Annotated in this window: 126 protein-coding genes and 1 other RNA gene (2 of these 127 cut by a window edge); 51 read left to right on the forward strand and 76 right to left on the reverse strand. The window is 68.3% G+C overall.

The genetic code is table 11. The features are described from left to right. The 4 genes in view from DU502_RS01965 to DU502_RS01980 are tightly spaced (at most 24 nt apart) and all read left to right on the forward strand, a layout consistent with a single transcriptional unit that may run on beyond the window. Positions 1–573: the end of a halocyanin domain-containing protein gene (locus tag DU502_RS01965; protein ID WP_124896996.1), read on the forward strand. The gene continues 777 nt to the left of window position 1, outside the view; the window shows 573 of its 1,350 coding nt (coding positions 778–1,350); the start codon falls outside the window, past its left edge; its stop codon occupies positions 571–573. Between the two features lie 15 nt (positions 574–588). After that, positions 589–1,092: a cytochrome c oxidase subunit II gene (locus tag DU502_RS01970; RefSeq protein WP_121920038.1), complete on the forward strand. Its 504-nt coding sequence runs from the start codon at positions 589–591 to the stop codon at positions 1,090–1,092. 1 nt (position 1,093) lies between these two features. Then, positions 1,094–2,773, forward strand: a complete 1,680-nt coding sequence (locus tag DU502_RS01975; RefSeq protein WP_121920037.1) for a b(o/a)3-type cytochrome-c oxidase subunit 1 — start codon at positions 1,094–1,096, stop codon at positions 2,771–2,773. Between the two features lie 24 nt (positions 2,774–2,797). Beyond that, positions 2,798–3,466, forward strand: coding sequence for a hypothetical protein (locus DU502_RS01980; RefSeq protein WP_121920036.1), 669 nt, complete (start codon positions 2,798–2,800; stop codon positions 3,464–3,466). Here the strand turns inward: DU502_RS01980 and DU502_RS01985 are convergent, their stop codons facing one another. The 3 genes from DU502_RS01985 to DU502_RS01995 form a co-directional block, all read right to left on the reverse strand. Beyond that, positions 3,467–4,105 (reverse strand): hypothetical protein, encoded by a 639-nt coding sequence (locus DU502_RS01985; RefSeq protein WP_121920035.1) that lies wholly within the window; start codon positions 4,103–4,105, stop codon positions 3,467–3,469. It abuts the gene before it with no gap. A 104-nt stretch (positions 4,106–4,209) separates the two neighbouring features. Beyond that, positions 4,210–5,073: a hypothetical protein gene (locus tag DU502_RS01990; protein ID WP_121920034.1), complete on the reverse strand. Its 864-nt coding sequence runs from the start codon at positions 5,071–5,073 to the stop codon at positions 4,210–4,212. A 54-nt stretch (positions 5,074–5,127) separates the two neighbouring features. Beyond that, entirely contained in the window at positions 5,128–5,313 is a 186-nt protein-coding gene (locus DU502_RS01995; RefSeq protein WP_121920033.1) for a hypothetical protein, read from the reverse strand. A 244-nt stretch (positions 5,314–5,557) separates the two neighbouring features. Here DU502_RS01995 and DU502_RS02000 point away from each other — a divergent pair, with 244 nt between their 5' ends. The 3 genes from DU502_RS02000 (at position 5,558) to hemG (ending at position 9,352) form a co-directional block, all read left to right on the forward strand. Next, positions 5,558–6,934 (forward strand): PQQ-dependent sugar dehydrogenase, encoded by a 1,377-nt coding sequence (locus tag DU502_RS02000; RefSeq protein ID WP_121920032.1) that lies wholly within the window; start codon positions 5,558–5,560, stop codon positions 6,932–6,934. A gap of 82 nt (positions 6,935–7,016) precedes the next feature. After that, positions 7,017–8,063 (forward strand): ferrochelatase, encoded by a 1,047-nt coding sequence (hemH, locus tag DU502_RS02005; RefSeq protein WP_121920031.1) that lies wholly within the window; start codon positions 7,017–7,019, stop codon positions 8,061–8,063. After that, a complete protein-coding gene (gene hemG / locus DU502_RS02010; RefSeq protein WP_121920030.1) occupies positions 8,060–9,352 on the forward strand; it encodes a protoporphyrinogen oxidase in 1,293 nt (430 codons plus the stop codon). The genes hemH and hemG overlap by 4 nt, the downstream gene beginning before the upstream one ends. Here the strand turns inward: hemG and hemE are convergent. Next, positions 9,342–10,349, reverse strand: a complete 1,008-nt coding sequence (gene hemE / locus DU502_RS02015) for a uroporphyrinogen decarboxylase (protein WP_121920029.1) — start codon at positions 10,347–10,349, stop codon at positions 9,342–9,344. The genes hemG and hemE overlap by 11 nt on opposite strands. Positions 10,350–10,459: 110 nt before the next feature. Here hemE and DU502_RS02020 point away from each other — a divergent pair, with 110 nt between their 5' ends. The 5 genes from DU502_RS02020 (at position 10,460) to DU502_RS02040 (ending at position 13,762) form a co-directional block, all read left to right on the forward strand. After that, complete coding sequence (locus tag DU502_RS02020; RefSeq protein ID WP_121920028.1) at positions 10,460–10,807, forward strand: hypothetical protein; 348 nt, start codon at positions 10,460–10,462, stop codon at positions 10,805–10,807. Positions 10,808–10,998: 191 nt separating this feature from the next. Continuing rightward, positions 10,999–11,502: a DUF6789 family protein gene (locus DU502_RS02025; protein ID WP_121920027.1), complete on the forward strand. Its 504-nt coding sequence runs from the start codon at positions 10,999–11,001 to the stop codon at positions 11,500–11,502. A gap of 85 nt (positions 11,503–11,587) precedes the next feature. Continuing rightward, the gene (locus tag DU502_RS02030) at positions 11,588–11,983 is read left to right on the forward strand and encodes a hypothetical protein (protein WP_121920026.1); all 396 of its coding nucleotides are present in this window, start codon (positions 11,588–11,590) and stop codon (positions 11,981–11,983) included. A 38-nt stretch (positions 11,984–12,021) separates the two neighbouring features. Beyond that, on the forward strand, positions 12,022–13,413 hold the full coding sequence (locus DU502_RS02035) for a hypothetical protein (RefSeq protein WP_241966788.1): 1,392 nt from the start codon (positions 12,022–12,024) through the stop codon (positions 13,411–13,413). Between the two features lie 22 nt (positions 13,414–13,435). Next, positions 13,436–13,762, forward strand: coding sequence for a DUF7410 domain-containing protein (locus DU502_RS02040; protein ID WP_394338923.1), 327 nt, complete (start codon positions 13,436–13,438; stop codon positions 13,760–13,762). On the opposite strand, the gene DU502_RS02045 is transcribed toward DU502_RS02040, so the two are convergent. The 7 genes from DU502_RS02045 to DU502_RS02075 form a co-directional block, all read right to left on the reverse strand. After that, positions 13,763–13,960, reverse strand: coding sequence for a hypothetical protein (locus tag DU502_RS02045; protein WP_121920025.1), 198 nt, complete (start codon positions 13,958–13,960; stop codon positions 13,763–13,765). A gap of 49 nt (positions 13,961–14,009) precedes the next feature. Continuing rightward, the gene (locus tag DU502_RS02050) at positions 14,010–14,210 is read right to left on the reverse strand and encodes a hypothetical protein (protein WP_121920024.1); all 201 of its coding nucleotides are present in this window, start codon (positions 14,208–14,210) and stop codon (positions 14,010–14,012) included. Continuing rightward, complete coding sequence (locus tag DU502_RS02055; protein ID WP_124896997.1) at positions 14,207–14,476, reverse strand: zinc ribbon domain-containing protein; 270 nt, start codon at positions 14,474–14,476, stop codon at positions 14,207–14,209. The genes DU502_RS02050 and DU502_RS02055 overlap by 4 nt, the downstream gene beginning before the upstream one ends. A gap of 2 nt (positions 14,477–14,478) precedes the next feature. Next, positions 14,479–14,739: a cytochrome C oxidase subunit IV family protein gene (locus DU502_RS02060; protein WP_121920022.1), complete on the reverse strand. Its 261-nt coding sequence runs from the start codon at positions 14,737–14,739 to the stop codon at positions 14,479–14,481. A 2-nt stretch (positions 14,740–14,741) separates the two neighbouring features. After that, the gene (locus DU502_RS02065) at positions 14,742–17,240 is read right to left on the reverse strand and encodes a cbb3-type cytochrome c oxidase subunit I (RefSeq protein ID WP_121920021.1); all 2,499 of its coding nucleotides are present in this window, start codon (positions 17,238–17,240) and stop codon (positions 14,742–14,744) included. Next, positions 17,230–17,988 carry a cytochrome c oxidase subunit II gene (coxB, locus tag DU502_RS02070; RefSeq protein WP_121920020.1) on the reverse strand — a complete coding sequence of 253 codons (759 nt, stop codon included), beginning with the start codon at positions 17,986–17,988 and terminating at the stop codon, positions 17,230–17,232. The genes DU502_RS02065 and coxB overlap by 11 nt, the downstream gene beginning before the upstream one ends. Positions 17,989–18,098: 110 nt before the next feature. Then, positions 18,099–18,449, reverse strand: coding sequence for a winged helix-turn-helix transcriptional regulator (locus tag DU502_RS02075; protein ID WP_121920019.1), 351 nt, complete (start codon positions 18,447–18,449; stop codon positions 18,099–18,101). A gap of 207 nt (positions 18,450–18,656) precedes the next feature. On the opposite strand from DU502_RS02075, the gene DU502_RS02080 reads away from it, so the two are divergent. From DU502_RS02080 to DU502_RS02100, 5 genes are all read left to right on the forward strand, one after another. After that, entirely contained in the window at positions 18,657–19,073 is a 417-nt protein-coding gene (locus DU502_RS02080) for a DoxX family protein (RefSeq protein ID WP_121920135.1), read from the forward strand. A gap of 58 nt (positions 19,074–19,131) precedes the next feature. Continuing rightward, positions 19,132–20,235, forward strand: coding sequence for a DoxX family protein (locus DU502_RS02085; RefSeq protein ID WP_121920018.1), 1,104 nt, complete (start codon positions 19,132–19,134; stop codon positions 20,233–20,235). 112 nt (positions 20,236–20,347) lie between these two features. After that, positions 20,348–22,687, forward strand: coding sequence for a methyl-accepting chemotaxis protein (locus DU502_RS02090; protein WP_121920017.1), 2,340 nt, complete (start codon positions 20,348–20,350; stop codon positions 22,685–22,687). A gap of 2 nt (positions 22,688–22,689) precedes the next feature. After that, positions 22,690–23,436: a bacteriorhodopsin gene (locus tag DU502_RS02095; RefSeq protein ID WP_121920016.1), complete on the forward strand. Its 747-nt coding sequence runs from the start codon at positions 22,690–22,692 to the stop codon at positions 23,434–23,436. 45 nt (positions 23,437–23,481) lie between these two features. Continuing rightward, positions 23,482–25,371 carry a receiver/sensor box histidine kinase gene (locus tag DU502_RS02100; protein WP_121920015.1) on the forward strand — a complete coding sequence of 630 codons (1,890 nt, stop codon included), beginning with the start codon at positions 23,482–23,484 and terminating at the stop codon, positions 25,369–25,371. Here the strand turns inward: DU502_RS02100 and DU502_RS18825 are convergent. After that, entirely contained in the window at positions 25,368–25,967 is a 600-nt protein-coding gene (locus DU502_RS18825) for a 2Fe-2S iron-sulfur cluster-binding protein (RefSeq protein WP_121920014.1), read from the reverse strand. The two genes, DU502_RS02100 and DU502_RS18825, sit on opposite strands and share 4 nt — an antisense overlap. A 108-nt stretch (positions 25,968–26,075) precedes the next feature. Then, positions 26,076–26,972 carry a phosphogluconate dehydrogenase (NAD(+)-dependent, decarboxylating) gene (gene gnd, locus DU502_RS02110; protein ID WP_121920013.1) on the reverse strand — a complete coding sequence of 299 codons (897 nt, stop codon included), beginning with the start codon at positions 26,970–26,972 and terminating at the stop codon, positions 26,076–26,078. A 91-nt stretch (positions 26,973–27,063) separates the two neighbouring features. On the opposite strand from gnd, the gene DU502_RS02115 reads away from it, so the two are divergent. Then, positions 27,064–28,158: an aminopeptidase gene (locus tag DU502_RS02115; RefSeq protein ID WP_121920012.1), complete on the forward strand. Its 1,095-nt coding sequence runs from the start codon at positions 27,064–27,066 to the stop codon at positions 28,156–28,158. Continuing rightward, positions 28,155–28,892 (forward strand): glycerophosphodiester phosphodiesterase, encoded by a 738-nt coding sequence (locus DU502_RS02120; protein WP_121920011.1) that lies wholly within the window; start codon positions 28,155–28,157, stop codon positions 28,890–28,892. Before DU502_RS02115 ends, DU502_RS02120 begins: the two co-directional genes overlap by 4 nt. 90 nt (positions 28,893–28,982) lie before the next feature. On the opposite strand, the gene rnpB is transcribed toward DU502_RS02120, so the two are convergent. After that, positions 28,983–29,366: RNase P RNA component (gene rnpB, locus DU502_RS02125), an RNA gene on the reverse strand. Positions 29,367–29,487: 121 nt separating this feature from the next. Here rnpB and DU502_RS02130 point away from each other — a divergent pair. The 3 genes from DU502_RS02130 to DU502_RS02140 all read left to right on the forward strand — a co-directional run bounded on the left by DU502_RS02130 (position 29,488) and on the right by DU502_RS02140 (position 30,837). Further along, complete coding sequence (locus DU502_RS02130) at positions 29,488–30,090, forward strand: TIGR00296 family protein (RefSeq protein WP_121920010.1); 603 nt, start codon at positions 29,488–29,490, stop codon at positions 30,088–30,090. Between the two features lie 103 nt (positions 30,091–30,193). After that, the gene (locus DU502_RS02135) at positions 30,194–30,436 is read left to right on the forward strand and encodes an AbrB/MazE/SpoVT family DNA-binding domain-containing protein (protein ID WP_121920009.1); all 243 of its coding nucleotides are present in this window, start codon (positions 30,194–30,196) and stop codon (positions 30,434–30,436) included. A gap of 2 nt (positions 30,437–30,438) precedes the next feature. Continuing rightward, positions 30,439–30,837, forward strand: coding sequence for a PIN domain-containing protein (locus DU502_RS02140; RefSeq protein ID WP_121920008.1), 399 nt, complete (start codon positions 30,439–30,441; stop codon positions 30,835–30,837). On the opposite strand, the gene DU502_RS02145 is transcribed toward DU502_RS02140, so the two are convergent. The 9 genes from DU502_RS02145 to DU502_RS02185 all read right to left on the reverse strand — a co-directional run bounded on the left by DU502_RS02145 (position 30,834) and on the right by DU502_RS02185 (position 37,558). Further along, entirely contained in the window at positions 30,834–31,991 is a 1,158-nt protein-coding gene (locus tag DU502_RS02145; protein ID WP_121920007.1) for a nicotinate phosphoribosyltransferase, read from the reverse strand. The two genes, DU502_RS02140 and DU502_RS02145, sit on opposite strands and share 4 nt — an antisense overlap. A gap of 76 nt (positions 31,992–32,067) precedes the next feature. Continuing rightward, entirely contained in the window at positions 32,068–33,528 is a 1,461-nt protein-coding gene (locus DU502_RS02150) for an Hvo_1808 family surface protein (protein WP_121920006.1), read from the reverse strand. A gap of 41 nt (positions 33,529–33,569) precedes the next feature. Next, the gene (locus DU502_RS02155) at positions 33,570–35,189 is read right to left on the reverse strand and encodes an Hvo_1808 family surface protein (RefSeq protein WP_121920005.1); all 1,620 of its coding nucleotides are present in this window, start codon (positions 35,187–35,189) and stop codon (positions 33,570–33,572) included. A gap of 48 nt (positions 35,190–35,237) precedes the next feature. Continuing rightward, positions 35,238–35,720 carry a hypothetical protein gene (locus DU502_RS18500; RefSeq protein WP_199722688.1) on the reverse strand — a complete coding sequence of 161 codons (483 nt, stop codon included), beginning with the start codon at positions 35,718–35,720 and terminating at the stop codon, positions 35,238–35,240. 396 nt (positions 35,721–36,116) lie between these two features. Continuing rightward, positions 36,117–36,422, reverse strand: coding sequence for a DUF3194 domain-containing protein (locus tag DU502_RS02165; RefSeq protein ID WP_394339052.1), 306 nt, complete (start codon positions 36,420–36,422; stop codon positions 36,117–36,119). Continuing rightward, positions 36,379–36,771: a prefoldin subunit beta gene (locus DU502_RS02170; protein WP_121920003.1), complete on the reverse strand. Its 393-nt coding sequence runs from the start codon at positions 36,769–36,771 to the stop codon at positions 36,379–36,381. Before DU502_RS02170 ends, DU502_RS02165 begins: the two co-directional genes overlap by 44 nt. A gap of 89 nt (positions 36,772–36,860) precedes the next feature. Beyond that, positions 36,861–37,145: a KEOPS complex subunit Pcc1 gene (locus tag DU502_RS02175; RefSeq protein WP_121920002.1), complete on the reverse strand. Its 285-nt coding sequence runs from the start codon at positions 37,143–37,145 to the stop codon at positions 36,861–36,863. A 4-nt stretch (positions 37,146–37,149) separates the two neighbouring features. Then, positions 37,150–37,284, reverse strand: coding sequence for a DNA-directed RNA polymerase subunit P (locus DU502_RS02180; RefSeq protein ID WP_092633386.1), 135 nt, complete (start codon positions 37,282–37,284; stop codon positions 37,150–37,152). A gap of 1 nt (position 37,285) precedes the next feature. After that, on the reverse strand, positions 37,286–37,558 hold the full coding sequence (locus DU502_RS02185) for an eL43 family ribosomal protein (protein ID WP_121920001.1): 273 nt from the start codon (positions 37,556–37,558) through the stop codon (positions 37,286–37,288). 210 nt (positions 37,559–37,768) lie between these two features. Between DU502_RS02185 and DU502_RS18055 the strand changes: the two genes are divergently transcribed. Next, positions 37,769–37,936: a hypothetical protein gene (locus DU502_RS18055; RefSeq protein WP_158601150.1), complete on the forward strand. Its 168-nt coding sequence runs from the start codon at positions 37,769–37,771 to the stop codon at positions 37,934–37,936. A 35-nt stretch (positions 37,937–37,971) separates the two neighbouring features. Here DU502_RS18055 and DU502_RS02190 read toward each other — a convergent pair whose 3' ends face one another. After that, entirely contained in the window at positions 37,972–38,694 is a 723-nt protein-coding gene (locus DU502_RS02190; RefSeq protein ID WP_199722687.1) for a ZIP family metal transporter, read from the reverse strand. A gap of 119 nt (positions 38,695–38,813) precedes the next feature. Further along, entirely contained in the window at positions 38,814–39,536 is a 723-nt protein-coding gene (locus tag DU502_RS02195; protein WP_121920000.1) for a DUF2103 domain-containing protein, read from the reverse strand. Between the two features lie 92 nt (positions 39,537–39,628). On the opposite strand from DU502_RS02195, the gene DU502_RS02200 reads away from it, so the two are divergent. After that, the gene (locus DU502_RS02200) at positions 39,629–41,023 is read left to right on the forward strand and encodes a hypothetical protein (RefSeq protein WP_124896998.1); all 1,395 of its coding nucleotides are present in this window, start codon (positions 39,629–39,631) and stop codon (positions 41,021–41,023) included. Here DU502_RS02200 and truD read toward each other — a convergent pair. From truD to DU502_RS02230, 6 genes are all read right to left on the reverse strand, one after another. After that, entirely contained in the window at positions 41,020–42,354 is a 1,335-nt protein-coding gene (gene truD / locus DU502_RS02205) for a tRNA pseudouridine(13) synthase TruD (protein WP_121919998.1), read from the reverse strand. The genes DU502_RS02200 and truD overlap by 4 nt on opposite strands. Positions 42,355–42,405: 51 nt before the next feature. Continuing rightward, the gene (locus DU502_RS02210; protein ID WP_121919997.1) at positions 42,406–43,056 is read right to left on the reverse strand and encodes a high-affinity nickel-transporter protein; all 651 of its coding nucleotides are present in this window, start codon (positions 43,054–43,056) and stop codon (positions 42,406–42,408) included. 44 nt (positions 43,057–43,100) lie between these two features. Next, complete coding sequence (gene pth2, locus DU502_RS02215; RefSeq protein WP_121919996.1) at positions 43,101–43,439, reverse strand: peptidyl-tRNA hydrolase Pth2; 339 nt, start codon at positions 43,437–43,439, stop codon at positions 43,101–43,103. 38 nt (positions 43,440–43,477) lie between these two features. Continuing rightward, entirely contained in the window at positions 43,478–44,587 is a 1,110-nt protein-coding gene (locus DU502_RS02220; RefSeq protein WP_121919995.1) for an acetate and sugar kinases/Hsc70/actin family protein, read from the reverse strand. Positions 44,588–44,635: 48 nt separating this feature from the next. Beyond that, on the reverse strand, positions 44,636–45,148 hold the full coding sequence (locus DU502_RS02225) for a FlaD/FlaE family flagellar protein (protein ID WP_121919994.1): 513 nt from the start codon (positions 45,146–45,148) through the stop codon (positions 44,636–44,638). Between the two features lie 152 nt (positions 45,149–45,300). Beyond that, entirely contained in the window at positions 45,301–46,470 is a 1,170-nt protein-coding gene (locus DU502_RS02230) for an MFS transporter (RefSeq protein WP_121919993.1), read from the reverse strand. A gap of 103 nt (positions 46,471–46,573) precedes the next feature. Here DU502_RS02230 and DU502_RS02235 point away from each other — a divergent pair, with 103 nt between their 5' ends. Continuing rightward, a complete protein-coding gene (locus DU502_RS02235) occupies positions 46,574–47,776 on the forward strand; it encodes a potassium channel family protein (RefSeq protein ID WP_121919992.1) in 1,203 nt (400 codons plus the stop codon). Here DU502_RS02235 and DU502_RS02240 read toward each other — a convergent pair. Next, the gene (locus tag DU502_RS02240; RefSeq protein ID WP_121920133.1) at positions 47,771–48,061 is read right to left on the reverse strand and encodes a DUF7536 family protein; all 291 of its coding nucleotides are present in this window, start codon (positions 48,059–48,061) and stop codon (positions 47,771–47,773) included. The two genes, DU502_RS02235 and DU502_RS02240, sit on opposite strands and share 6 nt — an antisense overlap. A 115-nt stretch (positions 48,062–48,176) precedes the next feature. Here DU502_RS02240 and DU502_RS02245 point away from each other — a divergent pair, with 115 nt between their 5' ends. Continuing rightward, a complete protein-coding gene (locus DU502_RS02245; RefSeq protein WP_121920132.1) occupies positions 48,177–49,133 on the forward strand; it encodes a succinylglutamate desuccinylase/aspartoacylase family protein in 957 nt (318 codons plus the stop codon). Between the two features lie 2 nt (positions 49,134–49,135). After that, entirely contained in the window at positions 49,136–50,194 is a 1,059-nt protein-coding gene (locus tag DU502_RS02250) for a pyridoxal-phosphate dependent enzyme (protein ID WP_121919991.1), read from the forward strand. Between the two features lie 3 nt (positions 50,195–50,197). Here the strand turns inward: DU502_RS02250 and DU502_RS02255 are convergent, their stop codons facing one another. Then, positions 50,198–50,413: a DUF7511 domain-containing protein gene (locus tag DU502_RS02255; protein ID WP_121919990.1), complete on the reverse strand. Its 216-nt coding sequence runs from the start codon at positions 50,411–50,413 to the stop codon at positions 50,198–50,200. 140 nt (positions 50,414–50,553) lie between these two features. Continuing rightward, positions 50,554–51,813: a tRNA(Ile)(2)-agmatinylcytidine synthase gene (locus DU502_RS02260; RefSeq protein ID WP_121919989.1), complete on the reverse strand. Its 1,260-nt coding sequence runs from the start codon at positions 51,811–51,813 to the stop codon at positions 50,554–50,556. Between the two features lie 190 nt (positions 51,814–52,003). Here DU502_RS02260 and DU502_RS02265 point away from each other — a divergent pair, with 190 nt between their 5' ends. The 3 genes from DU502_RS02265 to DU502_RS02275 are packed head-to-tail and all read left to right on the forward strand — an operon-like array spanning position 52,004 to position 53,675. Further along, a complete protein-coding gene (locus tag DU502_RS02265; protein WP_121919988.1) occupies positions 52,004–52,975 on the forward strand; it encodes a transcriptional regulator in 972 nt (323 codons plus the stop codon). Position 52,976: 1 nt separating this feature from the next. Beyond that, positions 52,977–53,231 carry a hypothetical protein gene (locus DU502_RS02270; protein ID WP_121919987.1) on the forward strand — a complete coding sequence of 85 codons (255 nt, stop codon included), beginning with the start codon at positions 52,977–52,979 and terminating at the stop codon, positions 53,229–53,231. Between the two features lie 60 nt (positions 53,232–53,291). Next, a complete protein-coding gene (locus DU502_RS02275; protein ID WP_121919986.1) occupies positions 53,292–53,675 on the forward strand; it encodes a cupin domain-containing protein in 384 nt (127 codons plus the stop codon). Here the strand turns inward: DU502_RS02275 and DU502_RS02280 are convergent. Beyond that, positions 53,672–53,932: a glutathione S-transferase N-terminal domain-containing protein gene (locus DU502_RS02280; protein ID WP_121919985.1), complete on the reverse strand. Its 261-nt coding sequence runs from the start codon at positions 53,930–53,932 to the stop codon at positions 53,672–53,674. The two genes, DU502_RS02275 and DU502_RS02280, sit on opposite strands and share 4 nt — an antisense overlap. A gap of 70 nt (positions 53,933–54,002) precedes the next feature. Then, positions 54,003–55,403, reverse strand: a complete 1,401-nt coding sequence (locus DU502_RS02285) for an NCS2 family permease (RefSeq protein WP_121919984.1) — start codon at positions 55,401–55,403, stop codon at positions 54,003–54,005. Positions 55,404–55,538: 135 nt separating this feature from the next. On the opposite strand from DU502_RS02285, the gene DU502_RS02290 reads away from it, so the two are divergent. The 4 genes from DU502_RS02290 to DU502_RS02305 all read left to right on the forward strand — a co-directional run bounded on the left by DU502_RS02290 (position 55,539) and on the right by DU502_RS02305 (position 58,953). Continuing rightward, positions 55,539–56,717: a UxaA family hydrolase gene (locus tag DU502_RS02290; protein WP_121919983.1), complete on the forward strand. Its 1,179-nt coding sequence runs from the start codon at positions 55,539–55,541 to the stop codon at positions 56,715–56,717. Beyond that, entirely contained in the window at positions 56,714–57,043 is a 330-nt protein-coding gene (locus tag DU502_RS02295; RefSeq protein ID WP_121919982.1) for a UxaA family hydrolase, read from the forward strand. The genes DU502_RS02290 and DU502_RS02295 overlap by 4 nt, the downstream gene beginning before the upstream one ends. Beyond that, the gene (locus tag DU502_RS02300) at positions 57,040–58,182 is read left to right on the forward strand and encodes a UxaA family hydrolase (protein ID WP_121919981.1); all 1,143 of its coding nucleotides are present in this window, start codon (positions 57,040–57,042) and stop codon (positions 58,180–58,182) included. Before DU502_RS02295 ends, DU502_RS02300 begins: the two co-directional genes overlap by 4 nt. Before the next feature lie 108 nt (positions 58,183–58,290). Further along, entirely contained in the window at positions 58,291–58,953 is a 663-nt protein-coding gene (locus DU502_RS02305) for a hypothetical protein (protein WP_121919980.1), read from the forward strand. Between the two features lie 8 nt (positions 58,954–58,961). Here the strand turns inward: DU502_RS02305 and pyrE are convergent, their stop codons facing one another. Further along, positions 58,962–59,486, reverse strand: coding sequence for an orotate phosphoribosyltransferase (gene pyrE, locus DU502_RS02310; protein ID WP_121919979.1), 525 nt, complete (start codon positions 59,484–59,486; stop codon positions 58,962–58,964). Between the two features lie 63 nt (positions 59,487–59,549). Next, positions 59,550–60,092 carry a CDP-2,3-bis-(O-geranylgeranyl)-sn-glycerol synthase gene (locus DU502_RS02315; protein ID WP_121919978.1) on the reverse strand — a complete coding sequence of 181 codons (543 nt, stop codon included), beginning with the start codon at positions 60,090–60,092 and terminating at the stop codon, positions 59,550–59,552. A 96-nt stretch (positions 60,093–60,188) separates the two neighbouring features. Here DU502_RS02315 and DU502_RS02320 point away from each other — a divergent pair, with 96 nt between their 5' ends. After that, on the forward strand, positions 60,189–60,806 hold the full coding sequence (locus DU502_RS02320; protein WP_121919977.1) for a DUF502 domain-containing protein: 618 nt from the start codon (positions 60,189–60,191) through the stop codon (positions 60,804–60,806). A gap of 6 nt (positions 60,807–60,812) precedes the next feature. Here DU502_RS02320 and DU502_RS02325 read toward each other — a convergent pair whose 3' ends face one another. From DU502_RS02325 to DU502_RS18060, 6 genes are all read right to left on the reverse strand, one after another. Then, positions 60,813–61,760 (reverse strand): branched-chain amino acid transaminase, encoded by a 948-nt coding sequence (locus DU502_RS02325; RefSeq protein ID WP_121919976.1) that lies wholly within the window; start codon positions 61,758–61,760, stop codon positions 60,813–60,815. A 577-nt stretch (positions 61,761–62,337) separates the two neighbouring features. Beyond that, on the reverse strand, positions 62,338–63,003 hold the full coding sequence (ribB, locus tag DU502_RS02330; protein ID WP_121919975.1) for a 3,4-dihydroxy-2-butanone-4-phosphate synthase: 666 nt from the start codon (positions 63,001–63,003) through the stop codon (positions 62,338–62,340). Then, positions 63,003–63,713 carry a DUF120 domain-containing protein gene (locus tag DU502_RS02335; protein ID WP_121919974.1) on the reverse strand — a complete coding sequence of 237 codons (711 nt, stop codon included), beginning with the start codon at positions 63,711–63,713 and terminating at the stop codon, positions 63,003–63,005. Before DU502_RS02335 ends, ribB begins: the two co-directional genes overlap by 1 nt. Positions 63,714–63,880: 167 nt before the next feature. Beyond that, positions 63,881–64,009 carry a hypothetical protein gene (locus DU502_RS18830; protein ID WP_277872140.1) on the reverse strand — a complete coding sequence of 43 codons (129 nt, stop codon included), beginning with the start codon at positions 64,007–64,009 and terminating at the stop codon, positions 63,881–63,883. A gap of 39 nt (positions 64,010–64,048) precedes the next feature. After that, the gene (gene minD / locus DU502_RS02340) at positions 64,049–64,861 is read right to left on the reverse strand and encodes a cell division ATPase MinD (RefSeq protein ID WP_121919973.1); all 813 of its coding nucleotides are present in this window, start codon (positions 64,859–64,861) and stop codon (positions 64,049–64,051) included. Positions 64,862–64,917: 56 nt separating this feature from the next. Further along, positions 64,918–65,094 (reverse strand): hypothetical protein, encoded by a 177-nt coding sequence (locus DU502_RS18060; protein ID WP_166033604.1) that lies wholly within the window; start codon positions 65,092–65,094, stop codon positions 64,918–64,920. A gap of 90 nt (positions 65,095–65,184) precedes the next feature. Between DU502_RS18060 and prf1 the strand changes: the two genes are divergently transcribed. Together prf1 and DU502_RS02350 are read left to right on the forward strand one after the other, a co-directional pair. Continuing rightward, positions 65,185–66,429, forward strand: coding sequence for a peptide chain release factor aRF-1 (gene prf1 / locus DU502_RS02345; RefSeq protein ID WP_121919972.1), 1,245 nt, complete (start codon positions 65,185–65,187; stop codon positions 66,427–66,429). A gap of 39 nt (positions 66,430–66,468) precedes the next feature. Next, positions 66,469–67,692 carry a glycosyltransferase family 87 protein gene (locus tag DU502_RS02350; RefSeq protein WP_121919971.1) on the forward strand — a complete coding sequence of 408 codons (1,224 nt, stop codon included), beginning with the start codon at positions 66,469–66,471 and terminating at the stop codon, positions 67,690–67,692. On the opposite strand, the gene DU502_RS02355 is transcribed toward DU502_RS02350, so the two are convergent. The 15 genes from DU502_RS02355 to DU502_RS02425 form a co-directional block, all read right to left on the reverse strand. Then, a complete protein-coding gene (locus DU502_RS02355; protein WP_121919970.1) occupies positions 67,689–68,078 on the reverse strand; it encodes a DUF6276 family protein in 390 nt (129 codons plus the stop codon). The two genes, DU502_RS02350 and DU502_RS02355, sit on opposite strands and share 4 nt — an antisense overlap. After that, entirely contained in the window at positions 68,079–68,765 is a 687-nt protein-coding gene (locus tag DU502_RS02360) for a V-type ATP synthase subunit D (protein WP_121919969.1), read from the reverse strand. Positions 68,766–68,806: 41 nt separating this feature from the next. After that, positions 68,807–69,868 (reverse strand): Brp/Blh family beta-carotene 15,15'-dioxygenase, encoded by a 1,062-nt coding sequence (locus DU502_RS02365; protein ID WP_199722685.1) that lies wholly within the window; start codon positions 69,866–69,868, stop codon positions 68,807–68,809. After that, complete coding sequence (locus tag DU502_RS02370; protein WP_121919968.1) at positions 69,869–70,678, reverse strand: lycopene cyclase domain-containing protein; 810 nt, start codon at positions 70,676–70,678, stop codon at positions 69,869–69,871. It lies immediately after the preceding gene. Positions 70,679–70,781: 103 nt separating this feature from the next. Continuing rightward, positions 70,782–71,522, reverse strand: a complete 741-nt coding sequence (locus DU502_RS02375) for a bacteriorhodopsin (RefSeq protein WP_121919967.1) — start codon at positions 71,520–71,522, stop codon at positions 70,782–70,784. 56 nt (positions 71,523–71,578) lie between these two features. After that, the gene (locus DU502_RS02380) at positions 71,579–73,228 is read right to left on the reverse strand and encodes a bacterio-opsin activator domain-containing protein (RefSeq protein WP_121919966.1); all 1,650 of its coding nucleotides are present in this window, start codon (positions 73,226–73,228) and stop codon (positions 71,579–71,581) included. A 106-nt stretch (positions 73,229–73,334) separates the two neighbouring features. Beyond that, positions 73,335–74,744: an ATP synthase subunit B gene (locus DU502_RS02385; RefSeq protein ID WP_121919965.1), complete on the reverse strand. Its 1,410-nt coding sequence runs from the start codon at positions 74,742–74,744 to the stop codon at positions 73,335–73,337. A 1-nt stretch (position 74,745) separates the two neighbouring features. Continuing rightward, the gene (locus DU502_RS02390; RefSeq protein WP_121919964.1) at positions 74,746–76,515 is read right to left on the reverse strand and encodes an ATP synthase subunit A; all 1,770 of its coding nucleotides are present in this window, start codon (positions 76,513–76,515) and stop codon (positions 74,746–74,748) included. 1 nt (position 76,516) lies between these two features. After that, entirely contained in the window at positions 76,517–76,840 is a 324-nt protein-coding gene (locus DU502_RS02395; protein ID WP_121919963.1) for a V-type ATP synthase subunit F, read from the reverse strand. After that, positions 76,837–77,886 (reverse strand): V-type ATP synthase subunit C, encoded by a 1,050-nt coding sequence (locus DU502_RS02400; RefSeq protein WP_121919962.1) that lies wholly within the window; start codon positions 77,884–77,886, stop codon positions 76,837–76,839. Before DU502_RS02400 ends, DU502_RS02395 begins: the two co-directional genes overlap by 4 nt. Next, complete coding sequence (locus tag DU502_RS02405; protein WP_121919961.1) at positions 77,883–78,464, reverse strand: V-type ATP synthase subunit E; 582 nt, start codon at positions 78,462–78,464, stop codon at positions 77,883–77,885. The genes DU502_RS02400 and DU502_RS02405 overlap by 4 nt, the downstream gene beginning before the upstream one ends. Before the next feature lie 19 nt (positions 78,465–78,483). Further along, the gene (locus DU502_RS02410; RefSeq protein WP_049934937.1) at positions 78,484–78,744 is read right to left on the reverse strand and encodes an ATP synthase subunit K; all 261 of its coding nucleotides are present in this window, start codon (positions 78,742–78,744) and stop codon (positions 78,484–78,486) included. Positions 78,745–78,935: 191 nt separating this feature from the next. Beyond that, a complete protein-coding gene (locus DU502_RS02415; RefSeq protein ID WP_121919960.1) occupies positions 78,936–81,176 on the reverse strand; it encodes a V-type ATP synthase subunit I in 2,241 nt (746 codons plus the stop codon). After that, entirely contained in the window at positions 81,163–81,495 is a 333-nt protein-coding gene (ahaH, locus tag DU502_RS02420; protein WP_121919959.1) for an ATP synthase archaeal subunit H, read from the reverse strand. The genes DU502_RS02415 and ahaH overlap by 14 nt, the downstream gene beginning before the upstream one ends. 92 nt (positions 81,496–81,587) lie before the next feature. Then, positions 81,588–81,818: a DUF7860 family protein gene (locus DU502_RS02425; protein WP_121919958.1), complete on the reverse strand. Its 231-nt coding sequence runs from the start codon at positions 81,816–81,818 to the stop codon at positions 81,588–81,590. A gap of 86 nt (positions 81,819–81,904) precedes the next feature. Between DU502_RS02425 and DU502_RS02430 the strand changes: the two genes are divergently transcribed. Next, positions 81,905–82,156: a hypothetical protein gene (locus tag DU502_RS02430; protein WP_121919957.1), complete on the forward strand. Its 252-nt coding sequence runs from the start codon at positions 81,905–81,907 to the stop codon at positions 82,154–82,156. A gap of 201 nt (positions 82,157–82,357) precedes the next feature. On the opposite strand, the gene DU502_RS02435 is transcribed toward DU502_RS02430, so the two are convergent. Continuing rightward, positions 82,358–83,353, reverse strand: a complete 996-nt coding sequence (locus tag DU502_RS02435; RefSeq protein ID WP_121919956.1) for a radical SAM protein — start codon at positions 83,351–83,353, stop codon at positions 82,358–82,360. A gap of 90 nt (positions 83,354–83,443) precedes the next feature. On the opposite strand from DU502_RS02435, the gene DU502_RS02440 reads away from it, so the two are divergent. Together DU502_RS02440 and DU502_RS02445 are read left to right on the forward strand one after the other, a co-directional pair. Beyond that, a complete protein-coding gene (locus DU502_RS02440; protein WP_121919955.1) occupies positions 83,444–84,025 on the forward strand; it encodes a cysteine hydrolase family protein in 582 nt (193 codons plus the stop codon). A 48-nt stretch (positions 84,026–84,073) separates the two neighbouring features. Further along, positions 84,074–84,502 (forward strand): CopG family ribbon-helix-helix protein, encoded by a 429-nt coding sequence (locus DU502_RS02445; RefSeq protein ID WP_121919954.1) that lies wholly within the window; start codon positions 84,074–84,076, stop codon positions 84,500–84,502. Between the two features lie 18 nt (positions 84,503–84,520). Here DU502_RS02445 and DU502_RS02450 read toward each other — a convergent pair whose 3' ends face one another. Continuing rightward, positions 84,521–85,321, reverse strand: coding sequence for a halocyanin domain-containing protein (locus tag DU502_RS02450; protein ID WP_243695926.1), 801 nt, complete (start codon positions 85,319–85,321; stop codon positions 84,521–84,523). Positions 85,322–85,483: 162 nt separating this feature from the next. On the opposite strand from DU502_RS02450, the gene DU502_RS02455 reads away from it, so the two are divergent. From DU502_RS02455 to DU502_RS02465, 3 genes are all read left to right on the forward strand, one after another. Beyond that, entirely contained in the window at positions 85,484–86,200 is a 717-nt protein-coding gene (locus DU502_RS02455) for an alanyl-tRNA editing protein (protein ID WP_121919952.1), read from the forward strand. Between the two features lie 111 nt (positions 86,201–86,311). Then, entirely contained in the window at positions 86,312–87,313 is a 1,002-nt protein-coding gene (locus DU502_RS02460) for a S1C family serine protease (RefSeq protein WP_121919951.1), read from the forward strand. Positions 87,314–87,356: 43 nt separating this feature from the next. Then, the gene (locus DU502_RS02465; protein WP_121919950.1) at positions 87,357–88,649 is read left to right on the forward strand and encodes an MBL fold metallo-hydrolase; all 1,293 of its coding nucleotides are present in this window, start codon (positions 87,357–87,359) and stop codon (positions 88,647–88,649) included. Here DU502_RS02465 and DU502_RS02470 read toward each other — a convergent pair whose 3' ends face one another. From DU502_RS02470 to DU502_RS02480, 3 genes are read right to left on the reverse strand one after another with little or no spacing between them, the layout of a single operon-like run. Continuing rightward, a complete protein-coding gene (locus DU502_RS02470) occupies positions 88,650–89,285 on the reverse strand; it encodes a hypothetical protein (RefSeq protein WP_121919949.1) in 636 nt (211 codons plus the stop codon). A gap of 35 nt (positions 89,286–89,320) precedes the next feature. Further along, positions 89,321–91,252 carry a heavy metal translocating P-type ATPase gene (locus tag DU502_RS02475; RefSeq protein ID WP_121919948.1) on the reverse strand — a complete coding sequence of 644 codons (1,932 nt, stop codon included), beginning with the start codon at positions 91,250–91,252 and terminating at the stop codon, positions 89,321–89,323. A gap of 4 nt (positions 91,253–91,256) precedes the next feature. After that, entirely contained in the window at positions 91,257–91,472 is a 216-nt protein-coding gene (locus DU502_RS02480; protein WP_121919947.1) for a heavy-metal-associated domain-containing protein, read from the reverse strand. Positions 91,473–91,632: 160 nt separating this feature from the next. On the opposite strand from DU502_RS02480, the gene DU502_RS02485 reads away from it, so the two are divergent. After that, positions 91,633–92,175, forward strand: a complete 543-nt coding sequence (locus tag DU502_RS02485; protein WP_121919946.1) for an ArsR/SmtB family transcription factor — start codon at positions 91,633–91,635, stop codon at positions 92,173–92,175. On the opposite strand, the gene DU502_RS02490 is transcribed toward DU502_RS02485, so the two are convergent. Continuing rightward, a complete protein-coding gene (locus DU502_RS02490; RefSeq protein WP_121919945.1) occupies positions 92,148–92,948 on the reverse strand; it encodes a DUF7839 domain-containing protein in 801 nt (266 codons plus the stop codon). The two genes, DU502_RS02485 and DU502_RS02490, sit on opposite strands and share 28 nt — an antisense overlap. A 250-nt stretch (positions 92,949–93,198) precedes the next feature. Here DU502_RS02490 and DU502_RS02495 point away from each other — a divergent pair, with 250 nt between their 5' ends. Then, positions 93,199–93,726 carry an OsmC family protein gene (locus DU502_RS02495; protein WP_121919944.1) on the forward strand — a complete coding sequence of 176 codons (528 nt, stop codon included), beginning with the start codon at positions 93,199–93,201 and terminating at the stop codon, positions 93,724–93,726. Here DU502_RS02495 and DU502_RS02500 read toward each other — a convergent pair. After that, entirely contained in the window at positions 93,718–94,044 is a 327-nt protein-coding gene (locus DU502_RS02500; RefSeq protein ID WP_121919943.1) for a hypothetical protein, read from the reverse strand. The genes DU502_RS02495 and DU502_RS02500 overlap by 9 nt on opposite strands. 82 nt (positions 94,045–94,126) lie before the next feature. On the opposite strand from DU502_RS02500, the gene DU502_RS02505 reads away from it, so the two are divergent. Continuing rightward, positions 94,127–95,425 (forward strand): cobyrinic acid a,c-diamide synthase, encoded by a 1,299-nt coding sequence (locus DU502_RS02505; protein ID WP_121919942.1) that lies wholly within the window; start codon positions 94,127–94,129, stop codon positions 95,423–95,425. Here DU502_RS02505 and DU502_RS02510 read toward each other — a convergent pair. From DU502_RS02510 to DU502_RS02520, 3 genes are all read right to left on the reverse strand, one after another. Beyond that, positions 95,422–95,703, reverse strand: coding sequence for a hypothetical protein (locus tag DU502_RS02510; RefSeq protein ID WP_121919941.1), 282 nt, complete (start codon positions 95,701–95,703; stop codon positions 95,422–95,424). The two genes, DU502_RS02505 and DU502_RS02510, sit on opposite strands and share 4 nt — an antisense overlap. Before the next feature lie 80 nt (positions 95,704–95,783). Continuing rightward, a complete protein-coding gene (locus tag DU502_RS02515; RefSeq protein WP_121919940.1) occupies positions 95,784–96,875 on the reverse strand; it encodes a zinc metalloprotease in 1,092 nt (363 codons plus the stop codon). A 120-nt stretch (positions 96,876–96,995) separates the two neighbouring features. Then, entirely contained in the window at positions 96,996–99,578 is a 2,583-nt protein-coding gene (locus DU502_RS02520; protein WP_121919939.1) for a heavy metal translocating P-type ATPase, read from the reverse strand. 184 nt (positions 99,579–99,762) lie between these two features. Between DU502_RS02520 and DU502_RS02525 the strand changes: the two genes are divergently transcribed. Together DU502_RS02525 and DU502_RS02530 are read left to right on the forward strand one after the other, a co-directional pair. Then, positions 99,763–100,146: a 30S ribosomal protein S6e gene (locus DU502_RS02525; protein WP_121919938.1), complete on the forward strand. Its 384-nt coding sequence runs from the start codon at positions 99,763–99,765 to the stop codon at positions 100,144–100,146. A 2-nt stretch (positions 100,147–100,148) separates the two neighbouring features. Continuing rightward, positions 100,149–100,580, forward strand: coding sequence for a DUF7112 family protein (locus DU502_RS02530; protein ID WP_121919937.1), 432 nt, complete (start codon positions 100,149–100,151; stop codon positions 100,578–100,580). On the opposite strand, the gene DU502_RS02535 is transcribed toward DU502_RS02530, so the two are convergent. Further along, positions 100,577–100,855 carry a hypothetical protein gene (locus DU502_RS02535; RefSeq protein WP_121919936.1) on the reverse strand — a complete coding sequence of 93 codons (279 nt, stop codon included), beginning with the start codon at positions 100,853–100,855 and terminating at the stop codon, positions 100,577–100,579. The genes DU502_RS02530 and DU502_RS02535 overlap by 4 nt on opposite strands. 90 nt (positions 100,856–100,945) lie before the next feature. On the opposite strand from DU502_RS02535, the gene DU502_RS02540 reads away from it, so the two are divergent. Beyond that, positions 100,946–101,368 carry a DUF5807 family protein gene (locus tag DU502_RS02540; protein WP_121919935.1) on the forward strand — a complete coding sequence of 141 codons (423 nt, stop codon included), beginning with the start codon at positions 100,946–100,948 and terminating at the stop codon, positions 101,366–101,368. A gap of 85 nt (positions 101,369–101,453) precedes the next feature. Here the strand turns inward: DU502_RS02540 and DU502_RS02545 are convergent, their stop codons facing one another. Beyond that, positions 101,454–102,626: a DHH family phosphoesterase gene (locus DU502_RS02545; protein WP_121919934.1), complete on the reverse strand. Its 1,173-nt coding sequence runs from the start codon at positions 102,624–102,626 to the stop codon at positions 101,454–101,456. A 137-nt stretch (positions 102,627–102,763) separates the two neighbouring features. Beyond that, entirely contained in the window at positions 102,764–103,228 is a 465-nt protein-coding gene (locus DU502_RS02550; protein WP_121919933.1) for a universal stress protein, read from the reverse strand. An 85-nt stretch (positions 103,229–103,313) separates the two neighbouring features. Here DU502_RS02550 and DU502_RS02555 point away from each other — a divergent pair, with 85 nt between their 5' ends. Beyond that, positions 103,314–103,766 carry a universal stress protein gene (locus DU502_RS02555; protein ID WP_121919932.1) on the forward strand — a complete coding sequence of 151 codons (453 nt, stop codon included), beginning with the start codon at positions 103,314–103,316 and terminating at the stop codon, positions 103,764–103,766. A gap of 36 nt (positions 103,767–103,802) precedes the next feature. Here DU502_RS02555 and DU502_RS02560 read toward each other — a convergent pair whose 3' ends face one another. Together DU502_RS02560 and DU502_RS02565 are read right to left on the reverse strand one after the other, a co-directional pair. Beyond that, positions 103,803–104,339, reverse strand: coding sequence for a GNAT family N-acetyltransferase (locus tag DU502_RS02560; RefSeq protein WP_121919931.1), 537 nt, complete (start codon positions 104,337–104,339; stop codon positions 103,803–103,805). Further along, complete coding sequence (locus tag DU502_RS02565) at positions 104,336–104,704, reverse strand: universal stress protein (RefSeq protein WP_121919930.1); 369 nt, start codon at positions 104,702–104,704, stop codon at positions 104,336–104,338. The genes DU502_RS02560 and DU502_RS02565 overlap by 4 nt, the downstream gene beginning before the upstream one ends. Before the next feature lie 189 nt (positions 104,705–104,893). On the opposite strand from DU502_RS02565, the gene DU502_RS02570 reads away from it, so the two are divergent. Then, a complete protein-coding gene (locus tag DU502_RS02570) occupies positions 104,894–105,568 on the forward strand; it encodes a DUF5806 family protein (RefSeq protein ID WP_121919929.1) in 675 nt (224 codons plus the stop codon). Position 105,569: 1 nt separating this feature from the next. Here DU502_RS02570 and DU502_RS02575 read toward each other — a convergent pair whose 3' ends face one another. Together DU502_RS02575 and DU502_RS02580 are read right to left on the reverse strand one after the other, a co-directional pair. Then, complete coding sequence (locus tag DU502_RS02575) at positions 105,570–106,868, reverse strand: dihydroorotase (RefSeq protein ID WP_121919928.1); 1,299 nt, start codon at positions 106,866–106,868, stop codon at positions 105,570–105,572. A gap of 114 nt (positions 106,869–106,982) precedes the next feature. After that, positions 106,983–107,357, reverse strand: partial view of a lipoyl protein ligase domain-containing protein gene (locus DU502_RS02580; RefSeq protein WP_121919927.1) — the 3' portion only. It continues 300 nt past the right edge of the window; 375 of the gene's 675 nt are visible here — the last part of the coding sequence; its start codon lies off the right edge, out of view — the gene reads right to left on this strand; the stop codon is at positions 106,983–106,985.

A 107,357-nucleotide genomic window follows, 5' to 3' on the forward strand; every position in this document is an offset into this window, starting at 1 on the left:
CAGCCGTCCGACGCCGGCTGGAGCGGCCACGAGACGATCGAGAACAATGGTTTCACCTACGAACACACCTTCGAGACCGAAGGCGTCTACAAGTACTACTGCCAGCCCCACCTCGCGCTCGGCATGAAAGGCGCCATCGTCGTCGGGTCGGCACCCTCCGGCGGTGGTGGCGGTGGTGGTGGCGACGGTGGTGGCGAAACTCCCGCTCCCGGCGGTGAAGGCGGCGAGGGCGCCGGCGCGTCGCCCACCCTCTCGCTCGCCTTCCGCCTGATCGGCGGTGCCGTCGCGGCGGCACTCGCCCTCGTCCTCGGCGTCACTGCGTGGGTGTTCCTCAACTACGACCAGTTCACGACGGGCGGTGGAACGGCCGCCGAAGCCGCAGCGACCCCCGCCGAACGGACGCCGGAGGAGTCGGTGTTCGAGGCGGGCGTCGTCCGCGAACTCGGCCACGACGACTTCGACCCCTACGGGACAGCGACGCTCATCGTGATCTACGTCGCCATCATCTCCCTGATGTGGGTGTTCATGTACTTCGTCGAGTTCCTCGGCGGCGGACCGACGGTGATCGGCTAACAGGAGGTGTCAGGTATGGAAATTCATCGATTCGAGAAACTCTGGACTGCAGCAGCCTTGCTCCTCATCGTCGGGCTCATCGCGACGGTGACGTACGGTACGGTCGGCGCGGGCGTGAAGATGGTCGACGACTCCGGCGGCACGGTCGATGCCGGATCGCTCGGCGACACCGAATTCGGCGATCCGGGCGTGACCCAGGTGGGCGAGAACCAGTACGAGGTTCACGTCGTCGCCCGCCAGTTCCTGTTCCAGCCGGGTACCACCTCGCCCATCCGCGTCCCGGCTAACTCCGAGGTGACCTTCTACATCACTAGCGCGGACGTGGTCCACGGCTTCGAGGTTGCGGGCACCAACATCAACGTCATGGTGATCCCCGGACAGGTCGCCGAGATCACGGTGCGGTTCGACGACCCCGGCCAGTACGGGATCGTCTGTCACGAGTACTGCGGCGCCGGCCACCACACCATGGCGGGCCAACTCGTGGTCGTCCCCGAGGACGAATACGAGGGAGGTAGCTAAGATGGCATACGTCGACGATTTCCCGACCGACGCACGCATCGTTCGCTGGAATATGGCCGTCGCGTTCATCTCGCTCGGCATCGGTGGCCTGTTCGGCATGATTCAGGCGCTCCACCGCACGGGCATCTTCCGCGGGTTCGTGAGCTCCGCCGACTACTACACGGTGCTCACGGGCCACGGCGTTCTCCTCGCGCTCGTGTTCACGACGTTCGCCCTCTCCGGGCTGTTCACGTGGGGCGTCACGCGGAGCCTCGACCGGCCGCTCCCGAGCCCCCGATTCACCATGGGCTGGTTCGCGCTGATGCTCCTCGGATCCATCATCGCGGCCGTCACCATCCTCGGTGGCCTCGTGCCGTCGATGCCGTTCAAGGCCGACGTGCTCTTCACGTTCTACGCGCCGATGCAGGCGCATCCGGCGTTCTACATCGGCCTCGTGTTCTTCGTCGTCGGCTCGTGGCTCGCCGGCGTCGACTGGTTCCGCGCGTACTGGGGCTGGCGGAAGGACAACCCCGGCGAGCGCATCCCCCTGCAGACGTTCATGGTGCTGGTGACGATGCTGATGTGGTACATCTCGTCGATTGGCGTCGCGGTGGAGGTGCTCTTTTTCCTCCTGCCGTGGTCGCTCGGCCTGATCGAGGCGGTCGACCCGCTCCTGACGCGGACGCTGTTCTGGTACTTCGGCCACCCGGTCGTCTACTTCTGGCTCATGCCGGCGTACTTCATCTGGTACACCGTGCTGCCGAAGCTCTCTGGTGGCCGGCTGTTCAGCGACCCGCTCGCCCGCGTCGTGTTCATCCTCTTCCTCCTGCTCTCGACGCCGGTCGGCTTCCACCACCAGTACGTCGACCCCGGCATCCCCGAGGGCTTCAAGTTCATCGCGATGACGAACACGATGTTCCTCCTCTTGCCCAGCCTGCTCACCGCCTTCACCGTCGTCGCCAGCATCGAACACGGCGGCAGACAGCGTGGCGGTGAGGGTCGACTCGGGTGGCTGCGGTCGCTCCCGTGGGACGAACCCGCCTTCGCTGGCTGTGTGCTCGCGGGGCTGATGTTCGCCGCCGGCGGCTTCTCCGGCATGATCAACGCCGGCATGAACATCAACTACCTCATCCACAACACGCTGTGGGTGCCGGGGCACTTCCACCTCACCGTCGGCACCGCGTCGGCGCTCACCTTCATGGCCGCCGGTTACTGGCTGTTCCCGCAGATCACGGGCAACCGCCTGCGCTTCCGCTCGCTCGCGACCATCCAGCCCTACGTCTGGTTCATCGGCATGACGCTCATGTCGAACGCGATGCACCGGGCCGGTCTGGCCGGCGTCCCGCGGCGGACTGCCGAACCCCAGTACGACGCCGTCTCGTTCCAGGGCGTCGTCGGCGGGATCAGCGAGATGCGCCTCCAGATCGCCATCGGTGGCACCATCCTCTTCATCGGATTGGTGCTCTACCTGATCGTCATCTTCGGGACGTGGTTCGGCGGCAGCGGCAACGACACCCTCCGGGTCAACAGTTCGCTCCCGGCGCCGCTGTCCGGCCCCGAACACAGCCCGAAGATCCTCGACAATCTGAAGCTCTGGACGGCGGTCGCCATCGTGCTGATCGCGCTCGCGTACGGCCTGCCGCTGTGGGCGCTCGTCAGCGACGGCCTGCTGGCACCGGGCAGTCCGCCGATCCCGGTCTAACGTTCGAACTCTCCCCTTCCATCCGTGACCGACTCACCCGACGATTCGTCAGACGCGACCGAGACGCCCAGCGACGGCGACATCGACACGCCCGGCGGCATCTCGAAACGGACGCTGATCCGTTTGCTCGTCGGCTTCGGCATCGGCATCCCGCTCCTCGTCGAGGGGCTCACGTTCTTGGGACTGCTCGAAGAACAGTTCGGCGGTGGCGACGAGGACTCCGAACGTACCGCGACCGCCACGGACGTGGCCGAGTCGGGCGTGGCCGTGGGTGACGACCTCCTCCCGGAGACCGATCGTTCGGAGACGCTCGTCTCGGCTGTCCTGCGGGAGGTCGACGGGGACCGCTGGCCGCTCTCTCTCACTGTCGAGGTGGAGAACACCGGCGACACGGATTACGAGTTCCAGTTGCTCGCCGTCCACCTCGACGACGGGCGCTCGGTCAGCGGCCGGACGACGACCGACCGACTGGCGCCCGGCGAGCGTCGCGTCATCTCGGCCGAGTGGTCGATCCCCGCAGGATCGACGCCGCGGGCCGTCGACGCCGTCGCCCTCGTCTACCCCGACAGCGAGGCGTCGGAGACGCCTCGTGAAACCGGGGGCAACCGGACGCAGTCCGGTGACGGCGACGGCTCCGTGGAGACGATCGAGCGCCGCGTCGATCTGGCGAAGATTCCCGTTCGCGGCGGCTGATCACCGCTCGTTTTCGGCGTCCCCGAAGGCCGTCGGCTTCCATCGCAGGGTGCCACGGATCGGCTCCCACTCGCCACGTTCCTGTAACCGATACCGGGCGAAGGGCGCGTTTCTGACGAGTTCGAGTTCGGCCAGCCTGATCTGGATATCCCAGCGCAAGTCCTCCCACGCGCGCTGTTTTCGTCCCTCTTCGACGGCGCCCTCCGTCGGTTCGAAGTGGATGTACTCGTTGCCGTCTTCGAACCCCTGTACCTCGCCACGCTGGAGGCGTAGCCACCGCTCGTACGTGTCGAACGGCACCGTCTCGGTCGGATCGGCCTCCCGCGTAAACAGCGACTTGAACCGCATGTCCGGCTCCGCGCCGCCCCATCGGTAGCCCCGAGCGGTCAGCTTGACCGTCCCCGCGCGGTCCACCGTGCAGTTGAACTGGATACGTGCGTAGTCGTCCCGCTCCGGGCCGTCCGCGCCCTCCGCCATCGGCGTCAGATAGGCTCCGTCGGTGTACTGGATCGGGGGCCGGGCCGCAACCGCCCGCTCGATGACGGACGATGCGGGCGACGGCGCGGCCGCCATCGAGTCGTCGTCGACGCCACCCCACGCGCCGGCCGCCGTCTCTTTCGGGTCGACCCAGACTTTCATCCCTCACAGTACTCGATCCGGCGAAAAAACGCTTCCGGGCATTCTCTCGGGGCGCTCGGCAGCAGCGTGTCCCGATCCGTCGTCGAAAACCGCCCGACGCTCGCTCAGTACCGCGAGGGCATGTACGCCATGCCGAGCAGCATGATGGCCGTGGCGAAACTCACGATGGAGACGCCCCAGAGGCCGTTGACGTGGTCGTGGTACGTGTCGATCTCCTCGGTCTGTTCCTGGTAGACGCCGTAGTCGCTCTCGAGGACGAGCGTGCTGTTGTCGGGGAAGTACGCGAAGTACTGCTGGCCGTTCACGGTGACGTTCGCTTCGTTACCCACGTCGACCGTGTTGGTCTTCGGGGCCGTCCACGCGAGGGTCGCGCCGTCGGTCGTCACGTCGGCGACGGTCGTCGTGTTCCCTTGGAACTGGAGACTCTCGCCTTCCTGATACTGTGTCGAGGCCGGCGTCGGGAAGTATTCGCTCGCCGGCGTCAGCGTCCGACTGCCGTTCGACTCGCGGACGACGTACTCCGTGCCGTTCAGCGTGACCGTCTCGTCGTTGACGGCCGGATCGTCCTGGAGGATGGCGGTCCGGTTGATCTCCTCGACCAGCCGGAACGACGAGGGATCGTCGCCCTCGCCGACCATGACGCGGTACGTCTCGTCTTGATACGTGACGGTACTGTTGTGATCCCACGTCTGCGTGTAGCGGGCGGAGTCGTTGGTCCACGTGAGCTGTCCGGACCGCGTGACGGTCGCGCCGCCACCGTGCCCCCCACCACCGCTGGACACTTCGGCCGAAATCGCCGAGACCGTGTACTGCCGATTCTCGACCGAGAACTGGTCGCCTTCGGAGAGCCTGTGATCCGGATTCTCGAATCCGACCGTCGGCGCAGTGGCCGTCGCGATCACCGAGTACGACGCCGCGCCGAGCACGATGAAGAACGCGACGTAGATGGCCGCAGCGCGTCGTTGCATAGGTCGAACCTAGTCCACCCGGCGTATAACGATTACTAACTGGCGGCGACGGTGCTACTCGTCCAGTGCCTTGACGAGTTGGAGCGCCTGCCGGAGATGGAAACGGGTCTGTTCCGTGTCGGCGGTGTCGAGCGCGACCGTCAACTGGCGTTCGAGCGCCTCGCTGGTCGTGGCGAGATTCGGTACGGTGTCTGTGTCGGCCCCGTCTCCCCCTCGGTCCGATCTCGATTCGGATCGCATACACCCTCGTTCAGCCCCATCACTCATAGGTATCGGGAGCATACCGTGGGGTCAGCCCCGATTTGAATCCCAAATAGCGAGCGATACGAAACCGGCGATATCGTGTCAGAGAACCGGTTGAAACCTGCGAAATGTCTCCATACTGCCGGACCTCCACCCAAACTATCTACTTCCCCTGCTCCTTACCGCGGGGCATGACACGGTCGGTACTGACTCACCACGGCTTGCGGCGACTCGCACGCGGATGATTGCCGGCGGCGGGCGGCGGCGCTTCCTGAGACGGACGGCCGGCGTCCTCCTCGCAGGACTCGCGGGCTGTGGAGGCGGTGGTAGTGAGGGCGGGAGCGCCACCGTCACCGACGACACGACCGCGACACCCACCGGCTCCACGCGAACGGCGTCACCGACGGCGGCCGCCGACCGCCCCGGCGTGGGCGTCGACACCGTCGCCGACGGCTTCGCCGCCCCGACCGACGTGGCGATGCCCGCAGGCGTCGACCGCACGTTCGTCGCGGATCAGCCGGGGCAAGTGTACGCGGCCAACCGCCCCGACACGCCGTTTCTCGACCTCTCGGATCGGGTCGTCGACCTCCGGTCCGGTCCGGACGAACGGGGACTGCTCGGCCTCGCCCCCCACCCCGACTTCGCCTCGAACGGCCGCTTGTTCGTCCGCTACAGCGCGCCGCGTCGGTCGTCGTCGCCGCCCGGCTACTCCCACACGTTCGTCCTGAGCGAGGTCACGGTCGACCCGGCCGCCGCGCAGGCGTCGTCCGACAGCGAGCGCATCGTACTCGAAATCGCCCAGCCCCAGCCCAACCACAACGCCGGATCGCTCGCCTTCGGCCCCGACGGCTATCTCTTCGTCGGCGTGGGCGACGGCGGCGGCGGTGGCGACGTGGGCCGCGGCCACGTCGAAGACTGGTACGAGCGCATCCGCGGCGGCAACGGGCAGGATCTCACCGAGAACTTGCTGGGGAGCATCCTCCGGATCGACGTCGATGGCGGTGAGCCCTACGCCATTCCCGACGACAATCCCCTCGTCGGTGAGGACGGCCTCGACGAGCAGTGGGCGTGGGGCTTTCGCAACCCGTGGCGGTTCGCCGTGGAGGACGATGCCCTCCTCGTCGCGGACGTGGGACAGGCACGCTACGAGGAGGTGAGCCGCGTCGAGCGGGGTGAAAACTACGGCTGGAACGTCCACGAGGGGACCCACTGTTTCGACCCGTCGGCGCCGCGCGAGGAGCCAGCGGGGTGTCCGAGTCACACGCTCGCGGGCGCGCAACTCCGCGATCCGGTGATCGAGTATCCACACCCCGGCGTCGAATCGGACGCGACGGCGACGGGCATCGCCGTCGTCGGCGGCTATCGCTACGACGGCCCCATCGAGGAGTTCGACGGTCGGTACGTCTTCGCGGACTGGCAGGCCGACGGTCGCCTGTTTCTGGCCGACCCGACCCAGGAAGGACTGTGGCCCATCTCGACGATTCCCGTTCGTGGCGAGTCGTTCGGTTCCTTCGTCCGCGCGTTCGGGCGCGATCCGGACGGGCACCTCTACGTTCTGACGAGCGACCGCGGCGGCCCCGTCGGGTCGACCGGCGCGCTCCACCGGCTCGTCGCCTGAGCGTACTTAAATTGTCCGCCCGACACCCGTCGCGCCGGACCGACCGACAGGTTTTGTACCGACCTGTCCCTAGGCGGGGCGTATGACCACCGGGATCGTGTTGCTCAACTTCGGTGAGCCGTCGGAGCCGGATCGAGAGACCGTCGTCGACTACCTCGAACGCATCTTCTTCGCCAACATGGACATCGAGGGGAAGGAGACGACCGAGGCGGAGGCACGGGAACGCGCCGGCAAACTGGCCCAGCGTCGCGCGCCGGGCCTCATGGAAGAGTACGAAGAGATCGGCGGATCGCCGCTCTACGACCACGCCACCACGCAGGCGTCGATGCTGGCGGACGAACTCGACCGCCGCGGGTACGACGTGAACACCTACTACGGGATGCAGTACACCGACCCGTTCATCACGGACGCGGTGGAGCAGGCCCGCGAGGACGGCGTCGACCACCTGATCGGCCTGCCTATCTACCCCCTCTGTGGCCCCTCGACCACCGTCCAGTCGCTCGACGAACTCGACGAGGCACTGGACGAGGTCGGCTGGGACGTGCCCGTCGACGGTCTGACCGGCTGGCACAAACACCCCGCGTACAACCGCGTCCGCATCGACAACATCCGTGAATTCCTCGACGAGAACGACCTCGAACTGGGTGACGGGACGAAACTCGTCTTCTCCGCGCACGGCACGCCCCAGTACTACCTCGACGAGGGGAGCCGCTACGAGGAGTACGTCGAGGAGTTCTGCGGCGTCGTGGCGGCGGCGCTCGGCGCCGAGGACTACGAACTCGGCTACCAGAACCACGAGAACCGCGACGTGGACTGGACCGAACCCGACGTGGAGGAGGTCATCGAGACGGTCGACGCCGACCGCGTCGTCGTCGAGCCCGTGAGCTTCATGCACGAACAGAGTGAGACGCTGTCGGAACTCGATATCGAACTCCGCGAGGAGGCCGAGGAGGCGGGGCTGGACTTTTACCGCGTTCCCATCCCCTACGACGACGAGCGGTTCGTCGGCGCGCTCGCGGACCTCGTGGAGCCGTTCGTCGCGGGATACGACCCCGAGTACGCCGGCCTCCACCAGTGTGAGTGTCGCGACAAGCCGGGCACGATGTGCCTGAACGCCCCCCACGAATGAGGGTCGGCATCGTCGGCGCCGGCATCACGGGCCTCGCGCTCGCACACTACTGCCGCGAGCGCGACGTCGACGCCGTCGCGTTCGAGGCGTCGTCGGAACCGGGCGGCGTCATCCGATCCAGCCGCGTCGACGGGCGCGTCCTCGAACACGGCCCCCAGCGCACGCGCCTGACACCGGAAATCGAGGCGCTGGTCGAGGACTGCGGGCTCCGCTCGGATCTCCGGACCGCCGACACCGACCTGCCGCTGTACGTCTACGTGGACGGCCGGCTCCGACAGGTGCCGTTCTCCCCGCGAGCGTTCCTGTCGACCGACCTCCTCTCGCTCCGGGGGAAGGTGCGGATGCTCGCGGAGCCACTGACCGAGGGCGCCCGCGACGACGAGACGGCCGCGGACTACTTCGTCCGGAAGTTCGGACGCGAGGCCTACCACAACCTCGTCGAACCGCTGTTCGGCGGCATCTACGGCTCGGACCCCGCGGAGATGCCGGGGAAGTACGCCCTGCAGACGGTCAAGAAGATGGAGCGGTCGGGGAGCCTGATCCGCGCGGCGGTCAACCGCCGATTGGAGGGGAAGGAGCGCCAGCCACCGGTGTCCTTCGACGACGGTATGGCCCAGTTGCCCCGGGCGCTCTCCGAGCACAACGCCGACCGGGTCGAACTGGAGACGGCGGTCGAACGGATCGCTCTCGACGGCTCGGGGTATCGGCTGGAGACCGAGGACGGGAGTCGGACCGTCGACCACGTCGTCGTCACGGCGCGCGCGGACGTGGCCGCCGGGCTGCTGGCGGACGTGGATACCGGGAGCGCCCGCGCGCTCCGCCGCCTCTACTACAACCCCCTCGCGTACGTCCACCTCTACTCGGACGCCGATCCGGCGGGCTACGGCTATCAGGTCCGCCACGACGAACCGCTCCGCACGCTCGGCGTGACGTGGAACGCCAGCCTGTTCGACCGCGACGGCGTCTACACCTGCTTCCTCGGCGGCATGGAGAACCCGGGGATGGTCGACCGCTCGGAGCGCGAACTCGGCCGGATCGCCACCGAGGAGTTCGAGGCCGTGATGGGCGCCGACGCGGAGGTGCTGAACGTCACCAAGCATCCGCGGGGCATCCCCGCCTACGACGGGTCGTGGACGGCGATGGCCGACGTGAACCTCCCCGACGGGATCACGCTGGCGTCGAACTACGCCGGACGGATGGGTGTCCCCGCGCGGGTGCGGGAGGCGAAACGACTGGCCGAGCGGTTCGCGGAGTCGGAGACGACAGCCGCGGCCGAGGCTACCGGCTGATCGACTTCGCCGTCTCGACGAACGCCTTCACTGATTCGACGGGCGTGTCGCGATTGACCCCGTGGCCGAGGTTGAGGATGTGCCCACGGGGGCCGGCGGCGTCGATGATGTCCCGGGTCTTCTCGCGGACGAACTCCGGCGACCCAAACAGATACTGGGGGTCGAGGTTGCCCTGCACTGGTCGGTCGCCGAGTTGCGCGCGGGCCTCGGCCATGTCGACCGTCCAGTCGAGGCCGACCACGTCCGCGCCCGTCGTCTCCAGACTGTCGAGGCGGCCGTTCATGTTGCGCACGAAGACGATGGAGGGGACGGAGAGGTCGGACAGGATCTCGCGGTGCAGGGGGAGGACGAACTCGCGGTAGTCGGCGGGCGAGAGGACGCCGGCGTAGGTGTCGAACAACTGGACCACGTCGGCGCCGTGGGCGGCCTGATACTCCAGATACTCGCGCACCACGTCCGCGAAGGCTGCGAGGAGGGTCCGAAAGGCCTCGGGGTGGCGGGCGCGGAGGCGTCGTACCGGGCCGTGATTGCGGGAGGTCCCGCCGGCGACGGCGTAGGACGCGAGCGTGAAGGGGCCGCCCGCGAAGCCGATGATGGCCGTTTCGTCGCCCACCCGGTCGACGAGGTTGTCGAGGAGGGCGCCGACGAAATCGAGGTCGGTCGCCACGTCGCCGCGGGGTCGCTCGGCGTCCTCGGGTCCCTCGACCGGATTCTCCACCACCGGCCCGACGCCGCTCTCGATGTGGTAATCGAACCCGAGGGGTTCGAGGACGGTCAGAATGTCCGAGAACATCACGAGGCCGTCCGGCTCGTACAGATCCCACGGGAGGAGCGTGATGCGGGTCGCCACCTCGGGCGTCTCGATGGCTTCGCGGAAGGTGTAGTCGGCGCGGATGTCGCGATACTCGGGGATGTGGCGGCCGGCCTGCCGCATCAGCCAGACCGGCGGCCGCTCGGTTCGTTCACCCCGGGCCGCGCGGACGAGGAGGTGCGTCATGGCCGGTGATTGGGCCGCGGCCGGCTAAGTATGTCGCATCACGTCCGCCAGCAGCGGCGCTCTCCCCTGTGGCCGGGAGTATATGTGGATCCGTACCGTAGTACGGACGCATGAAATCCCGCCTCATAAATAGTGACAGTACCTCGGGGCTCGACCTGGTCCTCCTCGGCCTCATCGCCGTCATCGTCGGCGGCTACGGCCGGTCGATGTCGGTCCCGGCGAACACGAAACCCGACCTCATCCGCTTTTTCTCCGTCTCGCCGGACCGGACCTACGCAGCGGTGTTACCACAGGACAAGGCGTTGCTCCTGTTGAGCGATCCGACGACCGGACAGGCCGCGAGTGGGGCGGCGGCGAGTCCCGTCGGCGCCATGGACGGCATCTGGACGCTCGTCGCCCTCCTCGGTGTCATGCTGATTCTCGCCGGCCCGATGCTCGTGTGGGCCAACCGGAACTAGCCGCCACACCACCGCCCGATTCGGCGACGAATCGGCTCCCTCCTCGCCCTCCACTCCCGTCCCCCCTCCACGAACACGAGTAGCGGTGAAACGGCCGTGAACGGCGCTGTACCTCTCGATATATCCCACATCTCCGAATAAATTCACTTTCAATGACAACTATTATCACTATAAAAAATCATTATGGATTTATGGTCGAACCATCACGAGGAGACACCGGCGTCGAGGGACCGACACTCGGATCGGCCGAAGAGCCACTCACGATGCGGATCGTCGCGAGTGCGTTTCTCGGAGGCGTCGCCGGACTCGTCGTGATGACGCCCGTCATCGTGGGCATCCCGATGCTCCTCGGTATCTTCCAACTCGATCCGCTCGCGGGGTTCGCCGATCTCGTCATCGCCGAGGCGGACGCCGTCCTCGGCCTCGCCTTTTTCGTCGCCGGCGGCGTCGTCGTCCTGCCGCTGTTTTTCGTCGTCACGGCCTCGTTTCTCCCACCCCGCGAGCCGAAGTATCTTCGGGGCGCCACGATCAGTTCGTTCTTCTGGGTGAGTTTCGTCTACATCTTCTGGCCGTCCGGCGGCGTGTTCGTCAACAGCGTGTACGTCGTCGTCACGCTCGCCTCGCACTGGATCTACGGCGCCGTTCTCGGCCTCGTGATGGAACGCCTCACCGGTATTCCGTCGCACAGAGTGTGAGATGAATGATATTTTCGTAGGGGGATGCCCGAAACGAACGCGAAGCTTATTGTCGGATCGACACGAAATCGTGTGGTGAGTTACCATGACGGCCGCAACGTTCCTGCTCGTCACGGTCGTTACGGGGTTGTTGGTGGTCGGTACGGGTCTCGTCGTCGCTCGTCGTCGTCGACGCTCTTCGCCGCCGATCAGTAAGCCGGTACGGCGGGCGTCCGCCACGGCCGCGACGGGTGGGCCCGACATTGCCACCGTCGCCGTCGTCGCCACAATCGTCGTCGCCGCCGTCGCTGCGAGCGTCGTCGGGGCCAGTGCGGTCGTCTACGGTGGCCTCGGGGCGCTGGTCGTCGGCTTCTTCGCGTGGGGCGTCTACAGTCTCGGCCGTTCCCGCGGGCTCCCCAGAGCCCACTCCATCGGCTTGAGTGCGTGGCTGTTCGGCGTCGTGTTGATCGGCGCCGTCGCGGTGGTTCTCCTCGTCGCATGATCGACCCGCCGCGTTCGTCCCGCGGTCGGTGATCCGCCGTGTCGACCCTCGTTCACGGTTCGGGCCTCCTCGTCGCTGTCGACACAATCCGGGCAGTCGTCGCCCACGTCACCGGGTTGAGCGACGCCGTGGGCGCGACGCCGGTCCCCTCGTGGCTCACCGTCGTCACCGGCGGCGTCCTCGTCGGTGCGTCGTTCCTGTTCAACAGTTTGCTGACCGATCACGAGGCCATCCGTGCCGTCAACGGCTGGCGGGTCTCGCTCCCGTCACCGGACGCCCTCGACCGGTTCCTGTCCGCGTCGCTCTCGGCTGCCGGCGTCGCCGGCCTTACGCTCGTCCTCCTCGCCAGCGTTCTCGGACCGGCCGACCCCACCACCAACGTCGCCGTCCTCGTCGTCTGGGTCGGCTGGTGGGCGGGCTACGCGACGACCACGTACCTCTTGGGAAACACGTGGCCGGCCGTCAATCCGTGGCGGATGCTGGCCCGACGGCTCCCGTCCGCCGGCCGCTCCCTCCCCGAGCAGTACGGCGTCTGGCCGAGCGTCGTCGGCCTCCTCCTCCTCGTCTGGATCGAAGTCGTCAGTCCGCTGGCCACGGCGCCGACGGCGCTCGCCGGCCTGATCGTCGGCTACACCGCCCTCACGCTCGCGGGGGCGTCCCGCTACGGGACGGACGCGTGGTTCGAGCGCGTCGATCCGATCGCCCGGGTGTTCCGCCTGTACGGTCGGCTCGCGCCGTTCCAGCGCACGAACGCGGGTGTCGCGTTCCGGCTTCCCGGCGCCGCGCTCACGGACGACACCCCCACGCGACCCCCCGGATCGACGGCGTTCGTCGTCGCCCTCCTCTGGGTGACGACGTTCGATGGACTGGTGGCGACGCCGGCGTGGAACACGGTCGCTCGCAGCGTTCTCGCTCCCCTCGATCCCACCGGCCTCGCGGGGCGGGTCGCCGTGTCGCTGTTCTACCTCCTGGCGCTCGTGGTCGGCTTCGGCGGTTTCCTCGGCGCCTACCGCTTCGCCGCCGCTCGCTCCCGGACGACGGTCGACAGCTTTCTCGCGCCGGCGGCCATCGAGCGGTGGTTCGCGCCGTCGTTACTGCCGATTGCGGCCGGCTACCATCTCGCGCACTCGCTGGGCTACGTCGTCACCCTGTCGCCCGCGCTGGTCGGCGCGCTCGCGGCCCCGTTCGGCGGCGTCGGCACCGTCCGCGTCGCCATCCTCCCCGCGTGGTTTGGCACCGCACAACTCGCCGTCGTCGTCCTCGGACACCTGCTGGCCGTCTGGGTCGCCCACGCGCTGGCGATGGATCTGTTCCCGGGCGTGCTCCGCCCCATCCGGAGCCAGTACCCGTTCGTCGTCGTGATGGTGGGCTACACGATGACCAGCGCGTGGGTCGTCGGTCAACCCGTCGTCGCCCCCGTTTACTTGTGACTCCGCGCCCTAGTGACCGAGGATGCGAACCGCTCCGGGTGCCGGCGGCCACGAGTCTCCCTCCGCTCGCTCGACGCTGGAGATGGACGTGCCCCCCGATGCGACGGTGGCGGCGACCTGCCCGTACTGCGGCCGTCCGTTCGCCTCGACGGACGCCCGTGACCTCCACGTCGGCGAGGTTCACGGAGCGGCGTGTTCGGCGGCCGAGCGCGCCGACTACGAGGCCGCCCACGAGGCCGAGCGTGACGCCCTCTTTTACTACCACCTGCGCGTCGTCGCGGCGCTCGGCGTCCTCTACGCGCTCACCGTCCTCCTCTACATGGTCGCGCTGGGGAGCGACCTGCTGTAATCAGTGTTCGCTCGGCTCGCTCGGCGGCGACTCCCACCCGATAGCGGCCGCGAGGGCGCCGACGGCGACGAGCGCGGTGGCCCCGCCGAGGGGCACGAGGAAGTCGGCGCCGTCGAAGAACTCCCCGACGAGAAGCGCGGCGACGCCGAGCGTCAGCGCGAGGAGGGCGCTCGCGTACACGGGCGTGAGACGGTCCATGCTAGCACGGTACGTTACGCTGGCGCTTAAACCTGTGCGATAGGAGACATTATGCGACCTCGGTCGTGGACACGCCCGTCGCGACGAGGATTAGCGCGGCCACCAGTGCTGCTGTCGTCACGGCGGCGCCGACGACGAGTGGATGCGTGGGCCCCGCGCGGGCCATGCGCGCCGTCGCCAGACCGACGCCGACGCCCATCGGGAGCGAGAACAGGAGCGCCCACCCGACCCGCTCGCGCCGGGTCGTCATCGCCGTGCGCGGGGCGGCGGTAACCGGCCGGCGCAGGCGCCACAGTAGTCGTACGCGTCGTCGACGGCGGTGCCGCAGTGGGGACAGACGGGCCGTCCGGTCGGCTCGGGGTGGGCCGACACGGTGCCGTAGGTCACGTAGCCACGTGCCGCCTCCGGGCGGCGTTCGTCCGGGTCGAGTTCGACGAACCGGGACAGAAACATCACGAGCGGCACCTGCGCGAGCGGGACGACGACGAGCGCCGCGAAGGCGAGCGAGAGCGACACGGTCACGTCACCGAGTACGTGGACGCGACGGTCAACGCGAGCGCCGCGAGCAACCCGATGCCCACGAGGTACGTGATCGACCGCGGCTCCCACCGGAGATGCTGGTAGTAGCCCGCGACGATGACGGCCTTCACGAACGACAGCGCGAGGATGACGGTCAGCGCGGTCCCGTAGTTCAGTCCGGCGCCCTCGACGAGCACCTGTACGGTCGCCGAGACGAACAGGACGACGTATATCGCCGTGTACAGTTTGAGTCGTGTCATGGTTACAGGATGTAAAACAGCGGGAACAGGAACAGCCAGACGATGTCGACGAAGTGCCAGTAGAGCCCGAAATGCTCGACTGGCTCGCTGTCGCCGAGGTACGCCCCGTTCCACGCCCGCGGGATCATGTACAGTACGATCACTAGCCCCGTGATGACGTGGACGGCGTGGAGGCCGGTCGTCAGGAAGAACGTCGACGCGCGGACGTTCGACGACAACCAGATGCCCTCGTGGAACAGGTGATTCCACTCGATGGCCTTGTTCCCGAGGAAGCCGATGCCGAGGACGAGCGTCGTTACGAGGCTGGCGAACACCCCCCATCGACTCTCGCGCTCGGCGGCCTCCAGCGCCAGCACCACCGCGAAGCTACTCGTCAGCAGGAGGTACGTGTTGATCAACCCCGGCGTGATGTTCTCCGGAATCGGCTCCCAGCCGGTCCAGCCGGTCGAGAACCGGAGGAACACGTACGCGCCGATGAACGCGCCGAACAGCACCACGTCCGACGCGAGGAAGATCCACACGCCGGTCTTCATGTTGTCGACGCCGTCGAACGGCCAGCTCTCCCCGAACGGCCCGCTCGGGCCGTGGAACCGCTCGCTCGCCATCCCGACCAGCGCCGCGAGCGTGCCGACGAGGCCGACGCCCGTCGCCGCCGCGTAGACGGTGCCCATCGGTCCCGTCGGGAACGAGCCGCTCTGATAGCCCGCCAGCCCGAAGAACACGAGGAAGACGGCGACGCTCACGGCGAACGGCCAGATGCTCGCGTGGCTCACGTGGTCGTCGTCGTCGTGGGCTCCGGCCGTCGCGCCGACCCCGCCGTCGGTCACGCCGGTGCCGCCGTCGGCGCTCGCACTCGCGTCCTCCGCCCCGCCGAGGAACCGCAGGCTGCCGTCGCCGTAACTCGGGAGGCCCGGGAAGTTCTCTAACGGTGGTGGCGACGCGACCGCCCACTCCGCCGTCGACGAGTATTCCCACGGATTGTCGCCCGCTGGCCGCCCGGCGTACGCCGAGACGACCATGTTGTAGAACATGATCAGGAACGACGCCCCGAACACGACGGCACCGATCGTGGCGAGTTGGTGCCACGGGGTGAGCGAGGCTTCGTACTCGAAGACCCGACGGGGGGTCTCCCACGCGACGAACATCGGGAAGTAGAGCAGATTGAACCCGACGAAGTACACCGCGAAGTGGAGTTTGCCGAGGAACTCGTCGTACATCCGGCCGGTGATCTTCGGATACCAGTAGTAGAGGCCGCCGACGAGGGCGGTGACGCCCCCGACCATCACGTAGTGGAAGTGCGCGACCACCCAGTAGGTCCCGCGGAACTCGTAGTCGAGGACGACGGCGCCGAGGAAGACGCCGGTGATGCCGCCGATGATGAATAGGAGCAGGCCGCCGAAGGAAAAGAGGAAGGGCGTCTTGAACCGGATGCGCCCTTTCACCATCGTGTAGATGAGCGCGAACACCATCAGGTCGAAGGGGAGGGAGATGCCGATGGTGGTCGCCATAAAGAGCGTCTTGATCTGGAGGTTGATGCTCGTCAGGAACATGTGGTGCATCCAGACGATGAAGCTCTGGAGGGCGACCAGCACCATGGCGGCGATGAACCACTTGCGGCCGACGATCCGCCGTCCGGTGAACGTCTGGAACGTCTCCGCCATGACGCCGAGCGCCGGGAAGAAGACGATGTACACCTCGGGGTGACCGAAAAACCAGAACAGGTGTGTCCACAGCAGCGAGCCGTTCGCCGCCTCCGCAGCGAAGTACGTCGTCCCGAGCAGCCGGTCAGCGGAGAGGATCATCAGCGCCGCGAGCAGGGCCGCGAACGCGAACAGCATCATCCACACCGTCAGCAGAATCGTCCACGTGAACAGCGGCAGGCGCCGGAGCGTCAACCCCTCCGCGCGCATCCGGTGGATGGTCGTCAGGAAGTTCACCGACCCGATGGTCACCGACGCGACGAACAGCAACAGCGCCAGCACGGCCGAACTCCCGCCGACGCTGGGGGTGAAGGTCGGCAGGTTCAACGGGGCGTACATCGTCCACCCGCCCGCGAACGAGCCTCCCTGGAGGAAGGACACGCCGAGGAGGAGTCCCGACCCGAGGTAGAGCCAGTAGCTCAGCGCGTTCAGTCGGGGGAAGGCGAGGTCCTTGGCACCGATCTGGAGCGGGACGACGTAGTTCGCGAACCCGAACGCGAACGGCGACAGGAACCAGAACACCATCACCAGCCCGTGAATCGACACCGCCTGATTGTACGCGAGTTGGGAGAGCGGGCCGGCCCCGGGCGGGCGCGGCACCCAGAGGTGTAGCCGCATCAGCAACGCCAGTACGCCGCCGAACACGAGAAACAGGAGCGACGTGACGAGATACAGGAGGCCCACGTCCTTGTGGTTCGTCGTCACGAACCACCGCTTGACCGACGCCTTGGGCGGGAACGCGTGGTCGTCGTGTGCCGATTCGGCGACGCCGCCGTCGGCGCGCGCGTCGTCACGCGACACGCTCGCTCACCCCCGTCTCTCCGACGGCACTGGCGCTGGCGTTCCCGCTTCCCGAACTCGTCGTGTTCGCGTACCACGTCCGGTACTCGTCGCGTTCCATCACCCGGACCGTCCCGTCCATGTACGAGTGGCCGGCGCCACAGAGTTCGTAACAGTGTGCCTGATAGGTGCCGGTCTCCGGCGCGATGAACCACGTATCCGTCTCCTGCCCGGGGATGGCGTCGGCCTTCGCACGTAACTCGGGGACGCCGAAGTTGTGGAACACGTCCGCCGACGTTACCGTCAACTCCACGCGTCGGTCGACTGGCACGCGGAGCGTGTTCGCCGACGAGTGGCCGTTGGGATAGACGAACTCCCAGTAGAACTGGTGGCCGACGACTCTGACTTCGAGTGGCTCCCCTTCGGTCACCGGTTCCGGGTCCTCCACGTACAGGAGCGTGAAGTACGTCCACGCGATGAGGGAGACGACGATGATGGCACTGAGAGTAAAGGAGACGAACAGCTTTCGACCGCCGCCGCTACCGGTCGGAATCTCGCCGACGCTCGGCCGGTCCCGGTCGTCGCCTGCGTGCGCCGACGCCCGATACTTGTACGCCTTGTACAGCATGTACGCGATGACGACGATACCGACGACCGTTCCCAGAATGAGAAAGACGACGTAGATCCGCTGGAAGACGTACGCTCGCGTCCCTCTGGGAACGACGGCTGTCAGAAGAAGTCCCCGATAGACAGACACAAGTGTTATCATGCCTCACGATCCCACGTATTAGGCTTGCGGCTACGTAAATGTTTGTCAGAGAACAGGAGTATATAAGCGAGGACGGCGAGTGCCGTCGCTTTCGGGCGACGAAGGCGGCGTCAGGCCGGCGGTTCTTCGAGTTCGTCCCCGTCGATCCACTCTTTCGCCCAGTCGCCGATGGCGTCGAACACCGGGCAGAGCGACTCGCCTTTCTCGGTCAGCGAGTAGTACGTCGCGACCGGGGCATCCTCTTCGAGGCGGCGGTTGACGAACCCCATCTCCTGCAGGTCGTCGACGACGCGCGAGAGCGTCCGCGAACTCGCGCCCGTCGAGCGCTTGAGTTCGTTGAAGCGTTTCTCTCCCTCCTGTAAGTCGTGGAGGACGGCCAGTCGCCACTGAGAGCCGATCTGTTCGAGCGAGTCGATGACGTAACACGTTTCGGCGTCCTCGTCTCCCGTTTGTATCGCCATGTCCCTCCCACTCCCTCTGCACAGTTAGCAGTTTCGTCCCGAATCAGGTGTCGAAATGTTACCCGGCCCGGTAACCCCGACGCCACCCGGTGACACGTATGTCAGAGAACGTATATGTGCGCTGGGGCTCGTACGGAGAGACACGATGATTTGGACGATCACTGCCGACGCATCGCTTTCGACCGCTTCGACCGGGGTGGTGGCCTGATGGCCTTCGACACCGCCGGCGCGGGTGTCGTTTTCCTGCTCGCGCGCGCCCTCTTCGGCGTCGTCTTCGCCGTCACCGGCCTGAACCACTTCCGCAACGCGGAGGGGATGATCGGCTACGCCCAGTCGAAGGGCATCCCTGCGGCGTCGCTCGGGGTTCCCTTCTCCGGCGGGATGCTGATCGCCGGCGGTCTGGGCATCCTCCTCGGCGTCTATCCCACGATCGCCGCCGGGGCGATCGCCGTCTTCCTCGTCGCCGCGACGCCGACGATGCACGACTTCTGGAACGCACCCGAAGAGCAGAAGCAGGGCGAATTCAACAACTTCCTGAAGAATGTCGCGCTCCTCGGCGGCGCGCTCGCGTTCCTCGTGTTCGCGAGCGAGTCGTGGCCGCTGGCGGCTAACGTCGGCCTGTAAGGGTCGATTCCTGCACCGAGCCGAGTTTTTATCATCATCGTCGCCCCAGTGTCATGCTATGCACAGCGACTGGTCGCGTCGTCTCGTCATCGGGTCGCTCGTGGGCGTCGCTCTCGCCACCCGTCCGGTGGCCGCACACGTCGACTACGTGACCGAGGAGGGAGAATCGGGCCCAGGTGTCGTCGAGTTCCTCTCGGCTGTCCTCTCCGATCCGCTCAACGTTGCCGTCCTCGTCGCCGGCGGCGTGGGGGTGACTATCGCGACCCTCGGCTGGCTTCGCTACGGCGACCACATCGCGGACGTGACGGTGATCCGGCGCACACTCCGGTCGTACCAGCCGTATCTCGGCTGGCTCCTGCGACTCGCGACCGGGCTTCCCCTCATGGGCGCCGGCTTCGGCGGCTACTTCTTCTCCCCTGCCGTCGGCGTCGAGGCGCGACTCGTCCAGATCACCATCGCCTTCCTCCTCCTGTTCGGACTGGCGACGCGACTGGCGGCGCTGGCCGGCCTCCTCACCTACCTCGTCGGCCTCGCGACCCACTTCCCGACGCTCCTGCTCAGTTCGGAGTATCTCGCCGGCTTCCTCGGCATCCTCGTCGTCGGCCCCGGGCAACCGAGCGCCGACCTCCTCCTCCGGCGACTGATCGTCACCGACGGCACGATCATGAGCCGGTTCCGCGACGTGACGACGGTGTCGGACGTGTTGTCCGGATTCGGCGTCGAGAAATCCGTCGCGCCCCTCCTCATTCGGCTCTTTCTCGGCTTCAACTTCGCCTACCTCGGCGTGACCGAGAAGTGGCTTGATCCCGGCCGCGCCCTCCAGGTGGTCGCGAAGTACGATCTCACCGCAGTCGCCCCCCTCTCCCCGGAGATGTGGGTGTTCGCGGCCGGCCTCGGCGAACTCGTCGTCGGCCTCCTGATCCTGACGGGCACCTTCACCCGGAGCGCGGCCGGCGCCGGCTTCGTCATCCTCACGACGACCCTCTTCGGTCTCCCCGACGACCCCGTTCTCGCCCACGTCACGCTGTTCGGCCTCACCTCCGCGCTGTTGATCACCGGGAGCGGCCCTCTCGCTCTCGACCGAACCGTGATCCCCACGCTCCGCGCCCGCATCGGCACCGCTCCCTCCCACGCCGACGACCCGGCCACGCCGGCGGACTGATCTGGAGTATTGTCGGTCGCAACGTACAGCCGACGACGCTCGCTTCCGATTATCAGACGCTGTACTCGGAGGGGTGTGGTTATTAAATTCTGTTCGAAAACGGCGCACAAGCATGGGCATCCCCTTCCTGAACCGCATTCGAGAACGATACGGACTCAAACTCGCGGTGGCGTTCACTGTGGTCATCCTGTTGACCGTGGGAGTCGGGACCGTCGTGAGCGCCGACGCGTCCGCGCAGTTGCGCGCCGACGTCGAACAGCATCTGGCCGGGACGGCCGACGAACGGGCCGAACGGCTCGACGCCTGGCTGTCGGGCGTCCAGACACAGGCTCGAAGCGCGTCGGACCACCCGGCGCTCCGGAGCGACGACCGCGCCACGGTAACGGCGTATCTCGACGAACTGGCGAGCGACGACCGAGCGCCGCCCGGTGTCGTCGCCACCCACTACGTCGACGCCGACTCCGGCGAGATCATCACGAGTTCGAACGAGCAACTCGTCGGCGTCGATGCCCGCGCACAGGGCGCGCCGTTCGCGCAGGAAGGTGTCTCGTTCTCGGGGCCGAACGACGTACTCGTCACCGATCCGTTCCGCCCCTCAGTCGTCGACTTCACGACCATTGCCGTCGCGACGCCGGTCGACGGACGGGAGGACCGACTGCTGGTCTACATGATCAACTTCGAACAGCAGGTCGCCCAGTTCGACCAGTTGACCGAACACAGCCGGACCATCGTGGTCGACGGTGACGGGACCGTCGTCGCCCACCCGAACGCCGAGTTGATCGGCTCGTCGACCGACGAACTGTCGACGGCCGTCCCGGCGTCGGCGTTCGAGGGGCAGACGTTCGAGCAGCAGGGTGACACGGTGACTGCGGCCGCACCCGTCGGTGCGACCGACTGGTCGGTCGTGATCGCCGAACCCGCGGCCGAGGCGTTCGCCGTCCAACGCGCAGTCGTCTCGGGTATCGTCGGGCTCATCCTCGTGGCCGTCGTCAGCCTCGCGCTGATCGGCGTCACCATCGGCAGCCGAACCACGCTGTCGCTCCGCCGACTCTCCGGGAAGGCCGAAGCGATGGCTGCCGGCGACCTCGACGTGGATCTGACGACCGGCCGCACCGACGAGATCGGACAGCTCTACCACGCGTTCGACGAGATGCGCGCCTCGCTCCGTGAGCGCATCACCGAAGCGGAGGAGGCGCTCGCGGAGGCGCGGAAAGCCCGCACCGAGGCGGAGGAAGCCCGCACCGAGGCGGAGGAAGCCCGCGCCGAGGCCACCGCCACGAACGAACGCCTCGAACGCACTGCCGAGGCGTACGGCGACGTGATGCAGGACGTGGCGGACGGCGACCTCACCCGCCGGATCGACGTGAACGACACGAACGACGCGATGGCGACTATCGGCACGGCGTTCAACGACATGGTCTCGGCCATCGAGTCGACCATCGAGGAGGTGAAAGCGTTCGGCGCCGACGTGGCGAACGCGGCCGAGGCGGTCGACCGGAACGCGACGGACGTGATGGCGGCCGGCGAGGCGATGAACGAGTCGGTCGCGGAGATTGCGGACGGCGCCCGAAGCCAGACCGAGAGCCTGCAGGACATGACCGGCGAGGTGAACGACCTCTCGGCCAGCGCCGAGGAGATCGCGGCGACCGTCGACACCGTCGCCGACACCTCCGAACGCGCGGCCGAAGCCGGCGCGGACGGTCGCGCTGCCGCCGAGGCAGCGGTCGAAGAACTCGACGGCATCGAGGAGACGACCGACCACACTCAGGAGGAAGTCGAGGCGCTGAAAGAGGAGATGGCCGAGATCGGCGAGATCGTCGACGTGATCTCCGACATCGCGGAGCAGACGAACCTGCTCGCACTCAACGCCTCCATCGAGGCCGCCCACGCCAACGGCGACGCAGGCGACGCCGACGGCTTCGCCGTCGTCGCCGACGAAGTGAAGAACCTCGCCGAGGAGACCAAGGAATCCGCGAGCGAGATCGAAGCGCGGATCGAGTCGGTCCGCGAACGCACCGAACAGGTTGTCTCCGGGACACAGGAGACGAGTCAGCGCGTCACCGAGGGTGTCGAGACGGTCGAAGGCGCCATCGACGCGCTCGAACGCATCGCCGACTACGTCGAGGAGATCGACTCCAGCATCCAGGGCATCGCCGACGCCACCGACGGGCAGGCCGACTCCACCGAACGCGTGGTCCAGAGTCTCGACGAGGTGGCGGCGATCAGCAAGCAGACCGCCGAGCAGGCGACCGGCGTCACCGAGACGGCCGACCGCCAGGAACGGACCATCAGCGAGGTGGACGACGCCGCGGACGAACTGACTCAGCGGGCGGCTCGGCTTCGCGAACAGCTCGCCGACTTCGACGTCGGCACGACCGGTGCGGACACGATGGCCGGCGGCCAGCGCGCGGACGCGCTCGGTGACGGCGGCCGCGACACGGGAGGGATCTGATCATGCTCGGAACGGCAACGACGTGGGCGGCACTCGGTGCGATCGGGATGGCACTCGGAACGATTCCGCCGCTGTGGGGTTTGCAGAACGATCCCGACCGGCGCGGACACTACCTCGCCCTCGCCGGCGTGACGGGCGTCGCCACCGTCGCCTACGCCCTGATGGCGCTCGATATCGGGACGGTGTCGGCCTCCGGCCGCGTCGTCTCCATCCCTCGATACGTCGACTGGCTGATCACGACGCCGCTCATCCTCCTGTTCCTCTCGATGCTCGGACGGACGGGCCGCGGCTCGCTCCTCCGTCTCGTCGTCGCCGACATCGCCCTCCTCGCTCTCGGCGGTGTCGCTGTCGTCCTCTCCGGCCCGATTCGCTGGGCGGCGTTCGCCGGTGGCGTCGTCTGCTTCGGCGTCCTCGTGTACGAACTCTACGGCCGCATCCCCCGGCTGGCGACGTTCTCGAACGAGCGGGCACGCATCCTGTTTATTACCCTCCGGAACCTCACCATCGCGCTGTGGACGCTGTACCCGATCGTCTGGGTCCTTGCGCCGTCCGGCATCGGCCTGCTCACCCGTGACATGACGATGCTCGTCGTCGCCTACCTCGACCTGATCAGCAAAGCGGCGTTCGTCGCGCTGGCGGTCGACGGGATGGACGCCCTCGCGGACGCCGACCGCGGCGACGCCGGCGCCGGCGCTGTCACGGTCGATCCCGACGCCGACGCGGACTCGACGTCCACCGCGGCCGACTGACGACGCGGTGTGGGCGCCAGACGCCCCATTCGACACTCCCTGCGTATGCACGAACCGACCTCTGCATCGTCCATCGACGTGTTGTACGTCGACGACGACGACGCGTTCGCCGCCGACGCGGCCGAGCAACTGGAACGCGTCGACAACGGCCTGTCGATCCAGCGGGTTACGACCGCCGCCGACGCGCTCGACCGCCTCGATCGCGCCTCGGTCGACTGCGTTCTGAGCGCGCACCGGCTCCCCGACATCGACGGTATCGAGTTCGCACGGACCGTCCGCGACGCCCACGGTGACTTACCGTTCCTCCTCTATACCGAGGCGTTCGACGCCGTCGCTAGCGACGCCCTCGCCGCCGGCATCACCGACTGTGTTCGGAAAGGAACTGGGACGACGCAGTACGAACTCCTCGCTCATCGCATCCGCGACGCCGTGACGAAGCGACGCGTCGAACGAACCCTCCGGACCGAGCGGTCCCAGTACCACCAACTCTTCGAGGACGCACCCGTGATGTACGTCGTCTTCCGTAGCGTCGACGACGAGCCGATCATCGAGGACTGCAACGACCGGTTTCTCGACCGTCTCGGCTACGACCGCGACGAACTGCTCGGGCGCTCGGTCTGGGAGTTGTACGCCGACGAGTCGATGGACCGCGCCGTCGAGGGGTTCGACAGCGGCCGCGAGGGTACGTTCGGCCAGCAGGAGCGGACGCTCGTCGCCGCGGACGGCGAGCACATCGAGACGCTGTTCCGGGCGAGCCCTCGCATCGACGAGCACGGAACCGTGATCGGGACCATCGGACTGTACGTCGACATCACGGAGCGCAAGCACCGCGAGCGGACGCTCGAACGACTCCACGAAACCACGCGTGACCTGCTCCGCGCCGAGAGCCGGACCGAGGTGGCCGAGGTCATCACCGCTGCCGTTCGGGACGTCCTCGGCTACCAGACGAATCTCGTCCGACTGGTCGACGAGGAGGGAACGGAGCTCCACCCGGTCGCGATCACCTCCTCGGCCGAGCGGATGCTCGGCGAACGCCCCGTCTACGCCGTCGGTGAGGGGACTGCCGGCCGGGCGTTCGCCGAGGGGGAGACGAACATCTACGCCGACGTTCAGGAGGTCGACGACGGCTACGACCGACAGGACGCCCGGGCGTCGATGTTCGTCCCCATCGGCGACCACGGCGTCCTGAGCATCGGCGACACCGATGTCGGCGCGTTCGACCGGTCGGATCGCCACCTCGCGGAGGTGTTCGCGGCCAACGCCGCCACCGCGCTGACGCTTCTCGAACGGACCCGCGACCTCGAACGGCAGAACGAACGACTGGAGGCGTTCGCGAGCGTCGTCAGTCACGACCTCCGGACGCCGCTCACCGTCGTCGACGGGTCGCTCGAACTCGCTCGGGAGCGATACGACGACGCGGACCTCGACCGCGCCGCGCGCTCGCTGGACCGAGCGTTCGACCTGATCGAGGATCTGCTAACGCTAGCGCGACAGGGCGATGCCCTCGACCCCGACACGGTCGATCTGGCCGCCGTCGCCGAGGCCTGCTGGCAGACCGTCGAGACGGGCGACGCGACGCTCGTCGTCGAGGTGGATCGACCGATCCGAGCCGACGAGTCACGGCTCCGGCAGTTGTTGGAAAACCTGTTTCGGAATGCGGTCGATCACGGGGGCGAGGCGAGCGCCGACCCCCTCACCGTCACCCTCGACCGCCTCGACGACGAGTCGGGGTTTTACGTCGCCGACGACGGCCCCGGCCTCCCGGACGACCGCAGCGACGTGTTCGAGGCGGGGTACACGACGGGGTCGGGCGGCACGGGGCTGGGGCTCGCCATCGTCGAGCGAATCGCGGCAGAACACGGGTGGTCGGTCACCGCACGCGACGCCGAGGACGGCGGCGCGCGGTTCGAGTTCGTCGGCGTCGAGACGCTCTAGGGCGCCTCGCCCGTCTCGATGGTGAAGTCGGCCTTCGGGTAGGCGACGCAGGTCAGCGTGTAGCCGTCGTCGAGTTCGTTGTCGTCGAGCATCTGCTGGTCGTCGTGGACGACGTAATCCTCGGAGTTGCCGCCGGAGGTGATCTGGCCGGCACAGGAGACACACTGGCCCTGCCGACAGGCGTAGGGGAGGTCCCAGCCCTCGTCCTCGCCCGCTTCGAGCACCGTCTCGTTCTCCTTGACCTCGATAGTCGCGCCCTCCTTGGCGTACTCGATCTCGAAGGTTTCGGCCTCGTCGTCGGGCACGTCCCACGGCCCCGATTCCTCGGCGGCCGCCTCGCCGCCTTCGAGTTCGGCGCCTTCACCCTCGCCAGCGACGGCACCGGCCCCGACGGCGCCACCCCCGCCGGCGCCGATGGCTCGGTTCATGGGTTCCGGGAAGTCCGTCTCCGGCACCGACTCCGCCCGGCGTTCGAGTACCTCCTGGCTGATGTCGGTGGTGGGTGTCCATCCCGTCCCCTTCGATAGATGGAGCGCGACAGCGGTGAGCGTCAGGAGCGCCCCGATGCTCAGTCCCACCAGATTTACCTCGACCATGCGCGGCGCTACGGATTCGGGGGTTAAGGGGATTGTGATGTGATTTTCGAACCACAGCCGGACGCCGTGTGGCGACTCCACCCCGCTCACGGCGCGTCTCCCGCGGCGTTACGCGTCCCGCCGCGCTACCTCGTGCCGCCCGAAGCCGTACCGCAGGCGGTTGGCGAGGCGCCGGGAGAATCGGTCCCGCCGCGACGCGAACCGCTCCGCGAGCGCCTGGTGGATCAGCGGCACCGGCACCTCTCGCTCCAGAGCCTCCTGTACCGTCCACGTCCCCGTCGACCCGCCGGCGACGTGGTCGGCCACGTCGCCCAGATCCGATCCTTCCTCGCGGAACGCCTCCTCGCAGAGTTCGAGGAGCCACGACCGGATGACGGCGCCGTTGTTCCACGTCCGCGCGACCGCTTCCAGATCCAGATCGTACCGTCCCTCGTGGAGGAGTTCGAACCCCTCGCCGTAGGCCTGCATCAGCGCGTACTCGACGCCGTTGTGGACCATCTTCACGTAGTGGCCCGAGCCGGCCGGTCCCATCCGGTCGTGGCCGTCCGGCCCCGTCGCCACGGCGTCGAAGACGGGAACCAGTTCCGCGTAGGCCGCCTCGGGACCGCCCACCATCAGCGAGAAGCCGAGTTCGGCGCCGGCGGGGCCGCCGCTCGTCCCACAGTCGAGATACGCCGCCGCGGTTTCCTCGGCCCGCCGGGTCGAGTCCTCGAAGTGGGAGTTGCCGCCGTCGACGACGATGTCGTCGCCGTCGAGGTGTGGCTCCAGTTCCGCCAGCGCGGCGTCGACGGCGTCGCCCGCGGGGACCATCAGCCAGATGCGCTTGTCGGCGCCGAGTCGCGCCGCGAGGTCCGGAATCGAGTCGGCCGGCTCCGCACCCTCGTCGGCAGCCGCCGCCACCGCGTCCTCGTCGATGTCGAACGCGACAACGTCGTGGCCGGCGTCGAGTACGCGGTCGACGACGATCCGTCCCATCCGTCCCAGTCCGATCACGCCCAGTTGCATGGACCGGTCTGGGTGGCGCCGGGAAGTAGTGGTTGTGGTTGTGGTTCGCCGGCGCCCGGACGCTTTTGCATCCGCCTGTCTTCTTTCCCGCATGGACGACCGCATCCGCGCCCACGCCGAGACGCTCGTCGGCTGGAGCGCGCGCGTCGAGGACGGGGACGAGGTGGTGATGCGCGTCGCGGAAGGGGCTCACGACCTCGCCGTCGCCGTCGCCGCCGCACTCGGGGAGCGGGGGGCGACGCTCGTCGCCACCTACGGCTCCGACGAGGTGTCTCGCGCCTACCTTCGCGCCCACGACGGCGACTTTGGCCCCGCCGACGCCGAACGCGCCCTCTACGACCGCGCCGACGTCTATCTCTCGCTCGGCGGCGGCCGCAACACGACCGCCACCGCCGACGTGCCCGGCGATACCCAGAGCGCCTACGCCCGTGCCCGCGAGGAGGTGCGCGAGGCGCGTCTGGCGACCGACTGGGTGTCGACCGTCCACCCCACCCGCTCGCTCGCGCAGGCCGCCGGCATGTCCTACGAGGCCTACCGGGACTTCGTCTACGACGCCGTCCTCCGGGACTGGGAGTCGCTGGCGACGGAGATGGGCCGCCTGAAAGACATCTTCGACGACGGCCGTCAGGTCCATCTCGTCGCCGAGGGGACGGACCTCACGCTCTCGATCGCGGGCCGGACGGCCGTCAACAGCGCCGCGAGCGTCGCCTACGACTCCCACAACCTCCCCAGCGGCGAGGTGTTCACCGCGCCTGCCGGTACCGAGGGCGAAGTCACCTTCGACGTGCCGATCACGGTGCAGGGGCGTCGAATTCGCGACGCCCACCTCGTCTTCGAGAACGGCGAGGTGGTGGAGTTCGCGGCCAGCGAAGGTGAGGACGCCCTCGCGGACCTCCTCGACACCGACGCCGGTGCGAAGCGACTGGGCGAACTCGGCGTGGGAATGAATCGCGGCATCACCCGTCCGACCGACAACGTCCTCTTCGACGAGAAGATGGCCGGAACGGTCCACCTCGCGCTCGGCCGTGCGTACGACGCCTGCCTCCCGGACGGCGAGACGGGGACGGAGAGCGCCATCCACACCGACTTCATCACGCGGATGGGCGAGGGCTCCCGTCTCGTCGTCGACGGCGAGGTGATCCAGCGCGACGGCGTCTTCCGGTGGGAAGACGGCTTCGAGGGATGACCGACGCCGACCTCGTTGTGATCGCCCACCGCGGCTTCGCGGGCGTCAACCCCGAGAACACGGTCGGCGCCGTTCGGGCGGCCGCCTCCCGCGCCGACCGGGTCGAACTCGACGCCGTCGCCTGCGCGGACGGCACGCCGATTGTCTTCCACGACGCGCGGCTGGATTCGGGACCGGAGAGCCGCGGCATCACCGACGGCACAGGAACCGTAGCCGACCACCCGCCCGAGACGGTGACGGCTGCCACGGTACGGGGGAGCGGTGAACGGGTGCCGACCCTCGACCGACTGGTCGCGGAAACGGCCGTGCCGCTCGACGTGGAACTCAAGCGCCCCGGCACGTCGGTCCGTCGGGGGTCGCTCCCCGCGGCCGAGCGGACCGCCGCCCGCGAGCGCTGGCAGCCGTTCGTGGATCGGGTGCTGGACGAACTCGGCGACCGCGACGTGCGCTTCTCCTCGTTCTGTGAGGGGGCGCTCGCGGCGGTCCGGGAGCGAGATTCGAGCGTCCCGCTCGCGCCGCTCTGTCGTAACCTCGACGTGGGCCGCGAACTCGCCGCCCGGTACGACGCCGACGCGATTCACCCGTCGCTGGCGGCGGTTCGGGCGGGCGACGTGCCGACCGACCGCACCGTCAACGTCTGGACGATCCGAACGTGGCACGAGGCACGCGACGCGGTGGCGTCGGGGGCCGACGGGCTGATCGCGGACTATCCCGGGCTAACGCGGTGGCTATAGTAGCGATTGAAACGATTTGCACAGCCGATCGCAGTACGGCGCGCGATCGGCTGCGCGATGACTTTCAATTGGTACTACAGATAAGTGAGCGGCTGAGAGGAGTAAGCCCCCTTCTGTTCTTCCCGGCATTCGGCTGAGCGTCCACCTCCGCGTCCGGACTACCTTGACGAGGCGGACTTGCACCGGTGAGGATTCGCCGTTCCATCCGTTCTCGACCGTCTGCGAGACGCGTCGCGTCTCCCTGCTCGCGGCTGACGCCGCTCGCCTTTCGGAGACACGTCGTGTCTCCCGTCCCTCGGTGGGTTAACTCCCCTCGCTTGCGTTCGGGTTCGCACACCTCATCGGTCGGGTCGAGTGGTCTCGTTTCTGTTCCAGAGCCAGCCGTCTCCGACTCCGGGCTTGCGCCCGGTCACCTGTCCGGACGGTGGGGGGACTTTCCTCATGCTTGCGCACGGGGGCCGGGCTCTCTCTGCCACTCTGACCTACATCGGTCGGTCGAATAAGCCGTTCGGTCACGAACTGGTCGGCCGAAATTCATCATGGTTCTTTTCGACGGAAAGGAAGACTTCAAGTCGGTTCGGCGCAACGTTGGCGTATGTCCGAGGCGCAGACGGTACACCTTTCTTACGAGGACGGGGCTCGAGCGGTCGAACTGGCTCGTGAGGCCGTCGAGGCGTACGTACTCCAGGGGCAGCGAGAGCAGCCGGGAAGTATGCGCGACGCGTTCTACGCCCGAACGGGCGCGTTCGTCCGCATCACGTCCACCCGTGGCCGTGGCCGCCTCCGTGGCTGTGCCGGCGCGTATCGTGGCTCCGACCAGCTCGGCCACGCCATCGTCGACGCGGCCATCACCGCCGCATCCGGCGATTCCTGTGGCTCCGAAATCGAACCACCCGAACTCGAGAGCCTCAACATCTCCGTCTGTGTCGTCTGTAATCACGTCCTCACCAGCGATCCACTCTCCGACATCGAACTCGGCACACACGGCATCGCCATCGACGCCGACGGGCAACACGCCTGGATGTACCCCACGCTTCCGGTCGAGAACGGCTGGAACGAAGAACAGTTCCTCACCCACGCCTGCCGGAAAGCCGGCCTCTCCCCGCTCGCCTGGCAGGACGACGACACCATGATCACCCTCTTCGAGGGACAGGTCTTCCGCGAGCGCCCCGAAGGCGGGAGCGTCGAACAGCTGTAGCGCCGGTCGTCCTACGTACGAACCACCCGCCACCAGCGTATCGTACGGGAAAATAGTCGAAATCACGGGAAGATTTTAGCGTCATCACGGCCAACGAACGTGTATGTCGAAGTCGACGGACGAACGGGGTCGGCTCTACCTCCCGAAAGACGTTCGCGACCGGTTCGGGGAGCGGTATCGTATCGTCGAGCTTCCCAGCCACGTCGCCCTCTTTCCTGTCGACGACGACCCGCTGGAGGGCCTTCGGGCCGCCGTCGGTGATGCGTTCGAGGGCGACGACGCTGACCGGTTGAAGGCGGACGCCCGGCGGGCCATCGCCCGCGAGGCTCGGGACGAGTCGGGGTAACCGTGTACGTCGAGACGGATTTCCTAGTGGCTCTGGTGAATGAGGAGGATTGGCTCCGCGGGTCCGTGCTTCGTGCGCTCGACGAGTACGACGTTCACACCTCGATTCTGGCGTACGCCGAGGTGTTGGTCCTGTTTTACGACCACGAGGCAGCCGAGTACGAAATCGACGCACCCCGAGCCGTCACCAACCTGCTCGAACTGGTCCCGATCAGGCCGGCCGCACACGAGGATGCCGTCCTCGCGGCGACGGTCTTCATCGACGAGTACGACCTGACGCCCTTCGATGCTCTCCACGCCGGCGTCGCGGCGACGGCCGACGAAGTGGTCCTGTCGAGCGAGAAGGCCTACGATACGGTCGGTCTCGACCGACAGCCACTAGAGCCCGAGGAGTCAGGCTAGCTCCCGTCCGATCCGAACCCCACAGCCTCGGCGTCGGCCAGCGCCCGCTCCGCCGTCGCGTCCAGATCGAACTCCCGAACCACCTCGCCGTCGCGAATCAGCGGTTCGAGGAGGGGTTCGCCGTCGGCCGGCCCCTCCCGCGCCGCGAGGCCGACGTGGTGGCCGCCGTCCGGGGTCCGGTAGACCTGCTTGGTCCCCGAGAGCTTTCCGCGCTTGGCCGCCGGCTCCCCGTCCACTTCGACGATGTCGAGCGCGAAGTCCACGGGGTCGGCGTTGGAGACGTAGCCGCCGACGCCGAAGCCGTCGGCCACGTCGCGGAGTTCTCGGAGTTCCGCCGGGCCGAGGCCGCCGCTCACGAACACGTCCACCCCGTCGATCCCCCGCGCGTCGAGTTCCCAGCGCACTTCCCGGACGATGTGTCTGAGGTCTCCCCGACGCGAGCCGGTGGTGTCGATGCGGACACTATCGAGGTCGTCGCCCAGCGTCTCGGCCGCTCGGAGTACCTCGTCCACCTCGTCGCTGTACGTGTCACACAGCGCGACTCGTGGCACCTCGGGCGCGACGGCGTCGTCGAACGCCCGCCACGCCACCTCCTGATTCCCGCGCCCGAAACAGATCAGCAGGGCGTGGGGCATCGTCCCCGCCGCCTCGCGGTCGAGTACCTCGCCCGCGGCGACGTGGGAGATGCCGTCGAGTCCCGCGAGCAACGCGCTCCGTTCGACGACAGCCGCGATGGAGGGGTGGACGTGTCGGGCGCCAAAGGAGAAGACGGTCGATTCCGGCGCCGCCCGCCGCGCTTCCAGTGCCGCCGTCGCCATCCCGCTGGCGTGCGAGAGGAAGCCGAGCAACGACGTTTCGAACCGCGCGAACTCCAGATACGGCCCCTCGATCCGGAGGACCGGCCCGCCGTCGAACAGCCGTCCCTCCCGGATGGCGTCCACGTCGACCGCTAGCCCCTCCAGCAGCGCCGCGGCGTCTTTCACGCCCGCGAGCAGTTCGAAGTCGCCGTCGGGGAACTGGTCGGCCGTCACTTCCGCGACGACCGTCGGATTCCGGCCGGCGTGGCGGAGCGTCGTCTCCGTCCGTTGGAAGTACGCGTCGGTCGCCGTCCCGTCGCGAATGTCCTCGGGAGGGACGATGTCGAACGGTTGCATAGCCGGCGGCTTCGCGCCGGCCGGTGAAAAGTCCGTTCGTTCGGTCGACGCGGTCGAAGAAGATTCGTCTTCATACTTACGACGACGCGTCTCGGCCGGCGTGTACTGCGTCGAGCGCGTCGACCGTCGGCGCGTTGACGATGGTCACCGTCGTCCCGTTTCGCGTGACGCGGTAGGCGTCGGCGTAGGGGCCCGCTGGTACCACTAACACGTTCCCTTCCCGCCGTTCCGCGCCCCGGCGCGTCCGCAACAGGTCGCGGTAGGCGATGGCAAAGGCGGCGGCATCGCCCGTCGTCGCCCACTCGGCCCGGAGGACGTAGCCGCCGGCTCCCGACTCGTTCCGGTAGGGGACGAGGCGGTCACCGACCCACCCCGCGGTGGTGGAGTGGGTGTAGTTGTAGGCGCGGTGCGGGCGCGAGGGGCGTTGCAGGTGGAACGTCTCCGTTCCGCCGTTCGCCCACACCATCGCGAACAGCGACGCCTCGCCGACCGTCGTCCCGGACGGCGAGCGGTCGAACCGACTCCAGTTGGCGTCGGAGCGATCCGGCACCCGCACCGTCGTCGCCGACCAGTCCGGGTAGCGTTCGGGGTGGATCACCTGCGCCGAACTCGTCGGCGGGTCGGCGTAGGCGGCGTTCACTGTCTCCCAGCCACCCCGCTGGCGGAGGTGGTGAACGAACGCCGGCCCGTCGCTGTAGGGCTGGTAGGCGGCGACGTAGACGCCCATGTTGCCGTCGAGGCTCGCCCCCGGGCCGCTCGGTGGGCGGGGCAGACACGACCAGTTGCCGCCGCCCGTCCCGCGACAGCGCTTCTCGTACAGATCCTCGACGTAGCCCGCGTCGCCTTCGATCAGGCCCTGCCGCGCCAACTGCCCGTCCCGGGTCAGGTTCGCGCGGTCGAAAACGGAGGAAAAGTGCTGATCCTGCAGGGCGTGGACGAGTTCGTGGGCGAGCGTTCGGCGGTCGACGGTCGGCGTCTCCGAGTCACTGACCACCACGATCCGATCCTCGCTCGGGACGTACGATCCCTGTACCGACGCGCCGTAGAACGATTCGAACACCGACGCGACCGACTCGTCTTCCCCCACCAGCAGGAGTGCCTCCCACACCTGCTCGTCCCACGCCGTCGCCGTCACGTTCTCGTCGGCGAGGTAGGCCTCCCGCGAGACCACCGTGACCGGGACCGTCGACTCGAACTCCAGCCCCCGGAGTCGCTCGACGCGCGCCATCGTCCGCGCGACGACCGCCTCCCGCTCGCTCGCGTTCAACCCGTCGGCCGTCGTCACCGGCAGCGACTCGTCGTACCAGTAGCCGCCCTCCCAGCCGAGACGGTCGGTCGCGGGGTCGTCGAAGCCGCCGTGGGCGGATGTGGAGACGGGAGTCGCCGTCTTCGTGGAGGTGCCCGTCGGATTCGTGGTCGACGTTCCCGTCGGTGACGGCGTGTTCGTCGCCGTCGACGACCCGTCCGGTCCGGCCGCCGTCCCCCCACAGCCGGCGAGGACGACGAGGAGCGCGAGCAGGACCGGGCGAAACTGCATACTCCCGGGTCGGCGTCGGCGCGTGAAAAGGGTGCCGTCGACTAGTCGAGTCGTCGCGCCACCGCGACTGCCGCAATAGCGGCGATCAGCGCGAGGGCGGCCGTGAGCGGGCCGAAGCCGGGGGCTTCGAGGCCGGTGGAGCCACCGTCGCTCTCACCGCCAGCGGCCGCCGTCGTACCTCGGGACTCGCCGTCACTCCCACTCGCGTCGTCGCTCTCGTCGCCGCCACTCGTACCTCCGTCCGTGGCCTGCGGCCGAATCCCGCTCAGTTGCTCGGCCGTCGGCGCGTTGACGATGGTGACGCGCGTCCCCTGCCGGTCGATGCGGAAGGCGTCGGCGTACTCGCCGCTCGGGATGACGTAGGTGTTGTCGCCCTGTGACCGCGCGTCGTGCGCGTCGAGGATGGCGCGGTAGGCGTTGTGGAACTGCGCGGCGTCCCGTTCGGTGTCCCACTCGGTCACCCAGACGTAGCCGTACTGGCCGTCGGAGACGCTCCCCTTGTAGTACGGGAACACCCGGTCGTTCCCCCACCCTGCCGAGGGCGCCGCGTCGTAGTTGTACATGTCGAGCGGACTGGTGGTCTGGACGACCGTGCGCGGGTTGATCGTTTGCGCGCCGGCCGTCCGCGCCTGGTACCAGAACATCACGTACATCGAGGCTTCCCCGACCGTGTCCGACCCGCTTTCACCTTGATCGGGGAACGTCTGCCAGCCGTTTCGGGCACGGTTCTCGTACTCGATGGGGACCGGTTCCTCGTCGGTCAGGTGGATCACCTGCTCGGTCGATTCCGGTGGGTTCTCGAAGGCGTCGTTGACGGCTGCCCAGCCACCCTGCTGGCGGAGCCAGTCGATGTAGACCGGGCCGTCGGAGTAGGGCTGGAGGAGCGTCAGGAGGATGCCGAGGTTCGGCGGTTCTTGCGTGCCGCTCGGTCCGTCGCTCGGCGTCTCGACGCACTGCCACTCGACGCCACACCGCTGCGTGTAGCGCGTCTCGACGTAGTTGGCCTCGCCCTCGACGACGCCGTCGGTCGCTAAGCCGGCGTCTTGGGTCTCTGTGCGCGTGATCTGCTCGCCGAGGTCACCCTGCTGGTCCTGCAGGGCGTGGGTGAGTTCGTGTACCAGCGTCGCGTTGTCGATGGTCGGACTGTTCGGGGAGTCGGTGATGATCCGGATGCGGTCGTCGCCGGGCGCGTAGAAGCCCGCCGTCGTCTGGCCGCTCGCGGAGCGGAGCGCCTCGTTCGCTTCCCGATCCTCGCCGATGATGAACAGTGCCTCCCACACCTGATCGTTCCACGCGTCGTACGAGGCGTTGGGCGTGACGTTCTGGTTGCGCTGGCTCTGGAACTCCTCGCGCGAGAGGATTTCGACGGGCACGTCGCTCTCGAACTCCGCTTGTCGGACGTACTCGACGCGCGCCATCGCTCTGGAGATGTACGCGTCGAGTTCCTCGTCGGAGAGGCCGTCGGACTGGTCGACGTCGATCTCGTCGTCGTGCCAGTAGCCGCCCTCCCACCCGATCGTGTCGCTGTCGGGATCGGCGCGCTGTTGCACGACGTCCCGGTCACCGTCGACCGCCGCCGGTCCGTCGCTCGCGGCCACCGCCGGAGCGACCGCCGCCAGCACCATCAGTACCGCGAAAACCACGGATGCCCGCTTTCGCATACCCCCCGTTAGGAGCCGTTACGGAAGTACCTTGCCCGGGGTGCCCGGCTACCGTTCGATGACCGTCCTCTCGGCGCCGACGGCGATTTCGACCCCCTCGGCGTCGACGACGGCTTTCAGATTCGATCCGGTTGGCGTCGCCTCCTGCGTCCAGTCCCCGGCGTCACGGCGGAACACGACGCCACCGCCGCCGACGGTCAGCCCGTGCGCGCCAGAACGCTCCACGTCACGGAGCGACGCATCGCCGGTGTCCTCTCGTCGCCACTCCGAGCCGTTCCAGTGGTACGCCGTCCCGCCACCCCCGACGACCGTCAGGTCGTCCGTGGCGTCCGAGTCGACGCCGTAGAAGTTGTGGTTGGCGTCCGCGATGCCGACCTTCTTCCACGTCGACCCGTCGTCGGTGACGAAGACGGTCTTGTTGCCGTCGACCGCGTGCCCCGAACGGGGACCGTGGAGGTCGAGGGCGTTGACGTTGGAGTCGCTGCCGGGCGTGACGGCGTCCCACGTTCCGGGTTCGCCGTCGTCGGTCACGTCGGACCCGTAGCGGTTGTTGCCGTTGTCGGTCGGCCCGCCGCTGGCGGCGATGCCCCACGCCTCGTCGCCACGTTCGAGGACGTAGCCGCTCGCCGACGGCGTACGCGCCGGCGGCCGTCGATTCCACGTCGTACAGCGCCACCCCCACCGGCGTCTCCGCGGTCAGCCACACGCGGTCCGCGGCGCCGATGGTCGGCACGGTCGCCAGCGCGGCGACCGCTGCGGTACTCCGGAGAAATCCACGGCGAGTCGTGTCTCGCATCGATCGATCACTCCACCCGGCGCTCATGGCCGAGGGGATTGTAAAATGGGATGCCGTTAACGCCGCTTCGGGACGATTAACGGTAGTTTAATGGAATTTATCGGGTGTATCGCGACTTCCGACGGTTCCTACTACGCCTCGTCGTCGGCGAAGAGGTCGTCGACGGCGTCCTGTGCCGCGCGCGCGGCCTCGTCGGCCACCGCTTCGGGGTCCGGGTCGTCCTCGCCGTCCGGCGCGTTCAGGTACACGTCGACTTCGAGGACGCCCTCCTCGAACGTCACCGTCACGTCCAGATCACGCACGTCGGACTGACGGTAGTGGGCGAAGACGACACCTTCGGCCGCCTCGGCGGCCGTCTGGACGACGGTCTCGTCGTCGGGCTCGGCCACGGCCTTACGCGCCGCCGGCGCCGCCCGGTCCCATCGGACCGCCGCCACCAGCGCCACCCTGCAGCATCTGCTGGAGCTCCTGCTGGAGCGATTCGAACTGGTCGCGGACGCGCTCTTCCTGTTTGCTCAGCTGTTCGACGCGAACCTCCAGACTCTCGACTTTCTCCTCGAGGTCGTCGTAGGCGTCGTCGTACCCGGTCGAGACGAGAAGCTGACCGACCTCGCGGTACATCTCGGTGTCCTCGTCGATGTCCTCCAGCGCGTCGAGCGCCGTCTGGGACTCGTTGAGCGTCGTCTCGGCCTGCTGTTTCTGCGCTGCGACCTGCTGGGCCGTCTCCTGCAGATCCTGCAGTTCTTCGAGTTTCTCCTGAGCCTCCGGCGGCAGATTCCCTTGCATGCGCGAAGCGTTGGGGCCCGGAGTGAAAAAGCCCCGTATTCCGTACCGCGCGTCGGCCGCCGGCCGCCGGCGCCCCGGCCGCCGTCCCCTCACGTCCGTCTGGCGGTCTCCGCGCCGGCCGCGACCGTCTCCGCCACGTCCAGCAACCGAATCCAGGTGTTCGTGCCCGCGCGGAGGGCAACGAGATCGGCCGCCCCGATCCGCACCTCGACCGTCCGGCCGTCGCGGTCGACCGTCGCTGCCGACCGCGCGTCGTCGATTTCGCCCACCTCGACCCGGACGCTCCGCTCGACGGTTCGGGCGCGTCGCTCCGTGTCGTACTCGAACTGCAGAGAGAGGTGGTGTGGTGCGTCGTCGACGGACGACTCGACCACAGTGTTACTCGACGTTGACTTCCTTGACCGTCGGCGCGCGCTCCTTCAGGAGCACCCGATGCCCGCAGTAGGGACAGCGGACGCCGCCGTACTCGTCGAGTTCGACGTCGCGCTTACACCGGGAACACTTGTAGCTCATATTATTCGTCGTCGTCGGTAGCGAGCGCCGCGCGGATCGACCGTCTGACGGTGCGGCCGCCGGGCGTCTCGGGCCGGTACGCCCCGCCCGTGAACACTTCGCCGGTCTCCTCGTTCTTCCAGACGCCGGTCCCGATGCGGGTGACGCTGTCACCGTCGAGGGTGGCGTTCTGCATGTCGCTCTCGATCTCCTTGACGCGCCGGCGGGCGACACGCCCGTAGCGCGCGCCAAATCGGCCCGCGCTCCCGGTGCTGCGTGCCTTGTTCTCGGCCATAGTACCGCTGAATACCGGAAGCGAACGGATAAACCCTGCGAGTTGGCGCTACCGAAAGCCGTCAGACGACGATACGACCGTCGGCGGCGAGTTCCGGCCGGAAACGACCCTTTCACGAACCACTCCAACGTCCTGCCGGTGGTCACTGGCGACGGCACCGACGGACGGCGCGTCCCAGAGGTTTAGTATCAGTGTCAACTACTCCCACGCATGGCTGGGCTCGTCAAGACCATCTACGCGGCCGCCGCCATCACCGTCGCGGTCCTCGGACTCCTGTTCGTGATGTTCGTGGTGGGTGACCGGGACCGCGGGCTGCTCGTCGAGGGTGCCATCGCCATCATCCTGTTGATCGGCCTCGGTGCAACCCTCCTCGTATAGCGACTCGCCCGTGCGGACTCCGGAGTGGGGTCGGGTCAGTGGATCATATCGAGCAGAAAGATCGAGAGGAAGCCGAGAAAGAACAGCGTCGTCGACACCGGCGTCTCGGGAACCTTCTGGGCCTTCACGAGCAGTTCCTCGGTGACGAGATACAGCAGTGCCGCGGAGCCAAAGGCGAGGATGATCGCGATAGGCGCCCCGGTAACCCCATCGAGTGCGAGGACGCCGAGGGTCACGCCCGTCGTCAGCAACAGTCCGAACGCCGCCGGAACCGCGAGTTTCCGGAGGGTCGTGACACCGGACGGCAGGGCAACGACGCCGGCGACACCCAGAAAGAGCACTTCGATGGCCAGCGCCACGGCGATGAGGACGCCGGTTGCGGCCTCCGTGAGGAACGTCACCCCGATGAGAACGCCGTCGATGAGCATGTCGATGCCGACGGTGATGAGCAAGCCCGCAGCGCCCGCGAAGCTCCCGCCGATGTTCCGCTTCTCGATGAGTTTGCTCAGTCGGTGGATGCCGAGCATCGTCGCGACGCCGATTGCGAACCCGACGACGACCACGAGTGGTGCCCGGTCGTGCACGTCCGGCAGGAGTTCGGCGGCGACGGCGGCGATGACGACCCCAGCCGCGAAATGTTGCACGTTGCTCTCCATCTGTGCCCCGGGGGGTCGGTAGATAGCGATCACCCCGCCAAGCAGCGCGGCCACGACGGCCAACATCGTGTACGACAACGCCTGCACGAGCGTTCCAGCCATTCGGAGATTGCTCGTGGTCGGACCCTGATTAATCCGGGTGATTCGATCAAATGTTCGTCGCCGGGAGTCGAGCACGTTCTCGTCCGTCCGCCGCCACCACGACCGCTCGACCCCGGCGCTCAGTCTTGCAGGTCGGCGGCCGCCAGCGCCTCGTTCAGATCGTCGCGGACGCGTTCGCCAGTCTCGCGGTCCATCGCCGTCGTGACGATCCGATTCTCCTGTACGCTCGACCCGTCGCGCAGGAGGAGGCGCACGTTGCCGTTGCCGTCCGCCCGCGTCACCTTCGCCCGCAGGCCGGACTGCGAGCCCTTCCCCCCGGCGTCGATGGGGCCGGGAACGATCTTCTTCACGTGCGGGTGTTCGGCCACCGTCGAGATGGCCTTTCGTCCCCTTCGCCCGCCGATCAGCGTCGTGTGTCGGCCACCGAGTTTCTCCTTCGGCGCCGTCTCCACGACTTCGAGCGCCCGATCACCGCGGCGATCCAGTACCGCCGCCACCGGATCGTCGTCCGCGACGCGGTAGAACTCGTAGTGGGTCTCCGCCCGCACCGCGCGGATGATCTCCCGATCCCCCGCTGCGAACACCGTCTCCGGTCGCTTGCGTCGGATCTCGTCCGCGATCAACCCGGCGAAGTTGCGCCGCTCGATCACCCGCGCCTCCCCCTCCTCCTCGGGTCGCGTGGTGATCGTCGTCTCCCCCAGAACGTCCTCCTCGTCGAGCATCGTCAGTCGAGCGCGATCCACGTCGATATCGAGGACGACGGCGTCGCAGTTGGCGGTGTGACAGACCAGACAGTAATCTCCCGGTCGGTCGAGCGGGGACCCGCACCGCCTACACTCCATACAGTCGTGCCAGACGGTCACGCCGGATAACGCTGGCCATCGCCATCGCTATCGGCACAAAACACATTGTGGCGTGAACACATATCTCGCACATGGTTTCCCGCCCTTCCCTCCCCCGTACCCTCGTGGCCGTCCTCCTCGTCGGGTCGCTCCTCGCCGTCGCCCTCGCGGTCCCCGCGACGGCTAGCCCCCGCCCCATCGCCGTCTGCTCGCCCTGCGACCGCGGCTTCACCTCAGCGGCCCACGGCCACGGTATGGACGTTCGGATCGAACACAGCACCGCCACGATGAACGTCCACCGGAACGGCTCCGCGACGTGGACGGTCGAGAATCAGCTGAACGACTCCGCGGCCGAGGCGTTCGCCGCGAACGCCTCACTCCGACAGTCCGTCGCCGAAGAGGCCATCTGGGTCCACGACGCCCGTCTCCTCTCGACGAGCGTCGACGGCGACACGGTTCAACTGCGCTACCGGACGCCGAACGTCGCCGGGGACGCAGTCGGTGGCGTCCTGCGAGTCGATTACTTCCGCGACGACCCCGGCGTGATGGTCTACACCGACCTCGGCGCGGACCGCCTGACGGTCGTCGCGCCCGATGGGATGGTCGCCGGCCACGCACTCCCCGGCGCCGACGTGTCCGAGAACGGCCGCGAGATGACGGTCACGTCCTTCGAGCACGGCGGCGACGGCCCGTTCGTGACGTTCGTCCCCGAGGACGACCCGCTCGCTCCGCTGTGGAGCCCCGCCGCCGTCGCGCTCCCCCTGCTCCCCGTCGTCGGGCGTAACCTCCTCTTGCTCGTCGCGATTCCGACGCTCGTCTTCGCCGGCGGGCTTCGCGCCGTCGCGTGGGCCGTCTCGGCCGTCGGTCTCGACCCCGCGGACGCCCATCCCGACCGCCGCGCCCTCGGCGTCGTCGCTCTCGGCGTCCTCGCGCTCGTTCACCCGCTCGCGCCCGGCCTGTTCGCCCTCGGCGGGATCGAACCGCCGCTTCTCGCCGGGGCGGTCGGCGTCATCGTCCTCGGCGGTACGCTCGCCGTCCCCGCCGTGCGCGACCACCTCTCGCTCACCCGTCTCGCCGGCCTCGTCGGCCTCGCTTTCGCCGTCACCGTCGCCGTCGGCTTCGTCCTCCGGGCGGCCTCGGGGGTCCACGTCGGCGACCACGTCGTCCGGCGGATGCTCCTCACGCTCCCCGTCTACACCGTCACGCTCGTCGGTTACGCGGCCGTTCACGGACGGCTCCGACACGCGCTCGCAACCGCCGCCGGAGCGTTCGCTCTCGTCCTCGTCACCACCTTCCCCATCCTCTCGCAGGGCGGGACGCTCTACTTCCTCGGCGTCGTCGTCGCGGTCATCGGCGCCGTCGGAGGCGTCGTCGTTGGAATCCCGCTCTTTCTCCTCGGCCACGGGTTGCCTGACCCGGCCGGCGGCAACCGACGGGGCGACACCGGCACCACGGCCGGTGGTGGCGCACCCACCGACCCAGACTAAAGATCCCGCGGGTCGACCTTCAGATACTCGCGGAGGACTGCGGTGGCGTAGGACCCCCGCGGAAGCGAGAACGAGAGGGTGAGTGGGTTGCGGTCGACGTCGAGGTCCGTCCCGACGAGAATCGCTCGGCGCGTCCCCGTCGACTCGAAGTTGCCGGGGAGGTCGAAGTCGGCGGGGGCGAGGTTCAGGTCGTCGAGTACGTCGCGCTCGATGTCGCCGGGTTCGCCGTCGCCCAACTCCGTCTCGGTCCCCACCAGCGGCGCGGTGACGAACGCCCGGCCGCGCTCGCAGTGGCGGGTCACCACGTCCACCCGATCCGCGCTCACGCGCTGGAGGCGGTCGGTGTCGGGCAGGGGGAACCCCTCGGGTGCGTCGGCGTCGGCGAACGCCACCACGTCGCCGGCGACCGGACGGTCGAAGGGCAGGCCGCGGCGCAGGCGCTCCGAGAGCATCCGGTTGAACGCGTAGGACTGCGCCGCGTTGACGAACAGGCGCTGGAGGTTCCACGGCACGGTTTCGAGGGCGGCCCGGAAGTCGGCCGGCTCCTCGCCGCCGTTCTCCACCAGCGCGTGGAGCATCGACCGCTCGTAGCCGAGGTGGCCGGGCATCGCATCGAGGGCAGTCTGCCAGTCCGGGTCGGCGCTCGCCGCCACGTCGTCCACCGTCGCTCGCGCCTGCTGGGTCCGCTCCGGCTCCGATTCGGCGGGGTTGCCGGCGTAGGTCAGCACCGCCTCGCGCCACTCCTCGCGGACGACGTGGAGGCCCACCTCGTGCGTGACGGGCCGGCGACTGCCGAAGCGCTGGTGGCCGAAGACGTTGGGGACGGCCACGTGGCCGCCCCCGAAGTCGGTCAGGGTGTCGGTGATGGCGTCCACCGCGTCGGGGCGCTCGGGATCGCTGATTCGAATCTCGAAGGCGTTGCCGGCGAGGTCACCGAACTCCAGATTCCGCCCGACGCGACCCAGCGGCTCGATGTCAGCACCCGAGAGGTCGGGGAGGTCGTCGGGGTCCACCTCCCGAATCGAGAATAGCTGTGTCGTGACCGCGCGTTTGTCCTTGGTGCCGGCCCACGACACGCGTTCCCGGCTGATCCCGAGGGCGTCCGACAGCGCGCCGGCGAAGTCGTTGGTGTCCCAGTCGGTGAGGGTAGCACGGACGAGCAGGTGGGGGTACGCGCCGGGATCGGCGTCGAGCGGTTCCGGCTCCACGGCCTCGATTTCCCGCACCCGGAAGTCGGCGGGGGCGGCGCGGAGGCGCCCGCCGACGCCGGGGGCGTCGCTCACGTAGTAGTCGATGCCGACCTGCCGTTCCAGTGGGTGTGCCTCGCGCATTCGGGTTGGTGCGGCGTTCGCGACGCCGGCGGGTGAGGATGTCGATTCTGGTCAGCCGACGACGCCGGCCACCTCGGCCAGCAACAGGAGGCCGACGGCGATGCCGACGACGCCCGCCGCTCCGCGGAGATACCGCCGTGCGCCGGTGTCGAGGGTGCGCTCCCACAGCGCCGACGCGGCCGCCATCGTCGACACCGACGCGACGGCGAAGGCGCCGAGAAAGGAGGCGCCGGTCGGCAGGTCCGGCGCCGCGGCGACGAGGGCGACGACGAGGGCGCCGCTCCCCGCGACGCCGTGGAGGGCGCCGACGAGGAGGGAGTCGCCGTGCAGGTGGGCGTGGCCGCCGCCGAGCGACACGCGGCCGATTCGGAGGTGGGTGTGGAACGGGTTCGTGCCGTGGCCGTGTTCGCGACGGCCGACGGCGACGGCGAGCATCCGTGCGCCGAGGTAGACGAGGACGAGGCCGACGACACCCTCGACCAGCGCGGTGACGGACGGCGGGAGGCGAACGCCGAGCGCGAGGAAGCCGAGACCGAGCGCGGCGATAGGGAGCGAGTGGCCAACGCCCCACGACGCGCCGACGAGACCGGGTCGGGACGCGTCGTCAGTAACGAGCGTCGCCACCGCCGCGAGGTGGTCGGTTTCGAGCGCGTGGCGGGCGCCGAGGGCACCGCCCGCGACGGCCGCAGCGACGAGTGACATAGTCGCCGGTCGTCGACGCCGCACTTAGGGATTGTCGTCCCCGTTCAGTACAGCGAGAGGTCGCCAGTCACGCGGTCGACTTCCTCGTCTTCGCCGGGACCGACGGCCAGCGCCGTCACCGTCCCCGGCTCCAACTGCGTGTGGCCGGCGTCGCGGATGATGGCGTTCGGGAGCCCCGCACGCTCGGCGGCGTCGGCCAGTTCGAACAGTTCGGACTCGCCGCTCGCCTTCAGGACGACTTTCTTCTGTCCCTCGCCTTTCCACGCTCGGCGGGTACGCTCGTCGGCGTCCTCGTACGCCGAGAGGGAGGCGTGGGCGACCTGTGCGGCGAGTTTCCCCCGCCCCATGCCGAGGTCGGTCCGCGCGACGATGGCCTGTTTCATACCGCATCGCTAACGCGGGCGGGTAAAAGCGTCGTCGATCAGTACGCGTCGGCGTCGACGAGTCGCTGGGCGATGCGCTGGGCGCCGACGGCCGCCGAGATGGACGGTTCCTCGGGTGCCACCGCCTCCACCTCGCGCTGGAGTTCCTCGCTCAGGCGCTCCTCGAACTCCTCGACGATGCCCGGGATGCAGGCCATCCCTCCCGTGAGGACGATGGGGCGGTCGAGCGCTAGCTGGTAGACCTTGATGTAGTCGTTGGCGAGTTCGGGCAGGAAGGCGTTGGCGATCTCCTCGACCGCGTCGTCGACGTACTCGTCGACGGCGTCCATAACGCTGCGCTCGATGGTGAACTCGTGGGAGCCGCCGCCGGGCTGCTGGATCACGTCCGTGAACGGCTCGAAGTCGACGAAGTCGGCGTGTGCCTCCTTGTACTCCCGGGCGGTCGTGTTGTCGATGTTCACCCGGCCCTGCGTCTCCTCCTCGACGTAGTTGGCGATCATGCGGTCCACCTCGTTGCCGGTGACGGCGCCGGTGGTGAAGGGAACGAGCTGTTCGCCGCGGCGGTAGGCGGAGGCTTCGAGGTTCGTCGATCCCAGATTCACCGTGACGAAGATGTCGTCGACGGCCTCCAGATCGTCGCCGGTCGCGGGCACCGCACCACACAGCGACTCCGGATAGCTCCGGATCAGCGTCTCGCCGATGCTACTCCCCTCGATGACCGACTCGAGGTTCGCCAGCCCTCGCTCGTTGTCGATGGTCGGGATGGCGTAGACGACGGCGCTGTCCTCGGGCACGTCGTTCGCGTCGATCACTTCCTCGAAGAACGTCTCGGTCAGCTCCGCCCGCGACTCGTCTTCCGGCAGTCCCGACCGGAGCGTGTACTGCACCCGGTCGGGGTACTCCGTCGCTGCCTCCTCGCCGTAGAGAACCTTCTCCTCGCCCGTGATCACGTCCTCGTAGGTGGCGAGGCAGGTCAGCGTCTTGACCGTCCGGAGGCCGTCGCCCTCGGGAATGGCGATGACCGTCCGCGTACTCCCGAGTTTGACGCCGATGGGTGTCGGATCACCACCACCTCCCGTACTGGACGATTCTTCCGGTTCCGCGTCCGCTTCCGTCTCTTCCTCCTCGATCTCCTCGGCTTCGCTCATACGGCCGCGGCTACACGGGGGGATGGTAAATAATCACGCCCGTGATTCTCAGCCTTGCGAAAGAGAGGCTAGCCGCGCGATGTAGTGGAGGCTCACCCGGTGATCGTCGGGATCGAGGTCGTTCCCTGCGTTGGCTCGCGGGTCGTCGATTCCCGACAGATACCGTTCGAGCGCCTCGGCGGCGTCGGCGCCGAGCCAGCCCACTCGCTCGTAAAATTCCAGTGCGTCGGCCACCGACTCGCGGCCCGCCTGCAGGAAGAGGAACTCCAGCCACTCGAAGATCAGCGCCTCGGCCACTAGCGACGCCGGGAGCGCGGACAGGTACGGCCTCGCCAGATCCTCGGCGCCCCGATCGAGCGCCGCGAGGTCGCGAGCGATCGACGTTTCGAACGCGACGGCGGCGGCCGGGCGGCCCGTCTCGGCCGTCCCGGTCTCGGCGTCGGCCACCTTCTCGTCCGCGTCCCACTCCCCCGGCCACTCGTCGCGCCCACCCAGCGACGGCTTGCCGACGCTGGCGGCCCGGAGTTCGTCGAGGTCGTAGTTTCGCGGGTCGATGGCCATTCGAACGCCGAGGGCTACGGTCTCTGTCGGATTAAAATTTCCCGTCGAATCGGCGCGTACACCCACGCAACGCTTATACTGTCGTCTCCGCGGCAGACGCCAGTCGGACGCGTACGGCCGTCCCGGCGTGCGGGTTCGTCCGCCGATCCGTCTCAGGCGTCGATCCCGGCCACCCGATTGACGACGAGCGAGGTAGCGAGGACGGCGAGCAGCGTCCCGACGAGGCCGTAGGCGGCGAGCCAGCCCACCTGTCCGGCGAGCGTCCCCGTCACGCCGCTGCCGAGCGAACTGACGAGCAACACCACCGTCCGCACGAGGCCGAACCCGGTCCCCCGCTCGTCGGCCGCGAGGTAGTCCATGAAGCGGGAGTTGAGGACGCCCGGCCACGAGAGACCGAGGCCGACGAGCCCCGTCCCCGCGATGACCGCGGCGAGGCCGCCGCCGCCGAACAGGAACAGGACGTACCCGACGACACCGGAGACGAACGAGGCGCCGAGGGTGCGGTCCCGACCGACTCGATCCGACACCCACCCCAGCGACGGCGCCGCGACGAGCGTGATGGCGAACACCACACCGAAGATCAGGCTCGCCCGCCCGGTGTCGAGACCGACGTACTCGACGAGGAAGGTGGGGAAGAAGGAGGCGAAGGACTGCCACGTGAAAAAGGAGATCATGGCGAGCAGGGTGGTGAAGGCGATACCGGGGCGGACGAGGAGGGCGAACAGTTCGTGGGGGTCGACGCCCCAGCCCGCCTCTTCGTTCGTCGGCGGCGTCTCGGGGACCCGCCACGCGAACAGGACGAGCGCGATGGGGGCGACGACGGCGGGGACGAGCAGACCCGCCCGCCAGCCGAAGCGGGTGGCGACGGCGGCGCTGGCGACGGGCGCGACCAGCCCCGCGCCCGACGCGCCGATTTCGTGGATGCCGAGCGCTCGCCCCGTGTTCTCGAACTGGTCGGCGAGAAAGGAGGTGCCGGCGGTGAAGTAGAGGCCGGCGCTCGAACCGAGAGTGACGGCGGCGACGGCGAAGACGAGGATGTTGGGTGAACTCGACAGCAGGAGGCTCGTGACGGTGATGCCGGTCATCGCGAGCAGGATGACGCGCCGCTGGCCGATCCGGTCGGCGATGACGCCACCGGGAAACTGGAAGAGGGCGTAGGCGGCCCACATCCCCGAGAGCGCGAGGCCGACCGTCCCGGTCGAGACGCCGAAGGTGTCGATGATGTCGGGAACGAGCGGACTCGGCACCAGTCGGGCGACCATCGTCACGAAGAAGGCGCCGGTCGTTACGCCGAGCAGGTCCCAGCCGCCACGTCGCTCCATCGGTGGCCCGTCCGTGCCCAGGCGCTTCGTTCTTGCGTTTGCGGTTTTCGTCGCCCCTGCTGGCGCAGGGGGTTTTTATTTTCTCGGCGGCACGAGTAGAGGTATGGACCCTGCGGACGTGGAGTACGAGCCGGTAAGCGTGAAGGCCGTCCTCGCGGAGATGAAGGATACGGCCGAACTCCTCATCGACCTCTCGTACTCGGCGGTGCTCCACGGGAGCGACGAGGTGGCGGCGGAGGTGCTCGAACTCGAAGAGCGGATGGACGTGTTGCAGATGCAGGCGCGGATGAGTCTCCTGATGGCGGCCCGGAGTCCCGAAGATGCGGAGGCGCTGGCTCCCGTCCTCGGCGTCGTCGGCGCCGCCGAGAAGATCAGCGACGCCGCGGGCGACATCGCCAAGGTCGTACTGGAGGATATCGGCGTCCCCGAGGCGATGCGGGCGGCGATTCCCGAGGCGGTCGAGACGGTCGTCCGCGCGCAGGTCGTCGTCGGGTCGGACTACGCTGGCGAGACGCTCGGCGACCTCAACCTCGAAACCGAGACCGGGGTCCGCGTCATCGCCATCCGCCGGGCGGGCGAGTGGGTCGTCAACCCCGACCGCAATACGACGCTCGAAGCCGACGACGTGGTCCTCCTCCGGGGGACCGAGACGGCGCTGTCGACGGTGTACGAGACGGCCACCGGCGACACCTACGACCCGCCGGAACCCGTCGACTCCTCCATCGACGACCTGGATCGTGCCGTCGACTCCATCGTCTTGATGAAGAACATGAGCGAACTCGCAGTGGATCTGGCCTACGGCTCCGTCCTCTTCGACAGCGAGGGCGTGGCCGAGGAGGTGGTCGAACTCGAAGCCGAGGTGGACGCCCTGAAATCCCGGTTCGAGGCGTGGGTGTTGCGGGCCGCCGCGCGGGTCGACGACCCCATCTCGCTCCGGGGGCTGGTCCACCTGGCGAGCGCGACGGAGGTGATCAGCGACGCGGCCTTGGAGATCAGCGAGGGCGTCCTCCGCGGGCTTGACACCCACCCCGTCGTCGCCGCCGCCGTCGAGGAGTCGGACGAGGTGATCGTCCGCGTCACCGTCACCGCCGACAGTCGCCTCGCGGACGCCTCGCTGGGCGATCTGAAGGTCAAGACCGAAACGGGGATGCGCGTCATCGCGGTGCGCCGCGGCGATGGCGACTGGGTCATCTCGCCCGGCCCCGAGACGACCGTCCACGGCGACGACGTGCTCATCGCGAAGGGGACGCGCGCAGGGGCGAGTCGGCTCACCGAACTCGCGGGTGGCGAAGCGGGCGATTCATAGCTCCCGGGTGAGCCGATACGCTGTCGCCGCCGTCAACAGCGTCGTCACGAGGAGCGCCGTCGCCGACGCGAGGACGAATCCGAGGACGAGAAACCAGCCTTCGGGGCCGACGATCGGATACCGCTGGGTTCCGCCCACCGGCCCGATCAGTTCGAACACGCGCACGAGGTAGACGAGGACGGCGAGGGCGACGCCGGCGACGACGCCGATGGTCGCGTTGCGCCGCACCTGCAGGGCCTCGACGAGGCCGGCCGACGGCGGGCGTGCGGGGGTCTCGTCGCTCACGGGCCACGGTTCGGCGCCCACGATCAAAGCCTCGTCGTTCGCGGATCACCCGCACGCGGCGGTGTCGCCGGCGATGATCGAATCGCTCAAAGGGGATGAGTCCGTGGGTCGAACAATGACTTCGGTGGGAAGCGCGGACGCGTCACCCGGGACGGTCGACACCGGCCGACTCGAGGTGGGCGAGACCCGCGACGGCAGTACGTTCGGACTCCCCGTCGCCGTCGTCGAGGGCGCCCGAGACGGCAAGACGCTCTACATTCAGGCAGCCAGCGACGGCGACGAACTCAACGGCGTCGGCGTGGTTCAGCGCGTCGTCCCGCAACTCGACCCGGAGGAACTCGCGGGGACGGTGATCGTCGTCGGTATCGTCAACTACCACGCGTTCCAGGTGGCCGAACACCGCAATCCCATCGACGACACGAAGATGAACCGGACCTACCCCGGTGACGAGAACGGCACGTCGAGCGAGCGCATCGCCGCCGCTACCTACGACGTGGCCCGCGGCGCCGACCTCATTCTCGACCTCCATCAGGGTTCGACCAGCCGGATGATCGACGAGGTGCGGGTCCGGTGTGGCCGCCGCCATCGCCTCCATTCGCAGTGTCTCGACCTCGCGAAGACGTTCGGCTGTGGCTACATCCTCGACCAGAAGGGACCGGACGGCCAACTCGCTCGCGTCGCCCCCTCGGACGGCATCCCCGCGGTCGACCCCGAACTCGGCGGCGCCGTCGGCTGGGACGAGTCGAGCATCGCCAAAGGTGTCGAGGGCGTGTTCAACGTCCTCCGCGGCTACGACTTCCTCGCCGGCGATCCGGGGATCGAAGCGCAGACGCGCGCGAAGGCGTTCGATCAGTACGGCTCGCCGGTCGGTGGCCTCGTCCGGTTCGAACACGACCTCGGCGACCGCGTCGTCGCCGACGAAACGCTGTTCGAGGTGACCGACCCCTTCGGCAGCCTGAAAGCCCGCATCACCGCCGACAACGACGGCATCTTCTGGCGGAGTCGCCGCCTCCCGCAGGTCGCCACCGGCGAGTACGTCTGTTCGGTGGGGAAGAACGTCGACTCCTACTAGCCGTGTCCCCCGGTCTCGTCTGCCCCGCCTGCGACCGAACCTACGCCGACCGCTGGCGCTGTACCTGCGGCGAACCCCTCGACTTCCAGTCGACGCCCCGTCCCGACGGCCCGGCCCCCTCCTTCTCCGCGTTCGACTCGCGGCGCGGTCTGTGGGCGTTCGACGACTTCCTGCCCGTCACGGACCGAGTCACGCTGGGCGAGGGGTTCACCCCACTCGTCGACGCTCCCGACCGGAACGCGTCGTTCAAACTGGAGTACGTCTCCCCGACGGGGAGTTTCAAGGACCGCGGCGCGGCGACCGTGATTTCGCGGGCGGTCGACCTCGGCGTCGACCGGGTGATCGAGGATTCGTCGGGTAACGCGGGTGCGGCCATCGCCGCCTACGCCGCCCGCGCGGGACTCGACGCCGACATCTACGTCCCGGCGTCGGTTGCGGACGCGAAACGCCGGGCTATCGAGGCGGTCGGGGCGCGGGTGGTCGACATCGAGGGTGATCGGGAGGCAGTCGCCGCGGCGTGTTGGGAGGCCGTCGAGGACGGGGGCTGGTACGCCAGCCACGCCTGGAACCCCGCCTTCTTCGCCGGGACCGCCACGTTCGGCCTCGAACTCGCCGCGCAGCGCGACTGGTCGGTCCCCGACGCGGTGGTCGTCCCCCTCGGCCACGGGACGATGCTCCTCGGCGCCTACCGGGGGTTCCGGGCGCTCGTCGAGGCGGGGTGGACCGACACGATGCCGCGTCTCCTCGCGGTGCAGGCGGCCGGCTACGCCCCAATCGCGGGCGACACGGGACCGGCGACGAACGACCTCGCGGACGGGATTCAGGTGCGGGAGCCGGTGCGTCGGGGGTCGATCGTCGACGCCATCGAGACGACCGACGGCGACGCCATCGCGGTGTCGGCAGACGCCGTTCGACGGGCACACGCGGCGCTCCGAGCGGGCGGCTTCGACGTGGAACCAACCGCCGCGGCGGCGGTCGCAGGGCTCCGACAGTACCGCGAGCGAGGCGTCCTCGACGCGGACGCCGATGTCGTCGTGCCGCTCACCGGGCGGGGCAAGTGAGAATTACTGGATCTCGTCGATAGCGACGAAGGAGTCGTCCTTGGCCGTGATCCACGCCGTGAGTTCGCTCTCCTCGTCGACGTTCGACGGGTATATCGTACACTGCTCCCCGTCGCTGCCGACGGCCTCGATGGTGTGGTCGAGCGGGTACGTCGGCCAGCGGTCGAGCGCGGGGCTGTCGAGCGCCGCCGGCGGCTCGCCTTCATCGGCCGAACTCATCGCGTCCCCCTCCTGGGCCGTGCGGGTCGATCACACATCACGTTCGACGTGAGAACCCCTTCCGGCTTGGCTATTCACCGATTATGGTGGCTTAACGACCCATTGAACGGCGGAAATACCGGAATACCGGCGGTCTCGGTTCACCGTTCGGGATGAATCGGTGCGTCGAATCCGCCCCGCACCAGCGGTTTGGCGATATGCCGACGGGCACGGGGCGGCACCTCGTACCACCCCGGGTCGAGCGTCCGGTCGAGCGGTCGCTCGACGCGCCCGGGGGCGGTCGTCCCGCAGTCCCGACACCGGTAGCCCTGATTCCGGCCGGCACTCTCCATCGACCGCTCGCACTCGGGACAGGTGGGGACGACCCGTTCCGTCGTCACCCGCTCCCTGAGCGCGAACTTCTCCAGTTTGAGCGTCCCCTCGCTCACTTCGCCACAGACCGTCACGCGGTCGCCGGGCCGGAGGTGTCGCACCCGGTCACGGAACCGTTTCGTCGGCTCGAACGCCACGCAGGCCAGGGTCGCGTCGCCGTCGCGGAGCGTCAGGTGGACGTGCCCGCCCGCCCGCGTCTCGGGCGCATCGTCGACGACGCCGTCGACCCGGTAGGCTCGGTCCTCCCGGACCGTCCCGACCGTTCCGTCCCGCAGGTGGGCGTCCGTCCCCTGGTTGGTGCGGTAGGTGACCGCGCGGGCGACGGGTTCGCTCTCGATGTCTGCCGCCACCTCGCGGACCGTCTCGGGGTCGTCCCCCCGGATGCCGTAGAGAATCGGCCCCGGTGCGGCGGGGACGCAGACGAGTTCGCCCGCTTCGCGGTCCACGGTATCCCACACGTCGGGATACCCCGCGTCGGCCGCCGCGAAGACGCTCGCGCGGTCCACCTCGCGGGGCGTCCCACAGCGCGCCAGTTCCCGATACGCGATGTGTTCGTAGGTCCAGTCGTCGACGGCGCGGCCCGCGCCGACGGCCGCGAGGGCGCCGATCCGTCCCCGACCGCCGCCGTGGCGATAGCTTAGGCGATCCAGCAGGGCGACGGTTTCGTCTTCCGCGAGTCGTTCGCGGAGGGCGCGACGGGAGAAGTCGGCGACGGCGTCGGGCACCGTCTCGGCCGTCGCGTCGGCGACGACGACGCCCGGGTCCGTCCGCGGATCGGCCACTTCGGCCAGGTCGTCGATAGCATCGACGGCGAGGTCGAACGCCCGCGCCGGATCGAGGTCGGTTTCGAGACAGAGCGCGGCGTTCCCGCGGGTCTTGAACTCGATCGCGGGGTTGAGTCGGATCAGCAGGCGGCGGTCAACCGATCCGCCGGCGGCCTCGATCGCCTCGGCTACGCGGGCCGCCACGTACGTCGTACACATCCCGCGCTCGCGGGAGTCGGTGTCGTCGAGGCCGACGAGCGTCACGGGCCGGGGTAGGCGGGCCGGCGGTGATAAGGATAGCTGTAACTGTTTCCCGGCGGGTCGTCGCGACCGTCCGGTGACGACTTACAGCTATCCTTACGAACGCGGTTTCGCGTCGACGTGGCCCAATCGCCGGACGTGGGCCGGATGCCCGACACAACTTATATATGTCGCGGAGCGCTTACCTCCCGCTATGTCACGGTCAGCACTGGTCGGAAACATCACTGCGATGCTGCAGGACGCGGGATTCGTGGTGAGCGACCGGTGTTCGATCCGCCCGAAGAGCTTCGACCTGGCGGCGCGGCGCGGTGAGGACCTGTTGCTGGTGAAGATTCTCGCCAACGTGGACAGCCTCGACGCCGAGACGGGCGTCGAGATGCGTCGGCTCGGCTCCTACCTGTCCGCGACGCCGCTGGTCATCGGGCTACGGACCCGCGACGAGGACCTGAAACCCGAGGTGGTGTACTTCCGCCACGGCATCCCGGTCATCAACCCCGACACCGCGTTCGACCTGTTCGTCGAGAGCGTCCCGCCGCTCATCTACGCGGCGCCCGGCGGCCTCTACGTCAACATCGACGGCGACCTGCTCGAGGACGAACGCGAGGAGCGCGGCTGGAGCCTCGGCCGGCTGGCGACCGAACTCGGCGTCTCCCGGCGCACCGTCTCGAAGTACGAGGACGGCATGAACGCCAGCATCGACGTGGCGATCAAACTGGAGGAACTGTTCGACCAGCCGTTCAGCGACCCCGTGAACGTCCTCGGCGGCGCCGAGGAGGTGCGGGACGCCGACCCGACCCCGCAGGACCCCGCCGTCGACCCCGACGCGGATCACGTCCTCGCCGTCCTCGCCCGCGTCGGCTTCACCGTCCACCCGACGAACCGCGCACCCTTCACCGCCGTCAGCGAGGACGGGGAGCACGAGATCGAGAACCTGCTCACCGGTCACTCGGCGTTCACCCGGAGCGCGGAGAAACGCGCCCGGATCATGTCCTCGCTCGGCGAGGTGACCCGGACCCGGTCGGTGTACGTCACCGAGGAACGCGAGAAGCGCGACTCCATCGAGGGAACCGCGCTGGTGAGTCAGGAGGAACTCGCAGCGCTTCGGGACGCCGACGACCTGCGCGACCTCATCCTCGAACGGGCGCGGTCGCCGGCCGAGAGCTAAGATGGACGCGGAACCGCTGTCACGTCTCACCCCGGAGCGACCGCTCGTCCGCGGTCTCACCGCCCTCGCGCTCTTCGCGACCGGCGTGGTAGCGACGCTTCTCGTCCTCCGGCGCGGGACGACGAGCGTGCTCGCGCCGGTTCTCGGGGCCGCCGTCGGCACGCCGGTCACACCACTGCTCCTCCTCGTCTCGCAACTGACCGCGGCGCTCGTCGTCGGGGGCGTGCTCGCCGTGGCGACCGTCCGGGTGCTCTGACTGCCTCTCTCCTTCCTGCCGGTCGACTGAACTATCCTCCCTCATCACGTGCTGTCGACCATGACCAACGGGTTCAGCATCGTCGCCCCCGACGACGTGCCGACCGAACAGTTCCAGACGTGTGAGACGGCCGTCCGGAAACTGACGGAGCCGCTCGGCTGTACCGAACTACGACTGAATCAGGTGCTCGTCGAGCCCGGCGAGGTGACGACACCCCACACTCACGAGGGACAGGAGGAGGTGTTCGTCTCGATGACTGGGGGACAAATTTCGCTCGCGGGCGAGGTGCACGACGTGTCCGCCGGGGGAATCGTCCGCGTCGCCCCCGAGATGGTCCGGAACCTGTGTAACCACACCGACGAGACACACGTTTGGCTCGCGTTCGGGGCGCCGCCGGTCGGCACCGTCGACGACTTCGGATCGTACGTCGTCGAAGAGGATTAGTTCTCGGCGCGCGCGCCGTAGGTCCGCTCCAGATACGCGACGATATCGTCGCTCTCGGGCATCCCCTCGATATCGTGGTCGGGGTCGACCAGAACCGGCACGCCAGTCTGCCCGCTCACTTCCTCGACTTCGGTCCGCTCGGAGTGGGAGCGGGGCACCTCGTGGGAGACGTAGTCGAGGCCGAGTTCGTCCAGCTTGTTCTTCACCTTCGCGCAGTAGGGACAGCCGGGGAGTTCGTAGAGTTCCAGCGATGGCATCGGCAGCAATTGTGGCTCGGGTAACTTGAGCCCCGCGGGTGTGTGCGCCCCGGGCGCGACACTGCGGCGCCTACGCCGCCAGCGTGTTCGTCCGCACCACGTAGTAGACGACGAACGCGCCCGCGAGCACCCAGTGGCCGGGGCGGATGTCGCTCCACTCGCCGCGCGCGGCCTTCACGATGGGGTAGGTGACGATGCCGGCCGCGATACCCGTCGCGATGGAGTAGGTGAGGGGCATGACGAGAATGGTCATGCCCGCGGGAATGGCGTAGGAGAGGTCGTCCCACGCGATGTCGACGACGTTGCCGAGCATGACGACCCCGATGACGACGAGGGCGATGTGGGAGGCGTAAAGCGGGATGGCGGCTGCGAGGGGGACGACAGCAAGCGACGCGAGAAAGAGGAGGGCGACGACGAGTGCGGTCATCCCCGTCCGGCCGCCCTCCTCGACGCCCGACGCCGACTCGATGTAGGTGGTGACCGTCGAGGTGCCGAGCATCCCGCCGACGGTGGTGCCCACCGCGTCCGCCATCAGCGGCTTGTCGATGTCGGGCAGGTTGCCGTCCTCGTCGAGAAAGCCCGCAATCTGTGCGACGCCGGTGAGCGTGCCCGCCGTGTCGAAGAAGTCGACGAAGAAGAAGGTGAAGACCACGAGGGCGAAGGTGAACGCCTCGATATCCGCGAGGCCGGTGGTGAAGGCGCCCGCGAGAGGCGTGATGTCGTAGGTGGCGCCGGGGGCGCCGGCGACGAGACTGTCCGCCGCCTCGCCACCGACCAGTCCCGCGTTGGCGACGATCCAGCCGAGCGCCGCCGTCGCCAGGATGCCGATGATGATCGACCCACGAATCCCGCGGGCGTAGAGTGCGAAGGTGAGAAAGAGGCCGACGACGGAGACGATGGCGACCGGATCGGTGGCGACGGGACCGAGCGTGACCAGCGTGTTGGCGTTCACCACGATGTTCATCGCCTGTAAGCCGATGAAGGCGAGGAACAGCCCGATACCCGTACCGACGGCGAACTTGACTGGCTCCGGAAACGCCCGGATGACGTACTCGCGCGCGCCGATGGCGGTGAGCGCGATGAAGATGATGCCCTCGACGACGACGGCAGCGAGCGCCGTCTGCCAAGAGATGCCGAGCGCACCGACGACGGTGAACGCGAAGAAGGCGTTCAGGCCGAGTCCCGGCGCCTGTCCGAACGGGCGGTTCGCGTACAGCGCCATGATCAGCGTCGCCACCGCCGCCGCGATGATGGTGACGACGGCGAGCATCGACTGCACCTCACCGACGCTGTATCCCTGTACGACGATGCCGGGTTTCTCGCCCGGAATTCCGGCGAGAATGCTCGGATTCACCACGACGATGTAGGACATCGTGAGGAAGGTGGTGAGCCCCGCGAGCACTTCCGTCCGGAGGGTCGTTCCGTGTTCTTCGAAGCCGAAGTAATTCGCCAGCGAGTCACTCAACGCCATATACGGTGCGTATCCGGGATGCAGAACTTAACGGTTGGCATGCTGGCCGGCGCTCGCGTGTCGATCCGTCAGAAAATCCGTTCGTGCCGACACGTGCGGGACAACTTCTTTCGTCTCGCCGCGCGTGGGCCGTCCATGGACGAATTCGAGGGCTACCGCCGGCCGGACGGTACGGTCGGCGTCAGAAATCACGTCGCCGTCATCCCCGTCTCGGTGACGGCGAGCAGCCTCGCAGAGCGTATCGCCGCCGACGCGGGCGACGGCGTCGTGGCGACGCCACACAGCATGGGGGCGAACCAACCGACGCCGGCCCGCGAGCAGACCCGTCGCGTCCTCCGCGGCGTCGGCCGCAACCCGAACGTCGGCGCGGCGCTGGTCGTCGCGCTGGGGACGGAGGCCATCGACGCCGACGACGTGGCTGACGCCGTCGCCGACGCGGGGCGGCCGGTCGAGACGCTTCGCATCCGCGAGGTCGGCGGCACGGCCGCCGCCATCGAACGCGGGGCCGATCTGGCCGACTCGCTTCGCGCCGACGCCGACGACGTGCGCCGCGAATCCGCCGACGCCGCCGAACTGATCTTCGGCGTCGAGTGCGGCGGGAGCGACGCCACCAGCGGCATCGCGGCCAACCCCGCCGTCGGCGCCGCCTGCGACCGCCTCGTCGAGGCGGGCGGCACCGTCTCGTTCAGCGAGACGCCGGAGTTCATCGGCGCCGAACACATCCTCGCGGAGCGCTGTGTCGACGAGGAGACCCGCGAACGCCTCCTCGACCGGGTGGACGCGCGGGAAGATATGGCGCGACAGATGGGCGTCGACCTCCGCGGTGCCCAGCCGACGCCCGGCAATCAGGAGGGTGGCCTGACCACCATCGAGGAGAAGAGCCTCGGCGCCATCGCCAAGGGCGGCACGACGCCGGTCGAGGGGATGGTCGACTACGCCGAACCCCTTCCCCGGGGCGGCGGCCTCGTTCTCATGGACACCCCCGGCTACGACGTGGAGAGCGTCGTCGGCAAAGTGGCCGGCGGCGCACAGATCGTCGCCTTCACGACCGGTCGCGGGAGCACGACCGGTAACCCCGTCGCGCCCGTCATCAAGGTCACCGGCAACCCGAAGACGTGGGATCGGATGGCGAACAACATCGACGTGAACGCGAGCACGGTCATGGAGGGCGAGTCGCTGTCGGCCATCGGCGAGCGCATCTACGGGACGCTTCTCGCCGTAGCTGACGGGCAGCGGACCGAGGCCGAACGCCGCGGGCTGACGGAGTTCGCGATCAACGAGATTCAGCCCCGGACGGGAGGTGAGCGGGCATGAAAGGAACCGTCGTCGGTGACGTGGCGCTGGTGATGGACGCCGACGATGCGGTGGCGACGGCGCTCGACGATCTGGCGGCCGGGACGACGTTGCCCCCGACGGAGAGGACACCGGTCGAGTCCCCCATCGAATGCCGTGAGGACGTTCCGTTCGGCCACAAGATCGCCCTCCGTCGGCTCGACGCCGGCGACGAGATTCGGAAGTACGGCGAGGTGATCGGGCGGGCGACCGTCGCCATCGAGCCCGGGGAGTGGGTACACACGCACAACTGCGAGAGTACGCGCGGCCGCGGTGATCTGGCGGCCGCGGGAGGTGAGCACGCGTGACGCCGCCGACCACGGCGGAGACCGACGCGGATGCGGACGCGGACCCGGTCGACGCGGCCGACGCGTGGCCCGCCGCGGCCTACGCGCGCGCCGACGGCGTCGGTGCCCGGAATCGGTTGCTGGTGCTTCCCTCCGTCATCTGCTCGCGGCTGGTGGCCGACCGCATCGCGGACGCGGTGCCGGGTGCGGTGAGCGCCGGTCACGACCACGGCTGCGCCCAACTCGGTGCCGACGAGGAACAGACCGAGCGCACGCTACAGAGCGTCGCGGCGAACCCCAACGTCGCCGGCGCCGTCGTCGTCGGCCTCGGCTGTGAAGGCGTCCAGAGCGACCGCCTCGCGGAGACGCTCGCGGACCGCGGCGTGCCCGTCCGTGAACTCTCGATTCAGGGCGTCGGTGGCTCCGACGAGGCCGTCGAGGGCGGCATCGAGGCCGCCACCGAACTGGCCGCGAACGCGTCCCGGACGACGACGGCCGACCTCGGTGACCTGACCATCGGCGTCGTGAGCAGCGACCTGCAGGAGAGCACTGTCGACCGCGCCGACCCACTGATCGGCGGGTTCGTCGACCGCGTCGTCGACGCCGGCGGCCGCGTCGTCGTCGCCGGAACGGAGCGCCTGCACCCCCACGGCGACGCCGCACGCGAGACGATGGCCGACGAGGTTGCCGCCCGCTACGCCGAGGTGGTCGAGTCGTCGCCGCCGCGGACGGCCGGCCTCACCCGCCGGGCGGCCGACCGTTCGTTCGACGACCTCGCCCGCCTCTGGGGTGGCCGGCCCATCCGCGACGTGCTCCCCTACGGCGCCCCCGCGACCCACGACTCGGGCGTCGCACTCGTGAGCGCCCCGACGGACTTCGCGGAGGCGTCGACCGCTCTCGCCGCCGCCGGTGCCCACGTTATCATCCACGCCACCGCCGACGGCATCCCGACCGGCCACCCGATCGTCCCCGTCTGCAAGGTGACGGGGGACGCCGAGACGTACGCGGCGCTGGCGGGGGATATGGACGTGGACGCCCGGACCGCCGACGTGGACGACCTCTCGGCGCTGGTCGGGCGCGTCGTCGGTGGCGAGCGCACCCGTGCCGAGGCCCACGGTCTCACCGCCTTTGCCATCTCGCGTGCCGGGCCGTCGATGTGAGCAGGGGCTGTCGAGACGCCCCGACGACGGCGGGGTTTCGGTTTCGGTGAACGCGGAGGCGGGCGTTAGAGATCGTATAATAAAGTGACGGCGACGCCACGTCGCTCTATGAGCGCGGAGACGAATCACACGAGACGGAACGCGCTTCGGACCCTCGGGAGTGCCGTGGCCGCCGGTCTGGCTGGCTGTAGTTCGTCCCAGGAACAGACGACTGCCGGACCACCCGAATCCGCCGACTTCGTCCAGAACCCGGCGGAAATCCATCCGACGCTGGTCGAGGAAACGTCGGTCGCGTCGGACGAGATTCTGATCGGATTGCGCCTCGAAGACTCGTCGCTCCCGTTTACGACCGAGGTGTATCACGCGCCGCCGGACGCCTCCGTTCACGCCACGCGGACCTACGACACACAGGATCTCTCCCAGGTGGAACTGGTACCCGAGTCGAAACGGACCCTCGACACCGTCGACACCGACCGCGAAGATATCCACTACGGGACGACGATGGTCGGTGAACCGCTGACGGTGACGCTCGTCGCGCGCCACGACGGCGAGGCCTTCGACTGGAGCTCTTGGGACCGCACCGGGTATCCCTACGACGGTCACGACGAGGAGAATCCCGCGCTGAAAGTCGCGTGTTACTGCGGCGGGATGATCTACACGGCCCCGAGCGGTGGCACCTGGGCACGGGTCATTCAGGTGACGCCCACCGAGCGCGTCGATCCCGGCACGAACATCCTGCTCAACTGGACTTCGAGCCGACTCCGAAAATAGCCGACTCCCTACTCGTCCGCCAGCAGGTCGCTCGCGGTCAGGAGGGATTCGAGTTCGATGTCGTGGTCGGCCAGCAACTCGCTCGCACCCTCCTCGCGGTCGACGACGACGATGACGCGGTCGACGACGGCGCCCGCCTCGCGCAGGGCTTCGACGGCGTCGAGCGCGCTCTTGCCCGTCGTGGCGATGTCCTCCAACACGACCACGTGCTCGCCCTCCGACAGTCGCCCTTCGATCCGGTTGCCCGTGCCGTACTCCTTGGCCTGCTTGCGCGCGATGACGTAGGGACGGCCGGTCTCGGCGCTCGTCACGGCGACGAGCGGAACGGCACCGAGCGCGACGCCCGCGAGTGTCTCGTCGTCGCCGAGGCGTTCCGCGAAGGCCGTAGCGATCAGCGAGAGACACTCCGGATCGGTCTCGAAGAGGTACTTGTCCACGTAGTAGTCGCTCGTGCCGCCGTGAGAGAGTTCGAACTCGCCGAACTTCACCGCGTCCGCGGCGCGGAGCGCGTCGATGAGGTCCTGGTTCGTCATTGGCGTGTTCGGGGCCGCGAACCGACATAAACGGGGCGGTTCGGGGCCGCCTCCCCCGCTACGCTACCACGGCTCCGCCTTCAACCCCAGCAGGTATGCGCCCGCATTCGTCGTCACGTGCAACAGGGGCGTCGCGATCAGGACGACGGCCAGCCGCGGGAGCGAGAACGTCGCCACGGTCCAGGCGGGCGCGAGGAGAACCGCGAGGCCGAGGGCGCCGACGACGAAATCGAGCTGATCGAGGCCGGGGACGGCCGCGCCGCGCTGGCGGCCGAGGCGGCGTTTCACCAGCGAGGCCCCGATGTCTCCGAGCATCGCGCCGAACGCGAGGGCGAACGCCGCGTGCAGGGGGAAGGTCGGCAGGTCGCTCCCCAGTGTGGCGGCGACGGCCGGATGGACGGCGTTGAGTCCGAGCGCCAGCGCGACGCCTGCGACCGTTCCCGCGGCCGTGCCCCGCCACGTCTTGCCGTCACCGAGCAGTCGGCGGCCGCCGAGGGTTCGCCCGCCGTCGATGGGGCGACCACCGCCTGCCAGGACGGCTACGTTGTTCGGAACGTACGCCGGCAACATCGCCCAGAGCGCACCCGCGACGAGCGAGACGATCATGCGCCGAGTAGTTCCCGCCCCGTGTTAATAGGGGTGTTTGTCTTCCGGGCTGCCCGTTGGAACACGCTGAAGGCCCCCGGCATCTACCATCCGGTAATGTCCTCGTGGAGACGCGACGTGGCCAGTGGTCTCGTGGTCCTCGTGCCGATTCTGGTCATCCTGTTCGTCCTCAACTGGCTGTACTCGCAGGTGGCGGACCTCCCCATCGTCGACACGCTCCCGCCGTACTACGGCGTCCCCGTGGCGCTCGTGGTCTTCGCCATGCTGGTGCTGTCGGTCGGCTACCTGATGCGGACGACGGTCGGCCGACTGTTCGAAACCGGCCTCGACAGCGCGATGAATCGTGTGCCCCTCATCCGCATCCTCTACAACGCCTCGAAACTCGCCGTCGAGACGGCGCTGACGGGAACGGAGGACCTCCAGAAACCCGTCCGTCTGGAGACGTGGCCGGGCATCCGCATGACGGCGTTCAAGACGGGGCAGACCACGGCCGACGGACAGGAAGTGCTGTTCATGCCCACCGCGCCGAACATCACGACCGGGTTCGTCATCGAGGTCGACCCCGACCGGATCGAGGAGACCGGCGAGAGCGTCGAGGAGGCGCTGACGCGCATCCTCAGCGCCGGGTTCGCGGAGGACGAGCGCGGCATCGAAATCGCCGTCGAGGAGATGGGCGACGGCGGGAGCGACGGAAACGAATCGGGGTCGGACTGACTCGCCCTACACCTCGACGTACTCGAACCACTCCTCGTGGTCGTCGGTCCGACGTTCCACCAGATCGAAGAAGGCCTGCTGAACGTCGGTCGTCACCGGGCCGCGCGTCCCTTCACCGACGACGACGTTGTCGACCTTGCGGATCGGCGTCACCTCGGCCGCGGTGCCGGAGAAGAACAGTTCGTCCGAGGTGTTGAGTTCGCCGCGGCTGATCGTCGCGTCGTCGTGGACGGTGTAGCCCAGTTCGCGTGCGAGCGTGATCACGGTGTTGCGGGTGATGCCGTCGAGGATGCCCTCCGCGAGGCCGGGCGTGTAGATTTCGCCGTCGCGGACGAGAAACAGGTTCTCGCCCGGGCCTTCCGCGATGTTGCCCTCCTCGTTCAGAAGGAGCGCCTCGGTGTACCCCTCGCGTTTCGCTTCCAGACTCGCGAGCACGCTGTTGACGTACGGTCCCGTCGTCTTGGCGTTGGTCGGAATCTGCGAAGAGGCGTACTTGCGCCACGAGGAGACGGTGACTTCGACGCCCTCCTCCAGCGCTTCCTCACCCAGATAGGCGCCCCACGGCCAGACGGCGATGGCGACCTGCTCCGGACAGCTCTCGGGGTTCAGGCCGAGCATGTCGTAGCCGTAGTAGGCGACGGGGCGGATGTACCCCGACTCCAGCCCCTGCCGGCGGATGAGTTCCTTCGTCGCCTCGGTCAGTTCCTCGCGGTCGAAGGGAATGTCGAGGTTGTACGGCTTTCCGGAGGCGTAGAAGCGGTCGAGGTGCTCCTCCCACCGGAAGATTGCGGGGCCTTCCTCGGTGTCGTAACACCGGACGCCCTCGAAGATGCCCGTGCCGTAGTGGAGGCCGTGGGTGAGGACGTGAATCTGGGCGTCGTCCCAGTCGACGAACTCGCCGTCGAGCCAGATGGTGTCGACATCGCCTGCCTCCCGCATCTCGTCGAAGCCCATCTCACGCACCCTCCGAAGCACGTCGGTCGCTTCTCGTCCGCGTCGCGTCGGTAGAAGTCATCGTATCGAGCGACATGAGTTGCTTCTGTTTTGGCCCAATCCGGTCTTAACAGTTTCCGTGCGGGGCAATGCTCGCGTCCGTGCCGTACCGCCACCCTCGGCAGCCGGTGTCGTTCCGTCGACCCCCCGGGGGTAGACAGGGGATTGCGGGTCCACGGAAAGGGTGAAGTGCGAACGGGTATCTAGTGGGTGTGAGGCCGGTGATTCGGCCATGGTTTCAGATGGACCCTTGTGGGGTTGAAGCGTGCCGTCGATATGGCAACGTACCGCGTGACACCACTAGTTTCAGATGGACCCTTGTGGGGTTGAAGCCTCTGTCGAGTACGTGAACAACCAAGCGATCTCGGGTTTCAGATGGACCCTTGTGGGGTTGAAGCGGCCGCAGGGACATAGCCTCAAACCGATTCAGCGTTGTTTCAGACGGACCCTTGCGGGAGTGAAGTGGCATCGGTAGCGCGACCGAACCAGCGTCGACGAGTTACAGACGCGCTCTCATGAGGATACGCAGTAGCCTAACTTACGCCAGCGCCCGAATCAACGCCGCGCCCTCGACAAAGGGCAGGTCGTGCTGGCGGGCGTACGCCCGCGCGTCGGCCGTCGAGAGCGCGCCGCCGGTGTCGTCGTCGAGCATCTCACATCCCGCGACGGCGGGGCCGACGCCCGCCTCGTGGGCCAGCGCCAATCCGAGTTCGGTGTGGCCGCGTCGGTCAGTAAGCAGACCGGGCGCGGCCCGCAGGAGGTGGACGTGACCGGGCGTCCGGAACTCCTCCGCGAAGGCGTCGACGCCGTACGAGTCGTCCGCGCTCACCTCGCCCAGCCGGCGGATGGTCAGCGCCCGGTCGTCGTCGGTGACGCCGGTGAAACCGTCGCGGTGGTTGACCGTCAGCGAGAACGACGGGTGGGCGTCGTACCCCAGGTCGCTGTGGTCGTTCGCCGGGTGGTCGAGCGTCTCGTGGAGGAAAGGGAGGTCGAACCGGTCGGCGACGGCGTCGGTGAACGCGACGAAGATGAGGCCGCCGCCGTCGTTGCGCATCCGAGCGACGGCGTCGGGCGTCACCGCGCTCGCGGGGTAGAGCAGGTCGGTCTCGCCCTCCCGGTCGTCGGCGTCGTGGACGAGCACCGGGTCGCCGGCGCGGAAGGCCGTGAGCGCCGACTCCAGCGCGCCCGTCGACTCGCCCTGCATCACGCTTCCCCCACGGAGACGGTGAGCCGTTCGCCGTCGTCGAGGCCGAGCGCATCCCGCAGTTTCACGGGCGCGATGAGTTCGAGTTGCGTGGCGTCGTGATGAGTGCGCTCGGGGACGATGATGTGTGCGCCGTCGTAGGTGCCCGCCTCACTCTCGACGCGGGCGGCGTAACACGTCGCCGGGCCGAACGTGCGGTCGCCGTCCTCCCAGCCGTCGATGGGTGTCGACTCCCCCGCCAGCGCCTCCAGTTCGCCCCGCGCCCGCGCGCTCTCGGCCGTGAGTTCGACGTTGAGCGTGCCCGGGAACGGCTCGTAGCCGAGACGGTCGCGGAACTGCTCCATGTAGCCCGACAGGGAAATGTAATGTCGCCCCTCGCCCATGCCGCTGGTCACCGTCCCGTCGAGCGACAGCGTCGCGTCGTCCTCGAACAGCCGCCGGTAGTCGGCGTACTCGCGCCGGAGGAGCGTCACCCCCGAATCGGTGACGGCGACGCGCTGGCCGTCGGCGAACACGTCCCGGTCCACCAGTCCGGCGTCGTCGAGTCGCTGCAGCCGCCGTGACGCCGTCTGCGCCGACGCGTCGAGTTGGTCGGCCAGCCCGGAACACGAGAGCTTCGCCCGGCCGTCGAGGCCGCCGTCCAGCGCGACTCGCTTCAGGGCGGCGAGTTCGTCGGGACCGACCGTCGACGCCGTTGCGGTCTCTGCCATAGCCGGAGTTGCGGCTGGTCGCCCATAAGCATACCGAATACGATACGCATAACGGAATCGTGATAGTGGCCGGAGGTGGTCGGTGCGTGGTGACTCCTAGCGCGCCGAGCGCCCCGTACGCGTCGGTCGGTGCGTTCCGGGTCGGTGGCCGGTGTCGTAGTGCGTCGCTACGCCGGCAGGACGACGCCGGCGATCAGCGAACCGCCGACCGCCGACACCGCGAACGCCCCGAGACCGAGTGCGAGCACCAGAAACACCAGTATCCACCAGAGCGGAACCGCGTTCGACTCTGCCATACCCGCCCGTCGTCGTGGGGGCCCCAAAGAACTTCCCGTTCACCGCAGGAGCCAGCGCAGGAATCCCGTGCGCTCGTCCTCGTCGCCCCCACCGGCATCACGCTCGCCCTCGACCTCCTCGTCGGTCTCCGTTTCACTCTCGCCATCCGGTGAGAGCGACTCGTCTCCGGTCAGATCGGCCGCGAGTTGTCGGTACGCGTCGGTCGCCGGCGCGTCCGGCGCGTCAACCACGAGCGGTTCGCCGGCCTCGGCCGCGGCCGACACCGCTGGATCGTCGGGGATCGTCCCCCGGACTGGGACGCCGAGACGGTCCGCGACCGTGTTCACGTCCGTCTCCGCCGTGACGCGCGTCACCACGACGCCGGCCACGGGCGTGCCGAACCGCCCGGCAACGTCGCGGGTCTTGGCGGTGTCGCCCAGTGCGCCCCGTTCGGGCGTCGACACCAGCACCACCTCGTCCGCGATTCGGAGTGGTTCGACGCTGTCGTGACTCAGTCCGGCGGAGGTGTCGACGAGCACCGTGTCGGTGTCGAGGTCGTCGAGCAGGGCCGCCAGTTGTGACGGATCGGCGTCCCCGAAGTCGTCGAGGTCGTCGGAGGCCGGGAGCACCGAGAGGCCGACCGGCCCCTCGCGGATCGCGTCGGCGGTCGTCGCCCGCCCCGCGAGTACGTCGTGGACGGTCGGTCCGTCGTCGGGGTCGACGCCGAGGACGCCGGCGAGGTTCCCCATCCCGAGGTCGGCGTCGACGACGACCGTCTCGTGGCCGCCCGCGGCGAGCGCCGCACCGAGGTTCGCCACCGTCGTAGTCTTGCCGACGCCGCCTTTCCCGCTGGCGACCGCGTACACTCGCATGGGTCGTCAGAAACCTCCGCCGACGAATATATAAGTGTACTCCCCGCCCGGGGGCGTTATCGCCGCACCTGCATCGGCCGTTCGGCCCGGATGAACGGCTCCTCGCCGTCGCTCCCGGCGAACGCGAGCCCGCCGTTCGTCGGCCGGGTGACAGCCCATATCGGCAGTTCGGGAATGTCGTCGTCCGCTGGCTCACAGTAGCTGGTCGCTACGGTCCACGTTCGGGCCCGCATGGAGGCTTGCCCCGGAATCTAAAAACAGGCGTCGTGCCGCTCAACCACCAGTCAAAGGTTACTTGACCGCGGCCGGCGCTAGACACACCAATGAGTACCGACACGCAGGAAGCCGACGACGACCGTCGGAAATACGAGTTCCGGAAGGTCATCGAGGACCTGAAGGAGTACGAGGGCTCCGGCACCCAACTCGTCACTATCTACATCCCGCCGGACAAGCAGATATCGGACGTCGTCGCCCACGTCACGCAGGAACACTCGGAGGCGAGTAACATCAAGTCCAAGCAGACCCGGACGAACGTGCAGGACGCGCTGACGAGCATCAAGGACCGCCTCCGCTACTACGACACCTTCCCCCCCGACAACGGCCTGGTCATCTTCAGCGGCGCCGTCGATTCCGGCGGCGGACAGACGGATATGGTGACCAAGGTGCTGGAGAGCCCCCCGGACCCTATCCAGTCGTTCCGCTACCACTGCGACTCCGACTTCCTCACCGAGCCGCTGGAGGAGATGCTGACCGACAAGGGCCTGTTCGGCCTGATCGTCCTCGACCGCCGCGAGGCGAACGTCGGCTGGCTCAAAGGCAAGCGCGTCGAACCCGTCAAGTCCGCCTCCTCGCTCGTCCCCGGCAAGCAGCGGAAAGGTGGTCAGTCCGCCCAGCGGTTCGCCCGCCTCCGACTCGAAGCCATCGACAACTTCTATCAGGAGGTTGCGGAGATGGCCAACGACCTGTTCGTCGCCGAGCGCCACGACCTGGACGGCATCCTCGTCGGCGGCCCCTCGCCGACCAAAGACGAATTCCTCGACGGCGACTACCTCCACCACGAACTCCAGGACAAGGTCGTCGGTAAGTTCGACGTCTCCTACACCGACGAGTCCGGGCTCTACGACTTGGTCGACGCCGCACAGGACGTCCTCGCCGACCAGGAGATAATGAAGGACAAGGTGGAGATGGAGGAGTTCTTCGAGAACCTCCACACCGGTGACCTCGCCACCTACGGGTTCGAGCAGACGCGTCGGAACCTCGTCATGGGCTCCGTCGACCGTCTGCTCATCAGCGAGGACCTCCGCAAGGACGTGGTGGTCTACGACTGCGAGGGGGGAGAGGAGTTCGAGGTGGTCGACCGCCGCCACGCCACACCCGACCACCGGTGTTCCGACGGAAGTGAGGCCGAAGTGAAAGAGCGCGAGGACGTGATCGAACACCTCATGACCATCGCGGAACAGCGCGGCACCGAGACGAAGTTCATCAGCACCGACTTCGAGAAGGGCGAGCAACTGTACGACGCCTTCGGCGGCGTCGCCGGCATTCTGCGGTACTCGACCGGCATCTAATTCAGCTACTTTTTTCGTTTCCGCCGCCGGACACGGGATATGTCCCTCCTGCGTCAGCTTCTCGCCCTCCGCGACGAGCGACCCTACTTCGTCGCCGTCTCCCTGATCGCACTGGTTGCCCTCGGGACGTACCCCGCCGTCGACTGGTATCTCCGCGCGCTCGATATCGCCCCCCGATTCGGCTTCTGGGATTTCGGCGCCTACTCCTCCGCCATGGAGCGCTGGACCGCCGGCGAGTCCCTGTACGTCCAGAACGACGACGGCGGCTACCACGGCAGCTACCTCTACCCACCGGTCGCGTTGCTCGCCTTTGCCCCCTTCCTCCTCACGCTCCCGTTCCGCCCCGCCGTCCTCCTGTGGACCGCCGTCACCGTCGGACTTCTCTGGCTCGCGATCCAGCGACTCGTCACCGCCCTCGGCGGCTCCTTTCATCCCACGGAACGCCTCGCGCTTCTCCTCCTCGTCGTCGGCTTCCACCCCCTCCTCCTCTCGGTGAAACTCGGCCAGACGGCGGGGGCGCTCGGTGCCCTCCTCACCTTCGCGGCGTCGGCGTCGCTCCGCGGCCGGGGCTACCTGAGCGGCGCCCTCACCGCCTGCTGTGGCGTGATCAAACTCCCGTACGCGCCCGCCGGCGCCCACCTCCTCGACAGTCGTGATCGCTTCCTCGGCGCCGTCACCGGTGGTTTCGGCCTCCTCCTGCTCTCCGTCCTCGTCTTCGGCGTCGACGCCCACCGCACCTTCGTCGAGGTGCTCACGTGGGGGATCAACGAGGGGAGCAACGCCCGGTCGCCGACCATCTGGCTCCCACCCTACTACCGGCCGCTGTACAACGTGCCGTACTCGCTGGCTATCCGAATCCTCGCCAGCCTCGCCATCGTCGTCGGCGTCCTGCGAGCCAAGGGGACCGTTCGCGAGGTGACCGCGCTCGGCTTCGCGGCCGTGCCCCTGCTCGCGCCGCTCACCTACGCCTACTACTTCGTCGCTGCCCTGCCGGCGGTCGTCCTCCTGATCGCGGCGGAACTCGACCGGCCCGGCGGCCGGCCGGTCGTTCCGGTCGTCGGCCTCCTCCTCCTGCAGTTCCACTCGTACGGGCTCCGGGGACTCGGCGCCACTGCACCCGAGTGGATTCCGGCCGTCCTCCTCCAGCCCGGCCTCTACGGCAACCTCCTCATCGTCGGCCTCGCGGGCGCCCGCGTCGCCGCCGCGGGCGGCCCGCTCACCGTCCGCTCGCTCACGTCGGCCGCCGGCCGCCGCGGCGACTAGCGAAGCATCTCCGCTAACTGATGTCGGCGTCGTTCGATATCGAAGTGTGAGTCGAGACTGTCCGCGCCAGCCAACCGATCCAGCGTCAGCAACACGTCCGCGCCCGCGCGTTCGGCGTACGAGCAGCAGTCGTCGATGGCGTCGCGGCGGAGCGCCAGCGAGTCGAGGAGACCGAGTGCAAGCGCGAACGCCGCGCCCGCCTCACCGCTCGGGAACGATTCGTGGACGGCCTCGAACGTCGGCTCGGCCGGGGCGTCGCTGACGGCGTGGGTGCGAAGACAGGTAGAACAGATTGCGGCGTGCGCGCTCGATTCGGGCGCGTACTCGCGTAGGTCGGCCGGGACGGCGAACGCGACCGTGTCTCCGCCGCAGGCCTCGCAGACCATCTAGTCGTCGGCCGTGACGACTTCGGGCGTGTCGGCTTCCGCTTCCGCTTCTGCCTTCTCCTCTTCTTCTTTTTTCGCTTTGATCTTCTTCAGGCGGAAGATCTCCTCGCGCTCCTGCTCCTCCAGTTTCTGCTCGATGTACTCCTTGTTCTCGTGGAGGTCGGGCAGGAGTTTGAACTCGAGGGCGTTGACGCGGCGCTTGGTCGTCTCGATCTCGGTCAGCATCTTCTTCATCGCCGTCTCCACCTCGGCGGCGAGGATGATAGACTCCAGAAGCTCTTCGTAGGCGTCGGCGGTCTCGTCGATGCGGCCGGAGGAGCCGAGCAGGCCGTAGCCACGCTGATCGAGGCTCTTCCTGACCCGCGAGGACTCGATCTGCGGGACGACCACGCCCATGATGTTCTTCGACTGAGTCGTGATCTCGGGGTGCTCTTTGAGCGCGGCGGCCGCGCCGCGGACGGCCACGTCGCCTTCCATCGCCCGCGCCATGTTGATCTTGCGCTGGGCGATCTGGTAGTTCTCGTCGAGGTCGGCGCGGATGTCCTGGGCCTGATCCAGAATGTCCATGAACTCCATGATGAGGCCGTCTCGCTTCTGTTCGAGCGTGTCGTGGCCCCGCTCGGAGAGTTCGATCCGATCCTCTATCGCCATGAGGTTCTTGCGCGTGGGTTTGACGTCCTCGGCCATTGGCGGAGGGTTGTGGGCCGAGCCTGTTAACCTTTTACTGTTTACCCCAGTCCTGCGCCCTCCGCCCGGTCCATCCACGTCACCACCGCGACGTGTGGCAGGGTCAACACGGCGATGAAGACCAGATACAGCGCCGCCAGCACCCGCGGATCGGTGTCGACGCCGGCGGCGACGCCCACCCCGACCAGCAGGATGATCGAGACGGCGGTCAGGGGTGCGGCGTCCCGTCCCGTCCGCAGGAGGGCCGCGACCGTCCCTCGCCGCGCGAACGCCGTCCGGGCGCCGTCGTCGACCCCCATCAACCGTCCGACGTGCCGGAGCGAGTGCCACACGCAGAAGTAGACGCCCACCGCGATCAGCGGCGGGACGACGAGGAAGTACGCCCACAGCAACCACGTCTCGGCGGCATCTCGGCGCCAGCCCCGGTCGTCGGCCCGATACCCCGCCGCGAGCGTTCCGACGGACAGCGCCGCGAACGCCAGCCCAACAGCGAGACGCGTGTCGGGGGTGAACAGCCACGCCGCGTGCAGTTCCCGGCCGAACAGCGCCACCCACGCGTCCACCACGGCCCGGTACCGCTCCGGGTACCGCAGGAGGGGGACGAGCATCGGCAGACCGCCGCGCACCAGCACTGTCCCCGCGCGCACGCCCGTGCTATCGAGATGCGAACTCCCCAGCGCGTCCAGTGCGTAGAGGTCACCTTGGCCCCAGTGGAGCCACGTCAGCGCCACGAACAGCGCCGCCGAGGCGATGGGGGCGACGACCCACAGCGCCGCGTACGCCCCGCCGAGCAGGAGATAGAGGGTGCCGACGACGCCGAGCCAGCGGACCGTGATCGGCTCTCCGGCGGCGCGCGCGGGGGCGAGGTGATCCACCGCACCGTGGGGCAGGCCGAAGAGAACGAGACTCGCTGCGAGCGGGAGATACCGGAGCCACAGCGGCAGGGCGAGGTCGAGACCGCTCGCCGTCATGGCGACCGACCCCAGCGCGACGAGGGTGAGGGTGAGCCACGCGGGCCGACAGCCCACCGCGTGCATCAGCGCCGCCAGTTCCGGGTCGCGTTTCCGCGGCACGCCGACCGAGACGCGGTCGCGTTCGTGCATCTACGTCGAGTCCACGTCGGTCGCCCTCGTCGGTGTCGAGCGGTCCGTCCCGTGTCCCACGCCCCGCCAGTCGAGCACCCACCGGTAGAGCACCAGTCCCTGCACGACGAAGAGGTTCGTCACGAGGAAGAACGTCGCCTCCTCGACGGGCAGGCCGGCGACGGTGACCCCCGTCGTGTACCGCTCCGAGAGTATCCAGATGCCGTACTCGATGGCGATGCGATCGGCGACACAGAGGTACGTGGTGGGCACGAGCGTCCCGAGAGCGACGAGGCGCCGACGCGCCCATAGCTGCGGCGCGCCGACCGCCCACTGGAGCGCCAGCACCGGCGCCGCCCACGCCAGAATCGCCCCGAGGTAGAACGTGGCGGCGGTCCCCAGCAGTCGCCACCCGACGACGCCGAGGGCGACGGCGAGGGCCGCCGCAACGACCCGCGAGCCGAGCGGCCGCGAGGGCGTCGTCCACCCGCGCGGGAGCGAGAGATGGGTGAGCCAGAGTGCCGTCAGCCACGGCTGGACGAGGATGAAGGCGTACTCTTCGACGGGCGCGTATCCGAGGGTCGCGAGCGTGCTCCCCTCGCCGTACGACCAGACGCCCGTCGCGATGAGGTAGTTGTCCCACGGCGTCGTGTACACGAGGGCGACGACGGTGATGATGGCGACGCCCACCCAGTACGTTCGGCCGGCGCCGAGATGCCAGCGCCCGATCGCCCGGAGCCGCGCCCGGCTCACGAACGCCGTCGCGATCATGAGCATCAGCGCGGGGAGGAGAAAGGCGAGGTGGAACTGCAGGTAGGTTGGGCCAGTCATGGATACACGTTCGCCACTGCTGTGGCGCGAGGTTTCACGGTCGCCGGTATAGCTTCTGGGGTTGCACTATCACGAGCGGGAACGCCAGCGGGGGCGCCCGCGGTCAGTCGGCTGGCTGGGCGGCCGGCGACTCCGCCGCGTCGAGCACGTCGCGACTCGACAGCAGGATGATGCCGAACCCGACCTTCGCGACCAGGTCGAGCACCATGAAGCCGGCCGTCTCGATGTACAGCGAGATCATCCCCAGCCCTTCGGTGCCGACGACCCACCACACGGGGTAGATCAGCCAGACGACGACGATCAGCGTCCGGAGCGTGCTGAACGTCGACGCGGCGTCACCCGAGAGCCGGCTGGCCTTTTCGTCGAGCGACCCGTACAGCATGTACAGGAGGACGAGCAGGAAGCCGGTGGAGACGCCCCACCAGACCAGCCGCCGCGCTCCCTCGGTGAGGACGCCGGGGCCGGCCGAGAGCGTCGCCACGACGCCAGTACCGATCATCAGCATGTCCAGACCGACGAGCGACGACAGTTCGTTCCGACTCGCCCCGACGAGTAAACCGAGGTCGATCAACAGCAACGGCGTGGTGAAAAACCAGTCCGTGTACCGGGCCCAGTAGATCGGTAGCTCCTCGCCACCGACCGTCACCATCGTCAACCCGAACCCGAGCGCCATCGCGAGATAGTTCACGAACGCGATGGCGGTGATGAATATGGTAACGATGTAGAACTCCTGGCGCCGTTCGTCCGTTTCGCCCCAGCCCCTGGCGATGAAGTACAGCATCCCCAAGAACATACCGAGCGTGCCGATCCACAGCCAGATTCCTTCGCTACCGGGTTGTGGCATAATGCAGGTACGACTCGGGTGGCTATCGTTCTAAGCGGCGTCCACAACTAGTTGGGTCACGCGTCCAGCACCGCGCCGACGAGTTTCCGCTGGGCCGCCCGCAGATGTTCGTGGAACGTCGATCGGCAGACGCCCATCGCGTCGGCGAGTTCGTCGCCCGTCGTCTCGTGGGGCCACTCGAAGAAGCCGCCGCTGTACGCCCGCACTAGCGCCGCGTGCTGGCGGTCAGTCAGTTCCTCGTGCAGCCGGGTGACGAACTCCTCGCGGGTCTCCTCGCGGCGCTCGCACTGACGGTAGCCGACCAGATCCGCCCCGTCGAACCGCTCGATCACCGCGTCGGTGAGCGACCGCGCGAGCGACTCCCGGGCCACCTCGACGGTCACCCGCGCGACGCCGTCCGCGACCGTCACGTCGCGGAGTTGGGCGCCATGGTCGGCGAGGAGTGCCCGGAGTTGCTCGTCCTCCACGGACAGTTCGACGAGGCACGCCTGCCGCTCGTCGACGAGGATGCCGTGCACTTCGACGGCCGTCGACGCGGCCGCGTCCCGCACGGCCTCACCCGTCGCGTCCGAGAGTTCGAACAGGCTCGTCGGACGGTCTCGATCCGCGACACTTCCCGCGTACGCCAGTCGACAGCCGAGCGATTCGGCCAGCGTGACCAGCGGGTGGTTCATGACCGTGAACTGCAGTTCGACCACCTCGGCCCCCCGGAGCGTCCGCTGGCTCTCCAGCGTGTTGATACCAGTCGCGACCGTCCGGCCCAGCGCCGTCAGCACCGCGCGTTCGTGGTCGTCGAACTCGCTGTTGCTCCGGGCGTACACACAGACGGCGCCGTACGTCGCGTCGCCGTAGTGGAGCGGAATCGCGGCCACGGCCGTCGCCGGCACGGTCCCGTCGGCGAGCGCCCGGATCGTCACCCGGCCATCGGCGACCGCCCGCGAGACGGCCGCTCCGACCGTGTCGTCGTCACCGACCCCGATCCGCTCGCGGTCGTCCGGCGTCCATCCCGCGTCCGCTCGTCGGTGCATCGTCTCGTCGGCGGGTTCGTAACTCCCCAGCCACGCGCCGGTGTACGTCGCCGCCAGCCCCTCGACGACACCTTCTTCGAGGTCGTCCCGGGACCGGGCCTCCGCGACGGCCGCCGTCGCGTCCGCGACGACGCCGTCTAGCCGCTCCAGTAGGAGTTCCTGTGCCGCCCGTTCCCGCTCGATTCCGGCGGCGCGCCGGGCCGCCGCCCGCTCCGCACGCTTCCGGCGGGTCACGTCCTGCTGGAACCCCACGTAGTAGGCGACCCGCCCTTCGCCGTCCCGGAGCGGAGCGATGGTCACCTCGTTCCAGAACTGCTCGCCGTCCCGTCGGTAGTTCCGGAGTTCGACCGTCGTCGCTTCCCCTTCCTCGATGGCGTCGCGCATCCGCGCGACCGGTTCGTCCCGCGTCTGCTCCCCCTGCAGGAACCGGCAGTTGCGCCCGACCGCGTACGCCGGCGGATACCCCGTGATCCGCTCGAACGCGGCGTTGGCGTACACGAGGGGCAGATCCGGTTCCGTCGCGTCCGCGATGGTGATCCCGACCGGTGCCTCGTCCATCGTCCGCGTCTTCAGCGACTCGTCGACGGCGTCGGTACTCACCGCCGTTACCCCATCCCTGTCGCCCGGTTGCGGCACCGCTTCCGCCCCACTCCCGTCCTCCTCGGGCCTCCCTGACATGTTCTGCCACAGGAAGCGCCGCGAAAATGGGTTTGGACGGCCCCAGACGTGATGTTGGAACGTAAACAAAAAAGCGCGCGTTTCCGACGAATCGGAAGCTAACCGGTCAGTCGGCGGTCGCTTCTTCCTCGACGGCCTCTTCGCGGTAGTACTTCGCGATGAGTTCCTCGTCGATGCGGTTGAGCTCCTCTTTCGGGAGGGCCGAGAGGAGGTCCCAGCCGATGTCGAGCGTCTCGCCGATGTCGCGGTTGGTGTCGAAGCCCTGGTCGACGAACTCGCTTTCGAACTCGTCGGCGAAGTCGAGGTACTTGTTGTCCCGATCGCTCAGGGCTTCGCGGCCGACGATGTTCACCAGGTCACGCAGGTCCTCACCCTCCGCGTACGCGGCGTACATCTGGTCGGACACGTCGGCGTGGTCCTCGCGGGTGAGGCCCTCGCCGATCCCGTCGTCCATGAGTCGGGAGAGGGAGGGCAACACGTTGACCGGGGGCTGGACGCCCTGACTGTTGAGGTCGCGGTCGACGTAGATCTGCCCTTCCGTGATGTAGCCCGTCAGGTCGGGGATCGGGTGCGTGTCGTCGTCGCCGGGCATCGTCAGGATCGGGATCTGGGTCACCGATCCGTCGCGACCCTGGATCCGACCGGCGCGTTCGTACAGCTGGGCCAGGTCGGTGTACATGTAGCCGGGGTAGCCACGGCGACCCGGCACTTCCTCGCGGGCGGCACCGATCTCACGGAGCGCCTCACAGTAGTTGGTCATGTCCGTCAGGATCACCAGCACGTGGTAATCCTTCTCGAAGGCGAGGTATTCGGCAGTCGTCAGGGCCATCCGCGGCGTGACCGTCCGCTCGACGGCGGGGTCGTCCGCGAGGTTCATGAAGACGACCGAGCGCTCCAGCGCGCCGGTGCGCTCGAAGTCGTCCATGAACTCGTTGGCCTCTTCGGCCGTGATACCCATCGCGCCGAAGATGACGGCGAACTCGGAGCCTTCGCCTTCCTCTTCCTCTTCGGGCACGCTCGCCTGTCGCGCGATCTGGAGCGCGAGTTCGTTGTGCGGCAGGCCCGATCCGGAGAAGATCGGGAGCTTCTGGCCGCGAACGAGCGTGTTCATGCCGTCGATGGCCGACACGCCCGTCTGGATGAACTCCTCGGGGTACTCGCGGGAGTAGGGGTTGATCGCGGCGCCGACGATGTCCTCGCGCTTCTCGGGTTCGATGGCCGGCCCGTCGTCGATGGGTTCGCCCGATCCCGAGAGGACGCGACCGAGGAGGTCCTCGGTCAGCTTCATCTTCAGCGTCTCGCCCTGGAAGCGGACGAACGCGTTCTTGTCGATGCCCGAGGTTCCCTCGAACACCTGGATGGCGACGAGGCCGTCTTCGGATTCGAGCACCTGTCCCCGGCGAATCTCGCCGTCGGCGGTCTCGATCTCGACCATCTCGTCGTAGCCGATGGGTTTGTCGACCTCGGCGAACACCAGCGGACCACTGATCTCGGTGATCGTCTTGTACTCTTTCATCTCAGTACAGCTCCCGGACCTGTTCCGTGATGTCGTCTTTCAGTTCGTCCATGTACGCCTCGTACTCCTCCTGCACGCCGATACGGTTGATGCGCGGCAACGCCTCGATGTCCGTGATCTCCTCGACGGGGACGCCCGCCTCGAGGGCGTCGAACGCCTCGTCGTTGAACGTCTTGATCGTCGTGAGGATGAGGTACGTCTTGTCGGGTTCGCAGTAGGTGTCGACGTCGTGGAACGCGTTCTGCTGGAGCCACGCCTCGCGGATGTACCGCGCGACTTCGAGCGTGAGCTGCTGGTCCTCCGGCAGGGCGTCCTTGCCGACGAGCTGAACGATTTCCTGGAGTTCGCCCTCCTCGTCGAGTACGTCGACCGCCCACTGGCGGACTTCCGGCCAGTCCTCCGCGACGTTCTCCACGAACCACGGATCGAGCTGTTCCCGGTAGAGGGAGTAGGACTCGTTCCAGTTGATCGAGGGGAAGTGCCGGCGCTCGGCCAGGTCGGCGTCGAGCGCCCAGAAGCACTTCACGATGCGGAGCGTGTTCTGGGTGACCGGCTCGGAGAAGTCGCCACCAGGGGGGCTCACTGCCCCGACGACCGAAATCGAGCCCTCGGTGCCGTTGATGTTCTGGAAATAGCCCGCGCGCTCGTAGAACTGGGAGAGCCGCGCCGCGAGGTAGGCGGGGTAGCCCTCCTCGCCGGGCATCTCCTCCAGCCGCGAACTGATCTCGCGCATGGCCTCCGCCCACCGCGAGGTGGAGTCGGCCATCAGCGCCACGTCGTACCCCATGTCGCGGTAGTACTCCGCGATGGTGATCCCCGTGTACACGCAGGATTCGCGCGCCGCGACGGGCATGTTCGACGTGTTGGCAATGAGCGTCGTCCGGGCCATCAGCGGGTTCCCCGTCTGCGGGTCGGGCAGTTCGGGGAAGTCCTCGATGACCTCGGTCATCTCGTTCCCGCGCTCGCCACAGCCGATGTAGACGACGATGTCCGCGTCGGACCACTTGGCCAGCTGCTGCTGGGTGACGGTCTTCCCGGAGCCGAACGGCCCCGGAATCGCGGCCGTCCCGCCCTTGGCGATGGGGAACAGGCCGTCCTGCACCCGCTGCCCGGTCAGGAGCGGCTCCGTCGGCGTCTGCTTGTCGCCGGCGGGGCGCGCCTCGCGCACCGGCCACTCCTGGCGCATCCGGATCTCCTCGCCGTTGTCGAGTTCGGCCACCGTCTCGTTGACGTTGAACTCGCCGGACTCGACGGCGACGATTTCGGCCGTCTCGCCCTCGTCGAGGGCGCCCGGCGGGACGAGCACCTTGTGCTCGATGGTCACCGTCTCGGGGACGGTGCCGATGATGTCGCCGCGGCCGACCTCGTCGCCCTCTTCGACCTCGGGAGTGAACTCCCACTCCTTCTCCAGGTCGATGCCGGGGGCGTCGACCCCGCGGTCGAGGTACGGGCTGTTCATCTTCTCCTCGAGCACGTCGAGCGGGCGCTGGACGCCGTCGTAGATGGTGTCCAGCAGTCCCGGCCCGAGGTCGACGGTCAGCGGGTCGCCCGTGTTCTCGACGGGTTCGCCCGGACCGACGCCCGAGGTCTCTTCGTACACCTGAATGGTCGTGATATCGCCCTCGATCTCGATGACTTCGCCCATCAGCCCTTCGTCGCCCACGTAGACGACGTCGTTCATTCGGGCGTCGAGATCGACGGCGGTCACGACCGGACCACTCACGCTGTTGATGATGCCGTCCTCTCGGACGGTCGTGTCTGCCTGACTCATGTTAGTCTTCCTCCATCAGGTCGATACCGATGGCTCGCTTGATCTGCTCGCGCAGGCCGCCGCTGCCGGCGCCGCCACCGAGGGTGACGAGCACCGGCTCGATGCTCCCCTCGACGGCTTCCCGAGCGTTCCGGGAGAGATGCGCCATGTCATCGTCGTGCATCACGACGATGCCGACGTCGTCGTCGTCGAGCGTCCGCATGACGGCGTCGTCGAGCTCCTCGTCTTTCTGTTCGTTCGGTACGTTCTCGAACTTCCGTACGCCCGCGAGTCGGAAGCCCGTCGTGAAGTCGGGGCTCCCGATGACGGCGATTTCCTGGCTCATAGGATCACCAGTTCCTCCTCGATTTCCTCGTCGGATAGGCCGGCTTCACGGCCCCGGGCGATGGCGCGGATGTTGTCCACCTCGCGCTCCTTGGCGAGGATGTAGGAGATGACCGGCGCCACCGACAGCGGGTGGACGAAGCCGAGCTGCTCCGAGTATTCGAGCAGTGCCGCGTCGAGCGCCCGCTCGAACGAGATGAGGCTGTCCGCCTCCTCGAACTCGTCGAGCGCGTCGGAGAGCTTGTCACCGTACGTGCTCTCACGGATCGTCGCGACGAGTTCGTCGACGTTCGACGCCAGCGCGTTCAGCTCGCTCGCGGAGAAGAGCCGACCGCCCTCGATGAAGTACTCCGAGGGGTCGACGTCGGCGCCGCTCCGGGCCAGCCGAAGTGCGTTCCGCGCGTTCCGGAAGTCGATTTCGGCCTGCAGAAATTCGCGGTACGTCTCGGTCGCTTCCCCGACCTGCAGCTCCGACAGCAACTGCTCGTAGAAGGCGCGGTCGACCGCGTTCTCGAGCGGCACGAGCACGCCGCCTTCCTCGTAGTCGTCGAACGCGTCGCGGAGCGGGTCTCCGAACATCGTCCGGTCGAGCAGGTCGATGGCTTCCTCGATGGACCCCGCGTCGAGCAGGCGGTCGAGCAGGCGGTCGTCCAGTTCGCCTGCGCGGATGAGGTCCGTCTCCACGCCGTCGCGGTCCGCGCCGGAGTAGATTCCGCGCAGGACCGTCTTGACGTTCCACGCGTCGAACTTCCGGAGGTATCGAGCGATCAGATCGTACAGGCGGCCGTCCGCCCACGCCAACAGGTCGTTGAAGTGTTTCGCCAGATTCCGGTTGAGCGCGTACTCGATGAGGTCGACCCCCGAGTGGCGCGCCCCGAGCGCGTTGATCTCGCGCTCGTACTCCGACTCCTCCATGAAGCGGGCGATCTCCGACGGCCCCATGCGGACGAGCTTCCGATAATCGTCGTCGCTAAAGAGCGCCGCGCGGCGTGACCGCACGCGGGCGGTGACGTACTCCGGGTTCGAACTGCCGGGGCTCGCGCTCATCGCTCGAACAGTCGGTTACTCAGTTCCTTCAAGTTGTCCTCCCAGACCGTCTCGAGGATCGAGTCGAAGGTGTTGTTCACGCGAACGCGCGATTCCTCGCTCTCGACGACGACGCCGCCGAGGCAGTCGTGTTCCCCGGCGACGCTGAAGCCCTCGTACTCCTCGAGCAGGTCTTCGAGCAGTTCCTGATCGTCCGCCCGGCCGTAGACGGAGACCGACTCGTTATCGTCGAACTCCTCGGCGGCTTCGTCGAGGAGCGCGGCGGTCAGCGATCGACGGCGTTCGCCGTCGATGTCCGCGATGGCCGCTTCGGCCGCTTCGCGGACCTCTTCTAGGGCGTCGCGACGGGCCTCCAGCCGAGCCTGCTTGGCTTCGAGCTTCGCGCTGGAGATGGTCTGTTCGCGCCGCTGTTCGATCTCGCGTTCGACCTCGGCCTCACGCTCTTCGTGGATCTCCTCCGCGTCGGCCTCGGCGTCGGCGATGATCTCCTCGGCGCGCTCCTCGCCCTCTTCGCGGATTTCCTCCGCACGCGCGCGGGCCTCGTCTCGAATGTCCTCGGCGACTGTTTCTAAACTCATGATGAGAGGGAGGGGGTGTTCAGACCAGGAACACGACGACCAGCGCGAGGATCACGAGAGTCTCCGGCAGGACGGTGAAAATCAGTCCCTGCACGAAGAGATCCTGGTCCTCGGCGACGGCGCCGACGGCGGCCGCACCGATGCCACGCTCGGCGTATCCCGCGCCGAACGCCGCGAGCCCGACGGCCAGTGCCGCGGCGGCTGTGGGCGGAATGGCCGGTGCCGCTGCCCCTTCTGCCTGCAGTACGACGGATGCCAGCTGCGTTGCGAGTTCGTACATTGTGTGTAGTGGTGTGGAGTCCGTTTAGTCGTCTCCGAACATCCCGTAGTTGCCTCTACGACTGCCATAAAGCTTCCCAAACCGATTCGCGAAAATTGCCGAATACGCGGCCGAAACCCGTCTCTACTCGGTCGTCGCGCGTCAGAGAGTAACACGGTCGTGGGGACGGTGCGTGCCCCGAACCGACCGCGTCAGTCCTCGGTAGTGTACGTCCGCTCGTACCCGAACGGTTCGTACTCCCGACCGCCACCCTGGTAGAACTTCCCGAAGAACTCCACGTACTCGAGACGCACCGCCTGCAGGCCGGCGCTCGTCACGCCGAGTGCGAGGACGAGTGCGTGGCCGAGAACGAGGACGAGGAGGCCGACGATCAGCATCGCCGGACCGGAGTGGACCAGTCCGCCGAACATGATCTCGGTCACTTCGTGGCCATGAGCCATGTCGCCCACGTGGGGCATGTGGCCGAGGCCGAAGTGGAACGCCGCCTCCGACCCTTCGCCGGTGACGTACACGCCGAAGAAGAGCAGGTTGACCGTGAAGGCCATCCCCGCCTTCGCCAGCAGCACGGCGGCGATCCGGGTGTACGACAGCGCGTTCACCAGCACGTTCAGGAACTCAATGATCTCGATTGGCTCGCCGACCGCGAGGAGGACGAGACCGATCACGAACGCGGCGAGGCCGGCCAACCCGACCAGTTCGGGGAAGCCGTTGAAGCCGAGGGCGTAGGTGGCGTGGATCGCCTCGGCGCCCTCGGGCGCCGCGCCCGAGCCATCGAAGATAGTGAACAGGAAACCGGGCTTGTAGCTCACGGCGCTCAGCGAGAAGATCCACACCCACAGCCCGTTGAGCATGAGGATCCACGACCCGCTCTCGTAGAGGGCGTGCTTGACGTCGTGGTGTTCGAGGTTCTCGACGAAGTCGAAGACGTAGCCCACGTTGAGGTGGGCAATACCCATCAAGATGCTCACGACGAGCCACGTCAGGGCGTAGGACTTCCCTGCGGGGGAGAGCCCCTTCTCCATGGGCGGGTGGGCCATGCCGAGCGCACCCTCCCAGAAGTACGTCGAGATCAGGTGCAGGCCGAAAATCTCGCCGTAGAGGATGCCAAAGAGCATCGTGAAGAGGCCAGCGAAGATCGTCACGCCACCCATGCTCTTGAACGCATCACTGTCGAATTTGGAGTAGAGGAAGTAGCCGATCAGGGTGTAGAGCGCGCCGTAGCCGAGGTCCCCGATCATGAAGCCGAAGAAGGCCGGGAAGGTCAGGAAGAGAACGACCGTCGGGTCGAACTCGTCGTATTTCGGCCGGCTGACGGCTTCGGTGAGGACTTCGAACGGTTTGACGACGCCGGGGTTGTTCGCGATGACCGGTGGCGAGTCGTCGCGCATCACGACCGAACCGCCGCCGTCGGCGCGGATCTCCTCCCCGCCGTCGGCGGCCGCGGCGCCCTCGCCGCTCCCGGCGGTGACGTCCTCGTGGACCTCGGACCCGTCGGATTTGAACGCCGCGCGTTCGATCTCTTCGACCTCGACGTGATCACCGACGGCGTCCGTGATGGCCGCCGCGAAGCCGGTGTACTCCTCGGTCGGAATCCACCCTTCCGCGACGAACGCGTTGTCGGTGGTCGCAAAGGAGAGCGGCGCCTCGCGTTTCTGTACGTCGATGGAGAGTTTCTCCTCGGCGGCGAGCAGGAAGCCCGCGGCGTCGAGTTTCACCTCGTCGAGTTCGTCCTCGACGGTGCGAAGCTTGGATTCGAGTTGCTGTTGCCGGTGTTCGAGATCCGCGACGTACTCCTCGGGCGAGCCCTCGGCGTCCGGGACCTCCAGCGCCGTGAAGTCAACGCCGACAAGCGCGTCCGTCAGCACGTCCTCGTCGGCGGCGTCGGCCGGACGTGCGAAGATGGCGACGACGCTCTCCTCGGCGAAGATCTCGACGGCGCCGAGTCCGTCGGCGTCGACGACGGCGCGCTCGACGGCCTCGCGTTTCCCTTCACCGACGACGACATCCAGCGTGTCGTATCCCGAGAGCAGGTCGAGGTCGATGCCGAGCGTCGCGAACGGCTCGGCGCTCGAAATCTTCTCCTCGATGCTCCCGAGTTCCGTCCGGATCTCGTCCCGGCGGTCCTCGAGTTCGTTGACGCGCTCGCGGATCCCCTCGAGTTCCTCCTCGAGGGCGTCGTCGGTGACGATGCGCGTCGGGCCGGCGTCCTCGCCGTCGACGTCGAGGATGCTCTCGATGGAGCGGACCGTCACCAGTTTCTCGGAGGCTTCCTCGGCGCCGTCGATCGGGTTGCCCGGTTCGAACCCTTCCCAGGACCCGTCGTACTCGGTGACGTGGAGCAGGTTGCAGTCGTGGACTGCCTCGACGACGTCGTCCATGACCCCCTTTGATCCCGTCACCGAGACCTTGCTCATTCGCTCAGGTCTGAGCATGCACCGCCTCCTCGAACTGTGTGATGGCGTACTCGACCGCCTCGTCCATGCGCTCTTCCGCCTGGGCGATGAGTTCTTCCCGGGCCGCCGTCCCCTCCTCCCGGATCTCCGTCGCTTCGGCTTCGATCTCCGATTCGGCCTCGTCGAGACGACGCTCGGCCATCTCGTCGGCCTCTTCCTCGGCCTCGGCGCGAATCTCGTCGGCACGCGCTCGCGCTTCCGAGATGCGCTCCTCTCGGTCGGTCTCGGCCTCCGCGACGATCTCTTCGGCCTCCTCCTCGGCCGCCTTGATCCGTTCGAGAACCTCTGGTCTCGGCATACTACTGATCAGTGGAAACTTGCGCAATCGGCATATAAGGTGTTTGCGGAACGGCTCTGCGGGGCTCGTCGGCCAGCGGACCGCCGTCGTCCTCACTCCGTCAGCGGAAGCAGGACGCCGAACACGAGCGGCGACAGCAGGAACAGCGCCACGCCGAGTACCTCGGCGTCGAACAGGAGCGTCGCCTCCCACGCCGGCAGTTGCATCCCCAGTGCGTGACTCGCGAGTTCTCCGAGTGCGCCGAGTGCGAACAGCCCGAAGCCGAGCAACGTCCCACGTTTCGCCAGCGTCGGATAGTCGAGATCGCCGTATCGTCCCGTCATCACCTCCCCCTCCGCCGGGCCAGCAAAAGAGCGTTCCGTTTCCGACGGATCGAAAGAGACACAATACCTGACCGCAACGTCCGAGCATGAACTCCGCGCTGCTCGAACTCCTCCCCGAACTGCTCGAACTGCTCTTTTTCGGCCTCGGGAGCGTCGGCCTGTCGGTCGCCGGCCTCTACATCGAACGTCTCGCGCTCGCGACCGTCGAGAGCGGCAACGCCAAACTCGGCGCGTGGATCGCGTTCATGGGCCTCATGGCCTTCTACTTCGCCTACCTGATGAGTACCGACAAGTTCCAGCCGAAACTGGCGGCGGTGCGGCGGCGACTCGCGGAGTAAAGCCCTCTCTTTTGCCTACGCCAGCGGCGTGCGCTCCACGACCGTCCCAGTCCCACCTTTTACTCGGGGTTCGCTGACGCTCACCCCTCGCAAAAGCTGGACCAAAACCTACGCTAACGGCGTGCGCTCCACGACCGTCCCAGTCCCACCTTTTACTCGGGGTTCGCTGACGCTCACCCCTCGCAAAAGCTGGACCAAAACCTACGCTAACGGCGTGCGCTCCACGACCGTCCCATCGACGGTCGGATACTGCTCCACGATCTCCCCCTCGCCCACGTCGCCCTCGTCGACCATCTCCTCTAGCAGCCACCACGCGAGTTCGACGTGGTCGGACTTGACGGTGTAGAACTCCTCGGGCACGCCGAGGTCCCGCAGGCGCTCCTCGGTCACCCACGTCTTGCCGTAGACGAGGGTGCCGTCGTCGGTCACCTCGTCGAACTCCCGGCGGATCTGGCGGGCCATCCGCTTCAGTCGACGGCGATGCTGGGCGGCGTCCTTGAACACCGAGGTGCAGAAGTACACCCGGTCGTGGTCGCCCATCACGTCGAGAATCTCCTCTTTGGGGGACTCGACCGCGCTCATGTGGCCCTCGCGGAGGTCGTAGCCCTCCTCCTGCATCCGGCGGTAGTTGCCGTCGGACATCTCGAACTCGTTGATGTTACAGAAGTCGGCGGCGCCCTCGTCCAGAAACTCCAGAAATTCGGGTTCGGCGCGGATGCCCGGAATCTCGAACGCTGGGGTCAGTCCCTCCTCGCGGGCGATGTAGAGGATGTCCTCCCACTCGGTGCCGTGGAGGTCGCCCCACAGGTCGAGCGGCGGGTGGAAGCGGATCTCGTCGAGACCCGCCTCGGAGAGGCGGCGCATGTTCTCGCGCCCGCCGGTGATGCCGGTGTAGAGGTGGGTGTGGTGGTCCTCGCCGAACTCGTCTTTCAGGAGGGAGAGGTAGTGACAGGTCCGATCGAGGGATTCCTGGGGTTCGCCGCCGGTGATGGAGGTGCCGAGGGCGTTCATCCGGTGGGCTTCGGTCAACACGTCCTCGTCGCTCTCGACTTGCCGCTCGTTGGCGTAGACGGTGTCGACGTTCTTGCGGTTCTCCCCGAGCGGACAGTAGAAGCAGTCGCGCTGGTCGCAGTAGCCGTAGACGAACAGCACCATCTTCCCGCCCTTGGCGCACTGTTCACAGCCCTTCGAGATCATTCGTTGTCGGTACATCGACGCCGAGGTGGGAAAACCCGTCGGTACGGATCGAACCGACCGTTTAGGTTCGTCGCCCGCATACCGGGTGGCATGCCGTACGATCCCGACTCCACGGCGGTCGTCGTCGTCGATATGCAGAACGGCTTCTGTCACCCCGACGGCAGTCTCTACACCCCTGCGAGCGAGGCCGCCATCGACGACGTGGCGGCGCTGGTCGACCGGGCCCACGAAACCGGCGCCCGCGTCGTCTACACGCGCGACGTTCATCCACCCGAACAGTTCGACGGGGCCAACTACTACGACGAGTTCGAACGCTGGGGCGAACACGTCCTCGAAGGCTCGTGGGAGGCGCAACTCGTCGACGAACTCGACGTGCGCCCCGGCGACCACGTCGTCGAGAAACACACCTACGACGCCTTCCACGAGACGGAACTCGACGGCTGGCTCTCCGCCCGCGGCATCGACGACCTGCTCATCTGCGGGACGCTCGCCAACGTCTGTGTCCTCCACACCGCCGGCAGTGCGGGCCTCCGGGACTACCGCCCCGTCCTCGTCACCGACACCCTCGGCTACATCGAGGAGGCCGACCGCGAGTACGCCGTCGACCACGCCGACTGGCTGTTCGGCGAGACGACGACCCGCGACGCCGTCGACTTCCTGCCGACCTGCTAACCGAGTTGTTCGGCAATCCTTAATATCTGAACGGCGTTGAGTTAATACATGACGGTCGTCAGCGTCTCGATGCCCGAAGAGTTAGTGGAGCGGATCGACGCGTTCGCGAAGGAACACGGTTACACCGGCCGGAGCGAAGTCGTCCGCGAGGCGTCACGGAACCTGCTCGGCGAGTTCGAGGACAAGCGACTGGAGGACCGCGACCTCATGGCGGTCGTGACAGTCATCTTCGATTACGAGACGACGAGCGTCGAGGAGCGGATGATGGGCCTCCGTCACGACTACGAGGGCCTCGTCGTCGCCAACTTCCACAGCCACGTCGGCTCCCACTACTGCATGGAACTGTTCGTCCTCGAAGGGCAGTTGGAGACAATCTCGACGTTCGTCGGCAAGATTCGCGCGACGCAGGACACCCTCAGCGTCGACTACTCGGTGATGCCCGTCGACGAGTTCGGGCCGTTCGCGTCGCCCGAATAGCGGTCGACCGCCGACCGCCTATTCGACGACGATGGCGCCTTTCGCACCGAGCGTGTGGTGGGGGGCGCAGGCGTACCGGTAGACGCCGGGCTCCTCGAACGTGTGTTCGAACTGCACCCCGGGTTTCGTCTCCACCGCGCTCCCGATGTCGGCGTCTTCGAACGCGATCTGGTGCGGGCCGCCAGTCCACACCCAGCGGACGGTCGTTCCCGTGGAGACGCGGGCCGCCGGCGGCGAGAACGTGAACTCGCTCTCGCCTTCCGCGGAGCCGACGGTGACGATGGGCGAGGGGTAGTCCCGCCAGTCGACCACCGTCCCGTCGTAAATCTCAACGTCCGCCAGCCACGCGTCGACGGCCGGATAGTCGCTCGACGGCGGGTCGGCGACGACGACGACGCCGCGCATCCCTTCGTCCCGTGACGGCTCCGAGACGTAGCGGTACGTGCCACGGTCCTCGAACCTGTGGGTGAACGTGTGGCCGTGGATGGCGACGGGGTCGCCACTGTCGAACGAGTCGCCAAGGGCGACGACGTTCGCGGGGTCGCCGTGGCCGCTCCACTCCCACGTGACGGTCGTGCCCGGCGGGACGCGGACGCCGGCGGGGCCGAACGCGGCGTCGCCGTGATCCGTGCCGAGGCTGTCGCCGACGGTCACCGTCGGCTCGTCGCCGTCGCCGTAGCGTTCGATCACCCCCTCGTAGCCGTTCGCGTCGGCCAGCCAGTCGTCGAGGCAGCCGGTCGACGCTTCTGTTTCGGTGGCTTCCTGCCCCCGTGCCAGACAGCCGGCGACCGAGCCGGTGCCGAGAAGGGCAGTTGCCACGAACGTTCGCCGGGACCAATCGGACGGTTCGTGCATCGCTTTCACACCTCCCATTTGACTGCCGGCGGCGCACTGATGGACGCTCCCGCGCGTTCCCAACGCTCTGGAATCGTCGAAAGTTACCCCGGACGGTTTTTACCGCCGCGACCCGATCCCTCCCGCATGACCGACCTCCGCTATCTCCCCGACGCCGACGACGTGACCGAGTTCGAGGCGACCGTCACCGAGACGGGCGACGACTACGTGGTCCTCGACGGCACTTACTTCTACCCCGGTGGCGGCGGGCAACCCGCGGATCGGGGGACGCTCTCGTGGTCCGGTGGCGAGGCGGTCGTCGTCGACGCCCGGAAGAACCACGGCGACGTGCGTCACTACGTCGACGCGGCCGATGGCGACCTGCCGGCCGAGGGGACGACCGTCACCGGCCGGATCGACGCCGAGCGCCGCGACCGTCTCACCCGGCTCCACACCGCCCAGCACGTCCTCTCGCGGGTCGTTCTCGACGAGTTCGGGGCGGCGACGGTCGGCAACGGCCTGACCGTCGACGGCGGATGGGTCGAGTTCGAGGGCGCCGACCTCGGCGACGACCAGGTGGCGACCGTCGAACGCCTGACGAACGCGGCCATCGAGCGCGACCTCCCCGTTCAGAAGGTCGAACGCCCCCGCTCGGCGGTCGAAGAGGTGGTGCCCGACGGGCGTGCCCAGATCGACGCGATTCCCGACTTCGTCGACCCGATGCGCGTCGTCGAAATCGACGACTTCGACGTCTGTCCCTGCGGCGGGACGCACGTCGACCGTCTCGGCGAGGTGGGGACCGTCCGAATCACGGATCGGTCGCGGTCCGACGGCGTCGAACGACTCGCGTTCGACGTGGCGTGACGGTACGGCGCGGGTCGCGTCCACCCCCCGTGACCGCTTGTCTCCTCGGCACGTAGCCTCCCCAATGCCGGTGCCCGACGCTCGGTCCCGTCGGGTGGCCGGTGCCACACCATGGCGTTCGAGAACGACGCGGGATACGAGGCGGTGTACAGTGCGGCGATGCCGTCGGTGGTATCGATCTACGTCTCCCACTGGGACGACGAGCGACGGCACCGCGGCGACGGTGCCGGATCGGGGTTCGTCTACGACGACCGGGGACACGTCGTCACCAACCAGCACGTCGTGGCCGACGCCGACGAGGTGGACCTCCGTTTCAGCGAGGGTGACTGGCGGGTCGGTCGCGTCGTCGGAACCGACGCCTACACCGATCTCGCGGTCGTGCGCGTCGACGACCTGCCCGACTACGCGACGCCCCTGCCCGTTGCCGACGCGGCGCCGCGCCCGGGGCAGCGAGTCGCCGCCCTCGGCAACCCGCTGGGTCTCGACGGGACGATATCGGCTGGCATCGTCAGCGGCACGAACCGCTCCATGCCGACGGGACAGGGGTTCTCGATCCCCGACACCGTCCAGACCGACGCGCCGATCAACCCCGGAAACTCCGGGGGACCGCTCGTCACGCTCGACGGCGTCGTCGTCGGCGTGAATCGAGCGACGGCAGGCGAGAACATCGGCTTCGCGGTGTCGCCGCTCCTCCTCGACAGCGTCGTTCCGCGACTGATCGCCGACGGCCGCGTCCGCCACCCGTACATGCGCATCCGGACCATCGACGTGTCGCCGACGGTCGCGGCGGCGAACGGCCTCGACGACCCCCGTGGCGTCCTCGTCGTCGACGCGTGGTACGGCCCGACCGGCACACCCCTCGCACCCAGCGACCGGACCGAGTCGATCCGGGGCCAGCGGGTCCCCGTCGGTGGCGACGTCATCGTCGGCATCGAGGGCACGCCCATCAACTCCCACGAGAGCCTCGTCCGCTATCTCATCACGGAGACCGAACCGGGCGAGACGGTCGGCCTGCGGATCGTCCGGGGTGGACGCGAGACGACCGAGCGCGTCACGCTGGAGGAACGACCGACGCCGGGCGAGTTACCGTCCCGTCGGCGGCTCCGCGGATAGGAAAACGACGGACACAAACGGCGCGGACGGCTACCGTGGCCCAATGGAACTCCGCTTTCTCGGCGGCGCGCGCGAGGTAGGCCGGAGTGCCATCCTCGTGAACGACCGCCTCCTCCTCGATTACGGGATGCTGACCGGGAACCCACCCCAGTTCCCGGTCGCAACACCCGATCCGGAGGCCGTCGTCGTCAGCCACGGCCACCTCGACCACGTCGGCGCCATCCCCTCGCTCCTCTCCGGCGACCGCCGGCCGCCGATTCACTGGACGCCGCCGACCCGGGAACTCGCACTCACGCTCGCTCGGGACACGCTGAAACTGCACGGCGTCGCCGGGAGCGGAGTGACCGGCGGCTCGCGGCGCCAGCGGCGACGCGGCGGCACCTACGACTGCCCCTTCACCGAGGAGGAAGTCCGGCGCGTCACACAGGTTTCGGAGACACACGGCTACCGCGAGACGTTCGAGGCCGCCGGGCACGAAGTGACCTTCTACAATGCGGGCCACATCCCCGGCAGCGCGCACGTCCTCGTCGACGACGGCGACACCCGCCTGTTCTACACCGCCGACTTCCACACGGAGGATCAGCGACTCGTCTCGGCTTCGACCGCCCGTCCGGACGCCGACGTCGTCATCTGTGAGAGTACGTACTCCGACGTGGACCACGAGCCTCGCGAGCGGATCGAAGAGCGCTTCGTCGACAGCGTCCGCACGACCGTCTGGGAGGGCGGGACCGTCGTCGTCCCCGCGTTCGCCATCGGTCGGACACAGGAGATGCTGCTGGTCTGTGCCGCCAACGACGTCGACTGCTACGTCGACGGCATGGGCAAACGGGTGACGAAGATGCTTCGCCGCCACCCCCAGTTCGTTCGGGACGACGAGGCACTCCGGCGGGCGAAGTCGAACGCCCGGTTCGTCACCGGCCGCGACGGTCAGCGAAAACGCATCGCGGAGCAGAATACGGTGATCGTGACGACCAGCGGGATGCTCTCAGGCGGTCCGGCGATGACGTACATCCCGGCGATCCGATCACATCCGACGAACAAGATCACGCTGACGGGCTATCAGGTCGAGGGCACCCCCGGCCGCGACCTGCTGGAGACGGGCAGTGCCGAACTCGACGGCCGCGTGATGCCCGTCTCGGCGCAGGTCGAGTGGTACGACTTCTCCGCGCACGCCGACCGCGCGGGACTCCGGTCGCTCCTCGACTCCTACCGCGACGCGACGATCCTCGTCAACCACGGGGATCGTTGCGGGGCATTCGCGGACGAACTCGTCACCGACGGCTACGACGCGTCTGCGCCGGCGGTCGGCGAGACGGTGACGGTCGACGCCGAGTGATCAGCCCTCGACCGTGACGAGGCGCTCGTCGTCGAGGATGGCCTGCACTCGCCCGTGCCACGCCTCGGCGAACGCCGCACGCTCGCGCTCGCTCGCCGTCCCCTCGACGATCCGTCGGAGGTGTCCCATCGCGGGACCACCGTCGGGCACGTCGTCGACGTGGTAGACAACCTCGACCCGGTCGTCGGTGTCGCGTCGGCGCAGTCGGAACGTCGGCTCGGCGGTGTCGGCGTCGAAGCCGTCGAACGTGAGGAGGTTCTGGCGGCCGCCGTAGCCGCCAGCGAGGCCGCCGAACCCCTCCACGCCGCCGGCACCGGTGATGTAGGAGAGCAGGGTCGCGGTCACGCCGTACGTGGGGTCGTCGCGGGTCCCCGCCGCGACCACGGCCACGTCGCTCCGGACGGGGAGGGAGTCGGGATACAGGGCGTCGAGTCCTCGCTGTGCGATGCGGAACGCGCCCGCGGCGGTCGGACAGGAGTGTCCGGCGGCCTGCACCACGTCTTCGTAGGTGATCACGAACGGGTCGCCGGGGTCGAGGACGGCGAGTGCCTCGGCGACCGGGTCGCGGATGCGGATCGGTTCGGCGTCGTAGCTGACGGCCCAGTTCGTCTCCGTATCGTCGGTGGTCGTGTGCATAGTATGATCAGTTGGGTATCGTGTCGCTAGCAGTCTCAGTACCGCAGGAGGCGCATTCCGTTGAGGATCACCGCGAGGACGCTCGCCTCGTGGACGAGCATCCCGACCGCGAGGTGGACGTAACTCGTCAGCACGCCCGCGAGCAAGATGCCGACGGTCAGAGTCGCGAGGCCGACGTTCTCGGCGACGTTCCACCGGGCCGCCTTGCTGAGTCCGATGGCGTAGGGGATACGCTCTAGGCCGTCGGCCATCAGCGCCATATCCGCCGTCTCGATGGCGGTGTCGGTGCCCGCGGCACCCATGGCGATGCCCACGTCGGCCGTCGCCAGCGACGGTGCGTCGTTGATGCCGTCCCCGACCATGGCGACGACGTGGCCGTCCGCCCGGAACGCCTCGATCACGGTCTGTTTCTCTTCGGGAAGGAGTTCGGCGTGGACGGTGTCGATTCCGACTTCGCCAGCAACTGCGCGGGCGGTGCGCTCGTTGTCGCCGGTGAGCATCACCGTCTCGACGCCGGCGTCCCGAAGCGCGCGGACGACGCCGGGTGCGGCCTCACGGAGTTCGTCGCGGAGGGCGACGGCGCCGATCACGTCGCCGTCGAGGGCGACGTGGACGGCCGTCTCCCCGCGTTCCTCTCGCTCGCGGACGTACACGAACGCCGCGTCGGGGACGGGAATCCCGCGGTCGTCGAGGAGTGCGCGGTTCCCGACGACGAGTTCGCGGCCGTCGTGGTGGGCGATCACGCCTTTGCCCGGCACGACGTCGAAGTCGTCGGGGTCGGGGAGCGACGTGCCGGTGACGACGGTGCCGCCGTCGGTTCGGGTTGCACTTCGGCGTTCGGCGGCCTCGCGGATCGCGCTCCCGAGGTGGTGTTCGCTCCGTCGCTCCGCGATGGCGGCGATCCGCAGGACGTGGTCGGCGTCGTGCCCGAACCCCGTCACGTCGGCCACCGCCGTTTCGCCGCGGGTGAGCGTCCCCGTCTTGTCGAAGGCGACGAGGTCGATTTTTCCCGCCCGTTCGAGATGCTCCCCGCCTTTCATGAGGACGCCGTTGCGCGCGGCGTTGCCGATGGCGGAGACGACGCTGACGGGCGGGCCGATGACGAGCGCGCCGGGACAGCCGATGACGAGCAGGGTCAGCGACAGCAACGCGTCCCGGGTGACGACGAACGCACCGACCGACAGCAGGACGATGCCCGGCGTGTAGTACGTCGCGAAGCGGTCGAGGAGGCGCTCGGTCGGCGACTGGGCCTCCTGGGCCGCCTCGACGCGACGGATGATACGCTGGAGCGTCGTGTCCGATCCGGCGCCGGTCGTCCGCACGTCCAGCGCCCCCGCTTGGTTGATCGTCCCGGCGTACACCTCGTCGCCCGCCCGCTTGTGGACGGGCGCGCTCTCGCCGGTCACGGGTGCCTGATCGACGGCGCTCACGGGTTCCCCGTTCGCTCGAGGGGTCTCCGACCCCTCGCTGCTCTCGCCGTCCACCACCTCGCCGTCGACCGGAATCTTCTCGCCGGGAGCGACGAGGACGACTTCGCCCGGGTCCACGTCGCGGGCGGGCACTTCGACGGTGTCGCCGTCGCGGCGAACGAGCGCCGTGTCGGGCGTCAGCTCCAGCAGTTCCTCGAGGGCGGCGCGCGTCTTGCGCATCGTCCGCCCTTCGAGGTAACTCCCCAGCGAGAACAGGAAGACGACGGCCGCGGCCTCCCAGTAGGCGCCGATGGCGACGGCGCCGACGGCCGCCAGCGTCACCAGCGTCTTGATGCCGAGCGTCCGGTTCCTGACCTCGCTGACGGCCACCCTCGCGATATCGTAGCCGCCCACGACCGCCGCGAGGACCAGTATCGCGGCGCTCGCGGCGTCGAACGACGTGACGTAGCCGAGGCTCCACCCGCCGGCGTACAGGAGGCCGCTCGCGCCGGTCACGACGGCCGTGCGGTGCTTCCGGTAGTATCGGCGCCAGTGCATCGCCCTACGCGAGTCGGGGCGTGTAACCCTGACTCTCGATGGCAGACGCGAACGCGTCCGGGTCGGTCACGCCGGGATCGTACGCGATTTCGACCCGACCGGTCGTGTAGTACACCTCGACATCTTCGACACCCTCGGCCCGCGCCAGCGTCCGTTCGACGTTGCTGGCACAGGTCGGACAGTCGAAGTCCACGACGCGGAACTGCGTGGTTTCGCTCATTGTGGCTTCGACTACGCCCCCGCATCCCATATATATTACTTAAATGATATGTTTGGATGGTCGCACGGGTCGTCGAACCGGACCGACGGGTGGTCTAGACGGCCGTCAACGTTGGCGTTCGGCTCAAACGCTAAACGTGTCGTCGTCGTACAGCAGTGGCATGAGCGAGTTCACTGCGGATGTCGAACTGTCGGATATCGCCGTCCGCGACACGAACGTCTCCGCCGCGCTGGACGAGCCGCTCCGGGCCATGATCCTGGATCTGCTCGCCGACGAGGCGCTGACGGTCGCGGCGATTCACGACGACCTGGCGACTCGCGGATTCGACCGCACGGAGAACACCGTCCGCCACCACGTCAACGAACTCCGTGACGCCGGGCTCGTGGAGGTGGCACGCCTCGAAGAGCGCCAGGGCGCGACGACGAAATACTACCGCGCGAACACGGTCGTCCTCTCCTATTCGCTGCCCGAGTCGAGCGAGAGGGTCGTCGACGAGATGGCCGGGCGAATCGAACCGCAGGTGGCCGACCTCGTCGCGACGCTTCGGGACGAGTACGCCGACGAGCTAGACGCTATCGCGGCCGAGATGGCACCCTGTCAGCACTGCCGCAATCAGAAATACGAGACTTACCTCCTGTTGACCGTCCTCCGGCGCGCGTTTGCGCGCGCCGAGACTTACTCCACGATGTCGACGACCTCGTAGTTGACGTTGTGCTCGCGGAGGCGGTCGAGATGCGTCGAGAGTTCGTCCGCCACGACCAGCAAGAGGACGTCCAGTCCCCGCACGGCGGCCTCGCTCACCGCTTGCGGCGTGCCGAAGCGTACGTCGGGTACGAGGTCGGCGTCCCGTGCGGCCACCAGCGCCTCCGTTCCCGCCGTCGCCACCAGATCACAGTCGGCCGCGTGATCGCGAATCGTCGCGCTCGCCACGGCCCGACTCCCCCCGTCCTGCACCCGCGGGATCGAGACGGCGGTCACCCGGCCCAGCTCGTAGTCGAGGACGCCCTCGAAATCCGTGACGCCCACGTCGCCCCCGGCCTCGGTGCCCGTGACCGCAACTGCGGTTGTACTTCCGGCGGTGCCCGGCGTCGCCCGGAGGACGCCGTCGCGCATCGACAGCGAGACGGCGTCGCCCTCGTCGATCTCGGCGGTGGCGATGGCGGTCTCGATTTCGACCTGCCCGATCACGTCCTCGGAGACGTGCGTGACGAACTCCCGGAGTTCGTCGGTTCGGCCGATGAGCCAGTCGACGCCCTCCTTGGTCACCTCGTACCGCCCGCGGCCGGGACTTCGAACGTAGCCCTCCTCGATGAGCCCCTGCAGGTAGTCGCTCACCGCCTGTGCCGTGATGCCGATGTCGTCGGCGATCTCCCGCTGGCTGACCGCCGGCTGCCGCTCCGCGATCCCCACCAGAATCTGATACCGGGTCGCCGCGCGCTTGCTCCGTAGGACGCCCTCGTCGGCGTTCTCTGCCATTACCCCACCTCCGGCCGCACTCCCCAAGTATTTTTACACTAGTTCGGGTGAAATTGCGATGTGTCCGAATATAGCACAAGTTAGATTGCTCTAGGCCCATCGAATTTGTCTACCCGTTCAGAGCGGTTGTCGTTCTGCATCGTCCCCGCCTCACAGAATTTCTCGACGCATCGTGGAGGAAGCCGACGCCCACGACTCCAGTCGTGGGTCGATGACAACCCCTAACTGACGGACGGCCCTCTCCCGGTGCATGTCACTCGTCGACACGACGCTTCAGGACCGCTTGAACCGTCGCATCGAGGGCCTCCGGACTGCCCGCGAGATCAAACCCGGCCATCCCAGCGTCGCCACCGAGACGATCCGCAACTACCACGCGCGGGCCGCGGCCGACGGCTTCGTCTTCGACGCCGACGAACCCGTCTCGAAAGTCGGCGGCACCGGGACGGCGCCCCGTCCGTTGCGCTACTTCCTCGCCGGTTTCGCCTTCTGTCTGCAGGCGCAGTACGTCCGCAACGCCATCCGGATGGGGATCGACCTCGACGAACTCTCGGTCGACGTGGACAGCGAAATCGACCGCCGTGGCGGCCTCGGATTCCGCGAGGAACCGGCGGACTTCGAGTCCATCGCGTACACGACGACGCTCAGAACCGACGCTCCCGAGTCCGAGGTGCGCGACCTGGTCGAGACGGCCGAATCCTGCTGTTACGTCCACGGCACGCTCTCGAAGGCGGTGGAGCTGGACGGGACGACGGTGCTCAACGGGTCGCCGCTAGAGTGAGGCAGCGCGCTCCCACAGGCGCGGCAGGTCCTCGATTTGCGCCCATCCCGCGCTTTCGTCGACGTTCTCCTCGACGACCGTGAGCGACTCGAAGTAGTCGTCGAGCACTTCCCGCTCCATCGCCAGCGGGGGACTGCAGTAATCCTCCTCGACCCAGACCGCCTCCCCGGTGTCGGGATCGAATCGCGCTCGCTCCAGCGACCGCGTCATCGCTCGCCCGAACGGATCCATCGCCTCGATGTCGCCGCTGTCGAGGCGCTCGCGGAGGTCGGGGAGTCGATCCCGCTTCGGCCGTGCACGGACGAATCGGTACGCCATACCTGTCCTACGCGCCGCGGACCCATAAGCCGACGCCACGGTCACCGAAAGCGGTAGGTGCGTCCCTCGCGGAGGCCGGTGCATGAAGGGCGTCGTCATCGCGGGCACGCGGTCCGGCGTCGGCAAGACGGTGGCGACCCTCGCGACCATCCACGCGTTCGAGCAGGACGGTCTGACCGTTCAGCCGGCGAAGGCTGGCCCCGACTTCATCGACCCCAGTCACCACGCCGTCGTCGCCGGCCGACCCTCCAGAACGCTCGACGTGTGGCTCGAAGGCGTCGACGGCGTCCGGCGGAACTACTACCGCGCTGACGCCGACCGCTGCGTCGTCGAGGGGGTGATGGGTCTCTACGACGGCGACGCCTCCAGTACCGCCGCCGTCGCCGAGGCGCTCGACCTGCCGGTCGTCCTCGTCGTCGACGCCGCCGCCGGGATGGAGAGCGTCGCCGCCACGGCGCTCGGTTTCGAGCGCTACGCCGCCGCCGCGGGCCGCGACATCGACGTGGTCGGCGTCCTCGCCCAGCGCGCCCACGGCGGCCGCCACGCCGCCGGGATTCGGGACGCCCTCCCCGACGGCCTCGCCTATTTCGGACGTATTCCACCCGACGACGACCTCTCCATCCCCGACCGCCATCTCGGCCTCCACATGGGTACCGAGGCGCCGGTCGACGACGACGCCCTCGACGCCGCGGCCGCGGAGATCAGGATCGACCGCCTGCGCGACGTGGCGCGGGCGCCGCCGCAACCCGACCCGAATCCGTCGCTCCCGCCGACCGGCGCCCACGTCGCCGTCGCCCGCGACGACGCCTTCGCCTTCTGGTATCCGGCGACGCTCGACCGTCTGCGCGAGCGCGCGACAGTGACGACGTTCGCTCCCACCGCCGGTGACGACCTGCCCGACTGCGACGGCGTCTACCTCCCCGGCGGCTACCCGGAACGGCACGCCGACACGCTGGCCGAGAGCCCCGCCCTCGCCACCCTCGCGGACAGGGCGAACGAAGGGCTGCCCGTCTTGGGGGAGTGTGGCGGACTGATGGTGCTCTCGCGCTCACTCACGACGGCCGACGGCGAGACGCACGCGATGGCCGACGTCCTCCCCGCGGACGTGCGGATGCACGACCGGTATCGCGCGCTGGACCACGTCGAACTCCGTGCTCGCCGCGACACGCTCACCGCGTCGATGGGCGACCGGCGTCGCGGCCACGAGTTCCACTACTCCAGCGCCGCCGTCGACGACGACGCTCGCTTCGCGTTCGACGTGGTCCGGGGCGAGGGCATCGACGGCGACCACGACGGCCTCACCGCTCACCGGACGCTCGGCACCTACTGTCACGTCCACCCCGAGAGCGGGGCGTTCGACGCCTTCCTCGACGCCCTCTAGTCCTCGCGATACCGCCGCACGCCGAACTGGGCGTATTCGTCGCCGTAGGCGACTGCCAGCGCGCCGATCCACCAGTTCCAGCGCTCCGAGACCGAGGAATCGTCGGGCGCGTCGGCCAACTCCGTCACGACCGTCTCGACGGTGATCTCCGTCCCTCTATCGGTGGCGAGGCGGCCGCTGTCGGCCAGATCACCGGCGGCCCGGACGACCGCGCGGCGCTCCCCGTCGCTCCCGTCGAACGCGCGTTCGAGCGCGTGATCGAGGCGTTCGCGATCCATTTTACCGTCGCCCTCCCGAGTCGTGCCGCGGGCGACCGCACGACTGGGTGCGGTCGCGGCGGCGTGTCGTGACGGCCACGCTACTTCCACCACTCGCTCCGCCGTTCGCGCCCGCTCGCGTCGCGGAACGGCGGCGGCTTCTCGCCGTCCGCCTCGGCGCCGAACGCGTGCGCCAGCCAGTAGCCCACGTGCCAGCCCACCGCGTCGGTGTCGAGGTCGACGAGCGTGATCTCTACTCGTGTGTACGTCTCGATGGCGCCATCGCCGTCCGGATCGACCCCGTAGGTGCTGATACACGATCCGCTCGACGCCTGACAGTCCGGCGTCGGACCGAAGCGGATGCGGATCTCGGCGTCGGTCTCGGCCCCAACCCGCTCGAACGTCAGGTTCGTCGGCATCCCCGGCGGGTCGTCCTCGTAGTACGTCAGCGCGTGATCCACCTGCGACTGCGCGCCCGCGGGATCCCGGGCGTCTTCGGCGTCGACCCGGACGGTGAAGTCGCCGTCGGGCCACGGGAACGCTCGCTCGGTCGCGTTCGGTTGCGGTTCGGTGTATAGCACCGACCGCGCTCGCATCACCTCGCGTGGCGGGTCGGCGTGTGTCAGGCCGAGCGTGTGTCCGAGTTCGTGTTCCGTCACGAGGGCCGTCGAGTCGTCGGAGAGGCCGGTCTTCACCCACACCGTCTCCGGGCGATCGATCTGGCGGGCGTCGGTGAGAAGGGGCGCACACCCCACCGCGTCGGTCACGTTGCCGCAGTCGGGGATTTCGGGGGTGAACGTGACGACGAGATCCGGGTTCGCCGCGTCGGGGCGCACCTCGTAGCGGACCGGGAAGCCGAGATACTGGCCGTCGTTCTTCTCCCAGAATCGCGTCGCCTCGCGCACGAGGGCGGCGAAGTCGCGGTCGCGGCCCCCCTCGTTCTCGATGGCGACGACGATTGGCTCCGTTCCCCACGGATTCTCCCCGGGTGTCGCTGTGGCTGGCGTCGCCGTCGACGTGGCCGTGGTCGTCGGGGAACGCGACTGCGTCGGCGTCGGCGTCGCCGTTCCGCCGGGCGCGTCGGCCGGGACCGGCGTCGCCGTCGGCGTCGAGGCCGCCGTCGACGGATCGAGTGGCGTCGTACAGCCCGCGAGGACTAGCAGGCAGGCGAGCACGAGCGTGCGGACCGCCATACCCTCTCTCCGGCGCCGGCGCTGAAAAACCGTTCCCTTATACGGTTTATTGTAAGTCAGTACCGGTGGTTCGCCAAGACGGTCCGGCGACCCACCGGTCCACAGTTACAATAATCCGTATTACTCCTCCGGCCGAACGTTCGCCAGCCGCATCGCGTTGCCCGTCACTGCGAGGCTCATCCCCATGTCGCCGATGACGACGGCGTGGACGACGCTCACGAGGCCGAACGGCGCGGCGGCGGCCAGCACCGCCTTCACGCCCAGCGACGACCACACGTTCGTCTCGATGACGTGGTTGGCGCGGCGGGCGAGCGCGACGAGGTAGGGGAGCCGTGTCAGGTCGTCGCCCATCAGCGCCACGTCCGCCGTCTCGATGGCGGTGTCGGTGCCCGCGGCGCCCATCGCGACGCCCACCGTCGCTGCCGCCAGCGCCGGCGCGTCGTTGACGCCGTCGCCCACCATCGCCACGCCGCCCTCGGTCCGGTTCCACGGGAGGCGGGCGTCGTCGGCGTCCGCCGACTCGTCGACCATCTCGCGCACCACCTCGACTTTCTCTTCCGGCAGGAGGTCGGCGTACACCTCGTCGATGCCCACCTGCGCCGCGATGGCCTGTGCCGTCCGCTCGTTGTCGCCGGTGAGCATGACGATCCGGCCGATTCCGAGGTCGCGCAGGCGGGCGATGGATCGCTCGGCTTCGGGACGCACCGTGTCCGCGACGGCGATCACGCCCTCCAGTTCGTCTTCGGTCCCGACGAGGACGGCCGTCTTCCCCTCGCTCTGTAACCGTGGCACTAGGTCGTTGACGAGGTCGAGGTAGGTGCCGTGATCGCAGGTCGCGGGCTCGATGTCGTTGCCGACGGTCAGGCCCCCGTCCGTCTCGACGTGCGTGTGTTCGAGGTCGAACCCGAGGTCCTCGAACAGCGCCGGCTTGCCCGCGTAGTGGGTGACGCCGTCGAGGTCGGCGCGGACGCCCTCGCCGGTGATGGACTCGAAGGCCGACACCTCGCGATCCTCGACGCCCATCTCGCTCGCGTAGTCACAGATCGCCGCGGAGATAGGGTGTTCGCTCCGGCGCTCCAGCGACGACGCACACCGGAGCACGTCGGCCTCGCTCGAGCCGTTCAGCGCCACCACGTCCGTCACGCCGAGGTCGCCGGTCGTGATCGTCCCCGTCTTGTCGAGGGCGATGGCGTCCACCTCACCCATCGCCTCCAGCCGGTCGCCGCCCTTGATCAGGACGCCGTTACGCGCCGCGCTCGTGATCCCCGAGACGACGCTCACGGGCGTGCTGATGACGAACGCACAGGGACAGGAGATCACCAGCAGGGTCAGCCCGCGCGTGAACCACGTTTCGAGGGGGGCGCCGAGGAGGAGCGGCGGACCGACGGCGGTCGCGACCGCCAGTCCCACCACTACGGGCGTGTAGTAGTCCGCGAAGCGGTCGATGAACCGCTCACGCTCGGATTTGTCGCGCTCGGCGTCCTCGACGAGGTCGATGACTTTCGCCAGCGTCGACTCGCCGGCCGGCGCCGTCGTCTCCACCTCCAGATACCCTTCCTCGACGATGCTACCGGCGTACACCTCGTCGCCCTCGGTCGCGTCGACGGGGACGCTCTCGCCCGTGATCGGTGACTCGTCGACGGCGCTCGTTCCCTCCACGACCACGCCGTCGACGGGGATGCGTTCGCCCGGGCGCACGACCACCCGGTCGCCCACCGCCACGTCCTCGATGGCGACGGTCTCCTCCGCGCCGTCGCGGCGGACCGTCGCGGTATCTGGCGAGAGGTCCATCAGCTCCGACATCGAGGTGCGGGCGCGATCCATCGAGTACCGCTCCAGCAACTCGGACACCGAGAACAGCACCGCGAGCGTCGCCGCCTCGAAGGGCAGGTCGACCGCGATGGCGCCGATCACGCCAGCGCTCATCAGGAAGTCGATGTCGAGGCTCCGCGCCTTCGCGGAGTACCACCCGTTCCGCAGGATGGCCTGCCCCGCCACTGCCGCGGCGAGGACGTACAGCGCCCAGTCGAGGGTGATCGTCCGGCCCAACGGGGCCGCGAGCGTGGGGTTCGGCACGCCCAGATACTCGACGACGATGCCGGCAAGCAGGAGGGCGGCGCCGACGCCGGTCTTCAGCGCCCGGCGACTCCGCCAGACCGACTCCGTCTCCTCCTCGCCTTCGACCACCTCGTAGCCGGCATTCTCGACCCCCGCCACCACGTCGCCGCGGGTCGCCCGCCCGGGGTCGTAGGTTACGACGACCCGACCGGAGGCCGGCCGGGCGTCGTAGTCGAGGACGCCCTCGATCCGCGACAGCGCCGATTCGACCGTCCCCGCACACGACGAGCAGTCCATCGACGGCACGGAGAACGTCTCCGTCTCGGTGTCGGCCACGTCGTAGCCCGCGCCCTCCACCTGCGCCCGGATCGCCTCGCCCGTCGTCGCGCCGGGGTCGTACTCGACGACGAGCGTCCCGGTCGCGGGCCGCGGATCGACCGCGCCGACCCCCGACAGCGTCCGGACGCTCCGCTCGACCTTGCTCGCACACGACGCGCAGTCCATCGCCGGCACCGCGGCGCGGTACGTCGCGCCGTCACCGACCGGTTCGCCGGTGTCGTCGTCGCCCGGTTCGTCGGCGTCGCCGCTCGTCGCCGCGGGCGTGTGATCGTGCCCGTCCGCTCCCTCGTCGTGCCCGCCGTTCATTAGCCGTCCGTAACGGCTCCCCGGATATTAATCCTCCTGCCAGAAATAGGGTATCTCTTATGTTGTAGTTAGTAATAGAATCGGATTTTGTTAATAATTCGCCGGTCGCGCCGCCGAGCACCGGCGCACTGCGACGACGCTCGGTTTCGACGTGCTTTTTATCGGCGGCCGTCTGAATCCGGGCATGGCAGACTTCAAGGTCGTCGTTTCGGACCCCGAGACGGGTCGGACCGTACAGGTCGAGGTCGACGGACAGGACGCGAACCGGTTCCTCGGACGCGAACTCGGTGACGAGGTCGACGGCGGCGCCGTCGGCCTCGACGGCACCACGCTCGAACTGACTGGTGGGTCGGACAACGCCGGGCGCCCCCTGCGCTCGGACGTGGCCGGTCCCGCGCTGAAGGAACTCCTGCTGGAGGGCGGCGTCGGCTTCGCCCCCTCGCGTGACGGCGAGCGCAAGCGCGTCACCGTCCGCGGCCGCGAGATCAGCGACGAAGTCGCCCAGATCAACGTGACGGTCGTCGACGGCGACGCTGACTTCGACGCCCTGACTGGCGACGACGAGTAACCGTGCCCGACCGCGTCGCCAGCGACGGTGAGGCGGTGACAACCTATCGCGCTCGACTCGCCCGGAGCGGCGGCACTCGTCGCCCCTGTCTTCGCCTCCCCGACGACGTGGCTATCGAGGGTGACGATATCGTCCGTCTCGTCCTCGACGGCGACGAGTACCACGCTCGGGTCGAGAGCGACGCGGAGGGCTACCTGATTCGCGGCGCCTACGACAACCGTCGCCTCGCCCGTGCCGACGGCGAGGGCGAGAACCGCCTCGTCGAGTGGGTCCGCGGCACCGACCGCGAAACGGGACAGAGCGTCGACTTCGACGAGGTGACGCCCGGCTACCTCTACGGCGTTCGCGTCCCCGGCAAACGGGCGGTCTACTCGGTCACTCGCCAGCCCGATTCGTCGCTCTCCTCCATCGCCGAGGGGCTGGACGAGCGCTAGAGCTGCAGGGCCGTTCCGGCGAGCAACAGCGCACTCCCGAGCCACAGCAGTGCCAGTACCCACGTCGGCTGAGCGCCGATGTCGACGCTCACGCCGAACGGGGTCGCGCCCGGCCACACGAGGTTGGTAACTGCCGCGACGACGACGAGGACGCTCAGAACGACCGCCACGACGGTGAGGAGCCCGGCCGAGGATCGCAGGGAGAGGGCGTTGCTCGCCAGTAACGCGAGGCCGAACAGGGCGTACGTCAGCCGGGTGAAGCGCGTTCGATCCACGGCTGTCGACACGGCGACCGGGGGGAAAACCCCGTCGCTCCCCCGCCGCCGAAACGACCCTTCTTTACCGCTCGACCGCCTGCGGTCGGTATGACCGACTCCGACCTCGACGCCTTCCTCGCGGGCGACCGACTCGACCACGTCGTCCTCTTTCTCACCGACGACTACCTCGACGACGAGGGTACCATCGCCGACTACGGCCGCGTCGTCGACGGCGGCGTCGTCCTCGTCGTCCCCGGCGAGAAGGGGCGCCGACTCTTCTCGGCCGGCACCGGTATGGACGCGATGGAGTTCGCGAAGCAGGCGATGGGGACCGAGGGCGACATCGACCGCGACCTGCAGGGCGGCACCTGCCCCGACTGCGGCGACGGCGCCGCCTTCATCTTCGCGTTCGCGGAGGCCCAGAACGAGGAGGTGGGCGGCATCTACGCCGAGGGCGACGTGATCCACGCCTACGCCGCCTGCCCCGACGGCACCGCGTTCTCGGATCGCTGGGTCGTGGGCGAGGCGTAGTTACTCGTCGACCGAGCCGTCGCCCTCGCCTTCTTCCCCGGCTCCACGGCTCGCTCCGCTCGCCGTTCCGCTTCGAGGCCTCGCTTCACTCGGCCTCGCTCGCCACTCGTTCGAACGCCGCCAGAATCACCTGCTTCGTCGTGGCTCCCTCCGTCGTCCAGTGGTGAGCGTAGTCCAGCATGTCGTCGTAGATGTCGGGCTTACAGCCCGCGGCGCGGGGGTGGCCGCCGCCGTTCACCAGCCCAGCCACCTCGTGTGCGCGTTCGAACCCCTCGCTCCCGCGGATGCTGGCGCTCCCGGCGGGTTTGACGATCACCGCGGCGTCGGCTCCCCGTTCGCGGAGTGCCTCCGCCACCTCGTTCTGTGAACACCGGCCGTAGGTGACGCCGACGGTCCACGGGCCGACCGACTTCAGGTCGGCGCGGTCGATTGCCGCCTCGATCAGGTTCTCCTTCTCGACGCGCCGGTGATCGAGGTAGTCGACGACCGGGTCCGGGAGTGCGGGGCCGTACTGCCCCACCACCGTCACGTACTCCTCGGCGCTCGCCCAGTGGCTGTAGTCGGCCAGGTCGTCGCTCCGGGGGTCCTCCTTGATCCAGAGGTCGTGATCCCGGGTGACCGCCGCGAGGTCGACGAGGTGGTCGGGGAAGTCGTAGTCGAGCGATCGGAGCGCCACGTCGGCCGTACACTCCTCGTCGCTCTCGCCGACGACGAGGTCGACGCCCGCCTCGCGGACCGCGGTGGCAATTTCGTCGTCCCACTGGTGGTGGTCGAACCAGCGGACCGTCTCGGCCCGGGCGACCACCTGCTCGACCACTTCGATGACGGCCGCGTCGTCCGGGCAGAGGTCACAGACGTACACGTCGACGCCGGGGTCGACGTACGCCGCGACGCGTTCGAGGGCGGCGTCGAGGGAGTGGGGGCTCGCGGTGACGAGGCCGACCGGGGACTCCTCGCGGTCCTCCTCGTCCTCGTCCTCGTCGTCCGTCAGCGTCGGGTCGGTCCGCGCCGCCAGTGACTCCTCGAACGGCGCCACGTCGAGGGCGGCGTCGTACACTTCACGGAGGAGGGCGACACAGCCGAGGCCGTCGGCGTCGCCGTCGGCCACGACCACCGTCTCGGCGCCCTCGATGGCCTCCCGGGCGCGGCGGTCGGCGTACTCCTCGTCGAGCGAGTCGGGGTAGAAGAACCCGGCACCGGGGAGTCGCGACTTCCGCGAGAGCGAGAGGTCGTCGTCGTCGATGAGCGAATCGTCCATATCGGCCCGATGCGGGCCGATGGGAAGTATCCCGCGATCCGCAGGGGTGGCGTCTCATACGGATTATTGTAACTGTTTACCGGTGGTTCGTCGGACTGTCTCGGCGAACCACCGGTACTGACTTACAATAAACCGTATCAGGCCTCGGCTGGCGGCTCGTCTCCGCGTTCGCGCTCGCCGAGTTGTCGCACCGTCAGAACGGGCACGGGGCAGGTGCGGACGACGCGCTCCGCGACGCTTCCGATCAGGAACCGGTTCTCGCCGTGGCGGCCGCGAGTCCCCATCGCCACCACGTCGGCGTCGTGATCGACCGCGTACTCCCGAATCACCGTCGCCGGTCGTCCCTCGCGGACGGCGGTCGTGACGGGGCGGTCCGCGGTGTCGACCACCTCGTCGAGCGCCGCCTGCCCGGAGTCGTCGAGGGCAGCGCGCATCTCCTCGCGCACCTGTTCGGGCGAGGCTGCCACCTCCCCCTCGTCGACGACGTAGAGGGCGTGCACGTCGGCGTCGAACCGCTCGGCGAAATCGAGGGCGACGCGGACGGCCCGGCGGACGCTCTCCGACCCGTCGGTCGCGATGACGATGGTGTCGAACTCCGGCATACGTTCGCTTTCGTCGGGTCGGCGTATAAACCCGGTGTCCGCCGATGGGGGAGCGTTTTTGCCCGTGGCCCGCGCACGCCTCGGCATGACCGTTCCGCTCTCGCCCTCGCTCGTGCTCGTCCCCGTCGACGGGAGCGAGGAGTCGCTCACCGCCGTCGAGTACGCCGTCGCCATCGCCGACGAGTACGACGCCGCGGTTCATGCGCTCTACGTCGTCAGCGAGGACATGGCCCGCGCCATCGACGCCGGCGCCGTCGACGACGCCTCCCTCGCCGCCGACAGCGAGGCGTTCATGCAGGCCGTCATGAACCTCGTCGAAGACGCGGGCGTGTCGCTCTCGACGTCGATGGCCTACGGCTTCTCGACCCGTCAACTGTCGCGGCACCCGGGGAGCGTCGTCCTCGACACCGCGGAAGAACTCGGCGCCGACTTCGTCGTCGTCCCGCGCGAACCCGTCTCCGGCGACCCCGACGAAGTGCTCGCGAAGGCCGCCGAGTACGTCCTCCTCTACGCGAGCCAGCCCATCCTCTCAGTGTAGTCGGGTGTCTCGGAAGTCACCTACGAGCAGTTACGATCACCCCTGTAGCCGGATCGTCATCTCGTGTTCGAAGCTCTCGGTGTCGCTGGCGACGAACCCCACCTTCTCGTAGAGCGAGATGGCCGGATCGTTCCAGCGCTCGACCGTGAGCCACACCCGTTCGATCCCCGCCTCCTTCCCCGCACCGAGTAGCGTTTCGAGGAGGCCCGTCCCGATGCCCGCGCCTTGGTAGTCTTGGAGGACGAAGATGGCGAGTTCTGCGGTCTTCTCCCCGTCAGGGACGAGCGTCGCGTGCCCGACGACGGCGTCGTCGTGGTTCGCGACGACGTTCACCGTCTCCTCGCCCGTGATCGTGTCCAGCCAGTCGGCGATGCGTTTCTCGCCCGTCGGCGGGATGCCCTGTGCCCGGTCGGCGGGGTCGAACGCGTCGTACATGGCTTCGAGCGCGTCGCGATCCAGTGTCTCGTCGTACCGCCGCACCGTGATCGGGCGCCCTTCCCGGTCTTCGATCGTCGTCGGCGGTTCGGGGAACGGACTCGCCGGTTCGTCGGGGTAAGCCTTGTCGTCGGTCATCGGACGAGCGTCACCGAGACGTGGGAGTTCAACAGGACGAACTCCGAGATGCTGCCGAGTTTGATCTTGCCCATCGGACTGGTCTCGCCGCCGCCGAGGATGATCCGGTCGAACCCTTCCCGCTCGGCCAGTTCGACGAGTTCGCTCCCCGGGTCGCCCTCCAGATGTCGAATCGCCGCCTCCACGCCAGCGTCGTCGAGGATCGCCTGCGCCCGGCGTTCGATATCCGCCGGCTCCGTGTCCGTCGCCGGGTTCCGGAGGATCGCGACCGTCAGGTCGTCACCGGTCTCGGCGGCGCGGTCGACCGCACGCTCCAGTGCGCGCATCGAGTCGTCGCTCCCGCCGATGCCCAGCAGTAGTTTCATGCCCGTTCCGTCGGCGGCGCGAGTGAAAAAGGTACGCGCCATTCCCGTTCGATGCGGATCGTTGGAAGTCGTTTCCGGCCGTCCCGGCCCCCGCGGTCGGCGACGACCGGGACACCGTTCCAACGATCCGTCTGACGCCCGGCGGACACCGACGGAACCCTTTTCCACCGCCGCACGGAATCCCGGCGTATGAGCGACGACTCGACGGCTGACGGGCCTGCGGACGACGATGGCGCGGCCGCCGCCGCGGACGATGGCGCGGCCGCCGCCGCGGACGATGGCGCGGACGACGGCGCGGCCGCCGCACCGTCCGCCCCATCGTCGGCGTCCGGGTCCGACGCCGATCCTGCGGGTACCGCCGCAACGATGACCGACGTGCCTCCCGACGTGCGCAAGTACGAACGCTTCAAGAAGATGGACGGCGCCCAGTACGAACGGGTCAACGACTTCCTCCGCGACCGGACGTACATCACCGCCCGCGAGTGGGCCATCGCCCGCCTCTGTGTCGACTTCCGCACCGAAACCGGCGTCGAGATGACCAAGATCGGGGAGAATCTGCCCGAACTCGTCCCCTTCATGACCGACACCTACTCGCCGCAGGCGGTCAATCAGGCCCGCTCCGCCTTCGAGGACAAGGTCCAGAAAGCCGGCGCCACCTTCCTCTACGGCGCCATGTCGGGCTTCTTCACCGCCGAAGAGCTAGACGAAATGATGTACGAGGTGACCGAAATCGCCAAGTTCCTGCTGGAAGTCGAGGGGGTCGACCTCGCCGTCGCGGAGGAACTCGACGCCGAGGACCGCATCTCCGAGGTGATGCGCGAGGTGCGCGAGTCCAGCGAGAACCTCCGCGACGACCTCGAATAGCTTATCCGCGCACGTTCTCGCCGTCGTCCACGTCGAAGGTATCCATCGCCCCGTCGTAGACGCGTTCTCCCCGAACGAGCGTCCACGCCGGGAAGACGCCCGGTCGTCCCTCGAACGGCGTCCACCCACACTTCGAGTGGAGCCGCCGCCCCTCGATGTCACGCGGCCGATCCAGATCGTACAGTGCCAGATCGGCGTCCATCCCCGCCTCGATCCGTCCCTTTCGCTCCAGGTCGAACGTCGCCGCCGGGGTCGCCGCCGTCAGGTCGCGGACGCGTTCGACCGTCAGCGGGCCGTCCAGCGTCTCGGCCAGCAAGAGGGGGACCATCGTCTCGACGCCGGGAACGCCGCTCGGGGCCTCCAGCAGCGTCGCTTCCTTCTCTGCCCGCGTATGCGGCGCGTGATCCGTGGCGATCACGTCCACCCGGCCGCCGACGACGCGTTCGTAGAGAGCTTCCCGACGCGCCTCGCTCCGGAGTGGCGGGTTCATCCGGCCGAAGGTTCCGAGGTCGTCGAGGTCGTCCCGCGAGAGCAGGCAGTGGTGGGGTGTCACTTCGCAGGTCACCGTCTCGGGCGCGTCGGCGACGATGTCGACCGCCTCGGGCGTGCTGGTGTGGGCGATGTGGAGACGCGCGCCGGCGTCGGCGCCGAGTTCGACGGCGCGCTCGACGGCCGCAATCTCGGCGTCGGCGTCGCGGTAAGCGCTCCACGCGTCGGCGTTCGCCTCTTTCCCTGTTCCCTGCCCCGCGGCGTCACGCGCGCCCTCGTCGAATAGCGTCGCGTCCTCGGCGTGGACGGTCACCGGTACCCCCGCCTCGGCGGCGCGGTGGACCGCGTCCTCGAACAGGTCGCCGTCGATACCCATCTCGCCCGTCGAATCCGCGAGAAACACCTCGCCCAGCGCGAAGATGGGGCGGTCGAACAGCGTCTCGGGATCCCAGTCGGGCGTGACGCCGCCGTTGATGCCGTAGTCGACCAGCGAGTGTCGGGCACAGAGTTCTTTCTGGTCGTAGGCGGCACCGGTCGTCGTCGGCGGGTCGGTGTTGGGCTGGTCGACGACGGTCGTGACGCCGCCCGCGGCGGCGCTTCGCGACCCGGTTCGCCACGTCTCCTTGTGCGGGGCGCCCGGTTCCCGGAAGTGGACGTGGACGTCGATGGCGCCGGGCAACAGGAGTCGTTCCCGAGCGTCGATCACCTCTCCCACCGCGTCGAGACCGGAGCCGACGGCGTCGATGCGCTCCCCCTCGATGCGAACGTCGCGCACGCGGCCGTCCGCGAGCGTCGCGTTCCTGACGAGCATATCCAGTCGTTCGCCCGTACCGTGGTAATACTGCCGACTGTCCGTCGAGCGGGATTCGCCACTCCGGCTGGCGAATCTCCCGACCCAGTGACGGCCGGAAGCGAGCGTGTGCGGTCAGACTTCGTGGATCGTCGTCGCCGCGTCCCCCACCAGTTCCCGTTCGACAGCCTCGACGACGCGTGCCGGGTCGCTCGGCCCCCCCGCCGCCGCGACGCTCCCGACGCTCGCGGGGTCGAACGGCTGACCGAGCGCGTCGTACACCGCCGCGAGCACCGACGCGAACGCGTCGCGGTCCGCGACGACGACACAGCCAGCGACGAGGGCGGCGTCGGTGCGGACGCGCTGGGCGATGCCCACGAGTTTCCCCGCGCACTGCAGCGAGTGACTCCCCGGACAGAACGAATCGGTCGGTTCACCGGGTTCGGCGTCGACACCGAGGCTCGCCAGCGCCCGCCGCAGGCGTGCCGCCGCCGCCGCGTAGCGGTCGTC

This window comes from Haloplanus aerogenes, assembly GCF_003856835.1.
GTDB classification, from domain to species: Archaea; Halobacteriota; Halobacteria; order Halobacteriales; family Haloferacaceae; genus Haloplanus; species Haloplanus aerogenes.

Coding starts and splice junctions, on each gene's coding strand:
- DU502_RS01970 (WP_121920038.1), top strand. CDS start 589: ATGGAAATTCATCGATTCGAGAAACTCTGGACTGCAGCAGCCTTGCTC.
- DU502_RS01975 (WP_121920037.1), top strand. CDS start 1,094: ATGGCATACGTCGACGATTTCCCGACCGACGCACGCATCGTTCGCTGG.
- DU502_RS01985 (WP_121920035.1), bottom strand. CDS start 4,105: ATGAAAGTCTGGGTCGACCCGAAAGAGACGGCGGCCGGCGCGTGGGGT.
- DU502_RS01990 (WP_121920034.1), bottom strand. CDS start 5,073: ATGCAACGACGCGCTGCGGCCATCTACGTCGCGTTCTTCATCGTGCTC.
- DU502_RS01995 (WP_121920033.1), bottom strand. CDS start 5,313: ATGCGATCCGAATCGAGATCGGACCGAGGGGGAGACGGGGCCGACACA.
- DU502_RS02000 (WP_121920032.1), top strand. CDS start 5,558: ATGATTGCCGGCGGCGGGCGGCGGCGCTTCCTGAGACGGACGGCCGGC.
- hemH (WP_121920031.1), top strand. CDS start 7,017: ATGACCACCGGGATCGTGTTGCTCAACTTCGGTGAGCCGTCGGAGCCG.
- hemG (WP_121920030.1), top strand. CDS start 8,060: ATGAGGGTCGGCATCGTCGGCGCCGGCATCACGGGCCTCGCGCTCGCA.
- hemE (WP_121920029.1), bottom strand. CDS start 10,349: ATGACGCACCTCCTCGTCCGCGCGGCCCGGGGTGAACGAACCGAGCGG.
- DU502_RS02020 (WP_121920028.1), top strand. CDS start 10,460: ATGAAATCCCGCCTCATAAATAGTGACAGTACCTCGGGGCTCGACCTG.
- DU502_RS02025 (WP_121920027.1), top strand. CDS start 10,999: ATGGTCGAACCATCACGAGGAGACACCGGCGTCGAGGGACCGACACTC.
- DU502_RS02030 (WP_121920026.1), top strand. CDS start 11,588: ATGACGGCCGCAACGTTCCTGCTCGTCACGGTCGTTACGGGGTTGTTG.
- DU502_RS02040 (WP_394338923.1), top strand. CDS start 13,436: ATGCGAACCGCTCCGGGTGCCGGCGGCCACGAGTCTCCCTCCGCTCGC.
- DU502_RS02045 (WP_121920025.1), bottom strand. CDS start 13,960: ATGGACCGTCTCACGCCCGTGTACGCGAGCGCCCTCCTCGCGCTGACG.
- DU502_RS02050 (WP_121920024.1), bottom strand. CDS start 14,210: ATGACGACCCGGCGCGAGCGGGTCGGGTGGGCGCTCCTGTTCTCGCTC.
- DU502_RS02060 (WP_121920022.1), bottom strand. CDS start 14,739: ATGACACGACTCAAACTGTACACGGCGATATACGTCGTCCTGTTCGTC.
- coxB (WP_121920020.1), bottom strand. CDS start 17,988: ATGATAACACTTGTGTCTGTCTATCGGGGACTTCTTCTGACAGCCGTC.
- DU502_RS02075 (WP_121920019.1), bottom strand. CDS start 18,449: ATGGCGATACAAACGGGAGACGAGGACGCCGAAACGTGTTACGTCATC.
- DU502_RS02080 (WP_121920135.1), top strand. CDS start 18,657: ATGGCCTTCGACACCGCCGGCGCGGGTGTCGTTTTCCTGCTCGCGCGC.
- DU502_RS02085 (WP_121920018.1), top strand. CDS start 19,132: ATGCACAGCGACTGGTCGCGTCGTCTCGTCATCGGGTCGCTCGTGGGC.
- DU502_RS02090 (WP_121920017.1), top strand. CDS start 20,348: ATGGGCATCCCCTTCCTGAACCGCATTCGAGAACGATACGGACTCAAA.
- DU502_RS02095 (WP_121920016.1), top strand. CDS start 22,690: ATGCTCGGAACGGCAACGACGTGGGCGGCACTCGGTGCGATCGGGATG.
- DU502_RS02100 (WP_121920015.1), top strand. CDS start 23,482: ATGCACGAACCGACCTCTGCATCGTCCATCGACGTGTTGTACGTCGAC.
- DU502_RS18825 (WP_121920014.1), bottom strand. CDS start 25,967: ATGGTCGAGGTAAATCTGGTGGGACTGAGCATCGGGGCGCTCCTGACG.
- gnd (WP_121920013.1), bottom strand. CDS start 26,972: ATGCAACTGGGCGTGATCGGACTGGGACGGATGGGACGGATCGTCGTC.
- DU502_RS02115 (WP_121920012.1), top strand. CDS start 27,064: ATGGACGACCGCATCCGCGCCCACGCCGAGACGCTCGTCGGCTGGAGC.
- DU502_RS02120 (WP_121920011.1), top strand. CDS start 28,155: ATGACCGACGCCGACCTCGTTGTGATCGCCCACCGCGGCTTCGCGGGC.
- DU502_RS02130 (WP_121920010.1), top strand. CDS start 29,488: ATGTCCGAGGCGCAGACGGTACACCTTTCTTACGAGGACGGGGCTCGA.
- DU502_RS02135 (WP_121920009.1), top strand. CDS start 30,194: ATGTCGAAGTCGACGGACGAACGGGGTCGGCTCTACCTCCCGAAAGAC.
- DU502_RS02145 (WP_121920007.1), bottom strand. CDS start 31,991: ATGCAACCGTTCGACATCGTCCCTCCCGAGGACATTCGCGACGGGACG.
- DU502_RS02150 (WP_121920006.1), bottom strand. CDS start 33,528: ATGCAGTTTCGCCCGGTCCTGCTCGCGCTCCTCGTCGTCCTCGCCGGC.
- DU502_RS02155 (WP_121920005.1), bottom strand. CDS start 35,189: ATGCGAAAGCGGGCATCCGTGGTTTTCGCGGTACTGATGGTGCTGGCG.
- DU502_RS02170 (WP_121920003.1), bottom strand. CDS start 36,771: ATGCAAGGGAATCTGCCGCCGGAGGCTCAGGAGAAACTCGAAGAACTG.
- DU502_RS02180 (WP_092633386.1), bottom strand. CDS start 37,284: ATGAGCTACAAGTGTTCCCGGTGTAAGCGCGACGTCGAACTCGACGAG.
- DU502_RS02185 (WP_121920001.1), bottom strand. CDS start 37,558: ATGGCCGAGAACAAGGCACGCAGCACCGGGAGCGCGGGCCGATTTGGC.
- DU502_RS18055 (WP_158601150.1), top strand. CDS start 37,769: ATGGCTGGGCTCGTCAAGACCATCTACGCGGCCGCCGCCATCACCGTC.
- DU502_RS02190 (WP_199722687.1), bottom strand. CDS start 38,694: ATGGCTGGAACGCTCGTGCAGGCGTTGTCGTACACGATGTTGGCCGTC.
- DU502_RS02195 (WP_121920000.1), bottom strand. CDS start 39,536: ATGGAGTGTAGGCGGTGCGGGTCCCCGCTCGACCGACCGGGAGATTAC.
- DU502_RS02200 (WP_124896998.1), top strand. CDS start 39,629: ATGGTTTCCCGCCCTTCCCTCCCCCGTACCCTCGTGGCCGTCCTCCTC.
- truD (WP_121919998.1), bottom strand. CDS start 42,354: ATGCGCGAGGCACACCCACTGGAACGGCAGGTCGGCATCGACTACTAC.
- DU502_RS02210 (WP_121919997.1), bottom strand. CDS start 43,056: ATGTCACTCGTCGCTGCGGCCGTCGCGGGCGGTGCCCTCGGCGCCCGC.
- pth2 (WP_121919996.1), bottom strand. CDS start 43,439: ATGAAACAGGCCATCGTCGCGCGGACCGACCTCGGCATGGGGCGGGGG.
- DU502_RS02220 (WP_121919995.1), bottom strand. CDS start 44,587: ATGAGCGAAGCCGAGGAGATCGAGGAGGAAGAGACGGAAGCGGACGCG.
- DU502_RS02225 (WP_121919994.1), bottom strand. CDS start 45,148: ATGGCCATCGACCCGCGAAACTACGACCTCGACGAACTCCGGGCCGCC.
- DU502_RS02230 (WP_121919993.1), bottom strand. CDS start 46,470: ATGGAGCGACGTGGCGGCTGGGACCTGCTCGGCGTAACGACCGGCGCC.
- DU502_RS02235 (WP_121919992.1), top strand. CDS start 46,574: ATGGACCCTGCGGACGTGGAGTACGAGCCGGTAAGCGTGAAGGCCGTC.
- DU502_RS02245 (WP_121920132.1), top strand. CDS start 48,177: ATGACTTCGGTGGGAAGCGCGGACGCGTCACCCGGGACGGTCGACACC.
- DU502_RS02255 (WP_121919990.1), bottom strand. CDS start 50,413: ATGAGTTCGGCCGATGAAGGCGAGCCGCCGGCGGCGCTCGACAGCCCC.
- DU502_RS02265 (WP_121919988.1), top strand. CDS start 52,004: ATGTCACGGTCAGCACTGGTCGGAAACATCACTGCGATGCTGCAGGAC.
- DU502_RS02270 (WP_121919987.1), top strand. CDS start 52,977: ATGGACGCGGAACCGCTGTCACGTCTCACCCCGGAGCGACCGCTCGTC.
- DU502_RS02275 (WP_121919986.1), top strand. CDS start 53,292: ATGACCAACGGGTTCAGCATCGTCGCCCCCGACGACGTGCCGACCGAA.
- DU502_RS02280 (WP_121919985.1), bottom strand. CDS start 53,932: ATGCCATCGCTGGAACTCTACGAACTCCCCGGCTGTCCCTACTGCGCG.
- DU502_RS02285 (WP_121919984.1), bottom strand. CDS start 55,403: ATGGCGTTGAGTGACTCGCTGGCGAATTACTTCGGCTTCGAAGAACAC.
- DU502_RS02290 (WP_121919983.1), top strand. CDS start 55,539: ATGGACGAATTCGAGGGCTACCGCCGGCCGGACGGTACGGTCGGCGTC.
- DU502_RS02295 (WP_121919982.1), top strand. CDS start 56,714: ATGAAAGGAACCGTCGTCGGTGACGTGGCGCTGGTGATGGACGCCGAC.
- DU502_RS02305 (WP_121919980.1), top strand. CDS start 58,291: ATGAGCGCGGAGACGAATCACACGAGACGGAACGCGCTTCGGACCCTC.
- pyrE (WP_121919979.1), bottom strand. CDS start 59,486: ATGACGAACCAGGACCTCATCGACGCGCTCCGCGCCGCGGACGCGGTG.
- DU502_RS02315 (WP_121919978.1), bottom strand. CDS start 60,092: ATGATCGTCTCGCTCGTCGCGGGTGCGCTCTGGGCGATGTTGCCGGCG.
- DU502_RS02320 (WP_121919977.1), top strand. CDS start 60,189: ATGTCCTCGTGGAGACGCGACGTGGCCAGTGGTCTCGTGGTCCTCGTG.
- DU502_RS02325 (WP_121919976.1), bottom strand. CDS start 61,760: ATGGGCTTCGACGAGATGCGGGAGGCAGGCGATGTCGACACCATCTGG.
- ribB (WP_121919975.1), bottom strand. CDS start 63,003: ATGCAGGGCGAGTCGACGGGCGCGCTGGAGTCGGCGCTCACGGCCTTC.
- DU502_RS02335 (WP_121919974.1), bottom strand. CDS start 63,713: ATGGCAGAGACCGCAACGGCGTCGACGGTCGGTCCCGACGAACTCGCC.
- DU502_RS18830 (WP_277872140.1), bottom strand. CDS start 64,009: ATGGCAGAGTCGAACGCGGTTCCGCTCTGGTGGATACTGGTGTTTCTG.
- minD (WP_121919973.1), bottom strand. CDS start 64,861: ATGCGAGTGTACGCGGTCGCCAGCGGGAAAGGCGGCGTCGGCAAGACT.
- DU502_RS18060 (WP_166033604.1), bottom strand. CDS start 65,094: ATGCGGGCCCGAACGTGGACCGTAGCGACCAGCTACTGTGAGCCAGCG.
- prf1 (WP_121919972.1), top strand. CDS start 65,185: ATGAGTACCGACACGCAGGAAGCCGACGACGACCGTCGGAAATACGAG.
- DU502_RS02350 (WP_121919971.1), top strand. CDS start 66,469: ATGTCCCTCCTGCGTCAGCTTCTCGCCCTCCGCGACGAGCGACCCTAC.
- DU502_RS02355 (WP_121919970.1), bottom strand. CDS start 68,078: ATGGTCTGCGAGGCCTGCGGCGGAGACACGGTCGCGTTCGCCGTCCCG.
- DU502_RS02360 (WP_121919969.1), bottom strand. CDS start 68,765: ATGGCCGAGGACGTCAAACCCACGCGCAAGAACCTCATGGCGATAGAG.
- DU502_RS02365 (WP_199722685.1), bottom strand. CDS start 69,868: ATGCACGAACGCGACCGCGTCTCGGTCGGCGTGCCGCGGAAACGCGAC.
- DU502_RS02370 (WP_121919968.1), bottom strand. CDS start 70,678: ATGACTGGCCCAACCTACCTGCAGTTCCACCTCGCCTTTCTCCTCCCC.
- DU502_RS02375 (WP_121919967.1), bottom strand. CDS start 71,522: ATGCCACAACCCGGTAGCGAAGGAATCTGGCTGTGGATCGGCACGCTC.
- DU502_RS02380 (WP_121919966.1), bottom strand. CDS start 73,228: ATGTCAGGGAGGCCCGAGGAGGACGGGAGTGGGGCGGAAGCGGTGCCG.
- DU502_RS02385 (WP_121919965.1), bottom strand. CDS start 74,744: ATGAAAGAGTACAAGACGATCACCGAGATCAGTGGTCCGCTGGTGTTC.
- DU502_RS02390 (WP_121919964.1), bottom strand. CDS start 76,515: ATGAGTCAGGCAGACACGACCGTCCGAGAGGACGGCATCATCAACAGC.
- DU502_RS02395 (WP_121919963.1), bottom strand. CDS start 76,840: ATGAGCCAGGAAATCGCCGTCATCGGGAGCCCCGACTTCACGACGGGC.
- DU502_RS02400 (WP_121919962.1), bottom strand. CDS start 77,886: ATGAGCGCGAGCCCCGGCAGTTCGAACCCGGAGTACGTCACCGCCCGC.
- DU502_RS02405 (WP_121919961.1), bottom strand. CDS start 78,464: ATGAGTTTAGAAACAGTCGCCGAGGACATTCGAGACGAGGCCCGCGCG.
- DU502_RS02410 (WP_049934937.1), bottom strand. CDS start 78,744: ATGTACGAACTCGCAACGCAGCTGGCATCCGTCGTACTGCAGGCAGAA.
- DU502_RS02415 (WP_121919960.1), bottom strand. CDS start 81,176: ATGCTCAGACCTGAGCGAATGAGCAAGGTCTCGGTGACGGGATCAAAG.
- ahaH (WP_121919959.1), bottom strand. CDS start 81,495: ATGCCGAGACCAGAGGTTCTCGAACGGATCAAGGCGGCCGAGGAGGAG.
- DU502_RS02425 (WP_121919958.1), bottom strand. CDS start 81,818: ATGACGGGACGATACGGCGATCTCGACTATCCGACGCTGGCGAAACGT.
- DU502_RS02430 (WP_121919957.1), top strand. CDS start 81,905: ATGAACTCCGCGCTGCTCGAACTCCTCCCCGAACTGCTCGAACTGCTC.
- DU502_RS02435 (WP_121919956.1), bottom strand. CDS start 83,353: ATGATCTCGAAGGGCTGTGAACAGTGCGCCAAGGGCGGGAAGATGGTG.
- DU502_RS02440 (WP_121919955.1), top strand. CDS start 83,444: ATGCCGTACGATCCCGACTCCACGGCGGTCGTCGTCGTCGATATGCAG.
- DU502_RS02445 (WP_121919954.1), top strand. CDS start 84,074: ATGACGGTCGTCAGCGTCTCGATGCCCGAAGAGTTAGTGGAGCGGATC.
- DU502_RS02455 (WP_121919952.1), top strand. CDS start 85,484: ATGACCGACCTCCGCTATCTCCCCGACGCCGACGACGTGACCGAGTTC.
- DU502_RS02460 (WP_121919951.1), top strand. CDS start 86,312: ATGGCGTTCGAGAACGACGCGGGATACGAGGCGGTGTACAGTGCGGCG.
- DU502_RS02465 (WP_121919950.1), top strand. CDS start 87,357: ATGGAACTCCGCTTTCTCGGCGGCGCGCGCGAGGTAGGCCGGAGTGCC.
- DU502_RS02470 (WP_121919949.1), bottom strand. CDS start 89,285: ATGCACACGACCACCGACGATACGGAGACGAACTGGGCCGTCAGCTAC.
- DU502_RS02475 (WP_121919948.1), bottom strand. CDS start 91,252: ATGCACTGGCGCCGATACTACCGGAAGCACCGCACGGCCGTCGTGACC.
- DU502_RS02480 (WP_121919947.1), bottom strand. CDS start 91,472: ATGAGCGAAACCACGCAGTTCCGCGTCGTGGACTTCGACTGTCCGACC.
- DU502_RS02485 (WP_121919946.1), top strand. CDS start 91,633: ATGAGCGAGTTCACTGCGGATGTCGAACTGTCGGATATCGCCGTCCGC.
- DU502_RS02490 (WP_121919945.1), bottom strand. CDS start 92,948: ATGGCAGAGAACGCCGACGAGGGCGTCCTACGGAGCAAGCGCGCGGCG.
- DU502_RS02495 (WP_121919944.1), top strand. CDS start 93,199: ATGTCACTCGTCGACACGACGCTTCAGGACCGCTTGAACCGTCGCATC.
- DU502_RS02500 (WP_121919943.1), bottom strand. CDS start 94,044: ATGGCGTACCGATTCGTCCGTGCACGGCCGAAGCGGGATCGACTCCCC.
- DU502_RS02505 (WP_121919942.1), top strand. CDS start 94,127: ATGAAGGGCGTCGTCATCGCGGGCACGCGGTCCGGCGTCGGCAAGACG.
- DU502_RS02510 (WP_121919941.1), bottom strand. CDS start 95,703: ATGGATCGCGAACGCCTCGATCACGCGCTCGAACGCGCGTTCGACGGG.
- DU502_RS02515 (WP_121919940.1), bottom strand. CDS start 96,875: ATGGCGGTCCGCACGCTCGTGCTCGCCTGCCTGCTAGTCCTCGCGGGC.
- DU502_RS02520 (WP_121919939.1), bottom strand. CDS start 99,578: ATGAACGGCGGGCACGACGAGGGAGCGGACGGGCACGATCACACGCCC.
- DU502_RS02525 (WP_121919938.1), top strand. CDS start 99,763: ATGGCAGACTTCAAGGTCGTCGTTTCGGACCCCGAGACGGGTCGGACC.
- DU502_RS02540 (WP_121919935.1), top strand. CDS start 100,946: ATGACCGACTCCGACCTCGACGCCTTCCTCGCGGGCGACCGACTCGAC.
- DU502_RS02545 (WP_121919934.1), bottom strand. CDS start 102,626: ATGGACGATTCGCTCATCGACGACGACGACCTCTCGCTCTCGCGGAAG.
- DU502_RS02550 (WP_121919933.1), bottom strand. CDS start 103,228: ATGCCGGAGTTCGACACCATCGTCATCGCGACCGACGGGTCGGAGAGC.
- DU502_RS02555 (WP_121919932.1), top strand. CDS start 103,314: ATGACCGTTCCGCTCTCGCCCTCGCTCGTGCTCGTCCCCGTCGACGGG.
- DU502_RS02560 (WP_121919931.1), bottom strand. CDS start 104,339: ATGACCGACGACAAGGCTTACCCCGACGAACCGGCGAGTCCGTTCCCC.
- DU502_RS02565 (WP_121919930.1), bottom strand. CDS start 104,704: ATGAAACTACTGCTGGGCATCGGCGGGAGCGACGACTCGATGCGCGCA.
- DU502_RS02570 (WP_121919929.1), top strand. CDS start 104,894: ATGAGCGACGACTCGACGGCTGACGGGCCTGCGGACGACGATGGCGCG.
- DU502_RS02575 (WP_121919928.1), bottom strand. CDS start 106,868: ATGCTCGTCAGGAACGCGACGCTCGCGGACGGCCGCGTGCGCGACGTT.